The sequence below is a fragment of the Pseudomonas vranovensis DSM 16006 genome (genome assembly GCF_000425805.1).
Taxonomy (GTDB): domain Bacteria; phylum Pseudomonadota; class Gammaproteobacteria; order Pseudomonadales; family Pseudomonadaceae; genus Aquipseudomonas; species Aquipseudomonas vranovensis.
In genome coordinates, this window is record NZ_AUED01000004.1 from 1 (window position 1) to 114,400 (window position 114,400).

The 114,400-nt window shown below is 61.8% G+C and carries 101 protein-coding genes, 1 other RNA gene and 2 pseudogenes (1 of these 104 cut by a window edge); 62 read left to right on the plus strand and 42 right to left on the minus strand.

The genetic code is table 11. The features are described 5' to 3' along the window. Positions 1-368: pseudogene (locus tag H621_RS27740) on the plus strand (hypothetical protein); the annotation flags it as partial. Positions 369-747: 379 nt separating this feature from the next. Here H621_RS27740 and H621_RS0109705 read toward each other — a convergent pair. From H621_RS0109705 to H621_RS0109720, 4 genes are all read right to left on the minus strand, one after another. After that, positions 748-1,155: an HPF/RaiA family ribosome-associated protein gene (locus H621_RS0109705; protein WP_028943202.1), complete on the minus strand. Its 408-nt coding sequence runs from the start codon at positions 1,153-1,155 to the stop codon at positions 748-750. 176 nt (positions 1,156-1,331) lie between these two features. Then, entirely contained in the window at positions 1,332-3,671 is a 2,340-nt protein-coding gene (gene fecA / locus H621_RS0109710) for a TonB-dependent Fe(3+) dicitrate receptor FecA (RefSeq protein WP_028943203.1), read from the minus strand. Positions 3,672-3,758: 87 nt separating this feature from the next. Next, complete coding sequence (locus tag H621_RS0109715; RefSeq protein ID WP_028943204.1) at positions 3,759-4,688, minus strand: DUF4880 domain-containing protein; 930 nt, start codon at positions 4,686-4,688, stop codon at positions 3,759-3,761. After that, positions 4,685-5,182, minus strand: coding sequence for a sigma-70 family RNA polymerase sigma factor (locus H621_RS0109720; protein WP_028943205.1), 498 nt, complete (start codon positions 5,180-5,182; stop codon positions 4,685-4,687). Before H621_RS0109720 ends, H621_RS0109715 begins: the two co-directional genes overlap by 4 nt. Before the next feature lie 216 nt (positions 5,183-5,398). On the opposite strand from H621_RS0109720, the gene H621_RS0109725 reads away from it, so the two are divergent. The 4 genes from H621_RS0109725 (at position 5,399) to H621_RS0109740 (ending at position 9,656) form a co-directional block, all read left to right on the plus strand. Further along, a complete protein-coding gene (locus tag H621_RS0109725) occupies positions 5,399-7,366 on the plus strand; it encodes a ligand-gated channel protein (RefSeq protein ID WP_028943206.1) in 1,968 nt (655 codons plus the stop codon). Between the two features lie 75 nt (positions 7,367-7,441). Next, positions 7,442-7,744 (plus strand): DUF3649 domain-containing protein, encoded by a 303-nt coding sequence (locus H621_RS0109730; RefSeq protein WP_028943207.1) that lies wholly within the window; start codon positions 7,442-7,444, stop codon positions 7,742-7,744. Further along, positions 7,744-9,327 (plus strand): PepSY-associated TM helix domain-containing protein, encoded by a 1,584-nt coding sequence (locus tag H621_RS0109735; RefSeq protein ID WP_028943208.1) that lies wholly within the window; start codon positions 7,744-7,746, stop codon positions 9,325-9,327. Before H621_RS0109730 ends, H621_RS0109735 begins: the two co-directional genes overlap by 1 nt. Further along, the gene (locus H621_RS0109740) at positions 9,327-9,656 is read left to right on the plus strand and encodes a DUF3325 domain-containing protein (RefSeq protein WP_028943209.1); all 330 of its coding nucleotides are present in this window, start codon (positions 9,327-9,329) and stop codon (positions 9,654-9,656) included. The genes H621_RS0109735 and H621_RS0109740 overlap by 1 nt, the downstream gene beginning before the upstream one ends. Here the strand turns inward: H621_RS0109740 and H621_RS0109745 are convergent. Beyond that, entirely contained in the window at positions 9,646-10,521 is an 876-nt protein-coding gene (locus H621_RS0109745; RefSeq protein ID WP_028943210.1) for a helix-turn-helix domain-containing protein, read from the minus strand. The two genes, H621_RS0109740 and H621_RS0109745, sit on opposite strands and share 11 nt — an antisense overlap. A 136-nt stretch (positions 10,522-10,657) precedes the next feature. Between H621_RS0109745 and H621_RS0109750 the strand changes: the two genes are divergently transcribed. Beyond that, positions 10,658-11,581, plus strand: coding sequence for a DMT family transporter (locus H621_RS0109750; protein ID WP_028943211.1), 924 nt, complete (start codon positions 10,658-10,660; stop codon positions 11,579-11,581). Positions 11,582-11,773: 192 nt separating this feature from the next. Here the strand turns inward: H621_RS0109750 and H621_RS0109755 are convergent, their stop codons facing one another. Next, positions 11,774-12,745, minus strand: a complete 972-nt coding sequence (locus H621_RS0109755) for a 2-hydroxyacid dehydrogenase (RefSeq protein ID WP_028943212.1) — start codon at positions 12,743-12,745, stop codon at positions 11,774-11,776. Between the two features lie 73 nt (positions 12,746-12,818). Then, positions 12,819-13,766 (minus strand): LysR family transcriptional regulator, encoded by a 948-nt coding sequence (locus tag H621_RS0109760; protein WP_028943213.1) that lies wholly within the window; start codon positions 13,764-13,766, stop codon positions 12,819-12,821. A gap of 186 nt (positions 13,767-13,952) precedes the next feature. Here H621_RS0109760 and H621_RS0109765 point away from each other — a divergent pair, with 186 nt between their 5' ends. From H621_RS0109765 to H621_RS0109780, 4 genes are read left to right on the plus strand one after another with little or no spacing between them, the layout of a single operon-like run. Further along, entirely contained in the window at positions 13,953-15,479 is a 1,527-nt protein-coding gene (locus tag H621_RS0109765; RefSeq protein ID WP_028943214.1) for an efflux transporter outer membrane subunit, read from the plus strand. Continuing rightward, a complete protein-coding gene (locus H621_RS0109770; RefSeq protein WP_028943215.1) occupies positions 15,476-17,662 on the plus strand; it encodes an FUSC family protein in 2,187 nt (728 codons plus the stop codon). The genes H621_RS0109765 and H621_RS0109770 overlap by 4 nt, the downstream gene beginning before the upstream one ends. Continuing rightward, complete coding sequence (locus tag H621_RS0109775; RefSeq protein ID WP_028943216.1) at positions 17,652-17,852, plus strand: DUF1656 domain-containing protein; 201 nt, start codon at positions 17,652-17,654, stop codon at positions 17,850-17,852. The genes H621_RS0109770 and H621_RS0109775 overlap by 11 nt, the downstream gene beginning before the upstream one ends. A gap of 10 nt (positions 17,853-17,862) precedes the next feature. After that, on the plus strand, positions 17,863-18,723 hold the full coding sequence (locus H621_RS0109780) for an efflux RND transporter periplasmic adaptor subunit (protein WP_028943217.1): 861 nt from the start codon (positions 17,863-17,865) through the stop codon (positions 18,721-18,723). Positions 18,724-18,797: 74 nt separating this feature from the next. On the opposite strand, the gene H621_RS0109785 is transcribed toward H621_RS0109780, so the two are convergent. After that, a complete protein-coding gene (locus tag H621_RS0109785) occupies positions 18,798-19,238 on the minus strand; it encodes a universal stress protein (RefSeq protein WP_028943218.1) in 441 nt (146 codons plus the stop codon). A 165-nt stretch (positions 19,239-19,403) separates the two neighbouring features. Here H621_RS0109785 and H621_RS0109790 point away from each other — a divergent pair, with 165 nt between their 5' ends. The 4 genes from H621_RS0109790 to H621_RS0109805 all read left to right on the plus strand — a co-directional run bounded on the left by H621_RS0109790 (position 19,404) and on the right by H621_RS0109805 (position 24,505). Continuing rightward, on the plus strand, positions 19,404-20,309 hold the full coding sequence (locus tag H621_RS0109790) for a LysR family transcriptional regulator (protein WP_028943219.1): 906 nt from the start codon (positions 19,404-19,406) through the stop codon (positions 20,307-20,309). 109 nt (positions 20,310-20,418) lie between these two features. After that, positions 20,419-21,960, plus strand: a complete 1,542-nt coding sequence (locus tag H621_RS0109795) for an MFS transporter (protein ID WP_028943220.1) — start codon at positions 20,419-20,421, stop codon at positions 21,958-21,960. 32 nt (positions 21,961-21,992) lie between these two features. Then, on the plus strand, positions 21,993-23,048 hold the full coding sequence (locus tag H621_RS0109800; protein WP_028943221.1) for an HlyD family secretion protein: 1,056 nt from the start codon (positions 21,993-21,995) through the stop codon (positions 23,046-23,048). Next, positions 23,045-24,505 carry an efflux transporter outer membrane subunit gene (locus H621_RS0109805; protein ID WP_028943222.1) on the plus strand — a complete coding sequence of 487 codons (1,461 nt, stop codon included), beginning with the start codon at positions 23,045-23,047 and terminating at the stop codon, positions 24,503-24,505. The genes H621_RS0109800 and H621_RS0109805 overlap by 4 nt, the downstream gene beginning before the upstream one ends. On the opposite strand, the gene H621_RS0109810 is transcribed toward H621_RS0109805, so the two are convergent. From H621_RS0109810 to H621_RS0109890, 17 genes are all read right to left on the minus strand, one after another. After that, on the minus strand, positions 24,489-25,313 hold the full coding sequence (locus H621_RS0109810; RefSeq protein ID WP_028943223.1) for an SDR family oxidoreductase: 825 nt from the start codon (positions 25,311-25,313) through the stop codon (positions 24,489-24,491). The two genes, H621_RS0109805 and H621_RS0109810, sit on opposite strands and share 17 nt — an antisense overlap. Positions 25,314-25,374: 61 nt before the next feature. Further along, the gene (locus H621_RS0109815; RefSeq protein ID WP_028943224.1) at positions 25,375-25,839 is read right to left on the minus strand and encodes a hypothetical protein; all 465 of its coding nucleotides are present in this window, start codon (positions 25,837-25,839) and stop codon (positions 25,375-25,377) included. A gap of 87 nt (positions 25,840-25,926) precedes the next feature. Beyond that, on the minus strand, positions 25,927-27,378 hold the full coding sequence (locus tag H621_RS0109820) for a mannose-1-phosphate guanylyltransferase/mannose-6-phosphate isomerase (protein ID WP_028943225.1): 1,452 nt from the start codon (positions 27,376-27,378) through the stop codon (positions 25,927-25,929). A gap of 33 nt (positions 27,379-27,411) precedes the next feature. Next, entirely contained in the window at positions 27,412-28,068 is a 657-nt protein-coding gene (locus H621_RS0109825; protein WP_028943226.1) for an alginate O-acetyltransferase AlgF, read from the minus strand. A 13-nt stretch (positions 28,069-28,081) separates the two neighbouring features. Then, a complete protein-coding gene (locus H621_RS0109830; protein ID WP_028943227.1) occupies positions 28,082-29,239 on the minus strand; it encodes an alginate O-acetyltransferase in 1,158 nt (385 codons plus the stop codon). 11 nt (positions 29,240-29,250) lie between these two features. Then, positions 29,251-30,708, minus strand: coding sequence for an MBOAT family O-acyltransferase (locus H621_RS0109835; RefSeq protein WP_028943228.1), 1,458 nt, complete (start codon positions 30,706-30,708; stop codon positions 29,251-29,253). 133 nt (positions 30,709-30,841) lie between these two features. Then, positions 30,842-32,029: a mannuronate-specific alginate lyase gene (locus H621_RS0109840; protein ID WP_245219044.1), complete on the minus strand. Its 1,188-nt coding sequence runs from the start codon at positions 32,027-32,029 to the stop codon at positions 30,842-30,844. A 7-nt stretch (positions 32,030-32,036) separates the two neighbouring features. Then, positions 32,037-33,473 carry an alginate O-acetyltransferase gene (locus H621_RS0109845; RefSeq protein WP_028943230.1) on the minus strand — a complete coding sequence of 479 codons (1,437 nt, stop codon included), beginning with the start codon at positions 33,471-33,473 and terminating at the stop codon, positions 32,037-32,039. A gap of 11 nt (positions 33,474-33,484) precedes the next feature. Beyond that, positions 33,485-35,050: a mannuronan 5-epimerase AlgG gene (algG, locus tag H621_RS0109850; protein WP_028943231.1), complete on the minus strand. Its 1,566-nt coding sequence runs from the start codon at positions 35,048-35,050 to the stop codon at positions 33,485-33,487. An 18-nt stretch (positions 35,051-35,068) separates the two neighbouring features. After that, a complete protein-coding gene (locus H621_RS0109855; protein WP_028943232.1) occupies positions 35,069-36,550 on the minus strand; it encodes an alginate export family protein in 1,482 nt (493 codons plus the stop codon). Then, positions 36,547-37,929, minus strand: coding sequence for an alginate biosynthesis TPR repeat lipoprotein AlgK (gene algK / locus H621_RS0109860; RefSeq protein WP_028943233.1), 1,383 nt, complete (start codon positions 37,927-37,929; stop codon positions 36,547-36,549). Before algK ends, H621_RS0109855 begins: the two co-directional genes overlap by 4 nt. A 163-nt stretch (positions 37,930-38,092) precedes the next feature. Continuing rightward, positions 38,093-39,259 carry an alginate biosynthesis protein Alg44 gene (locus H621_RS0109865; protein WP_028943234.1) on the minus strand — a complete coding sequence of 389 codons (1,167 nt, stop codon included), beginning with the start codon at positions 39,257-39,259 and terminating at the stop codon, positions 38,093-38,095. A 37-nt stretch (positions 39,260-39,296) separates the two neighbouring features. Further along, complete coding sequence (gene alg8, locus H621_RS0109870; RefSeq protein WP_036989709.1) at positions 39,297-40,778, minus strand: mannuronan synthase; 1,482 nt, start codon at positions 40,776-40,778, stop codon at positions 39,297-39,299. Between the two features lie 67 nt (positions 40,779-40,845). Continuing rightward, a complete protein-coding gene (locus H621_RS0109875; protein ID WP_028943236.1) occupies positions 40,846-42,162 on the minus strand; it encodes a nucleotide sugar dehydrogenase in 1,317 nt (438 codons plus the stop codon). Between the two features lie 754 nt (positions 42,163-42,916). Beyond that, a complete protein-coding gene (locus H621_RS0109880; RefSeq protein WP_036989674.1) occupies positions 42,917-43,807 on the minus strand; it encodes an alpha/beta hydrolase in 891 nt (296 codons plus the stop codon). A gap of 81 nt (positions 43,808-43,888) precedes the next feature. Further along, a complete protein-coding gene (locus tag H621_RS0109885) occupies positions 43,889-45,235 on the minus strand; it encodes a HAMP domain-containing sensor histidine kinase (RefSeq protein ID WP_028943238.1) in 1,347 nt (448 codons plus the stop codon). Continuing rightward, positions 45,235-45,927 carry a response regulator transcription factor gene (locus H621_RS0109890; protein ID WP_028943239.1) on the minus strand — a complete coding sequence of 231 codons (693 nt, stop codon included), beginning with the start codon at positions 45,925-45,927 and terminating at the stop codon, positions 45,235-45,237. Before H621_RS0109890 ends, H621_RS0109885 begins: the two co-directional genes overlap by 1 nt. 374 nt (positions 45,928-46,301) lie before the next feature. Here H621_RS0109890 and H621_RS0109895 point away from each other — a divergent pair, with 374 nt between their 5' ends. Beyond that, a complete protein-coding gene (locus tag H621_RS0109895; RefSeq protein ID WP_028943240.1) occupies positions 46,302-48,476 on the plus strand; it encodes a TonB-dependent siderophore receptor in 2,175 nt (724 codons plus the stop codon). Between the two features lie 2 nt (positions 48,477-48,478). Here the strand turns inward: H621_RS0109895 and yaaA are convergent, their stop codons facing one another. Next, a complete protein-coding gene (yaaA, locus tag H621_RS0109900; RefSeq protein ID WP_028943241.1) occupies positions 48,479-49,258 on the minus strand; it encodes a peroxide stress protein YaaA in 780 nt (259 codons plus the stop codon). A 133-nt stretch (positions 49,259-49,391) separates the two neighbouring features. Here yaaA and H621_RS0109905 point away from each other — a divergent pair, with 133 nt between their 5' ends. The 6 genes from H621_RS0109905 (at position 49,392) to H621_RS0109930 (ending at position 54,476) form a co-directional block, all read left to right on the plus strand. Then, positions 49,392-50,510 (plus strand): polysaccharide deacetylase family protein, encoded by a 1,119-nt coding sequence (locus H621_RS0109905; protein WP_028943242.1) that lies wholly within the window; start codon positions 49,392-49,394, stop codon positions 50,508-50,510. Positions 50,511-50,852: 342 nt separating this feature from the next. Beyond that, positions 50,853-52,247 carry a PhoH family protein gene (locus H621_RS0109910; RefSeq protein ID WP_028943243.1) on the plus strand — a complete coding sequence of 465 codons (1,395 nt, stop codon included), beginning with the start codon at positions 50,853-50,855 and terminating at the stop codon, positions 52,245-52,247. Between the two features lie 97 nt (positions 52,248-52,344). Further along, entirely contained in the window at positions 52,345-52,821 is a 477-nt protein-coding gene (gene moaC / locus H621_RS0109915) for a cyclic pyranopterin monophosphate synthase MoaC (RefSeq protein WP_028943244.1), read from the plus strand. Beyond that, a complete protein-coding gene (moaD, locus tag H621_RS0109920; protein WP_028943245.1) occupies positions 52,818-53,063 on the plus strand; it encodes a molybdopterin converting factor subunit 1 in 246 nt (81 codons plus the stop codon). Before moaC ends, moaD begins: the two co-directional genes overlap by 4 nt. 1 nt (position 53,064) lies before the next feature. Beyond that, positions 53,065-53,511, plus strand: coding sequence for a molybdopterin synthase catalytic subunit MoaE (gene moaE / locus H621_RS0109925; RefSeq protein WP_028943246.1), 447 nt, complete (start codon positions 53,065-53,067; stop codon positions 53,509-53,511). Positions 53,512-53,699: 188 nt separating this feature from the next. Next, complete coding sequence (locus H621_RS0109930; RefSeq protein ID WP_028943247.1) at positions 53,700-54,476, plus strand: ABC transporter substrate-binding protein; 777 nt, start codon at positions 53,700-53,702, stop codon at positions 54,474-54,476. A gap of 26 nt (positions 54,477-54,502) precedes the next feature. Here H621_RS0109930 and H621_RS0109935 read toward each other — a convergent pair whose 3' ends face one another. From H621_RS0109935 to H621_RS0109955, 5 genes are all read right to left on the minus strand, one after another. After that, positions 54,503-55,129 carry a helix-turn-helix transcriptional regulator gene (locus tag H621_RS0109935; RefSeq protein WP_028943248.1) on the minus strand — a complete coding sequence of 209 codons (627 nt, stop codon included), beginning with the start codon at positions 55,127-55,129 and terminating at the stop codon, positions 54,503-54,505. A 74-nt stretch (positions 55,130-55,203) separates the two neighbouring features. Then, positions 55,204-56,334, minus strand: a complete 1,131-nt coding sequence (locus H621_RS0109940) for an NAD(P)/FAD-dependent oxidoreductase (protein WP_028943249.1) — start codon at positions 56,332-56,334, stop codon at positions 55,204-55,206. A 10-nt stretch (positions 56,335-56,344) separates the two neighbouring features. Then, positions 56,345-57,295: an ornithine cyclodeaminase family protein gene (locus H621_RS0109945; protein WP_028943250.1), complete on the minus strand. Its 951-nt coding sequence runs from the start codon at positions 57,293-57,295 to the stop codon at positions 56,345-56,347. Between the two features lie 152 nt (positions 57,296-57,447). Next, entirely contained in the window at positions 57,448-58,875 is a 1,428-nt protein-coding gene (gene rhlB, locus H621_RS0109950; protein ID WP_028943251.1) for an ATP-dependent RNA helicase RhlB, read from the minus strand. Between the two features lie 101 nt (positions 58,876-58,976). After that, on the minus strand, positions 58,977-59,633 hold the full coding sequence (locus H621_RS0109955) for an alpha/beta hydrolase (RefSeq protein WP_028943252.1): 657 nt from the start codon (positions 59,631-59,633) through the stop codon (positions 58,977-58,979). Positions 59,634-59,968: 335 nt separating this feature from the next. Between H621_RS0109955 and H621_RS0109960 the strand changes: the two genes are divergently transcribed. The 4 genes from H621_RS0109960 to H621_RS0109975 all read left to right on the plus strand — a co-directional run bounded on the left by H621_RS0109960 (position 59,969) and on the right by H621_RS0109975 (position 64,125). After that, the gene (locus tag H621_RS0109960; protein ID WP_028943253.1) at positions 59,969-60,997 is read left to right on the plus strand and encodes an amino acid ABC transporter substrate-binding protein; all 1,029 of its coding nucleotides are present in this window, start codon (positions 59,969-59,971) and stop codon (positions 60,995-60,997) included. Between the two features lie 66 nt (positions 60,998-61,063). Beyond that, the gene (locus H621_RS0109965; RefSeq protein WP_028943254.1) at positions 61,064-62,242 is read left to right on the plus strand and encodes an amino acid ABC transporter permease; all 1,179 of its coding nucleotides are present in this window, start codon (positions 61,064-61,066) and stop codon (positions 62,240-62,242) included. A gap of 10 nt (positions 62,243-62,252) precedes the next feature. Continuing rightward, positions 62,253-63,350 (plus strand): amino acid ABC transporter permease, encoded by a 1,098-nt coding sequence (locus tag H621_RS0109970; RefSeq protein WP_028943255.1) that lies wholly within the window; start codon positions 62,253-62,255, stop codon positions 63,348-63,350. A 10-nt stretch (positions 63,351-63,360) separates the two neighbouring features. After that, the gene (locus H621_RS0109975) at positions 63,361-64,125 is read left to right on the plus strand and encodes an amino acid ABC transporter ATP-binding protein (protein WP_028943256.1); all 765 of its coding nucleotides are present in this window, start codon (positions 63,361-63,363) and stop codon (positions 64,123-64,125) included. Between the two features lie 105 nt (positions 64,126-64,230). Here H621_RS0109975 and algW read toward each other — a convergent pair whose 3' ends face one another. Then, on the minus strand, positions 64,231-65,388 hold the full coding sequence (gene algW, locus H621_RS0109980; protein WP_028943257.1) for a Do family serine endopeptidase AlgW: 1,158 nt from the start codon (positions 65,386-65,388) through the stop codon (positions 64,231-64,233). 237 nt (positions 65,389-65,625) lie between these two features. Here algW and H621_RS0109985 point away from each other — a divergent pair, with 237 nt between their 5' ends. The 5 genes and pseudogenes from H621_RS0109985 (at position 65,626) to H621_RS27020 (ending at position 70,501) form a co-directional block, all read left to right on the plus strand. Next, positions 65,626-66,384, plus strand: coding sequence for a Nif3-like dinuclear metal center hexameric protein (locus H621_RS0109985; protein ID WP_028943258.1), 759 nt, complete (start codon positions 65,626-65,628; stop codon positions 66,382-66,384). Positions 66,385-66,520: 136 nt separating this feature from the next. Continuing rightward, positions 66,521-67,438, plus strand: a complete 918-nt coding sequence (gene cysD / locus H621_RS0109990) for a sulfate adenylyltransferase subunit CysD (protein WP_028943259.1) — start codon at positions 66,521-66,523, stop codon at positions 67,436-67,438. Between the two features lie 100 nt (positions 67,439-67,538). After that, positions 67,539-67,854, plus strand: a pseudogene (locus H621_RS27015) (four helix bundle protein). A gap of 53 nt (positions 67,855-67,907) precedes the next feature. Beyond that, on the plus strand, positions 67,908-69,809 hold the full coding sequence (gene cysN, locus H621_RS0110000; RefSeq protein ID WP_028943260.1) for a sulfate adenylyltransferase subunit CysN: 1,902 nt from the start codon (positions 67,908-67,910) through the stop codon (positions 69,807-69,809). Between the two features lie 275 nt (positions 69,810-70,084). After that, positions 70,085-70,501, plus strand: coding sequence for a hypothetical protein (locus H621_RS27020; RefSeq protein WP_245219046.1), 417 nt, complete (start codon positions 70,085-70,087; stop codon positions 70,499-70,501). 373 nt (positions 70,502-70,874) lie between these two features. On the opposite strand, the gene H621_RS0110010 is transcribed toward H621_RS27020, so the two are convergent. Further along, positions 70,875-71,354 carry an Lrp/AsnC family transcriptional regulator gene (locus H621_RS0110010; RefSeq protein ID WP_028943261.1) on the minus strand — a complete coding sequence of 160 codons (480 nt, stop codon included), beginning with the start codon at positions 71,352-71,354 and terminating at the stop codon, positions 70,875-70,877. A gap of 127 nt (positions 71,355-71,481) precedes the next feature. On the opposite strand from H621_RS0110010, the gene H621_RS0110015 reads away from it, so the two are divergent. Together H621_RS0110015 and mdeB are read left to right on the plus strand one after the other, a co-directional pair. Further along, the gene (locus H621_RS0110015) at positions 71,482-72,678 is read left to right on the plus strand and encodes a methionine gamma-lyase (RefSeq protein WP_028943262.1); all 1,197 of its coding nucleotides are present in this window, start codon (positions 71,482-71,484) and stop codon (positions 72,676-72,678) included. Between the two features lie 25 nt (positions 72,679-72,703). Continuing rightward, the gene (gene mdeB / locus H621_RS0110020; protein ID WP_084167950.1) at positions 72,704-75,415 is read left to right on the plus strand and encodes an alpha-ketoglutarate dehydrogenase; all 2,712 of its coding nucleotides are present in this window, start codon (positions 72,704-72,706) and stop codon (positions 75,413-75,415) included. A gap of 73 nt (positions 75,416-75,488) precedes the next feature. Here mdeB and H621_RS0110025 read toward each other — a convergent pair whose 3' ends face one another. Further along, on the minus strand, positions 75,489-75,926 hold the full coding sequence (locus H621_RS0110025; protein ID WP_028943264.1) for a Z-ring associated ZapG family protein: 438 nt from the start codon (positions 75,924-75,926) through the stop codon (positions 75,489-75,491). 138 nt (positions 75,927-76,064) lie between these two features. Here H621_RS0110025 and H621_RS0110030 point away from each other — a divergent pair, with 138 nt between their 5' ends. The 3 genes from H621_RS0110030 to zapE all read left to right on the plus strand — a co-directional run bounded on the left by H621_RS0110030 (position 76,065) and on the right by zapE (position 79,251). Next, a complete protein-coding gene (locus H621_RS0110030; RefSeq protein WP_028943265.1) occupies positions 76,065-76,700 on the plus strand; it encodes an alpha/beta hydrolase in 636 nt (211 codons plus the stop codon). A gap of 24 nt (positions 76,701-76,724) precedes the next feature. Beyond that, positions 76,725-78,074, plus strand: coding sequence for a tryptophan--tRNA ligase (locus H621_RS0110035; RefSeq protein WP_028943266.1), 1,350 nt, complete (start codon positions 76,725-76,727; stop codon positions 78,072-78,074). 82 nt (positions 78,075-78,156) lie between these two features. Continuing rightward, positions 78,157-79,251 carry a cell division protein ZapE gene (gene zapE, locus H621_RS0110040; protein WP_028943267.1) on the plus strand — a complete coding sequence of 365 codons (1,095 nt, stop codon included), beginning with the start codon at positions 78,157-78,159 and terminating at the stop codon, positions 79,249-79,251. 110 nt (positions 79,252-79,361) lie between these two features. Here the strand turns inward: zapE and H621_RS0110045 are convergent, their stop codons facing one another. Beyond that, positions 79,362-80,282 carry a GlxA family transcriptional regulator gene (locus H621_RS0110045; protein ID WP_209420937.1) on the minus strand — a complete coding sequence of 307 codons (921 nt, stop codon included), beginning with the start codon at positions 80,280-80,282 and terminating at the stop codon, positions 79,362-79,364. Positions 80,283-80,472: 190 nt separating this feature from the next. Then, a complete protein-coding gene (locus H621_RS0110050; protein WP_028943269.1) occupies positions 80,473-81,513 on the minus strand; it encodes an NADP(H)-dependent aldo-keto reductase in 1,041 nt (346 codons plus the stop codon). 251 nt (positions 81,514-81,764) lie between these two features. Here H621_RS0110050 and rplM point away from each other — a divergent pair, with 251 nt between their 5' ends. The 7 genes from rplM (at position 81,765) to H621_RS0110085 (ending at position 86,629) form a co-directional block, all read left to right on the plus strand. Further along, the gene (gene rplM, locus H621_RS0110055; protein WP_028943270.1) at positions 81,765-82,193 is read left to right on the plus strand and encodes a 50S ribosomal protein L13; all 429 of its coding nucleotides are present in this window, start codon (positions 81,765-81,767) and stop codon (positions 82,191-82,193) included. 14 nt (positions 82,194-82,207) lie between these two features. Next, complete coding sequence (gene rpsI, locus H621_RS0110060) at positions 82,208-82,600, plus strand: 30S ribosomal protein S9 (protein WP_028943271.1); 393 nt, start codon at positions 82,208-82,210, stop codon at positions 82,598-82,600. 264 nt (positions 82,601-82,864) lie between these two features. Next, positions 82,865-83,458 (plus strand): ubiquinol-cytochrome c reductase iron-sulfur subunit, encoded by a 594-nt coding sequence (gene petA / locus H621_RS0110065; protein WP_028943272.1) that lies wholly within the window; start codon positions 82,865-82,867, stop codon positions 83,456-83,458. Continuing rightward, positions 83,458-84,669: a cytochrome b gene (locus H621_RS0110070; RefSeq protein WP_028943273.1), complete on the plus strand. Its 1,212-nt coding sequence runs from the start codon at positions 83,458-83,460 to the stop codon at positions 84,667-84,669. The genes petA and H621_RS0110070 overlap by 1 nt, the downstream gene beginning before the upstream one ends. Further along, a complete protein-coding gene (locus H621_RS0110075; protein ID WP_028943274.1) occupies positions 84,669-85,448 on the plus strand; it encodes a cytochrome c1 in 780 nt (259 codons plus the stop codon). Before H621_RS0110070 ends, H621_RS0110075 begins: the two co-directional genes overlap by 1 nt. Positions 85,449-85,565: 117 nt before the next feature. Continuing rightward, the gene (locus H621_RS0110080) at positions 85,566-86,183 is read left to right on the plus strand and encodes a glutathione S-transferase N-terminal domain-containing protein (protein ID WP_028943275.1); all 618 of its coding nucleotides are present in this window, start codon (positions 85,566-85,568) and stop codon (positions 86,181-86,183) included. A gap of 17 nt (positions 86,184-86,200) precedes the next feature. Continuing rightward, positions 86,201-86,629 carry a ClpXP protease specificity-enhancing factor gene (locus tag H621_RS0110085; protein WP_028943276.1) on the plus strand — a complete coding sequence of 143 codons (429 nt, stop codon included), beginning with the start codon at positions 86,201-86,203 and terminating at the stop codon, positions 86,627-86,629. Between the two features lie 49 nt (positions 86,630-86,678). On the opposite strand, the gene H621_RS0110090 is transcribed toward H621_RS0110085, so the two are convergent. The 5 genes from H621_RS0110090 to H621_RS0110110 all read right to left on the minus strand — a co-directional run bounded on the left by H621_RS0110090 (position 86,679) and on the right by H621_RS0110110 (position 90,461). Beyond that, positions 86,679-86,897 (minus strand): YgdI/YgdR family lipoprotein, encoded by a 219-nt coding sequence (locus H621_RS0110090; protein WP_028943277.1) that lies wholly within the window; start codon positions 86,895-86,897, stop codon positions 86,679-86,681. Between the two features lie 74 nt (positions 86,898-86,971). Further along, on the minus strand, positions 86,972-87,550 hold the full coding sequence (locus tag H621_RS0110095; protein WP_028943278.1) for a BON domain-containing protein: 579 nt from the start codon (positions 87,548-87,550) through the stop codon (positions 86,972-86,974). Continuing rightward, positions 87,547-88,140: a phosphoheptose isomerase gene (locus H621_RS0110100; protein ID WP_028943279.1), complete on the minus strand. Its 594-nt coding sequence runs from the start codon at positions 88,138-88,140 to the stop codon at positions 87,547-87,549. Before H621_RS0110100 ends, H621_RS0110095 begins: the two co-directional genes overlap by 4 nt. A gap of 129 nt (positions 88,141-88,269) precedes the next feature. Next, positions 88,270-88,641 (minus strand): YraN family protein, encoded by a 372-nt coding sequence (locus H621_RS0110105; RefSeq protein ID WP_028943280.1) that lies wholly within the window; start codon positions 88,639-88,641, stop codon positions 88,270-88,272. Then, positions 88,641-90,461 (minus strand): penicillin-binding protein activator, encoded by a 1,821-nt coding sequence (locus tag H621_RS0110110; RefSeq protein ID WP_028943281.1) that lies wholly within the window; start codon positions 90,459-90,461, stop codon positions 88,641-88,643. The genes H621_RS0110105 and H621_RS0110110 overlap by 1 nt, the downstream gene beginning before the upstream one ends. Positions 90,462-90,647: 186 nt before the next feature. Between H621_RS0110110 and rsmI the strand changes: the two genes are divergently transcribed. The 18 genes from rsmI to lpxC all read left to right on the plus strand — a co-directional run bounded on the left by rsmI (position 90,648) and on the right by lpxC (position 110,040). Beyond that, positions 90,648-91,523, plus strand: coding sequence for a 16S rRNA (cytidine(1402)-2'-O)-methyltransferase (rsmI, locus tag H621_RS0110115; protein ID WP_028943282.1), 876 nt, complete (start codon positions 90,648-90,650; stop codon positions 91,521-91,523). Positions 91,524-91,590: 67 nt separating this feature from the next. Then, positions 91,591-91,950, plus strand: an RNA gene (gene rnpB / locus H621_RS27755) — RNase P RNA component class A. 309 nt (positions 91,951-92,259) lie between these two features. Next, positions 92,260-92,715 (plus strand): division/cell wall cluster transcriptional repressor MraZ, encoded by a 456-nt coding sequence (gene mraZ / locus H621_RS0110120; protein ID WP_010220775.1) that lies wholly within the window; start codon positions 92,260-92,262, stop codon positions 92,713-92,715. Next, positions 92,712-93,659, plus strand: coding sequence for a 16S rRNA (cytosine(1402)-N(4))-methyltransferase RsmH (gene rsmH / locus H621_RS0110125; RefSeq protein ID WP_028943283.1), 948 nt, complete (start codon positions 92,712-92,714; stop codon positions 93,657-93,659). The genes mraZ and rsmH overlap by 4 nt, the downstream gene beginning before the upstream one ends. Beyond that, complete coding sequence (gene ftsL, locus H621_RS0110130) at positions 93,656-93,949, plus strand: cell division protein FtsL (RefSeq protein ID WP_028943284.1); 294 nt, start codon at positions 93,656-93,658, stop codon at positions 93,947-93,949. The genes rsmH and ftsL overlap by 4 nt, the downstream gene beginning before the upstream one ends. Further along, the gene (locus H621_RS0110135; protein WP_167332103.1) at positions 93,949-95,682 is read left to right on the plus strand and encodes a peptidoglycan D,D-transpeptidase FtsI family protein; all 1,734 of its coding nucleotides are present in this window, start codon (positions 93,949-93,951) and stop codon (positions 95,680-95,682) included. Before ftsL ends, H621_RS0110135 begins: the two co-directional genes overlap by 1 nt. Then, positions 95,682-97,145 carry a UDP-N-acetylmuramoyl-L-alanyl-D-glutamate--2,6-diaminopimelate ligase gene (locus tag H621_RS0110140; protein WP_028943286.1) on the plus strand — a complete coding sequence of 488 codons (1,464 nt, stop codon included), beginning with the start codon at positions 95,682-95,684 and terminating at the stop codon, positions 97,143-97,145. Before H621_RS0110135 ends, H621_RS0110140 begins: the two co-directional genes overlap by 1 nt. Further along, positions 97,138-98,508 carry a UDP-N-acetylmuramoyl-tripeptide--D-alanyl-D-alanine ligase gene (locus H621_RS0110145; RefSeq protein WP_028943287.1) on the plus strand — a complete coding sequence of 457 codons (1,371 nt, stop codon included), beginning with the start codon at positions 97,138-97,140 and terminating at the stop codon, positions 98,506-98,508. Before H621_RS0110140 ends, H621_RS0110145 begins: the two co-directional genes overlap by 8 nt. Then, positions 98,508-99,590, plus strand: coding sequence for a phospho-N-acetylmuramoyl-pentapeptide-transferase (gene mraY / locus H621_RS0110150; RefSeq protein ID WP_028943288.1), 1,083 nt, complete (start codon positions 98,508-98,510; stop codon positions 99,588-99,590). Before H621_RS0110145 ends, mraY begins: the two co-directional genes overlap by 1 nt. Before the next feature lie 6 nt (positions 99,591-99,596). Beyond that, complete coding sequence (gene murD / locus H621_RS0110155) at positions 99,597-100,943, plus strand: UDP-N-acetylmuramoyl-L-alanine--D-glutamate ligase (RefSeq protein WP_028943289.1); 1,347 nt, start codon at positions 99,597-99,599, stop codon at positions 100,941-100,943. After that, on the plus strand, positions 100,940-102,154 hold the full coding sequence (ftsW, locus tag H621_RS0110160; RefSeq protein ID WP_028943290.1) for a putative lipid II flippase FtsW: 1,215 nt from the start codon (positions 100,940-100,942) through the stop codon (positions 102,152-102,154). The genes murD and ftsW overlap by 4 nt, the downstream gene beginning before the upstream one ends. Beyond that, positions 102,144-103,223: an undecaprenyldiphospho-muramoylpentapeptide beta-N-acetylglucosaminyltransferase gene (murG, locus tag H621_RS0110165; RefSeq protein ID WP_028943291.1), complete on the plus strand. Its 1,080-nt coding sequence runs from the start codon at positions 102,144-102,146 to the stop codon at positions 103,221-103,223. The genes ftsW and murG overlap by 11 nt, the downstream gene beginning before the upstream one ends. Then, complete coding sequence (murC, locus tag H621_RS0110170; RefSeq protein ID WP_028943292.1) at positions 103,216-104,670, plus strand: UDP-N-acetylmuramate--L-alanine ligase; 1,455 nt, start codon at positions 103,216-103,218, stop codon at positions 104,668-104,670. Before murG ends, murC begins: the two co-directional genes overlap by 8 nt. Continuing rightward, on the plus strand, positions 104,667-105,626 hold the full coding sequence (locus tag H621_RS0110175; protein ID WP_028943293.1) for a D-alanine--D-alanine ligase: 960 nt from the start codon (positions 104,667-104,669) through the stop codon (positions 105,624-105,626). The genes murC and H621_RS0110175 overlap by 4 nt, the downstream gene beginning before the upstream one ends. 4 nt (positions 105,627-105,630) lie before the next feature. After that, complete coding sequence (locus tag H621_RS0110180) at positions 105,631-106,500, plus strand: cell division protein FtsQ/DivIB (RefSeq protein ID WP_028943294.1); 870 nt, start codon at positions 105,631-105,633, stop codon at positions 106,498-106,500. Positions 106,501-106,514: 14 nt separating this feature from the next. Then, positions 106,515-107,768 (plus strand): cell division protein FtsA, encoded by a 1,254-nt coding sequence (gene ftsA / locus H621_RS0110185; RefSeq protein WP_028943295.1) that lies wholly within the window; start codon positions 106,515-106,517, stop codon positions 107,766-107,768. Positions 107,769-107,825: 57 nt separating this feature from the next. Then, positions 107,826-109,016 carry a cell division protein FtsZ gene (ftsZ, locus tag H621_RS0110190; protein WP_028943296.1) on the plus strand — a complete coding sequence of 397 codons (1,191 nt, stop codon included), beginning with the start codon at positions 107,826-107,828 and terminating at the stop codon, positions 109,014-109,016. 112 nt (positions 109,017-109,128) lie between these two features. After that, positions 109,129-110,040 (plus strand): UDP-3-O-acyl-N-acetylglucosamine deacetylase, encoded by a 912-nt coding sequence (lpxC, locus tag H621_RS0110195; protein ID WP_028943297.1) that lies wholly within the window; start codon positions 109,129-109,131, stop codon positions 110,038-110,040. A 66-nt stretch (positions 110,041-110,106) separates the two neighbouring features. On the opposite strand, the gene H621_RS0110200 is transcribed toward lpxC, so the two are convergent. Continuing rightward, positions 110,107-110,574 carry a DUF721 domain-containing protein gene (locus tag H621_RS0110200; RefSeq protein WP_028943298.1) on the minus strand — a complete coding sequence of 156 codons (468 nt, stop codon included), beginning with the start codon at positions 110,572-110,574 and terminating at the stop codon, positions 110,107-110,109. Positions 110,575-110,857: 283 nt separating this feature from the next. Between H621_RS0110200 and secA the strand changes: the two genes are divergently transcribed. Together secA and argJ are read left to right on the plus strand one after the other, a co-directional pair. Then, a complete protein-coding gene (secA, locus tag H621_RS0110205) occupies positions 110,858-113,593 on the plus strand; it encodes a preprotein translocase subunit SecA (RefSeq protein ID WP_028943299.1) in 2,736 nt (911 codons plus the stop codon). A 126-nt stretch (positions 113,594-113,719) separates the two neighbouring features. After that, positions 113,720-114,400: the 5' portion of a bifunctional glutamate N-acetyltransferase/amino-acid acetyltransferase ArgJ gene (argJ, locus tag H621_RS0110210; protein WP_028943300.1), read on the plus strand. 537 nt of this gene lie beyond the right edge of the window; the window shows 681 of its 1,218 coding nt (coding positions 1-681); the start codon lies at positions 113,720-113,722; the stop codon falls past the right edge of the window.

Consider the following 114,400-nt stretch of genomic DNA (forward strand, 5'->3'; position numbering starts at 1 on the left):
TGGGGAGCGCGAGCCTGTCGATGGGGGTCAGCACGGTGATGCTGGGTCAAGGACTGAGGCAGGTGGAAGGTACCTTGCGTGCGCTGGAGGAATTGCATCAACGTTCGTTCAGTCTCCACGGTCATTTGAACAGCCGGGATTTCTTTGCGGCGCGTCGTGAGTTGTACAAGACCCTTGATGCCCAGTTGAAGAGTGCCTTTCTCAACAAGCAACTGAATCTGGGGAGCTATGAAATGTTGCGCCGTGACCTGGGCATTTCCACCAAAAGCGTGGGGCATCACTGGAGCCGTGCCGGTGGAGCGGGGCAGATTCCGGGGTATGCCACGCATTTGGAGCAGGTAGCGAAAACGGCGAAGTATCTTAAATAGGGTGGTTATGTAGGTATTGCGTTGGGTGGCGGGGCGTCGGCACTCAAGGTGCAGGAGGTTTGTCGGGCTGGGGAAACTGAGGCGTGCAAAAGAGTTCGATTTACGGAGGTGGGGAGCTTTTCGGGCTCATTGATAGGAGCCGCCGCCGGTGCATCGAGTGGGAAATTTGTTGCCGGTTTTGTCTGCGGTGCAGCGGTAGCATTTACCGGCCCGATTGGTGTTCCAGTGTGCGCCATTGCGACAGGCCGTATTCGAGGCAACACCAGATTTTTTGGATGTATTGGCCTCTCGCGGGGCAACCTCGCTCTTACCGGTTTGCGATGGGCATAAAAAAGGCGAGCCCACCGGGCTCGCCTTTTTACCGTCTGCGGTATGTCATTCAGCCAACGCTGCGGGCTTGTTCATTCTCCAGGAACTCTTCCTGCAGCAGCCCGTCTGCGCTGCCGTCGCTGGCGCTTTGCTGGGTGACGGCGCGTTTGCTGCGCAGTTTGCCGTAGAAGTGTTCCAGGGCGTTGTTCAGCTTGGTGGCGGCGCCGTCTACGGCATCGTCCAGCGAAGCGGCCTTGTGGGTTACGGAAATCGGTTGATGGCCTTTTGGGCGTGCCTCCATCTGGCAACGTTTGTCATGCAGGCCTGGCTTGTCGCCGTTCTCGTCGCGCAGGTGGACCTCGATGCGGGTGAGGTCTTCTTCATAACGTTCGAGCGTGCTTTGCAGTGTGCTACGGACCCATTCGTTCAGACGAATGTTGCCTTGAATATGGTTGTCGCTATTGACTTGGATTTGCATAGTTCAATCCCTTATTCAGCTAGCTCGCAAGAGAATCGATGGGCCGTTGCGGCCGATGGAACTCATCGCCTCTTGACTACAAGGTCAGGCACTTGGCGCAACTTTTCAACCCCTTTGCAAAGATAAATATCTTGTAGCAAAAGCCCGGCATCGGCCGGGCTTTTGCATGCGCTGGATCAGAACGCGAGGGAGGTTTGCAGGTATATCGTACGGGGTTCACCCACGTACTTGCCCTTGTTGTTGTCGTCGTAGGAGCGCGTGTAGTACGGGTGATTGAAGATGTTTTTCACCCCCACGGCGACGTTCAGGTTCGACAGTTGCGGGCCAAAATCATAGCCCGCGCGGCTGCTGAACAGCATGTAGCCCGGGATGCGCCCGGTGCTGCCATCGGCGCTTTCACTGGAGGTGTTGGCGTTGTCGGCAAACTGGTCGCTCTGGTAGGTGCTGTCTAGGTTCAGCTGCCACGGGCCTTCGCTGTAGCCCACGCCCAGGGTGCCTTTGTGACGTGACGAGAACGGCACGCGATTGCCCTTGTTCGGCCCGTCTTCGCGGATTTTAGCGTCAACGAATGCGTAGGTGGCGTACACATCAAAACCTGCCAGCGCCGGGTTCAAACCTTCGAGTGCGTACTTGATGCTGGTCTCGATACCCTGGTGGCGGGTTTCGCCGCGGGCGATCACCGAATCGTTGGTCTGGTTGCTTTCGTACTGGTTGTCGAAGTTGATCAGGAAGGCGCCGATTTCAGCCTGCAACAGGCCGTCGTCATAGCGGGTACCCAGCTCCCAGGTGCGGGCCTTTTCCGGTTTGACCTCGCCACTGGTGACCCGGTTGGGCATCTGGCTGTACTGCACGCTGCCGAACGAGCCCTCGGTGTTGGCGTACAGGTTCCAGCTGTCGGTCAGGTGATACATCACGTTCAAGGCTGGCAGGGCGGTGTTGTAGTCGCCCTGGTAGCGCTGGCCGGTGAGTTTGTTGCTCTGCTCGGAGTCGATCATCTCGTAGCGAATGCCCGGGGTGATGGTCCACTGGCCGATGTCGATACGGTCGTCGAGGAATATCGCATGGGCTTCAGTGCTGCCACGGGTATCGCGGTCGTTGCGGCTGGCGGTGGTGGGCAGCTCGTTGGCGCTGATCGGCTCGCGGTAGCGCAGCTCGTGCCCGGCTTCGTTGATGTAGCGATAACCCACGCCCACTTCGTGCCAGCTTTCGCCCAAGGCAAACCCCTGGGAGAAGCGGGTTTCGATACCGCGTACCCAGTATTCGCGCGGCGACAGCGAGACGAAGCTGCCCTGGTCCAGGTAACCGCTGCGCAGGGTCTTGGTGAAGAAGCTGTTGACGCTGAACTGGCGGGCATCCTCTTTGTAGTCGTAGCCGAAATTGAACATCGTGCGCCGGCCCCAGAACTTGTCCTGCAGGCGGGTGGACTGGTACGGGTCGGCGTCGTAGTCGGCCACGCTCAGGCCGCCGGGCATCTGCGCCTCGCCCTCGTAGTATTGGGCCATGGCGTGCAGGCTGTTGGCCTCGTCGAGCTGCAGCTTGCCCTTGAGGATCAGGTCGTCGATCCGGGTGTCGCTGTGCTCGCGCCAGTCGCCGCCACGGGTGCCGGAGTAGAGCAGGGCGCCGCCCAGGCCGCTGTCGTTGGTGCCACCGGCGAGCAGGTTGGCGCTGGTCTTGAAGCCGTCGTGGCTGGACGATGGGCTGGTCTGGGTCTGCAGGCCGGCCTTGAGCGTCGGCTCATCGGGAATCGCCCGGGTCACGAAATTGACGATGCCGCCGACGTTCTGTGGGCCATAACGCACCGCACCACCACCGCGCACCACGTCCACGGCATCCATGTTGCCCATGGTCACCGGGGCGAACGACAGCTGCGGTTGGCCGTAAGGGGCGAAGGGCACCGGAATGCCGTCCATCAGCACCGTGGAACGCGATGCCAGGCGCGGGTTGAGGCCGCGGATACCGAAGTTCAGCGCCATGTCGTGGCTGCCTGTGCCGTTGTTTTCCGGTGCGTTGACGCCGGGAATGCGGTTGAGCACTTCGCGGGCGGTGGTGGCGCCCTGGCGTTCGAATTCTTCGCGACGAATGACGTCTCGCGCGCCAGGATGTTCGAAGACATTGTCCTGCTGCGCAACACCCAGCCAGTCACCGACTACCGTCGAGGTGCCCAGCTGGAGCGGTGCGTTTACTGCCGGCGCCGGTTGCAGGCTGAAGGCGTTTTCACCTTCGGCGCGGGCCTGCAGGCCGCTGCCCCGGAGCAGGATGTCCAGCGCCAGCTGCGGGCTGTGGTGGCCTTCCAGCCCTGGGCTTTGCATGCCGTGGGTGACCTGTGAGCCGAACGAGATCAGCACGCCACTTTCCCGGCCGAATTGGTTAAGGGCGTTTTCCAGCGACATCGGTGCGATGTGGTAGGTGCGCGCTGCGGCTTCGTTGGCGTGGGCCGGAACGGCGGCGACGCTCAGGCCGGCACCGAACAGCAATGCGCGAAGGGCCTGGGCGAGGGGACTCGGTCGAAGGGGCATGCAGGAGGTCCTTGAGAAGGTCAAAGCAAAGGGTTCTGCCTTCTCTGTCACGCGAGATGCAAAAACGGCTCAGGGCGATGGAAAAATTCAGGCGCGGGCTTCCACCGAGACCCAGTAGCGGCTAAAGCGCTTGACCCGCACCGGCAAGGTCACCTCCAGCAGGTCGAGAATCCGCTCGCTGTCAGCCAGGGGATAGCTGCCGGAAATCAACAGGTCGGCCACTTCCGGGGCGCAGTTGAGCTGGCCGCGTCGGTAGCGGCTCAGCTCGCCGAGAAAGTCGCCAAGGCGCAGGTGCGCCGCCACCAACATGCCGTCCACCCAGGCGCCGGCATTGGGGTCCAGCCCCTGGTTGCCGTGCCATTGCGGGCCGTTGAAGCGGGCTTGCAGGCCGGCGGCCAGTGAGTTGCCGGCAAGGCTGGCGCTTCCCTGATGAACCGCGAGCAGGCTGTAGCGCTCGAATTGGCGCAGGTTGTAGCGCCCGCTCTCGAGCTGCAGCAGGCCGAAGTCAGTGCGCAGGTGCAAGGGCCTGGCGTCATTGGCTACCGTGAGTTGCAGCTCACCTTCCAGCAGGCGTACCAGGCGCTGCTGGCGGTCGAAGCGCACGTCGGCGCTGCTGCGGGTGTTCAGGTGCAACTGGCTGCCATCGTCGAGCTGCAGGCGGCGGCGTTCGCCGACCGGGCTGTGAAAGTCGGCAAGCAGGCCGGGCATTGGATTGTGCTGGCTCAGCCCCGCAGCCCCCCCGACGCCGAGAACCAGCAAGGTCTTGAGTGCCCGGCGGCGGCTTGCCGAACGGGGCGCCGAAAGCGTGGCATGGGCCAAGGGTGAGGATAATCCGCTCAGCCGTTGGTTGACCCGCTGGATATGCTCCCACGCCCGCCGATGTTCCTCGTGGGCCTGCAACCACTGCTGCATGGCCAGCTGTTGGCGTGGGTCGAGCCCGCCGCCCTGCAGTTCGATCAACCAATGCACGGCCTGCTCGGCCACCTGTGGTGAAAATTCCTGGTGAGCGGTGTTCATAGGGCGAAGTAACAGCGCAAGGCCGCCTTGTTCAGGTAGCGCTTGACCGTTGCCAGGGAGATGTTCAGCTGCGCCGCGATTTCGCCGTAGCTCAGGCCATCGACCTGGGCCAGCAGGAAGGCGCGCTTGACCAGCGGTGCCAGGCCGTCGAGCAAGCGATCAAGCTCCAGCAGGGTTTCCAGGATGATTGCCCGGTGCTCCTCCGACGGCGCCAGTTCTTCCGGCAACTGCGCCAGTGCCTGAAGGTAGGCACGCTCCAGGTCCTGGCGCCGGTAGTGATTGAACAGCACGCGCTTGGCCACGGTGGTGAGGAACGCCCGTGGCTCGTTGAGCGCCGGCGTATCGCGGGCCTGCAACAGGCGCATGAAGGTGTCCTGGGCAAGGTCGGCCGCGTTGTCCGGGCAGCCCAGGCGTCGGCGCAGCCAGCCGGTCAGCCAGTTGTGATGGGCGTGGTAGAGGCCTTCGAGCGAAGAAGGGGAGGACGCACTGGGCACCGTGAACACTCCGGCGCCAAGCTGCGCAGCAGAATAAGAATTGTTCGCATTGTAGAGGGGTGCAGTGTGCTCGGCAATCAGGCGCTGACTGATGGCGAGCGCGGACGCGGCAAAATGTAAATATCGTAAATACGCTTTACTCTCAATTGAGAATCTCTAGCATTCGCGCCTTGAACGCATTTACTCAATCTTTACAGTTCTCAGGGAGAGGTCCTCGTGTCCCCGTTTTTCACCAAGTCGTGCCTTGCGCTCACCATTTGCTCGCTGTACACCGCCCAGGCCAGCGCCGAAGCCAAATCGCTGGAACTGGACAACGTGGTGGTGACCGCCTCGGGTTTCTCCCAGCAGATCAAGGATGCGCCGGCGTCGATTTCGGTGATTACCCGCGAGCAGATCGAGAACAAGTCCTACCGTGATGTCACAGACGCCCTGCGCGATGTGCCCGGCGTGGTCGTCACCGGCGGCGCCAGCTCCAGTGACATCAGCATTCGCGGCATGGCGTCCAAGTACACGCTGATGCTGGTCGACGGCAAGCGCCAGGACTCGCGGGCCACCCGTCCCAACAGCGACGGTGCCGGTATCGAGCAAGGCTGGATGCCGCCGCTTGAAGCCATCGAGCGGATCGAAGTGGTGCGTGGCCCGATGTCGTCGCTGTATGGCTCCGACGCCATGGGGGGGGTGATCAACATCATCACCCGCAAAGTGACACCGACCTGGTATGGCGGCCTGCGCAGCGAAGCGACCTTCCAGGACCGCTCCGACTCGGGTGACTACAACACCACCAGTGCGTTTCTTTCCGGGCCCCTGGTTGAAGGGCTGGTGGGCTTGCAGCTGTACGGTCTGACCTCCCATCGCGATGAAGACCACATCGTCAACGGCTTCAACGAGCAGAGTACCGACAGCGCCACCGCCAAGCTCTCGTTCACCCCGGACGAACACAACGACATCACCCTGGAAGCGGGCAAGTCCGAGCAGGAGCGCAACGCTACCGTGGGTCGCTCGGCGCGCTCTTCCGACAGCGAAAACGATTACGACCGCACCAACTTCTCGATCACCCACTCCGGCCGCTGGGACAGCCTGACCAGTGAAAGCTACCTGCAGCGCGAGAAAATCGAGAACCCGGGCCGGCGCATGGAGCTGGAGAACACGGTCCTCAACTCCCAGGTCTCTTACTTCAGCGAATCGCACATCACCACCTTCGGTGGCCAGTACAAGTACGAAGACCTGACGGATGAAGGCAACCAGCTGGCGTCGGCCTCCAGTGTGAACCAGTTGACGCGTTGGTCGTGGGCCCTGTTCGCCGAAGACGAGTGGCGCCTGACCGATGACTTCGCCCTGACCGGCGGCCTGCGCATGGACCGCGACGAGAACTACGGCACGCACTGGTCGCCGCGTCTGTACGGGGTTTATCACCCTACCGAGCACTGGACCGTCAAGGGCGGTGTGTCCAGCGGTTATCGCTCGCCGGATATCCGCGCAGCGGTCGATGACTGGGGCCAGATCACTGGCGGCGGTGGCGACCCGGCAATCATCGTTGGCAACTCCAACCTCAAGCCCGAAGAGAGCCTGAGCCAGGAAATCGGCGTGATCTGGGACAACCTGGAAGGTTTCTCCACCGGCCTTACCGTGTTCAACACCGACTTCAAGGACAAGATCACTGAACAGCGCCGCTGCACCGACAGCACCGGCAATGCGTCGGGCCAGTGCCAGATCGGCGGCACCTCGTACAAGTTCATCAGCGACCGCGTGAACGTCGATGAAGCGCAAATGCGCGGTATCGAAGCGACCCTGGACTGGGACATCACCCAGAGCCTGTCGCTGGCCACCAACTACACCTTCACCGACTCCGAGCAGAAGAGTGGCCCGCAGAAGGGCAAGGCCCTGAACCAGATGCCACGCCACATGTTCAACGCCACCCTGGACTGGCAGACCACCGATCAGCTGGGCACCTGGGCGCGGATGAACTACCGCAGCCGCACCTCAGACTACCTGGGCCGCACCACCATGTCTGATGGCACGCCGTCCTACACCTTCGTCGACCTGGGCGGCACCTACCGGGTGACCAAGAACCTCAAGTTGCTGGCCGGTGTGTACAACGTGTTCAACAAGGAAGTGGACTACGAGAACTTCCAGACCGTGCTCGATGGCCGTCGCTACACCGTGGGTGTCGACCTGTCGTTCTAAGGCTGGGCGCCCTCGGCTTTGCCTATGAGAATATAAATCATTACTATTGGCGACTCTTCACAAGGAATGGATGCCATGAAAAGCAAAGCCGCCGGGCTGCCCCTCAGTTATCGCCTGGCTGTGACGTCGCGTTGCCTGGCCGCCGTATTTGGCGGTTACCTGCTGGCGTCGATGTCCAGCGTGTGCATCAGCCTGCTGGCGCCGATGCCCAAGGCTGAAGCAGTGATCAGCGGCATGATGCTGTCGTTCCTGTTCTACCTGGTGGCCTTCCTCTGGTGTTTTGCCAGCCGCAGTGCGTGGCAGGCCTGGCTTGGGGTGTTGTTGCCAAGCCTTGTGCTGGGCGCGATCAATGGCCTGGCCTATTGGGTGAAAAGCTGATGAAAGAGGGATTTCGCCAGGCCATGGCCTGGCTGCACACCTGGACCGGTCTGATATTCGGCTGGTTGCTGTTCGCGATTTTTCTCACCGGGACCCTGTCGTACTTCAAGGAAGAGATCACACACTGGGCCCAGCCCGAGGTGCCGACCCGGGCGCTGGACCCGACAGCCAGCCTGGCGTTGGCCCAGACCTATCTGCAGGCGCATGCACCCAACGCCGGCAGCTGGTTCATCCGCCTGCCCGAGGCGCGCGAGCCTGCCCTGAGCGTTGGCTGGCGTGCCGAAGGCGCCGGGCGACGCGGCTTTATCGACAAGACCCTGGACCCCGCCACTGGCGAGGAAGTGCGGGCGCGTGAAACCCGTGGCGGCGACTTCTTCTACCGCTTCCATTTCCAGCTGGAGATGCCGCATCCGTGGGGGCGCTGGCTGTCGACGTTCGCCGCCTTCATCATGTTGCTGGGGCTGGTGACCGGCATCATTACCCACAAGAAGATCTTCAAGGAGTTCTTCACCTTCCGTCCCGGCAAGGGCCAGCGCTCCTGGCTCGACGGCCACAACGCGATTGGTGTGCTGGTGCTGCCGTTCCACCTGATGATCAGCTACAGCAGCCTGGTGATCTTCATGTCGATGGTGATGCCGGCGAGCATCATCGCCAGTTATGGCGACAACACCCGTGGCTTTTTCAATGACCTCTTCGGCGCGCCGCGCGAGGCCAAGGCAACCGGTGTTGCTGCGGCGTTGCTGCCGTTGCCGACGCTGTACGAGAAGGTTCAGGAGCAAGCGCCGGGCACTCGCCTGGGCTGGATCGAGGTGCAGAACCCTGGCGATCAGAATGCCCGGGTGCGTTTCACCCGGCACGCCGGTGACCGCATTGCCCATATGCGCGGTGGCGGCTGGACCTATGACGGGGTCAACGGTGAGCTGCAGGGCGCAAGCAAGATCGAAGCCACGCCGATGCTGATTTCCGGCGGCATGTATGGCTTGCACCTGGGCGTGTTTGCCGGACCCTGGCTGCGCTGGCTGTACTTCTTCTTCGGCCTTGCGGGCACTGCCGTGATCGGCACGGGCCTGGTGCTGTGGCTGGGCAAGCGTCAGCTCAAGCATGCCAAGAGCGGCAGCCAGCCCGTCGAGTTGCGCCTGGTAGAGGTACTGAACATCGCCAGTATGAGCGGCCTGCTGCTCGGCGTGGCAGCGTTTTTCTGGGCCAACCGCTTGTTGCCGGTCGGGCTTGAGGGCCGGGCAGGGTGGGAGGTCAACAGCTTCTTCCTGCTCTGGGGATTGTCGGTACTGCACGCCATGTTGCGGCCGGGGCGTCGCGCCTGGGCGGAGCAACTGGGGCTGGCGGCGCTGCTGTACGGCGGCTTGCCGCTGCTCAATCAGCTGACCACCGGCCAGGGCCTGGTGCATTCGATTTCGGCGGGCGACTGGGCCACGGCCGGCGTTGACCTCACTGCACTGGGCAGTGGCCTGTTCCTGGCCTGGGCGGCCATGAAGATGTGGCGCCCGCCTGCGGTAGCGGCCAAGCGCGCACCGAAGGCTGCGAAAGCAGCCAGCGCCAACCTGATCGAAAGCGAGGTGAACTGATGCTGGCCGTTGCTCTGTTCGGCTTTGCCGGTTTCGCCATCCTCTGCCTGTCGATGGAGAAGCACCACAAGGACCTGCTCAACGCTGCGCCATCGGCGGCGCGCTTGCGCAGCCTGCGCATCGGTGGCTGGCTGTTGCTGCTGGTGGCGCTGTGGCTGGCAGTGAATCACAGCGGCTGGGCCATGGGCCTGGTCGAGCTGTTTGCGGTGTTGATGGCGGGTGTCACCCTGTGGGTGTTCCTGCTGCCGTACAAGCCACGCCTGTTGCTCGGTGCGCTGGCGATCAGCCTGGTGCTCGGGCCGGTACTGGTAGTGTTGCCTAGCGCCTGAACGCCGCCCGGTAGTCCCCGGGCGTTGCTCCCAGCGCCTGGCGGAAGCGGTTGCTGAAGTGGCTGGCGCTGGCAAAGCCGCACTGCAGGGCAACCTGGCCCAGTGGCAGGTCGCCCAGGCGCAGCAACCGGCAGGCCAGTTGCAGGCGACGGGCCAACACGTACTGGTGCGGCGGCAGGCCGAAGCTCTCACGGAACATGCGGGCGAAATGGTATTCGGAGAGGTTGCAGCGCCCGGCCAGCTCACCGAGGGTGATGGCCTGGTCCAGGTGCGATTCGATGTAGTCGATCAGTTGCCGACGCTGGTGCGGTGCCAGCCCCCCCTTGAGGCGCAGGCCCTGGCGCAGGCCGGCCTGGCAGAGTACGGCATGGTCGACGATACCATGGGCCAGGCTGCTGGCCAGCAAGCGCTCGCCAGGCTCGTCCCAGTCCAGGCTGATCAATTGGCGAAAGCGCAGCGCCTGTTGAGGGTCATCCAGAAAGGTTGCCTCCTGCAGCTGCATTTCCCGCGGTTCGCGGTCGAGCAGGCGGATGCAGCCCAGGGCGAACTGTTCTTCGCTGATGTACAGGTGCGCCAGGCGGATCGGGCCGTTGACCACCCAGTTGGATTCGTGGCCGGCGGGCATGATGCACAGCTTGTTCGGCGCGCCCTTGTCGGCAGGGCGCTGGCGGCGGAAGGTGCCGGTGCCGTCGGCGATGTAGCAGGAGAGGGTATGGTGACTGGGCGCCTGGTAGTCGCGGGCATCGTCACGGTTGTGCCACAGGGCTGCAGCCAGGCCATCACCGAGGTGCGCGCTGTGCTCCAGGCGCGCGTGGGGTGATGAATGCATGGCATTGAAAACGTGCAGTTGGTTCAGGGGCGTCATGGGTTCTACCTCGTGGGCCCATCCTACTCCGGGGCTTTTATCCTGGCAGCAGGTGGCGACGCAAAAGCGCAAGTTTGTGCAAGCGGGCAGGGAGTGGTGAGGCCGACACTGAGCTTCAAGCCGGAGGAGCCTTGCCATGAACCTGTCGTTGTACCTGCTCACTGTATTGATCTGGGGCACCACCTGGATCGCCCTGAAGCTGCAATTGGGCGTGGTCGCCATCCCCGTTTCGATCGTCTACCGCTTTGCCCTGGCCGGGTTGATCCTGTTCGCCATTCTCTTGCTCAGCCGCCGCCTGCAGCCAATGAACCGGCGTGGTCACGGCATCTGCCTGGCCCAGGGCTTGTGCCTGTTCTGCGTCAACTTCATGTGTTTTCTCACCGCCAGCCAATGGATACCCAGTGGCTTGATCGCCGTGGTTTTTTCTACGGCTACGCTGTGGAACGCACTCAATGCCCGCGTGTTCTTCGGCCAGAAGATCGCCGCCAATGTGCTCGCCGGTGGGGCCTTGGGTCTGGCAGGGCTGGGCCTGCTGTTCTGGCCGGAACTGGCTGGGCATGCGGCCAGCCGCGAGACCATGATCGGGTTGGGGTTGGCGCTGCTGGGCACCTTGTGTTTCTCGGCGGGCAACCTGTTGTCGAGCCTGCAGCAGAAGGCCGGACTCAAGCCGATGACTACCAATGCCTGGGGCATGCTCTATGGCGCGATGATGCTCGGGGTGTACTGCCTGGTCAGCGGAATTCCTTTCAACATGGAGTGGAATACGCGCTACATCGGCTCGCTGTTGTACCTGGTGATTCCGGGATCGGTGATCGGCTTTACGGCCTACCTGACACTGGTCGGGCGCATGGGGCCGGAGCGAGCGGCATATTGCACGGTGCTGTTCCCGCTGGTGGCGTTGAACGTGTCGGCGTTCTATGAGGGCTATCAATGGACTGCGCCAGCGCTGGCGGGGTTGGTGCTGGTGATGCTGGGGAATGTGCTGGTGTTTCGCAAGGCACCGCAGCCTGCTCCAACCGGTAGCAGCGGCGGCGCGACGTCTCGACTTGCCCCGCGATAGTGAACAGGGCGCTGAGTCACCGCCCGCTGCGTGGCGGTGTCTGCGCGATTTCTGAGAGAGCGGAGTCATCCGCGATCGGCCGCGCAGCGGCCGTAATTCAGGCGATACCGAATGTGCTGCTGCACTGGCCATCGCGGGGCAAGCCCGCTCCCACAGATTGTGTGTGTACCTGCCCCGCGAGCAGTTTCGCGCTTACTTCCACACCTGCGGATTCACCAGGTCCCGCGGACGCTCACCCCGCAATGCACTGCGCAGGTTGTCGATCGCGCGGTTGGCCATGGCTTCGCGAGTTTCGGCAGTGGCCGAACCGACATGCGGCAGGGTCAGGGCATTGGGCAGCTGGAACAGCGGCGATTCGGCCAGCGGCTCTTTCTCGTACACATCAAGCCCCGCCCCACGGATAGTGCCTGCCTGCAGGGCCTGTACCAGCGCCGCTTCATCCACCACCGGCCCGCGCGAGACGTTGATCAGGAAGGCGCTGGGCTTCATCAGTTGCAGTTCGCGGGTGCTGATCAGGTGTTTGGTCTGCGCGCCGAGCGGCACCACCAGGCAGACGAAGTCGGCTTCGGCCAACAGCGCGTCGAGGCTGCGGAACTGGGCGCCCAGTTCTTGCTCCAGGACAGGCTTGCGCGAGTTACCGCTGTAGATGATCGGCATGTTGAAACCAAAGCGGCCACGCCGGGCAATCGCCGCACCGATGTTGCCAAGGCCCACAATGCCCAGGGTCTTGCCATGCACATCGCTACCAAACTGCGCCGGCCCCACGGTCGCCTGCCATTGCCCAGCCTTGGTCCAGGCATCGAGTTCGGCCACTCGGCGAGCGCTGCCCATGAGCAGGGCAAAGCCCAGGTCGGCGGTGCTTTCAGTCAGCACATCCGGGGTGTTGGTCAGGGCGATGCCACGCGCGTTGAAGTAGTTCAGATCGTAGTTGTCGTAGCCCACCGAAACACTGGACACCACTTCAAGCCTGGTGGCATTGGCCAGTTGTGCCTCACCGAGCTTGCGGCCCACGCCGATCAGGCCGTGCGCCTCGGGCAGTGCCTCGTTGAACTGGGCGCTGATGTCACCCTGCTTGGGGTTGGGCACGATCACGTTGAAGTCTTGCTGCAAGCGCTCGACCATCGCCGGGGTGATGCGGCTGAAGGCAAGGACGGTCTTTTTCATCGGCAAAATCTCTGCGGGCGGTGGAGAATGGGTAGCACGCTATCATTCTCCACCGCCCCTGTGCAGCAAGATTTCAGTTGGCGACCAGCAGCTCGTGGGTCTTGAGGTCGGCTTCGTGGGCCGCGAGGATTTCCGGCAATGAGTTGCGCAAGTATTCGACCCAGGTCTTGATCTTGGCATCCAGGTACTGGCGCGAGGGGTAGATCGCGTACAGGTTCAGCTCCTGCAGGCGGTACTCGGGCATCACCCGTACTAGCGAACCATCACGCAGGCCTTCTATGGCCGAATAGATCGGCAGTACGCCAACGCCCATGCCACTGCGGATCGCGGTTTTCATTGCATCGGCGGAGTTCACCTGGAACGGCGCCTGGGTAATGTTGACCACTTCCTGGCCTTCGGGACCGTCGAACAGCCATTTCTCCAGCGGGATCACCGGGCTGACCATGCGCAGGCAGGCATGCTGGAGCAGGTCGCTGGGCTTTTGCGCGATACCGTGACGGCTCACGTAATCGGGCGATGCGCAGACGATGCTGTAGGTGATGCCCAGGCGCTGGGACACAAAGCCCGAATCCGGCAGTTCGCTGGCCAGTACGATGGACACGTCATAGCCTTCGTCGAGCAGGTCCGGCACGCGGTTGGCCATGGTCAGGTCGAAGGTCACGTCCGGGTGGGTTTCGCGGTAGCGGGCAATGGCATCGATGACGAAATGCTGGCCGACACCGGTCATCGAATGCACTTTCAGCTGCCCGGCCGGGCGGGCATGGGCGTCGCTGGCCTCGGCTTCGGCTTCTTCGACATAGGTCAGGATTTGTTCGCAGCGCATCAGGTAGCGCTTGCCAGCTTCGGTCAGGGCGATACGGCGGGTGGTGCGGTTGAGCAGGCGGGTTTGCAGATGGGCTTCAAGATTGGAGACCGCCCGCGAGACGTTGGCGGTGGTCGTATCCAATTGCACGGCTGCGGCAGTGAAGCTGCCGACTTGCGCCACACAACTAAAAGCACGCATGTTTTGCAGGGTGTCCATGGGTCGCTCTCAAAGTAGACGACAAATTGTGACATGAAGTAACAGTGTCGGTCTTCAGACTAAAGCCGGATTATCGCTGTTTTCGTAACAAAGATTCGCAGTAATACACGCTTATCGCCAGTGCAGCCGCCCCCTAGAATTGCGTTCTCCTAGCGTCATCCACTTCTATGTCGGGAATTTGCAGCTGTGCCGCGTCGCATCATCAGAGCGCTCAATGCGCTCAGTGCCTGTGCCCTTAGCTTGACCTTGAGCGGCTGTATCGGAACTTGGGGCATCGCCCCGCAAAGCAAGACGCTGCAAGCCAATACCCTGACCACCGATGAGGCGATCCGCGAGGCCGCCCGTGATGCTCACTGGCCCGACCAGCAGTGGTGGCGCGCCTATGGCGATCCACAACTCGACCGCTGGATCGCCCTGGCCGTGCAGGGCAGCCCGAACATTGCCATGGCCGCTGCCCGGGTGCGCGAGGCCAAGGCCATGGCCGGGGTGGTCGAGTCGGCGGAAAAGCTCCAGGTCAACGGCGACGCCACCCTCAAGCGCCACAATTGGCCCGAAGACCAGTTCTACGGTCCCGGCGCGCTGTCGGGTGCCAACACCTGGGACAACAACGCGGCGCTTGGTTTCAGCTATGCGCTGGACCTCTGGGGCCGCGAGCGCAACGCCAGCGAACAGGCCGTGGACATGGCCCACATGAGCGCCGCGCAGTTGCGCCAGGCCCAGCTGGAACTGCAGAACAATATCGTCAAGGTGTACATCCAGCTCTCCCTGCACTTTGCCCAGCGCGACATCGTCAAGGCCGAGCTTGAGCAGCAGGAGCAGATCCTCGCCCTGGCCGAACGGCGCCTGGCCGGTGGCATCGGTACTCATTTTGAAGTCAGCCAGGCCCAGACGCCGCTGCCGGAAACCCATCGCCAACTCGATGCCCTCAACGAAGAAATAGCCCTGGCGCGCAACCAACTGGCTGCACTGGCCGGCAAGGGCCCGGGGGAGGGCGCGCAACTGCAGCGGCCAAGCCTGACCCTGGGAGCGCCGCTGAAACTGCCGTCGGCCTTGCCCGCCGAGTTGGTCGGCCAACGCCCTGACGTGGTCGCCAGCCGCTGGCAGGTGGCGGCGCAGGCACGCGGTATCGATGTGGCCCATGCCGGTTTCTTCCCCAATGTCGACCTGGTCGGCGGGCTTGGCTTCATGGCCACCGGCGGTGGGCCACTGGAGTTTTTGACCGGGCGCAAGTTCAACTACAACGTTGGGCCGGCGATCAGCCTGCCGGTGTTCGACGGTGGTCGCTTGCGCTCGCAGTTGGGCGTGGCGTCGGCGGGCTATGACATCGCTGTGGCACGCTACAACCAGACGGTGGTCGAGGCGCTCAAAGGCATTTCCGATCAGTTGATCCGCCGCGAATCGATGAACGAGCAGCAACACTTTGCTGCCGAGTCGGTTGCCTCGGCGCAGAAGACCTACGACATCGCCATGATTGCCTTCCAGCGCGGCCTGACTGACTACCTCAATGTACTGAATGCCCAGACCCTGTTGTTCCGCCAGCAGCAGATCCAGCAGCAAGTCCAGGCCGCGCGCCTGACCGCCCATGCCGAGCTGGTCACTGCACTGGGCGGTGGGCTGGGTGCTGGCAGCGATGCGCCGGATGAAGACCAGCAGGCCGCGCCCGCAACACCCGCCACCCTGGCGATCTTCGACAAACCAGGCCACGCCGAATGAGCGCCATGACCCTGCCGTTTCGTTGGCTGGCCAGCCTTGAGTGGCGCCGCGGATTCTTCGAATGGGCGCGCACCGACGGGGTCACCTGGGTGTACATCTTCAAGGTGCTGAGCGCGGCGTTCCTCACCTTGTGGCTGGCCATGCGCCTGGAGCTGCCGCAGCCGCGCACGGCGATGATCACCGTGTTCATCGTGATGCAGCCGCAGAGTGGGCATGTGTTCGCCAAGAGCTTCTGGCGGCTGCTGGGCACCCTGGCCGGCTCGTCGATGATGGTGGCGCTGATCGCCCTGTTTCCGCAGAACACCGAGCTGTTCTTGCCCAGCCTGGCGCTGTGGGTAGGCCTGTGCTCGGCCGGCGCCATGCGCTACCGCACCTTTCGTGCCTATGGTTTCGTGCTGGCCGGGTACACCGCGGCCATGGTCGGCTTGCCTGCACTGGAACACCCGGACGGGGCGTTCATGGCCGCCGTGTGGCGGGTGCTGGAAATCTCCCTGGGTATCCTTGTCTCGACCCTGGTCAGTGCTGCGATCCTGCCGCAGTCGGCCAGCGCGGCCATGCGCAATGCCCTGTACCAGCGCTTTGGTGTGTTCGCAGGATTTGTTGCCGAAGGCTTGCGCGGCGACAGCCAGCGCGATCGCTTCGAGAGCAGCAACGTTCGCTTCGTGGCCGAGGCGGTGGGCCTGGAAAGCCTGCGTAACGTCACCGCCTTCGAAGACCCGCACATGCGCCGGCGCAATGGCCGGCTGGGACGCATGAACAGCGAGTTCATGGCCATCACCACACGCTTCAACGCCTTGCACCAGTTGCTTGAGCGCCTGCGTTCACGAGGGCCGTTGCAGATCGTCACCGCCATCGAGCCTGGCCTTTCGGCCCTGGCCGAACTGCTCGACGCCTATGCCGGCCGCGCCCTGACCGACGCCGATGCGATGCGCCTGGCCGAGGAACTGGCGGCCTACAAGGAGGGCCTGCCGGAGCGAGTGCGCAGCTTGCGTGCGGCCTATGTCGAAACCGGGCCGAGCGATGCCGAGCTGCTGGATTTTCACACCGCCTACGAGCTGCTCTATCGCTTTGTCGACGACATGCACAACTACGCCCAGACTCACGCTTCGCTGACCGAGCACAACCATGCCCGCGAACAGTGGGACGAGCCCTATGTGGCGCAGACCAACTGGATGGTATCGCTGGCCGCCGGTGTGCGTGCTGCTTTCATCCTGTTGGTGCTGGGCAGCTTCTGGATCGCCACGGCGTGGCCGAGCGGGGCGATGATGACCCTGATCGCCGCCGCCACCGTGGGCTTGTCGGCCGCTACGCCCAACCCCAAACGCATGTCGTTCCAGATGGCCTGTGGCACCTTGTTCGGCGCTTTCGTGGGCTTCTTCGAAACCTTCTTCGTGTTCCCCTGGATCGACGGCTTCCCCTTGCTTTGCCTGGTGCTGGCGCCGGTGTTCGTGTTCGGCGCCTTCCTGGCCTCGCGCCCGGCTTATGCCGGCTACGGCCTGGGGTTGCTGATTTTCTTTGCCACCGGATCGGTGCCCGACAACCTGACCATCTACAACCCCTACAACTTCATCAACGATTACATCGCCATGGTCATCGGCATGCTGGTGTGCGCCGCGGCCGGGGCAATCATCCTGCCACCCAACAGCCGCTGGTTGTGGAGCCGCCTGGAGCGCGACTTGCGCGGCCAGGTCCTGTTCGCCATCAGCGGTCGCTTGCGCGGCCTGGGCTCGGGTTTTGAAAGCCGCACCCGCGACCTGCTGCACCAGGCCTATGGCCTGGCGGCCGGCAAGCCACAGGTGCAGAGCAACCTGCTGCGCTGGATGTTCCTGGTGCTGGAGGTGGGCCACGCGATCATCGAGCTGCGCAAGGAGCAGGCGATCCTGCCGGTACACCCGTGCTATGCCGAGTCGCAACCCTGGCGCCAGGCCATCCGGGTGATGGGCCGTGCGCTGGCGCGGTTGTTCATGCAACCGAGCGCGAGCAACCACGAGCGTGCGCTGGTGGCGGTGGACCATGCCATCAGCCGCGTGCAGGCCACCGACGAACCCTTTGCCCGCCACTTCGACACCTCGGCCCTGCGCCGGGTGCAGAGCTATCTGCACTTCATCCGCACCTCGCTGCTCGACCCCCAGTCGCCGCTGGCCGCCCTGGCCCCGGCCCAAGGACTGCACCATGCCCCGTGAAATCGCCTTCCATGGCGTGTACATGCCCACCATGACCTTGATGTTCCTGTTCGCCGCCGGGCTTGCCTGGGGGCTGGACCGCTTCATCGCCAGCCACGATGGCTACCGCTTTTTCTGGCACCCGGCGCTGCTGCGCCTGTGCCTGTTTATCTGCCTGTTCGGTTCCATGGCCCTGACTCTCTACCGTTGAGACCCCGTTGATGAAAAAGTTTTTCAGCCTGATCGCCACCCTGCTCGTGCTGGCCGCTGCCGTGGTGATTGGCCGCCAGCTGTGGCTGCACTACATGAACACACCCTGGACGCGGGACGGGCGAGTGCGCGCCGACATCATCAACGTCGCCGCCGACGTGCCAGGCTATGTGGTGGATGTGCCGGTGCGCGACAACCAACTGGTGAAGAAGGGCGACGTGCTGATGCTGATCGACCCCGAGCACTACCAAGTGGCCGTCAGGCAGGCCCAGGCGCTGGTGGCCTCGCGCAAGGCCACCTGGGAAATGCGCAAGGTCAATGCCCACCGCCGTGCCGACATGGACAACCTGGTGATTTCCCGCGAGAACCGCGACGACGCCAGCAACATCGCCAACTCGGCCCTGGCTGATTATCAACAGGCTCAGGCACAGCTGGCGGCTGCCGAGCTGGACCTCAAGCGCACGAAGATTCTGGCCACGGTCGATGGCTACGTGACCAACCTCAACGTACACCGTGGCGACTACGCGCGTACTGGCGAGCCGAAGATGGCGGTGATCGATAAGGAGTCGTTCTGGGTGTATGGCTTCTTTGAAGAAACCAAGCTGCCGCGGGTCAAGGTGGGCGATGAGGCCGAACTGCAGATGATGAGCGGCGAGGTGCTCAAGGGGCATGTGGAGAGTATTTCGCGTGGCATCTACGACCGCGACAACCCGCAGAGCCGCGAGCTGATCGCGGACGTGAACCCCACGTTCAACTGGGTGCGCCTGGCCCAGCGAGTGCCGGTGCGGATTCACATCGACGAGGTGCCGGAAGGGTTCCTGCTGGCGGCGGGTACCACCTGCACGGTGGTGGTCAAGCCGAGTCAGGGTTGACCTTGTTGCGACCGCTGCACGGTCGATCGCAGCCTGTCGGCAGGGGCTACGGCGGTGTCGCCAATGCGGTGTTGTCAGGTGTTGCGCGAGTCCACCAGCACCGGGCATTGGACTTGGTCGATCACCTTGTTGCTGATCGACGGGTCCAGCAATCGACCCAGTCGATTCAGGTGGCGGTGCCCCATGATGATCAGCGCGCAATCAATTGCCCTGGCCTGGGAAGCGATCGCCACTACCGGCTCATCCGGCACCAGCACCCCCTCACACTCGAACCCCCACGTTCGCAGTTGCTCCAGTGCCTGCTGCATTGCCTGGTTGGCATGGCGCTGTTCATCGGTGGCTGCGGGATATTCCTGTACCTCGTACGCAGTCACCCGTTCCAGGGCAAAGGCACTGTCGACCGCCAGCACCACCTGCACCAGATGCCTGTCTGGCAGGCAATACTGCCGGGCAAGCGCCAGCAACCCGCGCGAGGCGCTGGAACCATCGATGGCGATCAACACGGGACTGAGCATGCAGGGTCTCCACAGGGCTGGGGCTAGCCGATCATTGTTGGCCAATCCCAGGCCCGGATAAATGGCTTGGAACGCACTGTGTAGTTGTGTCTGGCGCAACGCGTCGGGCGCCGCCGAGCTGTTAACATTGCGTGTTAATCACCCTCGCTGATGGATGCCTGGCACATGCAGATCCCGGATATGAACCTGTTGGTCGCCCTTGATGCGCTGCTCGACGAAGGCAGTGTGGTGGGCGCTGCGCGGCGGATGAACCTGAGCCCTGCGGCCATGAGCCGGACCCTGGGGCGCATTCGTGAAGCCATCGGCGATCCGATCCTGGTCCGCGCCGGTCGCGGCCTGGTGCCTACGCCACGGGCGCTGGCGCTGCACGAGCAGGTGCGGGCGCTGGTGGAGCAGGCCGGGCTGGTGTTCCGCAGCCGCGAGGAAGTCGACCTGGCCTCCCTGGACCGGGCCTTCAACATACGCACCAACGACCTGTTCATCGCCCTGTATGGCGCCCAACTGCTCAGCGCCATGCATGAGCAGGCACCCCGCACTGTGCTGCGCTTCGTGCCGGAAAGCGGCGGTGACGACGATGCGGTGCTGCGTGACGGGCGCACCGACCTCATCGTCAGCTCCACCATCGACCTGGGCCCGGAGATCAAGGTGCAGAGCCTGTTCCAGACCGTCTACGTGGGGCTGGCACGGCAGGATCACCCGATCTTCGAGGCCGAGATCACCCCCGAGCGCTTTGCCGCCTACCCGCAGATCAGCGTGTCCCGTCGAGGCCGGGCCAATGGGCCGATCGATGCCGAGTTGTCCAACTACAAGGTGCAGCGTCGCGTGGCGTTGATTACCCCGAGTTTTCATTCGGCGATGTTTTCCCTGCCCGACTCCGACCTGCTGTTGCCCATGCCGGCCAATATCCTCAACAGCGTGACCAAGCTCGGCCTGCCACTGCGTTCGTTCCGCATTCCCTTGCCGCTTGAGCGGGTGACGGTGATGCAGGCCTGGCACCCGCGTTTTGACAACGACCCCGCGCACCGCTGGCTGCGGCAAACCCTCAAGGCCTGTTGCAGCGAGAACCCTTGAAGCGCGGATTGCGTTTACTGCACTAGTAAACTGCCAATATGTCAGTTTTCGTCAACATTCCCACTTCATAGACTTCTGCCGGTAGTTGTTCCCCCCGGAGATGTCTTACATGAGTTCGCTGACTGCGCTGCCCGCAGCTGTCGCACCTGCACCGGTAGCCACCCCCGCAGCACCCGCGGCCTTTGGCCTGCGTATTGTGGTCGGGCTGCTCGGTGTGTTGCTGGCGGTGCTCTGCGCCGGCCTCAACGAAATGGTTACCAAGGCCTCGCTGGCCGACATTCGTGGCGCCATGTTCATCGGTGCCGACGAAGGTGCCTGGCTGATTGCCGTGTATTCGGCGGCCTCTGTATCGGCCATGGCCTTTTCGCCGTGGATGGCCGCGACTTTTTCCCTGCGCCGCTTCACCCTCTGCGCAATCGGCGCCTTTGCGCTGCTCGGACTGCTGCAGCCCTATGCACCAGACCTCTCCAGCCTGATGCTGCTGCGAACCCTGCAAGGCCTGGCTTCTGGGGCGTTGCCACCGATGCTGATGAGTGTCGCGCTGCGCTTTCTGCCACCGGGGATCAAGGTCTACGGCCTGGCCGGCTATGCCCTGACCGCCACCTTCGGGCCTAACCTGGGCACCCCGTTGGCGGGGTTGTGGACCGAGTACGTGGGATGGCAATGGGCGTTCTGGCAGATCATTGCACCGTCCCTGGTGGCCATGGCCTGTGTGGCCTGGGGACTGCCCCAGGACCCGCTGCGCCTGGAGCGTTTCAAGCAGTTCGACTGGCGCGGCCTGTTGCTCGGCTTGCCGGCCATCTGTTCGCTGGTGATCGGCCTGACCCTGGGTGATCGCATGGGCTGGTTCGACTCGCCCTTGATCTGCTGGTTGCTTGGCGGTGGCCTGGTGCTGCTGGTGCTGTTCATGGTCAATGAATGGTCCGAACCGTTGCCGTTCTTCAAGTTGCAGATGCTCAAGACCCGCAACCTGACCCACGCCCTGGTGACCCTCTGTGGCGTGCTGATCGTGCTCACCGCGGTGATCATCATTCCGTCGAGCTTCCTCGCCCAGGTCCAGGGCTATCGGCCAGCCCAGACCGGTCCGCTGATGCTGCTGGTGGCCGGTCCGCAACTGCTGGCACTGCCGCTGGTGGCGGCGCTCTGCAATATTCGCGCAGTGGATTGCCGCTGGGTTCTGGCGCTGGGCCTTGGCCTGCTGGCGCTGTCGTGCTGGGCCGGTACCCAGCTCACCAGTGTGTGGATTCGCGACAACTTCTACTGGTTGCAAGCCCTGCACATTCTCGCCCAGCCCATGGCTGTGCTGCCGCTGCTGATGCTCGCCACCGGCGGCATGACGCCCCAGGACGGCCCCTTTGCTTCGGCCTGGTTCAACACTGTCAAGGGCCTGGCGGCGGTGGTCGCGGGCGGCTTGATCGAAGCCTTGACCACAGTGCGCCGCCACTTTCATTCCAACAACCTGGTGGACAGCCTCGGCAATTCACCTCTGACCGACGAGGGGGCGGCAGGGCTTGCCCGGCGCATCCACGACCAGGCGCTGGTGCTGACCAGTGCCGACCTCTACCTGTGCATGGCGCTGCTGGCGCTGGCGCTGATCCTGCTGATTCCGTTTGTGCCTACCCGGATCTACCCGCCGCGTGCCGTGGCCTGACGAACTTGTGAAGTGAGAAAAACAACATGACGTTGAACAACACGCGAAAAACCGCCCTGATCGCCGCCGTGCTGGTGGTCGCTGTGGGCGCAGGCGTATTGCTGCTGTCGGGCAATGCCCGTGAGCAATCGACCAACGATGCCTACGTGTCGGCCGACTACACCGTGGTGGCGCCCAAGGTCGCGGGGTTTATCAAGGAGGTGCTGGTGGCGGACAACCAGCAGGTCAAGGCCGGGCAGTTGCTGGCGCTGATCGATGATCGTGACTTCCAGGCCGCATTGGCCGCTGCCGAGGCCAATGCGTTGATGTCGCGGGCGCAGAAGCAGAACGCCAAGGCGACGCTGGAGCGCCAGGCCTCGCTGATCGCCCAGGCCCAGGCGGTGGTGGCTGCCGATGCCGCGGAGCTGGCCTTCGCCAACCATGAACTGACTCGCCACAGCCGTCTGGCCGAGCAGGGCGCAGGTACGGTGCAGAATGCCCAGCAGGCCCGCAGCCGGGTGGGCCAGGCCCGGGCCCGGTTGGCCAACTCAAGCGCCGCGCTGGCGGCGGCGCGCAAGCAGATCGACATTCTCAACGCTCAGCTCGACGGTGCCGAAGGCAGCCTCCAACAAGCCCAGGCCAGCCTTGACCGGGCGCGCCTGGACCTGTCGTATACACGCATTGTCGCGCCCATCGACGGCATGGTCGGCGAGCGTGCGCTGCGCGTCGGTGCCTATGTCAAACCGGGGGCCCGGCTGCTGTCGGTGGTACCGCTGGCGCAGGCCTATGTGGTGGCCAACTTCCAGGAAACCCAACTGACCCACGTGCAACCCGGCCAGCCGGTGAACATCAGCGTCGATACCTTCTCCGGTGAGCGCCTGCACGGTCACGTTCAAAGCCTTGCACCGGCCACCGGGGTGACCTTTGCCGCCATCAAGCCGGACAACGCCACCGGCAACTTCACCAAGGTGGTACAGCGCATTCCGGTGAAGATCGTCTTCGATGCCAACCAGCCGCTGCTTGCACGCCTGCGGGTAGGCATGTCGGTGGTGGCGACCATCGACACCGAAGCCAAGGTGATCGCCGCCAACGAGGTCAGCGCCCGATGAAACAGGCCTTCACGTTATTGCCGTTGCTACTCGGCATGCTTCTGGGTGGCTGCACCCTGGGGCCTGATTTCAGCGTACCCGACACCAAGGCTCCGGCCTCCTGGGCACCATTGCAACAGACGGCGGCGCCAAGCCAGCCCGAAGAGGGGGCAATGCAGCAACGCTGGTGGGAAAGTTTCGATGACCCGGTATTGAGCGAGCTGATCGAGCAAGCCAGCCAGCGCAACCTCGACCTGCAGATGGCCAGTGCCCGCCTGCTGCAAAGCCGTGCGGCGCGCCAGAGCATCGCTGCCGAGCAAACCCCGGCGGTGGACCTGGGCGCCGGCTACAGCCGTGCGCGCAACAGCGCCGAAGGGCTCAACGATCCGTCCGGCATGGGTGGCAAGTCGGCGTTCAGCCTCTGGCAAGGCGATCTCACTGCCAGTTGGGAGCTGGACCTGTGGGGGCGGGTGCGCCGCCAGGTGGAGGCGGCCGATGCGGTGGTCCAGGTAGCCGAAAATGATCGGCGCGGCGTGTTGTTGTCGCTGCTCGCCGACACCGCGGGCAATTACATTCAGTTGCGCGCGGTGCAGCACACGCTGGCAGTGACCCGCGACAACCTTGAGGTGGCCCGGCACAGCTTGCGACTTTCGCAGATGCGCCTGAACGATGGTGTGGCCACGGCGCTGGATGTGGCCCAGGCCTCGGCCCAGGTGGCATCGATCGAAGCACGCCTGCCACTGCTCGAAGATCGCCAGGCCCAGTTGATCAATGCCTTGAGTTTGTTGCTGGCCGAGCCGCCGCGCAGTTTGCAGGCGCGTTTGCTACCCTCGGCGCCGATGCCCGCGCCGCAACAGCGCTTCGCCATTGGCGTGCCGTCTGAGCTGGCCCAGCGCCGTCCCGATATCCGCCAGGCCGAGGCACAGTTGCACGCGGCCACCGCCAGCATCGGCGTGGCCAAGGCGGACTTCTACCCGAGCATTCGTCTGTCGGGCAACGTGGGTTTGCAGTCGCTGCAACTGGCTGATTTTGGCAGTTGGGATGCGCGCCGCTTTGCCATTGGCCCACAGTTGAGCTTGCCGATTTTCGAAGGAGGGCGATTGACCGGGGTGCTCAAATTGCGCGAGGCCCAGCAGCAGGAAGCGGCAGTGCATTACCAGCAAGTGGTGTTGCGTGCCTGGCATGAAGTTGACGATGTGTTGCGCTTGTACAACGCCAGCCAGCTGCGACGCGACCTGCTCGCCGAGGCAGTGCGCCAGAACCGAATTGCCCTGGAGACCGCGCAGCGCCAATACGTTGAAGGGGCGGTGGACTTTCTCAATGTGCTCAGCGTGCAGGGCGCATTGTTGGCCAGTGAAGAGCAGTGGGTCGAGAGCTCGGCGGCGGTGTCCCAGGCCTTGGTCGGTTTGTACAAATCCCTCGGCGGTGGCTGGCAGGCGTTCGACCTGCCAGTGGCGGCGGTTACAGCGGGCGGCTGAGGCCGAAGCGCTTTTTCAGTACCGTGTCCAGCACAGTGCGCGGCAGCCAGCGGGCCATCAGCGGCAGCGCACGGCTGCCGTTGCCCAGCCGCACCAGGGGCGGCGTGGGTTGTTTGTTCACAGCCGCCAGCAGGTCCTGGGCGAATGCCGTGGCTGGGGTGGGGTGGTCCTGGGAGGCACGGGCGCGGGCATGGATTTGTTCGCGCAGCGGCCACCACGGCGAGTCGGCGGCCAGTACTTGCTCGGCCTGGGTTTGCGCGTTGTCGGCAAACTGCGTGGCAATGGCCCCCGGTTGCACTTCCATGACCCGGATACCGAAGGGCGCCAGCTCCAGGCGCAGGGCATCGCTCAAGGCATGCACCGCCGCCTTCGAGGCGCAGTAGGCACCGGCGAACGGGGTGACCAGCACGCCTGAAACACTGCCGATGTTCACCACCAGACCCTTGTTGCGGCGCAGCGCAGGGAACAGTGCGCGGGTCACGCCGACCAGGGCGAACACGTTGGTTTCAAACTGGCGCTGCATCGCCTCCACGCCGCCATCGAGCAGCGGCCCCATGGCGCCATAGCCTGCATTGTTGATCAGAATGTCGAGCCCGTGGTGCTCGGCCTCGATTTCTTCGCTCAGGCGTTGCAGGGCCTGGGGATCATTGACGTCCAGTTGGCGCCCCTTGAAGCCGGCCGCTTCCAGCCGTGCGACGTCTTCGGCTTTGCGGGCCGTGGCCCAGACCTGGTGGCCGGCGCTCTTGAAGCTGTCGGCCAGGGCGCGGCCGATGCCGCTGGAACAACCGGTGATGAGGACGAGGGGCATGAGGCGAACCTGATGATCGGCGAAGGTGCGTCGATCATACGGTAACCCGAGGAAAAAAATCCTAGTTGGCGAAGCTGCCCTGCAGTTGCTCGGCGCGAAACTCCAGCGATTGCGGCCGGTAGCCCGAGCGCAGTGGCGGCAGCGGCAGACAGTCGCTCCAGTCGGCGCCGGGTTGCAGTTCACCCGGGCCCCGGTAGCGGGGGGTGCTGTAGGTGTTCTCGTTGAGGTTGACGCTGTCGCCCGGGGTGTAGGCGGCGATGCGCCAGCGCACGGTCAGCATCGGCACGTCGTTGCCGTTTTTCATGCTCACGCGCAAGGGGCGGTCGGCGGGGCAGCTGTCGGGGGCGTAGGCCACGCGCAGGTCCAGGCGTGCCAGTTGGTAGGCTTCGCGGTTGTCCTGCCAGATGACCCAGAGTGCAACCAGGCCCAGGCCGAAAACGGCCGAGAGCGAGATGGGCAGGGCTTTGGCCGGGTAGCGCAACAGCAGTACCAGCCAGGTGAGAACGAGCAGGGCGCCGATGATCATGGGCGAGGCCTTGGGTCAGGAAGAACCTCTATCCTAACTGCAAACGGTCGCGGGGCAAGTCGAGACGTTGCCCCGCGATGGCCTGGGTTACTGCGCGATGGTCTTGATCGAGATCCCGCGTTCCAGCGGCGTCGAGCGGCCGTAGATGTCTTCGAAGCGCTCGATGTCGTCTTCACCCAGGTAGCTGCCCGACTGCACCTCGATGATCTCCAGCGGGATCTTGCCCGGGTTGCGCAGGCGGTGTACCGAGGCGATCGGGATGTAGGTGGACTGGTTCTCGGTGAGCAGGAACACGTTCTCGTCGCAGGTCACTTCGGCGGTGCCCGACACCACGATCCAGTGTTCGGCGCGGTGGTGGTGCATCTGCAGCGACAGGCATGCACCGGGCTTGACGGTGATGTGCTTGACCTGGAAGCGCCCGCCCATGTCTACCGAGTCGTAGGACCCCCACGGCCGGTAAACCTCGCAGTGGTTCTGGGTTTCGCTGCGGCCCTGTTCGTTGAGGGTGTTGACCAGTTGCTTGACGCCCTGGACCTTGTCTTTGTGGGCAATCATCATCGCGTCCTTGGTCTCGACCACCACGATGTTCTCAAGGCCGATCACCGACACCAGCTTGCCGTTGCCGTGGATCATGCAATTGTGGCTGTCTTGCACCACCACATCGCCCTTGGTGACGTTGCCGTTGGTGTCTTTCTCGTGAACTTCCCACAGTGACGACCAGCAACCCACGTCGCTCCAGCCGGCGCTCAGCGGCACCACGCAAGCGCGCTGGGTCTTTTCCATCACTGCGTAGTCGATGGAGTTGTCCGGGCAGCAGGCGAACGTGGCGTCGTCGATGCTCAGGTTGTCGCCGTCTTCCTGGCTGCGCTCCAGGGTCAGCAGGCAGGTGTCGTAGATGTCCGGGTCGTGCTTTTTCAGCTCTTCGAGGAAGCGGCTGGCGCGGAACAGGAACATGCCGCTGTTCCAGAAGTAGCCACCGGCCTGGACGAACTCGTTGGCACGTTTTTCATCCGGCTTCTCGACGAACTGCGCCACCCGGCTGACGCCTTCGGGCAGCAGCGCGTCCTGGCTCGACTTGATGTAGCCGTAGCCGGTCTCGGGCTTGGTCGCCGGGACACCGAACAACACCATCTCGCCACGCTCGGCCGCTACGGTGGCCAGGGCCAGGGCACGCTGCAGGGCTTTCTGGTCGTCGATCACGTGGTCGGCGGGCAGTACCAGCATCAACTCGTCACGGCCTTCGTTGATCAGCTTCATCGCCGCCAGGGCCACGGCCGGGGCTGTGTTGCGGCCGAAGGGTTCGAGCAGGATCGCCTGGGTTTCGAGTTTCAGGCTGTCCAGTTGCTCGTTGACGATGAATTTGTGGTCCTTGTTGCAGACCACGATCGGGGTGTCCATGCCCTCGAACACCAGGCGCGAGAGGGTCTGTTGGAACAGGGTGTGTTCGCCGGTCAGGGCCAGGAACTGTTTAGGGAATTGCTTGCGCGACAGGGGCCACAGACGCGAACCGCTACCGCCGGACAGGATGACTGGAATCATGGGTGTTCTCCGAAGTATGAAAGGGGCAGTTGATTAACGGGTCGATACCGGGCGCTTGACCCAGACCGGCGACAGGCTGCTGCCGGTTCCGGTGACGTAGAGCACCGCTGCTTCGCCGCGCTCCAGAGCCACAGGCTTCAGATCGCTGACTTTTTTGTCGCCTTCATACAGGGCCAGGCTGACCTTGACCGGGTTGATCTCGCGCTCGCCACGGGCCTTGGCGGCCACCGGCTTGACCACTTCGGTCTTGCCGTCGGCGGTTTTCAGGGTCAGGGCTTGGTCGCTGAGGTTCTGGACTCGCACCAGGGATTTCTGCTTGTTCTTGAACGGTGGTTCTTCAACCAGTTGCGGCTTGCCCGAGGCGTTGTTGACCAAGGTGTAGTAGTGCTCGGAGGCAAGTTTGACCGGCAGGCTCTGGCTGCCGACCTTGGCGCTGTAGTCGCCCTGGGGCATGAAGCTGAAGTCGCTGCTGGCCTGGGCCGCCACGGCGTTGATCTGGGTGTTGCCAACGCTGGCGTCCACGGTCTGATTGCTGGCGTTGTAGATCCGTACGAAGGTCGAGCCTTTCGGCGCGCTGGGGCCATAGAGGGCGGCGTCGGCGCCGGCATAGGCCTGCAGGGAGAGCAGACTCAGACCTGCGGCCAGGGCGCAGGCTTTGGCGATGCGTTGCTTGGTAGTGTGCAAGGTCATGGGTGTTTCCTCTTCAGTTTTGCGTCCGGGTGGACGACAGAGCCAGGTCTTGGTTGGCAGTTCGGGTTGTTTTCAGCTGGGCGATCCACTGCGGGTCGAAATCACTCAGGTCGCTTTTCATTGGCAGATAACGTTCCGGGAACTCCCAGATCAGCACTTGCGGGGCGCTGGTCTTGAAGGCGTCGCTTTGCAGGTACTTGAGCATCGGCAGCAACGGGCCATGGCCGTCTTCGGCGTAATTGACCACGTCGCTGCGCAGCGCCTGCTGCAGCGCCCCGAGGAAGTTCCAGTGAGGGTTGGCGCTGTAGCTGGTGCCCACCAGCGCTACCGGGATTTCACTGTCGGCGAACAGCGCGTCGCCACTGTCGGCGGCGTTGTCGGCCGGGCGGGTGCTGCGCTGTTGTAGGGTGTCCGGGGCCGGCAGCAGGTTGCTGAACAGCGGGTCCAGCGGCAGGAAGTTGGTCAGGTCGCCCTTGTACTGTTCGGCCGGGCGCTGCTCGGTAACGAACAATTGCGGCTCGCCATTGAGCAGGCTCTGGCGGCTGACCGCTTCGGCCAGGTGCTGGGCCACCACTTCGGCGCCCATGGGCGTCCAGTGGGTGTCGGTGCGCAGGAACACCTGGCCACGGGCCTTGGCGCTTTGCAGCGGCGCCAGCAGGTCGGGGGCGAACACGCCGGCCTGGCGGGCTTGGGCGTGGAACTCGTTGTACAGGTCGTTGTGCAGCGAGGCCGGGGTCTGTTCCCCCAGGTATTCGCTGTACAGGCGTGCCTTGGCCGGCACGATCGCCAGTACCAGTTGCACGCCGCGTTGGTGCAGGGTGTCGCGCACCCCACGGATCAGCGCCAGGTTCTCCTGTTCGAACTGGTCGCTGCCGGCTACCGGCTTGAACTCTTCGTCACTGAACAGCCATTGCTCGCGGCCCAGCACTACACCGGGGCGGCCTTCGTTGAACAGCTTGAAGTCCAGCGCCGCCCAGAGGTTGGTGCCAATGCGCTTGAGCGGGAACTGCTCGTCGTAGTGGGTCTCGGCGGCCTTGGCCAGCTTGCCGTCGAGCACGCTCATGTGCGCGGTGCGCTGGAAGCTGCCCAGGCCGCCCAGCGACCAGATGCCCAGGCCCAGCAGCAGGGCGAGGAACAGCAGCGAATAGAGTTTGCGTAATGATCGAGTCATGGTCGGCTCCCTCAGAACTGGAAGTAGAGGAACGGCGAGTAGCTTTGCGCCGAGAGCTTGAGGATCGAGGCAACGAACAGCAGCAACACCAGGGCACGGGTCAGGTACAAGCCCCAGTCCAGGCTGATGCTGCCGTCGGCATGCACGGCCACCGGGTGAGCCTTGGCCGAGGGCTTGGCGTTGCGGTAGAAGTCGCGCAGGCCGAAGAAGGCCAGGGTGGCGTAGGCCACAACCAGGGTTGCCACTTGCAGGCTGGTGAGGTTGGCGCGGTTGAGTTCCGACAGTTGCCAGTCACCGAAGCTGAACATGGCACCGTACATGCGAGCGGCCACGTGCAGGTTCTCGGCGCGGAAGATCACCCAGCCGATCACCACCAGCAGGAAGGTGAAAGCCCACTTGACCGGGTTGAAGCGCTGCGGATTGGTGTCCAGGCCCAGGGCCCGCTCGATGGCCAGCCACATGCCGTGCCAGGCACCCCAGATGATGTAGGTGAAGTTGGCGCCATGCCACAGGCCACCCAGCAGCATGGTCAGGAACAGGTTGCGGTAGGTGGCGAAGGTGCCGCCGCGGTTGCCGCCCAGGGTGATGTACAGGTAGTCGCGCAGCCAGGTCGACAGGCTGATGTGCCAGCGCCGCCAGAACTCGGTGATCGACTGGCTGATGTAGGGTTGCTTGAAGTTCTCCATGAAGCGGAAACCCATCATCAGGCCCAGGCCGATGGCCATGTCGCTGTAGCCGGAGAAGTCGAAGTACAACTGCGCGGTGTAGGCCAGGGCGCCGAGCCAGGCGTCGCCCGTGGTCGGGTTCTGCAGGGCGAAGCAGTGGTCGGCGACCACCGCCAGGGTGTCGGCGATGAACACCTTCTTGATGAAGCCTTGCATGAACCGCGTGCAGCCCTCGGAGAACTTGTCGAGGGTGTGGGTGCGGTGGTTGAACTGGTCGGCCAGGTCGCGAAAGCGCAGCACCGGGCCGGCGATCAGGTGCGGGAAGATCGCCACGAACGCGGCAAAGTCGATCAGGTTACGGGTGGCCGGGGTGTCGCCGCGGTACACGTCGATGATGTAGCTGATGGACTCGAAGATGTAGAACGAGATACCGATCGGCAGCAGCACGTGGGTGAGGATGAACGGCTCGAGCCCGTAGCTGGTCATGATCGCGTTGATGCTGTCGACCCCGAAGTTGGCGTACTTGAAGTAGCCCAGGATGCACAGGTCGACGACGACCCCGAGCAGCAGCCAGCGCTGGGCCGGCTTGGTGCGCACACCGGCGGCACCGACTTTCAGGCCGATCCAGTAGTTCCACAGGGTGACCGCGGCGAACAGGGCGAGAAAATCCACCCGCCACCAGGCATAGAAGATGTAGCTGGCCAGCAGCAACAGCGCGTTGCGGTAGCGTTGCCCGCTCAGGTAGTACAAGCCGAGAAAGATCGGCAGGAACAGGAACAGGAACACATTGGACGAAAACACCATCCCGATCTCTCCTTGTCGTTATCCACAATCGGGGCAGCAGCCCCCCAAACCCCCCGCGAAAAATCGCCGGAGAACCAAACTGACCAACCCTGTGGGAGCGGCGGTGCGACATCGCACCGCCGCTCCTACAGGCCTACTTTTTCTGCTCGGCCTGCGGGTCGTAGACCCGAGTCAGGTCGCCGCCCAGGCGGAAGCTCTTGAACGGTTGCATGTCGTGCTTTTTTTCCAGCTCATCGGCGCTGCAGCGATAAAGGCTGCACCAGGGTTCGAGCCAGGCGTATTTGCTGTCGATCTTCAGGTCGTGCATGTCCTGCTTCTCGCCGTTCTTGTTCTTGAACGGGCTCGGGTCCTCGACCCCGGACAGCACCCGGTCACCCAGGCGCTTGAGTGCGCCGTTGTTTTCCGGGCGTACATCCACGCCGTTGGCCTGGGCAAAGCTGGCGATCATCGCCAGCGGCGGCAGGGCGTAGTTGTGGTAGGCCAGGGCGCGCTGCTTGCGCTTGAGCTCGTTGGGCAGGAAACCCTGGGCATCGACCTGGTTGGCCGCCACGCGGTACTCCTTGATCGACCAGTCGAACAGGTCACGGCGGTCGGTGGCCACGGCGGAGGCCATGACCGACCAGGCGGCCCAGTAGGAGTGGTTGTTGATCTTCTCCAGCGGCAGGTCGCTCCAGTCCTTGACCACCTGGTCGGCCAGGCGCGCGAACCATTTCTCGATCAGTTCGGCTTCTTGCTGGTGTGCGGCCAGGGGCTTGGAGTTGGAGAACTTCAGGTGCAGCCAGGATGAACTCAGACTGCCCAGTGCCCATTTGCGCATGGACTTGCCGGTGTGGTTGTAGTCGGTGGACATCAGCGCATCGGCGCGAGCCCAGGTGCCGAGCCACTCCAGGGTGCAATCGAGCTGCCGCGGGCGGCCGTCGCGCATGTACTGCATCACTTGCTTGCTGACGCCGCGCTCCAGGGTGGTGATGCTTGCAGTGGAGTCGCGGAAGGCTTTTTCCGAGGCCTTGTTCAGGGTGGCGCGGGCTTTGTCCGAGCCTTCGTACTTGCTGCGAAATTGCAGCTTGTCGGTGTAGGGCTTGGGCACGGCTTCGCACGTGTAGTCGCTGGGGCCGGTCTTGAGTTTCTCGATCCCGGCGTAGTAACCCTGAGGCGGGACCAGGCCAGCGGCCTGCACGGCCGGGCCGAACAGGGCCAGGGCCAGGGCGAGCACCTTGACCTTACTGTGGGAGCGGGCGTGCCCCGCGATAAGGCCGGTAGAGTCATCGCGGGGCACGTCGAGACGTCGCACCGCCGCACCTACAGGGAAGGAGTTGTTCATAAGCACCTCACATGCCGGCGGTGCGCTGGGCACCAGTGGCGAAGTTGTTGCGTTTGCAGAGCGTGGCCTCGACCTTCTGGGTGCCGCTTTCCGGGCCCTGGACTTCCACGGCGAGCAGGGTCTGGCTAGCCCAGTCTTCGTCCTCGCGCAGCTGGAAGGCGAAGCGGCCGTCGGTGTCGGAGGTCTCGGGCTTTTCGATCTTCACGTCCTCATGACGGCCGTTGAGGTACCAGAGGGTGGCCTGCAAGACCTTGACCGAGGTGTCCTCGAACTTGATGTCCAGCTGGTGGCGGCCATTGACCAGGTCCTTGATCACGCCACCTTTGCCGTTGACCATCAGTTCGTTCTTGCCCGGCTTGAGCGTGGCGCTGGCGTGCATCTGGGCCGGCCGGCCCTCGCAGCCGTTGTCGAGCAGGGCGAGCATCTGCCGCCAGATGGTTTCCTGGTCCAGGCGGTAGAGCGGGGAGAATTCCCAGATGAGGATCTTGGGCGGGTTGTTCTTGAAGTCGTCGCTGCCCAGGTACTGGATCATCGAGCCCTCCAGGCCACCGCCAGGGAAGGCGACGTTGAGCACGTCGGCACCGATGTACTGCTCAAGGAAGCCCGAGAAGTTGTAGTTCTTGCCGCTGTGGCTGGTACCCACCAGGGTGATCTGCGGGTTGCCGCTGTCGCCGAACAGGTCGTCGCTGCCGCTTTCGCCTTTTGGCTCGGTGCTGAACTGATCCATGTACTGCACCGCATAGCTGGTGCCGCACAGCTGCCCGGCGACGTTGTGCAGAGTGCCGGTCTTGCCCATGCGGCCGGACTTGTGGCTTTCGAATTCGCGCCGGGGAATGCCCTCGAAAGCCGGCATTTTGTGCACGGTGTCGGCGACGATCTTCGCCGCGCGCTCGGCACCGTATGGCGTCCAGTGCTGGTCGCCACGGAAGTAGAAATCCTTGCCCTGGTCGGCGGCCGCCAGTTGCTCGTTGGTCAGTGGCGACAGGTCGGGCACGTTGTAGCCCATCTTGCTGAAGCGGGCGAGCATGGCCTGGTAGTTGCCCAGGGCCTTCTCGTAGTTGAACGCGGCTTTTTCGGCCGGCTTCAACATGTTGCGGTTCACCAGGCCACGGGTCGGCTGGTAGACCACCACCAGTTCGACGCCGCGCGCCTTGAAGGCATCGTGCAGCTGTTGCAAACGCTTGTAGCCAGCCGGGGTGGTGTTGAATTCGGTGCGCAGGTCTTCGCGGGTGCGGAACAGCCAGTCGCCCTGGGCCTGTACGAGGGTGGTGAAGTTCTGCTGGTAGCGAGTGGTGTAGCGGCTGGCGTCGTGGGCTTCGGGGCACAACTGGCAGCACGGCTCGGCGGTGAAGCTCGGGGCTTGCACGGTATCGGCATTGGCACCGTTGCTGATGGCCAGCAGGGCGGCGCTTACGCCCAGGAGTTTGATCAGGTGTGGGGTCATGTCGGGCATCCTCATTCGGCCATTTCGGTCTGGCGTTCGACCGGGTCGATCAATACGGCTTTCTGCTGGCGCACCATCAGGTCGAGAATCTCGTCCTGACGCTCACCCAGCACACCGGAAAAACTGATGCCGCTGGCCTTGCTCGGGGCCAGCATCGACACCCGGTACAGCTCCACGCTCAGCGGCGAGTCGATCGACAGCGGGCCGCTGCCGTTGGCCGCCAGCTCGCCGCCGACCACGATCAGCGAGACCTTGGTGTCGAACGGGTCGAGGGCGATGTCGCGGTCGGTGTCGGAGAGGTCCTTGATGTGCCCGTACACACCCACCAGGCCGTTGGCCATGGCGACGTTTTCGTACAGGCGGATGTTCACGCTGTTGCGCACACGGATGCCGTGGCGGCGGTTGCTGATCAGCTTGTTGCCCCAGATCAGGTTGTCGCCGCTCTCGTACAAGGTGATGCCGTCGGTGTGGTTGCGGTAGATCTCGTTGTAGGCAATCAGGTTGTTGACGCTGTTACGGTCGATTACCACGCCCGAGAGCTTGTTGTCGTAGCTCTTGTTATTGATGATCCAGCTGTCGTTGACCTCACGGGAGACGATGATCCCGTGCTTTTTCTTGGTCCCGTAGACGGTGTTGCCGGCGATGATCAGCCGGTGCGAACGGTCGTGAGGGTCGATGCCGTAGACGATGTTGTCGCGGTAGGTACTGTCCTTGACCACGAAGTCGCTGGTCTCGTAGCAGTAGAAGCCGTACCACATGTCGCTGAACTCGGAGCCGATGATCCAGCCGGTGGGTTCGGGGCGGTTCATCTGCTTGGCCATGTTCGGCGTGTACTGGGAAATACTCACGCCATACGACTTACTCTTGGCGTAGCCGAAGCTGGCCATCTTGGTATTGACGATATAGGTCTCGGTGCCGCCCCACGACAACAGGAACGGGCGGAACTCCTTGGGCGAGCGGAAGGTGGCCGGGCCGTTGTCCTTCTCGCGCCAGCCGGTGACCTGGGTGTCGGTAACGAACAGCTTGCCATCGTTGACGATGAACGAGCCGCCCTCCTGGGACAGGCGCAGTTCCTTGACCTTGCCGTCGATCTCCAGCACACCTTTTTCGCCGACCACGATCGGCAGGCGTGCCAGGTAGACACCGGGCGATGTTTCACTCAGGTACTGCTTGGGCACACGCTTGGCGAGCTCGGTGAAGTTCACATGGCCGTCATCGATGAAGATCGCCTGGGGTATACCGCGCTGGCGGGCCACCCACTCGGCCATCTTGTTGTCGCCGCCGATGAATTCCTTGAGCGCGGTTTCCTGCAGCATGCGCCGCACTGAAACCTTGCCCTTGTGCGCACGCTGGATCTTTTTCTGCACGGCCTCGGCGGTGTAACCGGTCAGGTCCGGCAGGGTCGGCGCCGGAATCTGCAGCGGCTCGATCGGTGCGCTGCTGACGGTGTAGGTCTTGGCCTGCTGCAGTTCCTTGGCCACCGGCACCGGCGCCTGGCTGTTGGCCAGGGCGATGCTGCTGGCCAGCAACAGGGAACTGGCCAGCAAGCGGTGCAGGGTGTTGGATTGAAGGCTCATATCAGTGCACTCCAGGCATCAGAAGCGCCAGATCACGTCGACAAAGGCGCGGTGCATGTAGGAGTCCGCTTCCTTGCCATAGGCGTCACCCGGCTTGAACACGCCGCCACGAAAACGCACCAGCGCCGACGGCTCGTCGATCGACTGGCTGAGGGCGGCGGGGAGCAGGCCCTGCTTGAAGTACTTGGTGACCACCAGGTCGACTTCCTGGCCCAGGTCTTTTTCGCCCTGGATCAACGGACGGTTGATGCCGTTGTCCTCGACCACGGCGTTGATGCCGCTGCTGCCGATGTTCTGGTCGCCGTCCACACGCCAGAACTTGTGGTAGATCAGGCTGGCGTCGTAGTCGTCGCGCAGCTGCCAGGAAGTGAACAGGGTGGCCGCCTGCAGGTTGCCCAGTTCGCCACGGAAGGCCTCGCCGAAGCGGTGTACGCGCGAGCGGGTACCGGTGTAGTTGGAGCGATTGCTCTCCAGGCCGGTTTGCTCGTAGTTGCTCGAACCGTCGCTGCCACCACCGCCACTGCCGCGGGCGTAGGCGGCGCCGACCTGCCAGTTGGGGTCGAGGCGCAGGCGAATACCGAGGTCAGTGGCCCAGGCGTTGACGTCGCCGCTCTGCTTGCCGCTGGCAACCTGCTCGCCGTTGACGGTGGTGGTGTTGAGGCTGTCGCGGTCACCGGTCAGCCAGGTCATGCTGCCCCAGTAATTGACGCGGTTCTGGTTGCGCCAGTTGTAGGCATCGCTGTTGGCCTCAAGGCCCAGCCAGGTGAGGTCGCCGGTGCGGGTCTTGTCCAGTTCGTCGACGGTCTCGCCGGGGTTCTTCAGGTTGCCGTCGTCATGGGTGTGGTGGGCGCGCAGGCCGACCCAGTGACCGGGCGTCCACTGGGTGGCGATGTCGCCGTAGACGTGCAGGCGGTCCTTGTCTTCGGGGGCCAGTTCGGTGAGGTCGGTGCGGTACTCGCTGAAGCGCTCGGCCACGCCCAGGTTGGCGCGCAGCAGGGTGGTGTCGAAGGTCCAGTTCAGTGCTTCGATGTTGGTGTCGCGCCACATGCCGTCTTCGTTGCGCAGGCGCTGGCGACCAAAGCGCAGTTGTTCGCCGGGGTAGGCGGTCAGGCCGCTGTAGCCGACCCAGAATTCGCGCATGGCCAGGTAACTCTTGTCGGCTTCGCGGCCATCGGCGCGGTTGGATTCGGTTTCGGCTTCATCGCCGGACTGGCGCAGGGTGTCGGTCTCGATGATGTCGGTGGCCGCTACCGCCTGGCCCATGGCGAAGGCGCTCCAGTTACCGCGCTCGCCGTATACCCAGGGGCGCAGGTCCAGGCCCACACCGTTGACGTCACCGCCGGAGCGGGTGCCCAGGTCGCGGTCGTCTTCGGACTGGCCGGTGATTTTCACGTCCAGGCCAAAGTTCTTTTCAGCGGTCATGGCCGCCAGGGTCGGGCACGACCAGAGCAGGGCGAAGCCCAGGCCTACGCCAGCTTTCATCCACGGGTTGAGTGTCATAGGGAGTCCTCGCCTTGTTCGGTTTCACGCACGGCCTGCAGGGCCAGGGCGCCAACGCCCTGGCCGATGGCGCCACGGGCCTGGCGCTCTTGCTGCAACAGGCGCTCGGCCTGTGCCTTCTGCGGTGGGGTGAGTTGCTGGTCGAGCTGGGCGGCCAGCGCCTGTGATTGTTCGCTCGGGTTGGCTTGCGCCAGCTGGCTGAAGACCCAGGCATTGACCAGGTCCTGACGGATGCCGTGGCCTTCGCTGAACAGTTGGGCCAGGGCATAGTCGGCGCTGAGCTGGCCGCCACGGGCGGCCGTGAGCAAGTGGTCGACGGCTTTTTGCGGGGCGACCTGACCCAGGTAGCCACGGCGGTACAGTTGGCCCAGGTAGTAATGGGCGCTGACTTCACCGGCGTCGGCGGCGCTTTGCAGGTGGGTCTCGGCCTTTTGTGCATCGGCCGGTACGGTCTTGCCTTCGTAGTAGAGGCGGCCCAGCAGCAGTTCGGCACGCGGTTGCTCGGCGGCGCGGCCCTTGTCGATGTATTCCATCAGCTTGTCGGTGTCGCCCAGCTCCGGGAAGTCGTAGATCAACTGCGCCAGGCTGACCCAGGAGGCCGGGTTTACGGGGGCCACTTGTTCAAGCAAGGCCTGGGCGGTTTTCTCGTCGGTCTGGCCCAGGGTGCGATCGGCCAGTACCCGGGCAACGCTGTCGACCCGGGTGGCTGGGATAACGCCGCGCTGGTAGGCGCCTTTTACTTGTTCGATCAGCGCTGCCTGCTGATCGGCCTGGCCGCGCTTCTGGTAGACGGTGGCCAGTTCCACGTAGCAGATGTCGGTGGTGGTCAGGGCTACCTTGCAGATCCGCTCCACGTCCGCCAGGTGCTGGTCGTAGGTGTTCTGGGTGCGGTACAGCAGCACCTGGGCCAGGCCCGCTTCCGGGTAGCCGGCGGCGCGCCATTGGTCGATCTGCTGCTGGGCATTGGTACTCGGGAAGCTCTGCGGGTATTGCAGGTAGAGCATCGCCAGCGGGATCAAGGTATTGCCCTCGCCATTGGCAAAGGCTTTCTTGAGCAGGGTCTCGGCCTCCTGGCGCTCGGCTTCAGTGGCGTCTGGCTTGGCGGCGAGCAGCCGGCCCAGGCGTGCCTGGGCACGGGGCGAAATGTCGGCGGCGGCGCGGTAGGTGGCTTCGGCTTCCTTGAGCTTGGCGGGATCTCGGGTTTCTACCTGGATATCGGCCAGGCCCACCTGGGCTTCGCTGTAGCCGAGGTCGGCCAGCTGACGATAGTTCTGCTCGGCCAGGGCGGTGTCGCCACGCTTGAGTGCTTCGTTGGCCAGGCGTTGGTCGGGCAGGCCAGCGCAACCGGCCAGGGTTACGGCCAGGGCCAGGCCACACATTTTAAGCGTATCGCTGGCAAGCCAGGGTTTGGTGGGGGGGCAGAGTGCTTTGTGGGACCGGGCATGTCCCGCGATAACACTATCGGCCTCTTCGCGGGGCAAGTCGAGACGTCGCACCGCCGCACCTACAGGGGTAGGGCTGAGATTCATGGCCATGCCTCCCTTAGAGCCCACGGGCAACGGCTTTGTCGATCAGCCAGTCCAGCGACGGGCCACGGTTGCTGTCGACCGCGACCGGGCGGCCAGCCAGTTCGCTGGGCAGGGCTTCGTCGGGCTTGATCTGCACGCGGATGTCCGACGACAGATCTTCGCTGTTCAGGCTGGTGCTGCTGACGATCTGACCGCTGCGGCGCTCGTCGTCGCCGGCCACGGTGAAGTGCACGCGGGCACCGGGCTTGACGTCGTCGAACTGGCGGTAGGTGAAGCGTGCGTCGACCATCGCGGTGGTGGTGCGCGGGATCAGTTGGAAGATCACCTGGCCTTTGCTGGCGTACTGGCCATCGTCCACCAGTTGGCGGGCGACCACGCAATCACAGGGGCTGGTCAGGGTACCGCTCAGTTGCTTGCCGAACAGTTCTTCGACCTTGGCCGGCTCAAGCTGCTGGTCGTCCAGGTGACCCTTGAGCATGTCCAGCATGCTGGTGCTGAACGAGGCCAGTGGCGCGCCCTTGACCGCCATGCCGCCGCTTTCGACCAGGCTTTGCACGGTGCCGTCGCGGGGCATGGTGACGTTGGTGGTCGGCACGCTGACCACACCGGCCTGGGCGTGGCTGACGAAGTACAGGCCGTATACCGATTTTGCGATGAAGCCGAAGGCGGCCACACCGACCACGAATACGCCGAGGCTGAAGGTCACGGCACGCAGGCGGCCGAAGGCGCTCATGCCGCCGTTGGCGTCTTTCTGCTTGCGCGCCTTGGTGAAGTTGTCGCGCTGCAGGGTGCTGAGCACGTCACCCATGGTGATCAGCTCACCCGACAGGTGCGAGGTGATCAGGTGGCGCAGGGTGGCGATGTCGCGTGGCTCAAGGTTCTGGAACTGCACGCCGGTGCGACCGCTGGTGGGGTCGAAGGAGCGCACCTGGAACTCGATATCCATGGCCAGGCCCAGTTTGTCGACCGTGAACTGCAGGCGGCCACGCATTACGTCACCGACTTTGAGCGGGTGCTTGGCGTGGAAACTCAGGCCCCCGGCAGACAGGTCGTCGACCTTCACTTCCAGGGTTTCCCGGCTGGCCCCCAGGTAACGCAACTTGGCCGGGATGCGCACCCGGGCGTGCTGGCGCTGGGCTTCGGACTCATGCACGACATTGACGTTCACGGCGGTATTCATGGCGATTTGTTCCTGTTTAATCCAATCGGGTTCCGGCTCACACGACCATGAACAGCACAGCAATGAAGATGCTGGCCGCCGAGAAGGTCATGGTCCGGGAAGACCAGGTGTTGAACCATTGTTGAAAGCTGGCGAGGTCGCGTTTGAGGGCAGTGGGCTGGCGGGTCCAGGACTGCTTGTCGAGGCGGAAGAACACGTAGATCTTCATGATCGCGCCGACGATCTGGTTGTAATAAAGAATCAGCGGGTAAGCCGGGCCGATGGTGTGGCCCGAGCACAGCAGCATGATCGTCAGGATCAGACGGGTGATGCCGATCCACAGCAGGTACACCAGCAGGAACGCGGGGCCGAACTTGAGGCTGGCGATCACCGCGACCGTCAGGCCCAGCAGGCTGGTCCACATCGACACGCGCTGGTCGAACAGCACCACGCTGGTGAACAGGCCCAGGCGACGGATCCCCAGGCCCAGGGCCCGTGAGTTCTGGCGCAGGTTGTTGCCGTACCAGCGGTACATCAGCTTGCGGCTGGCCTTGATGAAACTCTTCTCGGGCGGGTGCTCGACGGTGTTGATCGCCGCATCCGGCACGTAGAAGGTGTCGTAGCCCAGGCGCATGAGACTGAACCAGCTCGACTTGTCGTCACCGGTCAGGAACTTGAAGCGGCCCAGGCGCCAGTGCTGCAGCGAGTCGTTCTCGACGTCGGCGATGAACTCGGGGTTGGTGACCACGGCAGCGCGGAACACCGACATCCGACCGGTCATGGTCAGCACGCGCTTGGACAGGGCCATGGAGCACATGTTGATGTGGCGCTGGGCGAAGCGCAGCTTGTGCCACTCGCTCATGATGTAGCCGCCACGCACTTCGCAGAATTCGTTGGTGGTCAGGCCGCCGACATTGCCGAACAGCTTGAACCAGGGCACGGTCTTGCGTACCACGCCTTCACCGAGCACGGTGTCGCCGTCGATGACTGCCACCACGGCGTTTTCGTCTGGCAGGTGACGCGAGATGGCGCGAAAGCCATAGGCCAGGCCGTCACGCTTGCCGGTCCCGGCGATGCGCACGAAATCCAGGGTGACGCGGTCTGGCGGATTGAATTTTTCCCAGAGGCTTTTCACCAGCAGCTCATCGGACATTTCCACCAGCGAGCAGACCATGGTGGTCGGGTAGCCGCAGTCGATGGCTTCGCGGATGACCGAGCTGTAGACCTGGGCGGTGGTCAGCGCGTCGATGCGAAAGCTGGTGACCATCAGGTAGACATGCGATGGATCGGCGGCGCTGCCCAGCTTGCGCACCTTGCGGCGCAGCATCGGGTAGACCACGTAGAGGAACAGCATGCCGCGCACAAAGTGCGTGGCACCCATGGAATAGCGCCAGATACCAACGGCACCGATAAGGAAGATGAAGTCCTTCGATTCGGGGTCGAAAATGGAGTTGGGCAAGGCCAGGGCGATCAACATGAGCAGGCTCACGTAGAACAACCAACCGGCGACCTGTAGCAGGCCGTGCTTGAGCCTTAGCATGTTCTGCATCCGTATCCAGTGGGGAAATAGGGGGTGCGCAGGGCCCGAAGGCCCCGCGCCTGCCGGGTTACCAGCAGATACCTTCGGTGCGGCTGAGCGGGGAGGTGGCCTTGCTCATGAAGCCGACCAGGTCGATGACCTGCTTGCCTTCCGGTGCCTGTTGGGCGAGGGCGCGGAACTTCTCGTCGCGGTTGCCCAGCACGATCACGTCGGCGTGCTTGATCACCTGGTCGAAGTCGGCGTTGAGCAGGGACGAGACGTGGGGGATCTTCGACTCGATGTAGTCTTTGTTCGCGCCGTGGACACGGGCGTACTCGACGTTGTTGTCGTAGATGTTCAGCTCGTAGCCCTTGCCGATCAGGCGCTCGGCCAGTTCTACCAGCGGGCTTTCGCGCAGGTCGTCGGTGCCGGCCTTGAAGCTCAGGCCGAGCAGGGCGACCCGGCGCTTGTCATGGCTTTCGATGATGTCGAAGGCGTTCTGCACCTGCGATTCGTTGCTGGCCATCAGCGAGTTGAGCAGCGGTGCCTTCACATCCAGGCTGCCGGCGCGGTAGGTGAGGGCACGCACGTCCTTGGGCAGGCAGGAGCCGCCGAAGGCGAAACCTGGGCGCATGTAGTACTGCGACAGGTTCAGGGCCTTGTCCTGGCAGACCACGTCCATCACTTCGCGGCCATCGACGCCCACCGCCTTGGCGATGTTGCCGATCTCGTTGGCGAAGGTGACCTTGGTGGCGTGCCAGACGTTGCAGGTGTACTTGATCATCTCGGCCACTTCGATGTCCTTGCGGATGATCGGGGCATCGAGTTCTTCGTAGAGCGATTGCAGGACATCGCCGCTGGCGCGGTCCAGTTCACCGATCACGGTCATCGGCGGCTGGTCGTAGTCTTTGATTGCGGTACTTTCACGCAGGAACTCGGGGTTTACCGCCACGCCGAAATCGACGCCGGCCTTTTTCCCCGAGCACGCTTCGAGGATCGGAATCACCACGTTCTTCACGGTACCCGGCAGCACGGTGCTGCGTACCACGATGGTGTGGCGGCTGGCTTTTTCGCGCAGCACGTAACCGATCTCGCGGCACACCGACTCGATGTATTCCAGGCCCAGGTCACCGTTCTTCTTGCTCGGCGTACCGACGCAGATCATCGACAGGTCGCTGTCGCGGATCGCTGCCGCAAAGTCGGTGGTGCCACGCAGGCGGCCGTTGCCGATGCCCTGTTGCAACAGTGTTTCAAGCCCGGGTTCGACAATTGGCGATTTGCCCTGGTTGATCAGGTCTATCTTGGTCTTGGACACATCCACGCCAATCACTTCATGACCCCGTGCGGACAGGCAGCCAGCACAGACTGCACCTACATAACCCAAACCAAAGATGCTGATACGCATCGCTATCACCTCATGTGTTTATCATGCCGGCTCAACTAGCAGAGCCAGACCGGGTTGATTAACCAGCAGTTTTCAGGCGAACGGAGTTGTGGCAATAAGCAGTCACTTCACCGTGCGCAGGCATATAAATGTGGAGTGCAAAGTTATATGCACTCAAAGTTGGCAGCCAATGGCCAATAATTATGGGCGTGCCCTTAAATGCAGCCGTCTTTATTGCAGGTCGGTTGTCCGACACTGCAGTGCTTGCTCTTTCAATTGGAATAAACCTTTTGAAATCAACCACTGGGACGCTTTTCTGGGGCGCGTGTCTCCTGGCTTCAACTGAAGGTCAGTTGTCGGGATTCAACTCAATGTTATGGGGTTGCACAAGCATAGTGCCACTCCAATCGTGCTGTAGGTCATCTCTCACATGACGCTCGAGAATCGTTACGGGTGGTATGAGCGATGGCTGAGGGGATAAGTTCCGAGCGCGGTTCAATGGCGGTGAAAGATTTTTAAATAATTTTTAAAGTGCCACTACTTTCAATGTGATGGCACGCAGGAGTTTCGTCCCTGTATATAAAGGGCGAACGTGGGGAGGGATGTTTTTGTGCCAGCATCGAAAATTATTTTTTGAAATTCGTCAAAAAATTACGAACGGTCTTATGGCGTTTTGCGATAAAAGCAGGGAAATAGAAAATTGACGCCAAATTCACGGCGCTATTTAGGCCGGGGCAAGCCCGCTCCCACAGGAGGGGGCGAGCCAATACACCGTTCAGTGGGACATGCCTTCAATCACTCTTTTCAGCGAGGCCGGCAACATCGGCCCATGCCCCAATCCCTCGAACCGCTCAAAGCCAACCTGCAACCCCTGCACCTTGGCCAGATCCGCCACCAGCTCCCGCGCCGGCCGCTCTACATCGCCGTTGACCGGCGCGCGGGGGCTGGACGGTTCTTCACTCCCGCGCATCAGCAACAGTCGCGGGCGGCTGTCGCCCAAGCGTTGCTGCAACCCCTGCGCCTCGCGAATGATCGCGCCGTCATGCCACCACAACGATGGGCTGGCCGCCGCATAGTCGCTGAACTCGCCAGGCCGGGTGAACAGCGCATGCAGCACCGCCAGGCCCCCATAGGAGTGCCCCCACAGGGTCTGGCGCTGGAGATCGATCGGGGCCACGCCGGCCACCATGGGCCGCATGCGTTGAGCGAGCAGGTCGAAAAACGCATCGACGCCCCCGCTGGGCTGCCCGCTCAGGGGATCACGCTGGTGCGCCTGGCCGGGCACTTGCGGGGTGTAGTCAAAGGTACGTCCTGCTCGCTCGATGCGCAGCTCGGTCTGGTAGCCTACCGCTACCAGCAGCGGCGCCTGACCTGCCGCCAGTGACTTCAATTGCTCGCTGTTCAAGGCGCCCAGGGCGGCATTGCCGTCGAGCATCCACAGCACCGGGTAGCCTGCAGCAGGCGCCTGGCGATCGGGCTTGCCGATCCACAGCCGGTAATGACGCTGGCCGTCTGCAGAATCCAGATCGATGTGGCTGAAGCGGTAGGCCAGATCCTGGCGCTGCAGCAGCGAGGTGTCCATCTGCTGTTCGGGGGCTGGCTGGGCCAGGGCAACAGGCGCCGCAAGGGCAAGTGTCAACGCCAGGGACAGGGTCATCTTGCTCATCAGGTGTCTCATCAGGGCTTGCACGGCGCGCAATGCGGGAGGGCCAAGATGATAGTGGGTGCCGGCTGCGCGTAAAGCGCCTTAACTTTCTAAACACGCCTTGCCGCTAGGCAGCACGATATGCAGGCACAGGCCGGGATGCCCGTTGCTGGCCCACAGGCGACCGCCTTGCAGTTCGATCGCGCGGCGGGCGATGGCCAGCCCCAGGCCGAAGCCTGCGCCACTGTCGGCCAGGCGCTGGTAGGGCTTGAAGATGCGTTCGAGGTCAGCTTGAGGTACGCCTGGGCCCTGATCGCTCAGGCGCAGGTGCCAGCAATCGCCCTCACGCCAGCCATCAAGGCGGACCGAGCCTTCGGCGGGCGAATGACGGATGGCATTGCGCATGAGGTTTTCCAGCGCCTGGGCCAGGCTGTCCAGATGGACCTGCACCAGGCAGTCGATACCAAGCGAGCAGGGCAAGCGGGTGCGGTCCCAGCCGCTTTCGAAGCAGATGTCCTGGGACAAGGCTTCCCACACTGAAACCATCAAGACCGGTTCGGTGGGTAGTTGTGGCTGCTCGGTGTCCATCCAGGCAAGGTCCAGCGTGTCCTCGAGCAGCTTCTGCATGTCGTTCACTTCGCGCTCCAGGCGCTCACGCATCTGGGCAGGCGGCAAGTCGCTGTCATGGGCGATCCGTAGCCGTGCCAGGGGCGTGCGCAGCTCGTGAGACAGCGTGCGCAGCAGCAGGCGTTGTTGTTCAAGGCTTTGACGAAGGCGCCCGGCCATGTGTTCAAAGGCCTGCGCCAGTTCACCCAGCTCGTCGCGCCGCTCTTGCAGGGGAAGGCCGGGGTTGCCCAGGTCGTCTGCGCACAAGGCGTCGGCGCGGTCGCGCAGGCGGTTGAGGGGTACGACCAGATGCCGGTAGATGGCCAGGCCCAGCAGCAGTGCAAGCAACGTGGGTGCGATGCCGTGGGTGATGACGTGGGTCCAGGGCGTCAGGCCCGTCGGCAACAGGCGCTCGGGGAGTTGCAACACCAGGCGGCCGTCCTCGGGATGTTGCGGGAACTCGATGCTGACGTAGGGCAGTTGATCCTGCAGGCGTCGGCTCATCGGCCAGGCGATTTTGCGCATGAAGGCCAGGCGGCTGGCCTCCTCGGCATTCAGCGGCGTAGTGCCAAGGCTCTGTAGATGCGGGCCGACCAAGGCTACCCAGGTGTTCTCGGCGTCTTGCAGTTTTCTGCGAAAGGCCTCTGCGCCTTGCGCGCCCCCTTGCTGCCAGGCGTGTTCAGCTTGCTGCGCATAGCGAGCGAGATAGTCCTGGTCGGCCTGGGACAGGAAGTAGGTGCTGCGCTCCACCGACAAGCCCCAGGTCCAGATCAGCCAGGTCAGCAGCAGGCAGAAGCTGACCTGCAGTGCCGCCAGTTTCCACAGCAAGGGATGGCGGCGCATCAAGGTTGTTCCTGGTCGACCAGGATGTATCCCTGACCGCGCACGGCCTGGATTTGCATGTGCTGGGCACCGATATCGGCCAGCTTGCGGCGCAGGTTGCACACATGGACATCAAGGCCGCGGTCCAGGCGGGTATAGGCTCGATGCAGCACGGTCTGGTAGAGGAATGCCTTGCTCAACGCTTCGCCGGGATGGGCGTTGAGTGTGGCCAGCAAGCGAAATTCAGAGGCGGTAAGGCCGGCCGCCTTGCCGTTGTGATGGATGTCCTGAAGGCTCTGGTCAAGGATCACCTCGCCGGCTTCGGTTTGCTGGGAGGTAGCGCGGTCGAAGGCCACACGCCGCAACAGTGCATCGACCCGTGCGTCCAGTTCGGCCAGGCTGAAGGGCTTGGGCAGGTAATCGTCCGCGCCGCGGGTGAAACCACTGATGCGATCCTGCTCGGCCCCCAGCGCCGACATCAGCATCACCGGTACGGCCTGCTGGCGGCGTATTTCATCGAGCAGGCTGAGGCCGTCGATGCCGGGAAGCATGATGTCCAGCAACACCAGGTCGAAGCGGTGGTGCTGCACCGCATGCAGGGCCTGGGTGCCGGTGGCACAGGCGTGAACCAGGAAGCTGCGGTTGAGGAAGTGCTGCTGCAGGTCCTCGAGCAGGCGTGGGTCATCTTCGGCGAGGAGGAGCGAGGTGGGCATGGTTGGTCTTGAATGAGAATTTATATCAGTTGTGATCATCCCATTGCGAGCCGGGTGAGGGCAATCGTCCTGTGCTGAGTCTTGCCTGCTCATGGCCGGTTAGCGGCCGCAGGTGTGTTAAGAAGGTTAATCCTGCTGCACCCCTCGTTGCCCTCCGGTATCGTTCGCAAAAAGCAATTGGTTTCGTTTGCGATTGACTGTCATTTAAGTGGCGGCCGTCAGCCCTGTCCAGTCCTTATCCCTCGCCAATCGTCAGGCATCGGCCGTGACGCGGGGGGTGGCTGCCCGCAAGAAGGTGGCTTGAGCCACTCGTCACGGTGGCGGGCGAACCACGTGTTTCTGTGTCCACTGCAAATCCAACTGAAGGGTGTGTCATGAGCGGTTTTAAAGGTGTGGGGAGCCCGCTTCGGGCTCGGGGATGGCTGGTGCTGGGGATGTTGGCGCCGTTTTCGTTTTCGGCACTGGCTGAAACAGTGGCGACCCAGGCTGCTGCACAAAGCTCGGTCGAGTTGCCGACATTGACCATCGAAGGCAACCGCCTGTACGACATGCTGCCTTCGCAAGACACCGGGGGCTACAGCGTCGAGGCGGCCACCGTGGGCACCAAGACCCCCGCGCCGCTCAAGGACATCCCGCAATCGATCACTGTCTACACCCAGGACTACGTCAAAGACCGCCAGTTCGTGCACCTGGATGACCTGGCCAAATACACCGCTGGCCTGCGTACCCTGACCAACGACAGTGGTCGTTCGTCGATCTATTCCCGCGGCTACGAGTACAGCGAATTCAATATCGACGGCCTGCCGGCGCCGATGGCCAGCATCTTTGGCACCGTGCCCTCGCTGGCTGCCTTCGATCGTGTCGAGATCATGCGTGGCCCGGCCGGGTTGTTCAGCAGCACCAGCGAACTGGGCGGTATCGTCAATATGGTGCGCAAGCGCCCGACCGCTCAATTCCAGGGTCACGTTGAAGCCGGCTATGGCACATGGGACACCAATCACGAAGAAATCGACCTGGGCGGGCCGCTGGATGATGCTGGCCGAGTGCGCGGGCGTTTTGTCGCTTCGCGTGACGACACCAAGGGTGAAGTCGACTACAACGCCAACACCAGTAATACCTATTACGGCGCGCTGGATATCGACCTGGACGACGCGACCCTGTTGTCGTTCGGCCTGATCCACGAAGTGAAGGACATTACCCCGCACAACGGCTACCCGGCATCACTGTCCGGCGAGGTGCCCGACTTCAGCCATTCCAGGTTCCTTGGTGCCGACTGGAACTACTTCGACGGCAAGACCACCGACCTGGTTGCCGAATTGACCCACCGTTTCGATAACGGTGGTTATGGCCGTGTCGCCGCCCGTGGCTCGCACCGCGACACCGAATACCTGTATGCCTTCACCGCGACCAATGCCGTCAACGGGTCCAACTCCGAACGCGCCAGCGCCCGGGACTTCACCCAGGACACCTACTCGCTGGACGCCAGTTACAGCCAGCCGTTCGAAGCCTTGGGCCAGGTCAGCGAGTTCGTGGTGGGCACCGACTACAAGAACTACGACACCGAATACTTGAATGGCACTACCAACCTGGGTGCAATCAACGTCAACACCTACTCGCCGAAGCAGTTCGCCAAACCGTCGCCGAACTACAGCACCGAGACCGGCATGCAAGAGGAAGAATACGGCTTGTACTCCAAGGTCACCTTCCGCCCGGTCGAACGCTTGGCGCTGATCGCCGGTGGCCGCTTCAGTTGGTATCGCGGTGACTTCTACACCACGACCTTGAGCACAGGGGCGACTAACAACGACGACAAGCGTGTGGATGGGCGCTTTACGCCGTATGGTGGCCTGGTCTACGACCTGACCGAGAGCCATGCGTTGTACGCCAGCTACTCACAGGTCTATAAGCCGCAGTCGGACGTCGACAGCAGTGGCCGGGTGCTCAAGCCGCGTGAAGGCGATCAGTATGAGTTCGGCCTCAAGAGCAGTTACCTGGGGGGCGACCTCAACACGCGCTTCTCGGTATTCCGCCTGACCGACAAGAACCGCGCCTCCACCGAGTTCGATGTCGACGGCGTCGACACCGGCTTCTCCGTCGCTTCCGGCAAGACGCGCGTCAAGGGCGCCGAAGTGGAAGTCAGCGGCAAGTTGACGCAAAACTGGGAGTTGCTGGCGGGCTACACCTGGATGGAAACCGAAACCCTGGACGGTGATGACGAAACCAATTTCTTCGTGATGCCGCGCAACCAGGCCTCGCTGTGGAGCAAGTACACCCTCAGCCAAGGCCCGCTGTCCGGGCTGGCCGTCGGTGGCGGCATCTCGGCGATGAGCCACTTCTACTCCGAGAACGGCGGGGTGCGTATCGATGCCCCGGGCTACGCCACCGTGGATGCGATGGTGTCGTACCCGGTCACCTCGAAGCTGACGGCCACTCTCAACGTCAACAACCTGTTCGACCGGGACTACTTGTCGCGGGTAGGTTCGATCTCGACGTTCAACTTCTATGGGCCTTCGCGCAGCATGATGGTGGGCGCGCGGTACGACTTCTAGCGTTACGCGTCCGGATGATCGCGCAGGAACACCAGGTTGTCCGGCTTCGATTGATCGGCGCTGTAGTAGTAGCCCTGAACGTCGAACTGCTTGAGCTGCTCGGGATCGTTGATGCGCTCCTGGATCACGAAGCGGCTCATCATGCCGCGGGCCTTCTTGGCGTAGAAGCTGATGATCTTGTACTGGCCGTTCTTGAAGTCGCGGAATTCGGTGTTGATGATCCGTGCCTTGAGGGCACTGCGCTTGACCGCGCTGAAGTACTCGTTGCTGGCCAGGTTGAGCAACAGGTCGTCACCCTGGTCGGCCAGGGCCTGGTTCAACCATTCGCTGATGCGCGTGCCCCAGAAGGCGTACAGGTCCTTGCCGCGGGCGTTGGCCAGCTTGGTGCCCATTTCCAGGCGATAGGGTTGCATCAGGTCCAGCGGACGCAGCAGGCCGTAAAGACCCGAGAGCATGCGCAGGTGGTCCTGGGCGTAGCTGAAGTCGTCCTCGCTCAGGCTCTGGGCGTCGAGCCCGGTGTACACATCGCCCTTGAACGCCAGCAGCGCCTGCTTGGCGTTATCCGGGGTGAAGGCCGGGGTCCAGCTGCCGAAGCGGGCGGCGTTGAGGCCGGCGAGCTTGTCGGAAAGGTGCATCAGCTCGCTGATCTGCACCGGCGACAGTTCGCGCAGTTGCACGATCAGTTCCTGGGAATCGTCCAGGTACTGCGGCTGGGTGTAGCGCTGGGTTACCGGCGGGGTGTCGTAGTCGAGGGTCTTGGCGGGGGATATCACCGTCAGCATCGGTCGGGCTCCTTGAATCGTGAGGCGATTCTACGGGGCGGGGGCTGTGATCTCCAGCTATGACGTCAATAGCCACAGACCATCCCGACGCTTGACGTTATAGTGCGCGGCGAGGAAACCGGAGACCTAGATCGTGCGCATTGCCCTGCTGTTACTGACCGGACTGCTGAGTTTCGGCGCCCAGGCCGCGCCCTTGCCATTGGCAACCTTCGACCGTAGCCACTGGCCGGAGCAGCTCGACAGCCCGACCTTGTTCGATGTGGCCTCGCGGGCCGAGATTCTTGCATTTGCGCAGGCCTTGCACGCCAGCGAAGCACTGGATGAACCGGCCCTGGCAGCACGACTTGGGCTCAAGCAGGTCAACCTGGCGTCCATCGACAAGGTACGCCAGCGCTTGTGGCAGCAGTTGTGGCGCAACTATGACCTGGCCCAGCAAAGCTGCGAGCAGGATGCCTCGTTCTGTTATGTGATCGACGGCGTGGCCGAACTGCGCCGGCAAGCGGCGACGTTCGAAGTGGCCGCTGATTCGTTCTATGCCGGCTGGACCGCTCCGAGTCGGTCGTTCCATGAGCGATACCTGAACGAGCTGCTGCGCAAGGCCGCGCTTTTTCCACAGACCGCCAGCGAAGTGGAGCGTTTCTCGGACCTTGAGCGCGATGGCAATGAGCTCAATGATCGGCTGTTCATGCTGACCTTCGATGCTGGCCCGGGTGCGGGCACGGCTGCACTGGCGGATTACCTGCGCCGGCAGAAGCTGGGTGCGACCTTCTTTGTACTCGGCAACAGCTTGCAGACGCGTCGCGACAAGACCTCGCTCGCGGACCTGCGTGCGCTCTACAAGGGCCAGTGTGTAGGCATCCAGGGCTGGCAGTACCGTTCACACGGGCAGTGGCAAGACTGGCAAGGTTCGGTGAGGCGCAGCCAGGCGCGGGTTCAGGCGGACCTGCCCGATCAGTATGTGCCACTGTTCAGGCCGCCCTACGGCCAGCGACGCGCCGACAGCCAGGGGTTTTTCCAGGGCCAGGGGTTGCAGGTGGTGCTGTGGAATATCGATGCCCAGGACCAGGGCGCGCTCAGTGCCGAGCTGTCGGCGCAACGGGTATTGACCCTGATGCTGCTCTGGCGTCGCGGCATGATTCAGTTCCATGACGCCCAGTCCAAGGCGCAGGAGGCGGTGGCCTGGCTGCTCGGGCAGACATCGCAGAGCGGGATCGGTTGGGAAGACTGTCGGCAGTTTGCCGGGAAAAGCTGACAACAGGCGGGAAGGGCAACGCTCAGCAATGAAATGCCACCTGCATTTCACTGGGCTGGATTTATGACTTTAGCGGTGCTTTGACCGTGCGCCAAGGGCTAAGTGTCATCACGAAAAATAAACTTCAAAAATACGTAAAAATGCTTTTTCCGGTCATGGGTTTTGCGGTATCAAGGAGTCAGACCGCCGAACCCTGCATCACAGGTGGCGTCATTGGGCACCAGTAGTGTGAGGGCAGCTTCCCCGCCGTAACGACGCGGCAGTGGGAGGTAACGGCGGCCACTTCACGGCGCAGCACCGCATGGGTATTGCGTCGTCTGGCCCCCACAAAGGTGACCGAGTATGGATGATCAAGGACGCACCACTTCCTCCAACCAGCCAATCCTTTATGTGCTCGATACCAATGTACTGATCCACGATCCAAACGCATTACTCAACTTCGAGGAGCACCACGTCGCCATACCGATGACGGTGCTGGAGGAGCTCGACAAACTCAAGACCGGAAAACACACCATCGCCGCCGAATGTCGCCAGGCCATCCGCCTGATCGACCAGACCCTGGGCGATGCCTCGCCTGCCGATGTCGAGCAGGGTGTGCCGATCCAGCGTGGCAAGAGCGGTCCCAAGGGGTTCCTGTCGATTCTGATGAGCCCGCGCAACGAGCCCAACCGCCTGCTGCCGGAAAACCTCAACGACAACATCATCATCAACCAGTTGCTGGAACTGCGCAGTCGGCGCACGGATCGCGACGTGGTACTGGTGACCAAAGACATCAACATGCGCCTGAAGGCCCGCGCCTGTGGGATCGCGGCCGAGGACTACAGTACCGACCAGCTGGTTGACGACGTTTCGTTGCTGTCCAAGGGGTATCACAGTGTGACCGGCTCTTTCTGGGACCGGGTCAGCAAGGTCGAGACCCGCCAGGACCGCGGCCGCACCTGGCATCGGGTGCAGATGATCGACAACCTGCCGGCTGTGCATATCAACGAGTTCATCATTGACGAGCAAGGCTTCGTGGGCTGGATCAAGGGCATCAAGGATGGCGAGCTGGTGCTGCTCGACTTGCATCAGGAACCCTTGCTGCACCAGGAAGCCTGGGGCCTGAAACCGCGGGATATCCACCAGAGCCTGGCGCTGTTCGCGCTGCTCGACCCGGACATCCACCTGGTCAACCTGACCGGCGCCGCCGGTTCCGGCAAGACCATCCTGGCCCTGGCCGCTGCAATCGAGCAGACCATGGTCAGCAAGCGCTATCGTCGTATCATCGCGACCCGCAGCGTGCAGGGGCTGGACCAGGAGATCGGTTTTCTGCCGGGCACCGAGGCGGAAAAAATGGAGCCTTGGCTGGGGGCAATCACCGACAACCTCGAAGCCTTGCATATGGACGACGAGAACACCCACGGCAGTGTCGACTACATCCTCGAGCGGGTGCCGCTGCAGTTCAAATCCCTGAACTACATCCGTGGTCGCAGTTTCCAGCAGAGCCTGATCCTGATCGATGAATGCCAGAACCTGACCCCGCACCAGATGAAAACCATCATCACCCGTGCAGGCGCCGGTTCCAAGGTGATCTGCCTGGGTAACCTGGCGCAGATCGACACTCCCTACCTGTCGGCCACCAGCTCCGGCCTGACTTACCTGACCGAACGCTTCAAGGACTTCCCCAACGGCGTGCATATCACCCTGCAGGGTGTGCCACGCTCGATCCTGGCCGAATACGCCGAATCGCACTTGTAACCTCCAGCCACCGGGCGGTCGTACCGCCCGGTGTTTTTTCGCTGCGAATACCTGACTCCTGGGTTTACACTCTTTGCTCCTGAACAGGAGGAAGGTTGTGCTGACTCATCTAGATTCCCAAGGTCGGGCCAACATGGTCGACGTCACTGAAAAAGCCGTGACTGCGCGCGAGGCTGTGGCTGAAGCGCGGGTTCGCATGCTCCCGCAGACCCTGCAGATGATCGTTGACGGCGAACACCCCAAGGGGGATGTCTTTGCCGTGGCGCGCATTGCCGGTATCCAAGCGGCGAAAAAGACCAGCGACCTGATCCCGCTGTGCCACCCGCTGATGCTCACCAGCGTCAAGGTCGAGCTCAGCGCTGAAGGCACTGACACCGTACACATCGTTGCCCGCTGCAAACTGGCCGGGCAGACAGGGGTGGAAATGGAAGCACTGGCCGCCGCCAGTGTCGCGGCCCTGACTATCTATGACATGTGCAAGGCGGTGGATCGCGGCATGGTCATCGAAGGCATTCGCGTGCTGGAAAAGCTCGGCGGCAAGAGCGGTCACTACCAGGCGGATGACGTGCAATGAACATCAATGTGGTGTATTTCGCTCGCTTTCGTGAAGCACTGGGGCGTGATGGTGAAGCCTTGCAGGGTGAGTTCAAAACCCTGGACGACGTACGCCGGGCCCTGCTGGCCAAGGGTGACACGCATGCTTTTCTCGCCGAACAGAACCTGATGTGTGCCCGCAACCAGGACTTGTGCAAATTGGATGAGCCGCTGCAAGACGGCGATGAAGTGGCGTTCTTTCCGCCTGTGACCGGGGGTTGAGATGAGCGTAAGGGTTCAGCTCGCAGCATTCGACCCAGGTGTTGAAGTCAATGCCATGCACGCGGCCAATGTCGGAGTCGGCGCGGTGGCAAGCTTCATTGGCTACGTGCGCGACTTCAACGATGGCCTGGAGGTGGCTGGCATGTTCCTGGAGCATTATCCGGGAATGACCGAGAAAGCACTGGGCAAGATTGTCGTTGAGGCCGAGCAACGCTGGCCGTTGCTCAAGGTCGAGGTGCTGCACCGTATCGGCGCACTGGAACCGGGTGAGCCGATTGTGTTTGTCGGGGTGGCCAGCGCTCACCGCCAGGCGGCATTCGACGCCTGCAACTTCATCATGGATTACCTCAAGACCCGTGCCCCGTTCTGGAAGAAAGAGCAGACCAGCCAAGGCGAGCGGTGGGTGGATGGCAAACAGACTGACAAGGATGCTGCGGGGCGGTGGTGATCGACATCGCTGTCGCGGGGCAGGCCCGTTCCTACAAGTAGACGCGGGGTTGCCCCGCGATACTTGAGTTTTCATACAGAAAAGTCCAGTATGGAATTATAAGTACAAAATAATTCCAGGCTCACCCGTGCCTGCTTCCTTCCCTCTGTCTTGCAACACACCTCCAATAACGAGCGAGAGAGACCCTCATGAACAAGTTCACCCTGATCAGTGGTCTGGCCTTGAGCCTGTTGGCCAGCAGCAGTCTGTTCGCCGCCGAGAAAACCTTGCGCATTGGCATCGAAGCCGCCTACCCGCCGTTCGCCTCGAAGAACGACAAGGGGGAGATCATCGGCTTCGACTACGACATCGGCAATGCCCTGTGCGCGCAGATGCAGGTCAAGTGTGTGTGGAACGAGGTCGAGTTCGACGGTCTGATTCCGTCGCTCAAAGTGAAGAAGATCGATGCCGCGCTGTCGTCGATGACCATTACCGATGAGCGCAAGAAGTCGGTGGATTTCACCCATAAGTACTACTTCACCTCCTCGCGCCTGGTCATGAAGAAGGGCGCCGTGGTCGATGATCAGTATGCAAGCCTCAAGGGCAAGACCGTGGGCGTGCAGCGCGCCACCACCACCGATCGCTATGCTACCGAAGTGCTCGAGCCCAAGGGCATCACCATCAAGCGCTACAGCAACAACGAAGAGATCTACATGGACCTGGCGTCCGGGCGTGTGGATGCAATTTTCGCCGACACCATTCCGCTGGATGACTTCCTGTCGATGCCGCGTGGGGCCGACTATGCCTTCACAGGGCCCGAGCTCAAGGATCCGAAGTACGTCGGCGAGGGTGCCGGGATTGCCGTGCGCAAGGGCAATAGCGAACTGGTCGGCCAACTCAACAAGGCCATCGATGGTATTCGCGCCAGCGGCGAGTACCAGAAGATCCAGGCCAAGTACTTCAAGACCGATATCTACGGCGATTGATCGCCCTGCTCAGGGCCTGAAGCCATTCAGGCCTTGAGTTCCTTCAGGTGTTTGTACACCGTCGCCCGTCCCATCCCCAGCACATTGGCCACATAGTTGGCCGCACTCTTGCCCTTGAACGCGCCTTCGGCGTGCAGGGCCAGCACCAGCTCGCGCTTGTGGTCGCGGGTCAGCAGGTTCAGGCTCAACTGACGCTGGCGCAGCCAGCTGTTGAGGAAGGTGTTGATACGTTCCTGCCAGTCATCGCGAAACAGGGCATCAGGTTGCGGGATCAACCGGCTGGGCGATAGGAACAGGTCCAGCGCCGCCTTCGCGGTTTCGAACAAGGTGATGTTCAGGTTGATGCACAGCACCGCCAGCGGCTTGCCGCTGCTGTCGCGCAGCACTGTGCTCAGGGAGCGGATCTTCTGGCCGTCCCAGTTGAGTTTTTCGTAGGGACCGATGTTGGTTTCATCGGTGCCAGCCTCGAACATGTCCTCCAGCGCCGCATCGTCACCCACCTCACGCTTGGACAGGTTGTTGGCGATGTAGTCGATCTTCTGGCTGCGCAGATCGTGCAGCACCACCTCGGCGTGGGGAAAGAACAAGGTGGCGATGGCATCGGCGATGGCCCGGTAGTTGTCCAGGACAGGGTCGGGGTGGGGTGTCGACATTCAGGCAGGCTCCAGGCGGTGTCAGCGCCCCGGTCACCAGGGCGCTGGGAGTGTGCCGCAATCGCGGCGGCGCGTCACCCTTGCAGGCGGCGGGGCGACAGCATCTCGGGGTTCAGGCCAAAGCCCTTGAGGTGATCGTCCAGCGCCTGGCCGCGGACCAGGGCGGCACTGGCCTGGCCCATGGCTGGTGACGTCTGGATACCATAGCCACCCTGTGCCGCGACCCAGAACAGGCCAGGCACCTGCGGGTCGAAACCGGCGATCAGGTCACCGTCGGCAACAAAGCTGCGCAAGCCGGCCCAGGTGCGGGTTGGCCGGCGAATGCTCAAGGTGGTGGCTTCTTCGATCTGGTAGATGCCCATGGCGATGTCCAGCTCTTCGGCTTGCACATCATGGGGTTCGACCGGGTCGGCGTTGGCCGGGGAGCCAAGCAACATGCCGGCATCGGGTTTCATGTAGAACGATTCGTCGAGACTGACCAGCATGGGCCAGGCATGGCTGTCGATGCCTTCGGGCCCGGCAAAGATAAAGGCGGCGCGGCGTTTTGGTTGCAAGCCCAGCGGCCGCGCACCGGCCAGCACGCCGATCTGGTCGGCCCAGGCTCCGGCGGCGTTGATCAGCACGGGGGCGCTGAACGTACCGCGGCTGGTCTGCACCTGCCAGACACCGTCGGCATCGCGGCTCAGTTGCTGCACGTCGCAGTTGCTGTGGACTTCACCTTGCTGGCGGCGGATACCACGCAGGTAACCCTGGTGCAGGGCGTCGGTATCGATGTCGCTGGCGCTTGGATCAAGCAGGGCGCCGTGGACCTTTTCACGGCGCAGCACGGGCAGCAGTGCGCAGGCCTGGTCAGCATCCAGTAACTCGACTTCCGGTACGCAGGCTTTGGCGCTCTGGTACTGGCGCTGCAGTTCCTCGGGATCACCGGTGAAGTCGACGGTCATCTCGCCACGCGGGGTCAGCAGGGGATGCTCGGCAAAGCCCGCTGGCGGGTGGTCGAAGAACGCTCGGCTCGCCAAAGTCAGGGCGCGTACCTGGGGCGTGCCGTAGGCTGCGGTGTAGAGCGCTGCGGAACGGCCGGTGGAGTGGTAGCCGGGCAGTGACTCGCGTTCGAGCAGCAGCACACGGCCGTGGGCCGCCAGCCAGTATCCGGTGGAGGCGCCGGCAACACCGGCGCCGATGATGATGTAGTCAGCCTGTTGCATGAATCTCTCCTCAGCGGCCGTGGTGCAGCTGGTACAGCGCATTGGCCAGGGCGATGTCTTCAAGACCCAGGCCAATGGAGCGGAAGAACGCATGGCGCTGATAGGTGGGGCGCGGGGCTTGCTCGCTGAGCACCTGGGCCAGGTCGCCGACAATTGTCTCCGGGTGCCAGCCGTGCTGTTCGGCGGCGATGCGCATCTCGCCTGCGCTGCCTGGCGTGGTTACCCGGTAGTCGCAGTACACATCCATCTCACCCAGGCAAGCTGGCGGTACTTCGTGGGCGCGCACGGCGTTGGTGCTGATCGATGTAACCAGTGCGGGTTTGCTCAGGGTACGCGGGTCGATCACCGGCGAGGCCGATGAGGTGCAGAGCAGAATCACGTCGGCATCCGCCAGGGCCTGTTCGAGGTTGTCGCACAGTTGCAGGCGCGGGTCGAGCTCAGTCAGCGCCTGACGTTGCTCGGCGCTTTGCTGCGGCAGGCTGGGAGAAAACAGGCGAATGTCCTGCCACTGGCGCAGGCCGCGGACATAGTGCAAATGCGCGCGGGCAATCGGGCCGCTGCCGATCAGGGTCAGGCGGCGGGCATCGGTGGAGGCCAGCGCGTCGACGGCCACGGCAGTGGTAGCGGCAGTACGCGCGGTGGTCAATTCGCCGGCATCGCACAGCAGCAGCGGCTGGCCGCTGTCCATGGACATCAGCAAGGTCCAGGCGGTGACCAGGGCGCCTTGCTGGCGGACGATATAGGGCGATGTCTTGACCCCGTAGACTCGCTCATTGGCAAGTACGCCACCGTAGTTGATGAAGTCGCCTTGGCCACCGGGAAATTCCACCAGTTGCTGGGGCGGCTGCACCGCTTGCCCGGCCGCGAGGTCACGGAACAGGTTGCGCAGGATCTGCGGGACATCCACCTGGGCAAGCAGTTGGCGAGCGTGCTGTTTGTCGATGACGAGTGGCGCGGACATGCGATGCTCCAAATAAACTATTTTGTCCATTATGGACTTTTTGTTTATTTGGGCAATATCGTTGGTCTGAAAATGCGAAAAGCATCGCGGGGCAAGCCTGCTCCTACCCGCTGGAGAGGGCTTGCCCCGCGATGCCTTTAACGATCAGAAAATCAGTGATGCTTGCGCTGTACCGGCTTGAGCAACTCGGTCGGTGGCATCTCGCAGCTGATCTTGCGGCCCAGCAGCTCTTCGATGGCAGGCAACTGGTAGGAGTCGTCTTCACCGGCAAAGCTGATCGACACACCGCTGGTGCCGGCGCGGCCGGTACGGCCGATACGGTGGACGTAGTCGTCCGGGTCTTCCGGCAGGGTGAAGTTGATCACATGGCTGATGCCGTCGATGTGAATACCACGACCGGCAACGTCGGTTGCCACCAGCACGGTGATTCGGCCTTCGCGGAAGCTCTCGAGGGTCTTGATGCGCTTGTGCTGTGGTACATCGCCCGACAACTGGGCGGCATTGACGCCGTCGCGTACCAGGCGTTCCTCGATGCGCCGCACTTCGTCCTTGCGGTTGGCGAAGACCATGACCCGTTCCCACTTGTTTTCGGTCACCAGGTTGTACAGCAACTTGTACTTGTCGCTACCGGCCACGGCATAGACGTGTTGCTCGACCGTTTCGCTGGCCACGTTCTCCGGCTCGATCTCGACGATGGCGGGGTCGGTGGTCCACTGCTTGGCCAGGTTCATCACGTCTTCGGTGAAGGTGGCCGAGAACAGCAGGGTCTGGCGTTCGCTCTTGGGGGGCGTCTGGCGGATGATCTGCCGGACCTGAGGGATGAAACCCATGTCGAGCATGCGGTCGGCTTCGTCCAGCACCAGCACCTCGACCATGTCCAGATGCGCTTCGCCGCGCTGGTTGAAGTCCAGCAAACGGCCCGGGGTGGCGACCAGGATGTCGCAGTGACGGGCTTCGAGGGCCTTGAGCTGCTTGTCGAAGTCCATGCCGCCGACAAAGGTCATCACGTTCAGGCCGGTGTACTTGGTCAGCGCGGCGGCGTCCTTGGCGATCTGTACCACCAGTTCGCGGGTCGGGGCGATGATCAGTGCCCGCGGCTCGCCCATGTAGCGCTCTTTGGGCGGCGGGGTCTGCTGCAACTGGGTGATGATCGAAATCAGGAAGGCTGCCGTCTTGCCGGTGCCGGTCTGGGCACGGCCAATCGCATCTTTGCCACGCAGGGTATAGCCCAGCACTTGCGCCTGGATCGGCGTGCAGTAGGGGAAACCGAGGTCATGGATAGCGTGCATCAGCTCGGGGGAGAGTTTGAAATCATGAAAGCGGGTCTTGCCTTCCTGCGGCTCGACCATGAAGTCTTCGAGCTTCCAGGTAGAGGCGGCAGGCTTTGGCTTGCGCTCGTGGCGCGGTTTTGGCTCGGCCGGTTTCTCGGCGCGTGCCGATACTGTGGCCTCGACGTTGAGCGGGGCAGCCGGGGCAGGGGCCTGGGGGGCTGCGGGCGGCTGCACCACGGGGGCAGCGGTTTCGGTGGCGAGTTGCTCAACCTCGCTCTTGCCGAACATCTTCTTGAGTGCTTTGAGCACGGTCATCTCATCAATTGGTTAAGGAATGTACGCCGGCCAGTGTAATGCAAGATTCGGGCGCGGCGTAGGGGATTGCGAAGACAACTACAGGAAGTCTTCTTTTAACGCAGGCGTTCGGCCAGCCAGACAGCGATATCGCGGATTTCTTCCTGCAGCACTTCGTGCTCCATCGGGTACTCGGCCCATTTGGCGCTCACCCCCCACTGCTTCAGGTGCTCATAGGCGGAGCGACCCATGGCCGGCAGTACCACGGGGTCATGCACACCGTGCAGGCACAGGGCCGGCGTGCGCTGCTGGCAGGCGCTCAGTTCACGCTCCTGGACGAAGGTCGGTGCGTAGGTCGACAGGGCAATCACTCCCCCCAGGGCTTCTTGCCACTTTATATAAGCAGTGTGCAGGACCACCGCGCCGCCCTGGGAGAAGCCGGCCAGGACGATACGTGCCAGGTCGATGCCTTTTGCCTGTTCGGCCTTGACCAGGGCGATGACCTGGTCGGCTGAAGCCTCCAGTTGATCCTGGTCGATGGCGCGCGCCGGGGTCATGGCCTTGATGTCATACCAGCTGGGCATCTCGTAGCCGCCATTGATGGTCACCGGCCGGGTGGGGGCCTGGGGCATGACGAAGCGGGTACTGAGCAAAACGTCCTGCAAGGCTTCGGCAACCGGCAGGAAGTCGTAACGATCGGCCCCCAGGCCGTGCAACCAGATCACACAGGCATCTGCGGTTTTTTGGGGTTCGAGAATCAGCGGGTTGGTCATGACTGCTCCGAAAGTGTGCGCGCGCTCTTGTTTGCGTGCATGAAATGAAGGCGCGTCGAGTGAATCCGGAAAAAACCTGTCGCAACGCTGCAAGTTTTCCTATTGACGTGAACTGAAACGCTTTAGCCGCTCAGTGTGGTACGCGCTTTGCTATGAAGTTCCTGATGCGAGGTTACACGTTTTGGACGGTAACACCCGTTAGCGATTACCAAGGCTGTCACAGAACAGCGCATTGCGCCAATTGACCCAAAAACAAGCCAACACGGGTCGGATGCGCCTCATAAGGGTGCGGTGCAATCCCGGCTCAACACAACAAGAGCAATTTGGAGGTTTTGATGAAGATGCTTAAATCCACACTGGCAGTGGTTACCGCTGCTACCGCACTGGGTATCAGCGGTCTTGCACAGGCGGGTGCAACCCTGGATGCAGTACAGAAGAAGGGATTTGTGCAATGTGGCGTCAGTGATGGTTTGCCGGGCTTCTCGGTTCCGGATGCCAAGGGCAATATCGTCGGTATCGACGCAGACGTGTGCCGTGCGGTGGCTGCAGCGGTCTTCGGCGATGCCAAGAAGGTCAAGTTCAGCCAACTCAATGCCAAGGAGCGTTTCACCGCGCTGCAGTCCGGCGAGGTCGATGTGCTGTCGCGCAACACCACCTGGACCAGCTCCCGTGACGCGGGCATGGGCCTGGTCTTCGCCGGTGTTACCTATTACGACGGCATCGGTTTCCTGGTCAACAAGAAGCTGGGTGTTTCCAGTGCCAAGGAACTGGACGGTGCAACCATCTGCATCCAGGCGGGTACTACCACCGAGCTCAACGTTTCCGACTACTTCCGCGCCAACGGCCTGAAGTACACCCCGATCACCTTCGACACTTCCGATGAAAGCGCCAAGTCGCTGGAGTCCGGCCGTTGCGACGTACTGACTTCCGACAAGTCGCAGCTCTACGCACAGCGCTCCAAGCTGGCTGCCCCGGCCGATTACGTGGTGCTGCCGGAAACCATTTCCAAGGAGCCGCTGGGCCCGGTGGTTCGCAAAGGCGACGAAGAATGGTTCAGCATCGTCAAGTGGACCCTGTTCGCCATGCTCAATGCCGAAGAAATGGGTGTCACCTCCAAGAACGTCGAGGCCGAAGCCAAGTCCACCAAGAACCCTGACGTCGCGCGCATGCTCGGTGCCGACGGCGAATACGGCAAAGACCTGAAACTGCCGAAGGACTGGGTAGTACAGATCGTCAAGCAAGTCGGCAACTACGGTGAAGTCTTCGAGAAGAACCTGGGCAAGGAAACACCGCTGCAGATCGACCGCGGCCTGAACGCCCTGTGGAACAACGGCGGCATCCAGTACGCGCCACCGGTGCGCTGATGCTGCACCCTGCGGCGGCACTGGGCCGCCGCAGGTTGTTCATCTCCCTTTTCTCCGGGGCATTACATGCAAAATCAAATCGGCGCACCCAGGGGGCTGTCCCTGAGCGATCCACGTGTGCGTGCGTGGCTGTTTCAGATACTCACCATCGTCTTCGTCGTCGGCGTTGGCTGGTACCTGTTCCATAACACCCAGACCAACCTGCAACACCGAGGCATCACCTCGGGCTTCGACTTCCTTGAGCGCAGCGCCGGCTTCGGCATCGCGCAACACCTGATCCCCTACACCGAGCAGGACAGTTATGCCCGGGTATTCGTCATCGGTTTGCTCAATACGCTGCTGGTGACCTTTATAGGCATCATCCTGGCGACCCTGCTGGGGTTCATTATCGGTGTGGCCCGGTTGTCACCGAACTGGATGATCAACAAGCTGGCCACGGTGTATGTCGAGACTTTCCGTAACATCCCACCGCTGCTGCAGATCCTGTTCTGGTACTTCGCGGTGTTCCTGACCCTGCCGGGACCGCGGGGCAGTATCAATATCAACGACGCCTTCTTTATCAGCAACCGGGGCGTGAACATGCCCGGTGCTTCCATGGCCGAAGGATTCTGGCCATTCGTCGTCAGCCTGGTGCTGGCTGTGCTCGCCATTGTCGTGATGGTGCGCCTGGCCAACCGGCGCTTCGAGGCCACCGGCGAGCCGTTCCACAAGTTCTGGGTCGGGCTGTTCCTGTTCCTGGGCATTCCGGCGCTTTGTGTGCTGCTGTTCGGCAGCCCCCTGCACTGGGAAATGCCGCAGCTCAAGGGTTTCAACTTTGTAGGCGGCTGGGTGCTGATCCCGGAGCTGCTGGCCCTTACCCTGGCGCTGACCATCTACACCGCCGCGTTCATCGCCGAAATCGTGCGTTCGGGCATTCGCTCGGTCAGCTATGGCCAGACGGAAGCGGCCCGTTCCCTGGGGCTGCGCGAGGGCCCGACGCTGCGCAAGGTGATCATTCCCCAGGCGCTGCGGGTGATCATTCCTCCGCTGACCAGCCAGTACCTGAACCTGGCGAAGAACTCTTCGCTGGCGGCCGGTATCGGCTACCCGGAAATGGTGTCGCTGTTCGCCGGGACCGTGCTCAACCAGACCGGCCAGGCCATCGAGGTAATCGCCATCACCATGAGCGTCTACCTGGCCATCAGTATCAGCATTTCCCTGCTGATGAACTGGTACAACAAGCGCATTGCGCTGATCGAGCGGTGAGGACAAGCGCATGAGTACCCATGTTTTCAAACCCGATATGCCGCCACCGGTGAAAACCGTGGGCGTGCTGGCCTGGATGCGCGCCAACCTGTTCTCCAGCTGGCTCAATACCTTGCTTACGCTGTTTGCCCTGTACCTGGTCTGGCTGATTGTGCCGCCGCTGCTGCAGTGGTCGATCTTCGATGCCAACTGGGTGGGCACCACCCGTGCCGACTGCACCAAGGAAGGTGCCTGTTGGGTGTTCATCCAGCAGCGCTTCGGTCAGTTCATGTACGGCTACTACCCCAGTGAACTGCGCTGGCGGGTCGACCTGACCGTGTGGCTGGCGGTGATCGGCGCAGCGCCGCTGTTCATCTCGCGCTTCCCGCGCAAGGCGATCTATGGCCTGAGCTTCCTGGTGTTGTACCCGATCATTGCCTACACCCTCCTGCACGGAGGCTACCTGGGCCTTGAAACGGTACCGACCAGTCGCTGGGGTGGCCTGATGCTGACACTGGTGATTGCCACCGTAGGTATCGTCGGCGCCTTGCCGCTGGGCATTCTGCTGGCCCTGGGGCGACGCTCGAACATGCCGGCGGTGAAGGTGGTGTGCGTGACCTTCATCGAGTTCTGGCGTGGCGTGCCGTTGATCACGGTGTTGTTCATGTCGTCGGTGATGCTGCCGCTGTTCCTGCCTGAGGGCATGAGCTTCGACAAGCTGCTGCGGGCCATGATCGGGGTGATCCTGTTCCAGTCGGCGTATATCGCCGAGGTGGTGCGCGGTGGCCTGCAGGCCATTCCCAAGGGGCAATACGAAGCGGCTGCAGCCATGGGGCTGGGCTACTGGCGCTCCATGGGCCTGGTGATCCTGCCGCAAGCCCTGAAGCTGGTGATTCCCGGCATCGTCAACACCTTCATTGCCTTGTTCAAGGACACCAGCCTGGTGATCATCATCGGCCTGTTCGACCTGCTCAACAGTGTCAAGCAAGCCGCTGCCGACCCGACCTGGCTGGGCATGGCGACCGAGGGCTACGTGTTCGCCGCCCTGGTTTTCTGGATTTTCTGTTTCGGTATGTCCCGCTACTCCATGCATCTGGAGCGCAAGCTGGACACAGGCCACAAGCGTTAGGAGTGTTCCCATGAGTGAAGCGATCAAACAGCCTGTGAGCCCTGAAGGCATTATTCAGATGCAGGGCGTGAACAAGTGGTACGGCCAGTTCCACGTGCTCAAGGACATCAACCTCAATGTGCGTCAGGGTGAGCGCATCGTGCTGTGCGGGCCGTCGGGGTCGGGCAAGTCGACGACCATCCGTTGCCTCAACCGCCTGGAAGAGCACCAGCAGGGCCGTATCGTGGTCGATGGTGTGGAACTGACCAACGACCTCAAGCAGATCGAAGCGATCCGTCGTGAAGTCGGCATGGTGTTCCAGCACTTCAACCTGTTCCCGCACCTGACCATTCTGCAGAACTGCACCCTGGCGCCGATGTGGGTGCGCAAGCTGCCCAAGCGCAAGGCCGAGGAAATCGCCATGCACTACCTGGAGCGTGTGCGGATTCCGGAGCAGGCGAACAAGTACCCGGGGCAGTTGTCGGGTGGTCAACAGCAGCGTGTGGCGATTGCCCGGGCGCTGTGCATGAAACCCAAGATCATGCTGTTCGACGAGCCGACCTCGGCACTCGACCCTGAGATGGTCAAGGAGGTGCTCGACACCATGGTCAGCCTCGCCGAAGACGGCATGACCATGCTGTGCGTAACCCACGAAATGGGCTTTGCCCGGACCGTGGCGAACCGGGTGATCTTCATGGATAAAGGGGAGATCGTAGAGCAGGCGGCGCCGGATGACTTCTTCGACCGGCCGCAGAATGAGCGCACCCAGCTGTTCCTGAGCCAGATCCTGCATTGATGTTGGAGCGGGCTTGCCCCGCGATGACGCCAGGCTGGGCGATATGTCTCTATCGTCTGGCCTGGCGTCATCGCGGGGCAAGCCCGCTCTTACTGTTTCAGGCCATCAGTTTTCTTCTTTGACCGCCGGCGCAGGCGGTGGGCGCAAGCCGATTTCGGCAGTCAGTTTGAGCTCCTTGCCATTGCGCATGACCAGGATCGCCACTTTATCGTTCGGCTTGATCCGAGCCACCTGGTTCATGGAACGGCGCGCATCGCCTGCCAGTTCGCCATTGATGCTCAGGATCACGTCGCCCAGTTGCAGCCCGGCCTTCTGCGCCGGCCCGTCGCGGAAAATTCCCGACACCACGATACCGGGTCGATCCTTCATGCCGAACGATTCGGCCAGTTCCTGACCCAGCGCCTGCACTTCGATACCCAACCAGCCACGAATGACCTGGCCATGCTCGATGATCGACTTCATCACCTCCAGCGCCAGCTTGGTCGGGATGGCGAAGCCAATGCCCTGGGAACCACCGGACTTGGAAAAGATCGCCGTGTTGATACCGGTCAGGTTGCCGCTGGCATCGACCAGCGCACCACCGGAGTTGCCCGGGTTGATGGCCGCGTCGGTCTGGATGAAATCTTCGTAGTTGTTCAGGCCCAGTTGGTTGCGGCCGGTTGCGCTGATGATGCCCATGGTCACGGTCTGGCCAACGCCAAACGGGTTGCCGATGGCCAGGGCCACGTCACCGATATGAATATTGTCGGAGCGGCCGATGGTGATCGACGGCAGGTTTTTCAGGTCGATCTTGAGTACGGCAAGGTCGGTTTCCGGATCGCTGCCGATCACCCGTGCCAGGGTTTCTCGGCCATCCTTGAGGGCTACCACGATCTGGTCTGCGCCGGAGGTCACGTGGTTGTTGGTCAGCAGGTAGCCTTCCGGGCTCATGATCACCGCCGAGCCCAGGCTCGACTCCCAGCGCCGTTGCTTGGGCAGGTTGTCGCCGAAGAACCGGCGGAACTGCGGGTCTTCGAACAGCGGGTGGGCAGTCTTGTTCACAACTTTGGTGGTGTACAGATTGGCGACTGCCGGTGCGGCAATGCTCACCGCGTCGGCATACGACACGGGACCCTGCATGATGCGCGTGGTCTGCGGCGCTTGTTGCAGGTTGACGTCCTGGCTGGGCAGGCCGACCCATTGCGGAAAGCGCTGGATGATCAGCAGGGCGATCAACACGCCGACCAGCAGCGGCCAGCCAAAGTAACGCAAAGCCTTGAACATTGAACGAATCCTGGGAGTGGGCAGAGGGCCGCTAGAACTGCGTGGGAGCGAGCGCGCGCGATCATACTGCGGCCGAAGCCGTGCAGGAACTGTTTAATCGCAACGTGAGCCATCAGTACCGCGTGCAGGCCCCCTGGCAGCCGCCGTCGGTTTCCCCAAACCCGGCGACGGCCCATAATGGCGGTCATTATACGGGGCCTTGCGCCGCACTGAACTGCTGAATTGAGGAGTCTTTTCATGGCTGTTGCCCTGAGCACCCTGGTCGAGGAAGCCGAACGCTACCTTGGCAGCGCAAAAATCCAGGATTACTGCCCCAATGGCCTGCAGGTCGAAGGGCGGCCGCAAGTCACTCGCATCGTCAGTGGCGTTACCGCGAGCCAGGCACTGCTGGATGCGGCGGTCGAAGCCAATGCCGACCTGGTGCTGGTACACCACGGTTACTTCTGGAAAGGCGAGAACCCCTGCATTACCGGCATGAAACAGCGCCGATTGACAACCCTGCTCAAGAACGACCTGAGCCTGCTGGCCTATCACCTGCCGCTGGACCTGCACCCGGAGGTCGGCAACAACGTGCAACTGGCCCGGCAACTGGATATCACCGTCGAAGGTCCGCTGGACCCGGACAACCTTCGGGTCGTCGGCCTGGTCGGCTCATTGGCCGAGCCCATGTCGGCACGGGACTTTGCCCGCAAGGTGCAGGAAGTCATGGGTCGCGAACCCCTGGTGATCGAGGGTGAGCGGACCATTCGCCGAGTCGGCTGGTGTACCGGCGGCGGCCAGGGCTATATCGACCAGGCGATTGCCGCCGGGGTCGATCTGTACCTCAGTGGTGAAGCCTCCGAGCAGACCTTTCATAGCGCGCGGGAAAACGGCATCAGTTTCATCGCCGCCGGCCACCATGCCACCGAGCGTTATGGCGTGCAGGCCCTGGGCGATTACCTGGCCCGGCGCTTCGCCCTGGAGCACCTGTTCATCGACTGTCCGAACCCGATCTGAAGCTAAAACGGCAGGGCATATTCTTATACTGTTTCGTTCTAGTTGGGCGTCTAAATAGAATCGAGTGCTGTGATAAAGTGGCCCGCTCGAACACGGCCCGCTGGCCGTCCATAAGATCGTATTTCCGTGAGTAGCCATGGTCGACAAACTGACGCATTTGAAACAGTTGGAGGCGGAGAGCATCCACATCATTCGTGAGGTGGCCGCCGAGTTCGATAACCCGGTGATGCTGTACTCGATCGGCAAGGATTCGGCCGTGATGCTGCATCTGGCGCGCAAGGCCTTCTTCCCGGGCAAGTTGCCGTTCCCGGTGATGCACGTCGACACCCAGTGGAAATTCCAGGAGATGTACAGCTTCCGCGACAAGATGGTCGAGGAAATGGGCCTGGAGCTGATCACTCACGTGAACCCGGACGGCGTCGCCCAGGGCATCAACCCGTTCACTCACGGCAGTGCCAAGCACACCGACATCATGAAGACCGAGGGCCTGAAACAGGCGCTCGACAAGTATGGTTTCGATGCCGCCTTCGGTGGTGCCCGCCGCGACGAAGAAAAGTCCCGGGCCAAGGAACGCGTCTACTCGTTCCGCGACAGCAAGCACCGCTGGGACCCGAAAAACCAGCGCCCGGAGTTGTGGAACGTCTACAACGGCAAGGTCAACAAGGGCGAATCGATTCGCGTCTTCCCCCTGTCGAACTGGACCGAGCTGGACATCTGGCAGTACATCTACCTCGAAGGCATCCCGATCGTGCCGCTGTACTTCGCTGCCGAGCGCGAAGTGATCGAGAAGAACGGCACCCTGATCATGATCGACGACGAGCGCATCCTTGAGCACCTCTCGGATGAAGAAAAAGCCCGCATCGTCAAAAAGAAGGTGCGCTTCCGTACCCTTGGCTGCTACCCATTGACGGGGGCGGTGGAGTCCGAGGCCGAAAGCCTCACCGACATCATCCAGGAAATGCTCCTGACCCGTACGTCCGAGCGGCAGGGCCGTGTCATCGACCACGATGGCGCAGGCTCGATGGAAGACAAAAAACGGCAAGGGTACTTTTAAGCTTCGAGTTACAAGCGGCAAGCTGCAAGTTAGAGGCGTGATGCGTAGCTTCTAGGTTTTGGCGGCTGCCGCCCATTGTGGGCGCGAAGGAGTGCCCATCATGGACTTTGAGAAGCGGGTTGTTTGGCAGAGAAGCAAAAACCTGGCAGGGACGGGATCTCGGAGACAACGACCAGATCACGCGAGCAGCGTTCTCGATTCCCTCGAATATCGCCGAAGGCATGGAGCGCGGCACGACCAGAGAGAAAGTGCCCCACCTGTGCATTGCCAAGGCCTCCTGCGGTGAATTGCGTACGCAGATCATCATTGGAGGAGAAATAGGTTATCTGCCTCAACCGTTATCGAATGAGTGGATTACAGAGACTCGTGAGCTTTCCAGAATGCTGAGCGGGTTGATCAACAAAATTTCTGACTAGTTGTACGCCGACAAGCTTGCCGCTTGAAGCTTACAGCTTGGAGCTTGAATGTAATGAGCCACCAATCTGAATTGATCAGCGAGGACATCCTCGCCTACCTGGCCCAGCACGAGCGTAAAGAACTGCTGCGCTTTTTGACCTGCGGTAACGTCGACGACGGCAAGAGCACCCTGATCGGGCGTTTGCTGCACGACTCCAAGATGATCTACGAAGACCATCTTGAAGCCATCACCCGCGATTCGAAGAAAGTCGGCACCACCGGTGACGATATCGACTTGGCGTTGCTGGTCGACGGCCTGCAGGCCGAGCGTGAGCAGGGCATCACCATCGATGTGGCCTACCGCTATTTCTCCACCGCCAAGCGCAAGTTCATCATTGCCGACACCCCGGGCCATGAGCAGTACACCCGCAACATGGCCACCGGTGCGTCCACCTGCGACCTGGCGATCATCCTGGTCGATGCCCGCTATGGCGTGCAGACCCAGACCCGCCGTCACAGCTACATTGCCTCGTTGCTGGGCATCAAGCACATTGTCGTCGCCGTGAACAAGATGGACCTCAAGGGCTTCGACGAGGGCGTGTTCGAGAGCATCAAGGCCGACTACCTGAAGTTTGCCGAAGCGATCAACATGACCCCGAGCAGCTTGCACTTCGTGCCGATGTCGGCGCTCAAGGGCGACAACGTGGTCAACCGCAGCGAGCGTTCGCCGTGGTATACCGGCCCGGCGTTGATGGAAATCCTCGAAACCGTCGAAGTGGCAGCCGATCGCAACTTCACCGACCTGCGTTTCCCGGTGCAGTACGTCAACCGTCCGAACCTGAACTTCCGCGGTTTCGCCGGTACCCTGGCCAGCGGCGTGGTGCACAAGGGCGACGAGATCGTCGTATTGCCGTCGGGCAAGAGCAGCCGGGTCAAGTCCATCGTCACCTACGAAGGCGAGCTGGAGAACGCGGGCCCGGGCCAGGCCGTGACCCTGACCATGGAAGACGAGATCGACATCTCTCGTGGCGACCTCCTGGTGCATGCCGATAACGTTCCACAGGTGACGGACCAATTCGAAGCCATGCTGGTATGGATGGCTGAAGAGCCGATGCTGCCGGGCAAAAAATACGACATCAAGCGCGCCACCAGCTATGTGCCAGGCTCGATTGCCAGCATCACCCACAAGGTCGATGTGAACACCCTGGAAGAGGGCGCTGCCAGTGCCTTGCAGCTGAACGAGATCGGTAAGGTCAAGGTCAGCCTGGACGCACCGATTGCCCTGGACGGCTATGACAGCAACCGCACCACCGGTGCCTTTATCGTCATTGACCGCCTGACCAACGGCACCGTCGGCGCTGGCATGATCATCGCGCCACCGGTCGTGCCACACGGCACTATCGGCCAGCACGGCAAACTGGCCCATGTGGCCACCGAAGAACGTGCCTTGCGCTTCGGCCAGCAGCCAGCCACCGTGCTGTTCAGCGGCCTCTCGGGCGCAGGCAAGAGCACCCTGGCGTATGCCGTGGAGCGCAAGCTGTTCGACATGGGCCGTGCGGTCTATGTGCTCGATGGTCAGAACCTGCGCCACGACCTGAACAAGGGCCTGCCACAGGACCGCGCCGGGCGTACCGAGAACTGGCGTCGTGCCGCGCACGTGGCGCGTCAGTTCAACGAAGCCGGCCTGCTGACCCTGGCGGCCTTCGTTGCCCCGGATGCCGAAGGCCGCGAACAGGCCAAGGCACTGATCGGCAAGGAGCGATTGCTCACTGTGTACGTGCAGGCATCGCCAATGGCCTGCCGCGAGCGTGACCCGCAGGGCCTGTACGCCGCCGGCGGTGACAACATCCCGGGCGAAAGCTTCCCGTATGACGTGCCGTTGGATGCAGACCTGGTGGTCGACACCCAGAACGTCAGCCTGGAAGAGGGCGTCAAGCAGGTGCTGGAGTTGCTGCGAAAGCGTGGCGCCATCTAAGCGTTTGGCGTGAACAAGAAACCCCACCTCGGTGGGGTTTTTTGTTGCCTGCACAAAAGTAGCGCGGGGCAAGCCCGCTCCTACACTGTAGGAGCGGGCTTGCCCCGCGATGTAACTAATTTAACTGTGTAGAAAGCTGCTGGGTGTTGCCCGCAATTTGCAATAGGATTGACGGGGTATGTTTTTATAAAATCTACGTTGTGGTGCATATTTATGGTTTTGTGATTTTGACTGGCAGTACATTGATATCTCCGATTTGGAATTGGAGGTGTGAAATGTCGGTTGAATATGTTGTCTTTCAAAATTCTGGTTCTATGCTTTTGCCCGCAAACCATATGCTTTTGCCAGGTCAGTTCCTGATGTCTGAAAATGGTCGATATTATTTGAGGCTAAAACCAGAAGGGGACCTGGTCATTGAGCAGGACGGTGCGCAGGTTTGGGTGGCTGATACTAATCAGCCATTTAGCTCGACGATTCGCAGGAAGAAAATGCGCCAGTCGTTAAATTTTGTGGTGAGTAACTCCGGGTTTTTGTATGACCCATCCAGAGGAAGGCTATGGATAGCGGAGAGTACACATACGACTGATAAGTCTTTTTGGTATAACAATTATTTAGTATTGACCGACGATGGAAATCTGGTGATTTATGATCAGCGTTCAGGTGAGGCCCCGATGGGCTCGAGAGGGCTTTGAGCCTGGGCGCTACCCAAAGCCTAAACCCTATAAATTGATTTTTAATTTCCCGGTTTTTGATTGGCAGTGGGGTTAACGAGTAATGCGCCTTTCACATTGTTGCATTAGCGGGTCCATGTCGCATTTGAACTGTTTTTCATAAGCGACCTCTTTAAAGATAAACCTACCGTTGGAACAGGCCGCTAGCGATAATATCAGAAGTCCCGCTATCATTTTCATGATTTACCTAGGCTCGTGTCGAGGGGGTTGAAATGATCCCTCGGTGCGGGTGCTAGGTATACATCAACGCTTCCTGATCCTATGTAGGCTTATGGTGCTCCGGACGTAGGTCTTTTGGGCGCACATTGCTAAATATTGTAACTGAAACAGCATGTCAAATATGCTTCTCCGACACAGGAATAACCCGCTTCTCCTTCACTGCCTTGAACGAAAAACTCGAATAAATCTCCTTCACTCCCGGCAAACTTTGCAATACCTCTCGGGCGAACTCGCCAAACGATTCCAGGTCTCGCGCCAATATTTCCAGCAAGAAGTCATAGCGCCCGGAAATATTGTGGCAAGCCACGATCTCGGGAATTTCCATTAGCCGCTGTTCAAACGCGCGGGCCATTTCCTTGGTGTGCGAGTCCATCATGATGCTGACGAACGCCGTGACGCCAAAGCCCAGGGCCTTGGGCGAGAGGATGGCCTGGTAGCCGGTGATGTAGCCGTTTTCTTCCAGCAACTTCACCCGCCGCCAGCATGGCGAGGTGGTCAAGGCGACGCTGTCGGCCAGTTCGGAGACGGTCAGGCGGGCGTTGTCCTGCAGGGCGGCGAGCAGGGCACGGTCGGTACGGTCGATGGCGTTAGGCATAACTTGCCCTCGGTAGGCTGGATTTATTGTTTTTTTATCAACAACCCTATTCGAGGGTAGTCATATTTGGAAAAAAATCAGCACATCAGTGGCATAAGCTTATAACAAATCACAAGAGGCTGTTGTCATGAGCGGCTCCACCAAGGATTCAGGTTTTGCTACCCGTGCCATCCACCACGGCTACGACCCGCTGGCCAACCAGGGGGCGCTGGTGCCTCCGGTCTACCAGACTGCCACCTTCGCCTTTCCTACCGTTGAATACGGTGCTGCCTGTTTTGCAGGGGAGGAGGGCGGACACTTCTACAGTCGTATCTCCAACCCTACCCTGGCCTTGCTGGAAACACGCATGGCTTCGCTCGAAGGCGGCGAGGCCGGCCTGGCACTCGCTTCCGGCATGGGCGCGATCACCGCGACCTTGTGGACCCTGCTGCGACCCGGCGACGAGGTGCTAGTAGGGCGCACTTTGTATGGCTGTACCTTCGCCTTCCTGCACCACGGTATCGGCGAGTTCGGGGTCAAGGTCCGGCATGTGGACATGACTGACGTTGCTGCCGTCGCTGCTGCGATCGGCGCTGATACCAAGGTGATCTACTTCGAGACCCCGGCCAACCCCAACATGCAGATGGCTGATATCGCTGCAGTGGCCAAGCTTGCGCACAAGCACGACATCAAGGTGGTGGTCGACAACACCTACTGCACCCCATACCTGCAACGCCCGCTGGAATTGGGCGCTGACCTGGTAGTGCATTCGGCAACCAAGTACCTCAGCGGTCATGGCGACATCACGGCCGGCCTGGTGGTGGGCAGCAAAGTGCTGGTGGATCGGATTCGTCTTGAGGGTCTGAAGGACATGACCGGCGCGGTGATGTCACCCCACGATGCCTCCTTGCTCATGCGTGGCATGAAGACCCTGACCTTGCGCATGGAGCGACACTGCAGCAACGCCCAGGTAATCGCCGAGTTCCTCCAGCAACACCCTGCTGTGGAAATGATCAACTACCCCGGCTTGCCGACCTTCCCCCAGTACCAACTGGCCCGCCGGCAGATGTGCTTGCCAGGTGGCATGATCGCGTTCGAGCTCAAGGGCGGGATCACTGCCGGGCGACGCTTCATGAATGCCCTGCAGCTGTTCAGCCGGGCGGTCAGCCTGGGGGATGCCGAGTCCCTGGCGCAACACCCGGCGAGCATGACCCATTCCAGCTACACGCCGCAGGAGCGTGCCCAGTACGGAATTTCCGAAGGGCTGGTGCGCCTGTCGGTCGGTCTTGAGGATATCGACGACCTACTGGCAGACATCGAACAGGCCCTGACGGCCTGTGCCTGAACCCACCACGGAAGGGGTCCATGCAATGGTGGCAATGATGAACCTGGTGCCGGATGAAGGTGTGCCGCTTCGACCTGGCGATGAAGCCGAGGTCGATAGCGATCCGGGCGAGACTGCCGAGTGGCTGGAGGCGTTGGAATCGACCCTGCATCACTGCGGCCCGCAGCGGGCCCGATTCTTGTTGGAGCAGCTCGAAGCCCATGCCCGGGAGCTGGGTGTGGCCCGTGGTGTTCAGGCGTATTCGGCCTACCGCAACAGCGTCCCCGTGGAGCTGCAGGGTGCTTATCCAGGGGATCTGGAGCTTGAGGAACGCATCACCAGCCTGCTGCGCTGGAATGCGTTGGCCATGGTGATGCGGGCCAATCACGCTTATGGCGACCTGGGCGGACACATCGCCAGCTACGCCTCGGCGGCGGAAATTTTCGAGGTTGGCTTCCAGCATTTTTTCCGGGGTGATGATGGCGGTGAGCGCCGCAGTGCCGACCTGGTGTTCTTCCAGCCGCATTCGGCGCCGGGTATTTATGCTCGCGCCTTCCTTGAAGGGCGTCTGAGCGAAGAGCAACTGGCCCGCTATCGCCAGGAAGTGGCGGGCAACGGCCTGTGCTCCTATCCCCACCCCTGGCTGATGCCGGACTTCTGGCAGTTCCCGACCGGTTCCATGGGCATCGGACCAATCAATGCCATCTACCAGGCGCGTTTCATGCGCTACCTGCAACACCGCAACCTGGTCGACACCTCGCAGCGCCATGTATGGGGCGTGTTCGGCGATGGTGAAATGGACGAGCCCGAATCCATCGCCGGCCTGACCCTGGCGGCGCGTGAGCAACTGGACAACCTCACTTTCGTGGTCAACTGCAACCTGCAGCGCCTGGATGGCCCGGTGCGTGGCAATGGCCAGATCATCCAGGAGCTTGAGTCCCTGTTCAGCGGCGCCGGCTGGAATGTGATCAAGGTGCTGTGGGGCTCGGAATGGGATGCCTTGTTTGCCCGCGATACTGAACATGTGCTGCTGCGCCAGCTGGCGGCAACGCCCGATGGCCAGTTCCAGAACCTGGGGGCCAAGGACGGCGCCTACAACCTCGAGCACTTCTTCAATCAGCACCCGGCCCTGCAAAAGCTGGTGGAGCATATGAGCTCGGCCGAGATCAATGGGCTCAAACGCGGTGGTCATGACCTGCGCAAGTTGTACGCAGCCTACGCGGCGGCCAAGGCCTGCAAGGGCCGGCCGACGGTGATTCTGGCCAAGACCAAGAAAGGCTACGGCATGAGCGCGGCGGGCGAGTCGAAGATGACCGCACATCAGGCCAAGAAGCTGGACGTCCAGGCCCTGCTGGCTTTTCGCGACCGCTTTCACCTGCCGCTGAGTGACAGCCAGGTCGAGCAACTGCAGTTCTATCGTCCCGCCGAAGACAGTCCGGAGTTACGCTACTTGCGTGAACGCCGTGCGGCCCTTGGCGGCCCTCTGCCAAGGCGGCGCAGTGAAGTCAAACCCGTTCCGGTGCCCGACCTCCACACCATGGGCGCCTTCGCCCTGCAGGCCGAAGGCAAGGAAATGTCCACCACCATGGCAGCAGTGCGCATGCTGGGCGCCTGGCTCAAGGCGCCGACGCTGGGGGCGCGTGTAGTGCCGATTGTTGCCGACGAGGCGCGTACCTTTGGCATGGCCAGCCTGTTCCGGCAGATCGGGATCTATTCCCCGCTGGGGCAACGCTATGAGCCCGAGGATGCCGGCTCGCTGTTGTCGTACAAGGAAGCACGAGACGGTCAGTTGCTGGAGGAGGGCATCACCGAGGCTGGCGCGTTGTCGTCCTGGGTGGCGGCGGCCACCTCTTATGCCGTGCATGGCGAGCCGATGCTGCCGGTGTACATCTATTACTCGATGTTCGGCTTCCAGCGCGTCGGCGACCTGATCTGGGCCGCTGCGGACCAGCGTGCCCGCGGCCTGTTGCTCGGCGCCACCGCTGGGCGGACCACGCTGGGTGGCGAAGGGCTTCAACATCAGGACGGCTCAAGCCTGGTCATGGCCTCGATGGTACCTAACTGCCGCGCCTGGGAGCCGTGCTTCGCCGGTGAGCTGGCGGTGATTCTCGAACATGCAGCCAGGCGCATGCTCACCGAGCAGCGCGACGAGTTCCATTACGTGGCGGTGATGAACGAAAACTATCCACAGCCGTCCCTGCCCGAGCGGTTGCATGAAGAGGTGTTGCGCGGCATGTACCGATATGTCGAACAGCGGGTCGCCGATGCACGGGGGCGGGTGCGCCTGTTGGGGTCAGGAGCGATCCTGCGCGAGGTCATCGCCGCCAGTGAGTTGCTGGCCAGCGACTGGCAGATTGAAAGCGATGTGTTCAGTGTCACCAGTTTCAGCGAACTGGCCCGAGAGGCGCGGGAGGTCGATCGCTCCAGCCGCCTGGGCCAAGGGACAGGCGAGTTCAGCCATGTACATCGTTGCCTGGCCGGAAGTGTGCCGGTCATTGCCGCGACCGACTACGTGCGCGCCTGGCCGCAACTGATTGCCGAGTACGTGCAGGCGCCGTACGTGACGCTAGGCACCGACGGCTTTGGCCGCAGCGATACCCGCCAGCAGTTGCGGCGGTTCTTTGAGGTCGATCGCTTCAGTATCGTGCTGGCCAGCCTGCACAGTCTGGTGCGCCAGGGAGGGATCACCCAGCACCTGCTGGATGAAGCACTGGAACGGTACGGCTGTTGGCAAGGAGAGGCGCCCTGGTGCTGCTGATGCTGCTGCTCCCATGAAAAATGCCCCGCCTCTTTCGAAGCGGGGCATTTTACGTTCGCACATACCGGCTGTATCAGTTGCGCTTGAGCCCGTACTGTTCATCCAGCATGCCCGGTGCATTGGGCGCTTTGGGTGCGTAGTCGCGGGGTACTTCGGTATCCTTCGGTGGTGTCAGGCGATCACGCGGGGCCTGGGCGGCTTCCGAGTGCAGGGCGGCCAGCAGGCGCTGGCGGGTCAGTTCGTCCAGGGCCAGGCGGTTGGCGCCATCGGCCAGGTGATCCTGGACTTCCTGGTAACTCTGGGTCAGTTTCTTGACCAGTGCAGCCGTACTGTTGAAGTGGGTAACCACCTCATTCTGGTAGCTGTCGAAACGTTCCTGGATATCATCCAGCTGACGCTGGGTGCTGCTCGGCGCTGCATTGGGCAGCAGGCGGGCGACCAGGAAACCAACGACGACGCCCACGACGAGGGCCAGGGTCGGCAACAACCAAACTAAGAGCGAGAGTTCCACGAGTCCTTCCTCTATAAACGGCTTTGCTTTACGTTAACGGCTCGGACCTGCGCTGTATACCGCGAACGATCGCAAATATCTCAGACAGAATCATTCAGCTAGACGAGTCGACCCTTTCCGAGGTCACGGAGTTTATCCTTGCTTATCCGCGAAACCCCCGTATTCATCGATGGCCCGGTCGGCCAATTGGAAGCCTTGTACCTTGACGTCACCGATGCCCGCGGCATCGTGCTGCTGTGCCACCCCAACCCGGTGCAGGGTGGGACCATGACCAACAAGGTGGTGTCGATGCTGCAGCGCACCGCTCGCGATGCCGGCTACATTACCCTGCGTTTCAACTATCGTGGCGTGGGCGCCAGTGCCGGCAGCCACGACATGGGCAGCGGCGAGGTGGACGATGCCGAGGCCGCAGCGGCCTGGTTGCTGGAAAAGCATCCACAACTGCCATTGACCTTGATGGGCTTTTCCTTCGGCGGCTTCGTCGCGGCAAGCCTGGGTGGTCGCCTTGAAGCCGAAGGCGTTTCGCTCAAGCAACTGTTCATGGTCGCCCCGGCGGTGATGCGCTTGAAGGATCAGGATGCGATTCCACACAACTGCGCCCTGAGTGTGATTCAGCCCGATACCGACGAAGTGATCGATCCGCAGATCGTCTACGACTGGTCGGACACACTCCCACGCCCCCATGAGCTGCTGAAAGTGGCAGAATGCGGACACTTTTTCCACGGCAAGCTCACCGACCTCAAGGATCTGGTGCTGCCGCGCCTTTCAAATTGATACAAGCCTGATAAGCGATTACCCATGACTACGCGCATCCTTACCGGTATCACCACCACGGGCACGCCTCACCTGGGCAACTACGCCGGTGCCATCCGCCCGGCGATCCTCGCCAGCCGTGAGCCAGGTGTCGACTCGTTCTACTTTCTGGCCGACTACCACGCCCTGATCAAATGCGATGACCCGCAGCGTATCCAGCGTTCGCGTCTGGAAATCGCCGCGACCTGGCTGGCTGGTGGCCTGGATCCGGAGCGCGTGACTTTTTATCGTCAGTCCGATATCCCCGAAATCCCGGAGCTGACCTGGTTGCTGACCTGCGTGGCTGCCAAGGGTCTGCTCAATCGTGCGCACGCCTACAAGGCTTCGGTGGACAAGAACCTGGAGAACGGTGAAGACCCGGATGCCGGTATCAGCATGGGGTTGTACAGCTACCCGGTACTGATGGCCGCCGACATCCTGATGTTCAACGCCAACAAGGTTCCGGTCGGCCGCGACCAGATCCAGCACGTGGAAATGGCCCGTGATATCGGCCAGCGCTTCAATCACCTGTTTGGCCAGGGCAAGGAGTTCTTCGCCATGCCTGAAGCGCTGATCGAAGAGAGCGTGGCCACGCTGCCGGGCCTGGACGGTCGCAAGATGTCCAAGAGCTACGACAACACCATCCCTTTGTTCACCAGTGCCAAGGACATGAAAGACGCTATCTCGCGTATCGTCACCGATTCGCGCGCGCCGGGCGAAGCCAAGGACCCGGACAACTCGCACCTGTTCACCTTGTTCCAGGCCTTCGCCACCCCCGCACAAGCCGACGAGTTCCGCAGCGAATTGCTGCAGGGCCTGGGCTGGGGCGAGGCCAAGCAACGCCTGTTCCAATTGCTCGACGGCCAGTTGAGCGAGCCGCGCGAGCGCTATCACCAGCTGATCAGTCGCCCGGGTGACCTGGAAGACATCCTGCTGGCTGGTGCGCAGAAAGCCCGCAAGGTCGCCACACCGTTCCTGGCCGAGCTGCGCGAAGCGGTAGGCCTGCGCTCGTTCCGCAACATCGAGCAGGGCACTGCCCAGGTCAAGAAGAAGGCGGCCAAGGCTGCGCGCTTTGTCAGCTTCCGTGAAGACGATGGCAGCTTCCGCTTCCGCCTGCTGGCCGCTGACGGCGAGCAACTGCTGCTGTCGCGCAACTTCGCCGATGGCAAGACCGCCGGTGCCGTGACCAAGCAACTGCAGCAGGGTGGCGAACTGGATGTGCGCAATGAAGGCCTGGGCTTCAGCCTGTGGCTGGAAGGGCAATGCGTTGCCGACGGCCCGCAGCTTGCCGACGAAGCGACGCGCGACGCCGCCATCGAGAGCCTGCGCACTGCGTTGCAGCCGCAGCAGGACTGAACGATCTGACGCAAGTCTGATTGCCATTATCCGGGGCCGTCGCTACAGTGACGGCCCGCTTTTGTTGCCTTGCTAACGAATTATGACGCCCCTAGAACGATATCAAGCAGATCTGAAACGTCCCGAATTCTTCCATGATGCGGCGCAGGAAACAGCGGTGCGTCATTTGCAGCGCCTGTACGATGATCTGATCGCGGCGCAGAACAACAAGCCGGGTGTGTTCGGCAAGTTGTTTGGCAGGAAGGAGCAGGCACCGGTCAAGGGCTTGTATTTCTGGGGTGGGGTAGGGCGTGGCAAGACCTACCTGGTCGACACCTTCTTCGAGGCGCTGCCGTTCAAGCAGAAAGTGCGTACGCACTTCCACCGCTTCATGAAGCGTGTACATGAGGAAATGAAAACCCTCAAGGGCGAGAAGAACCCGCTGACCATCATTGCCAAGCGTTTCTCCGAAGAGGCGCGGGTGATCTGCTTCGATGAGTTCTTCGTTTCCGACATCACCGACGCGATGATCCTCGGCACCCTGATGGAAGAGCTTTTCAAGAACGGCGTCACCCTGGTGGCCACTTCCAACATCGTGCCGGACGGCTTGTACAAGGACGGCCTGCAACGTGCGCGTTTCCTGCCTGCCATCGCCCTGATCAAGCAGAACACCGATATCGTCAACGTCGACAGCGGCGTCGACTATCGCCTGCGTCACCTGGAACAAGCCGAACTGTTCCACTTCCCGTTGGACGAAGCGGCTCACGAAAGCCTGCGCAAAAGCTTCAAGGCACTGACGCCGGAGTGTACCCAGGCCGTCGAGAACGACGTGCTGGTGATCGAGAACCGTGAGATTCGTGCCCTGCGTACCTGTGACGACGTGGCCTGGTTCGAATTTCGCGAGCTGTGCGATGGCCCGCGCAGCCAGAACGACTACATCGAGCTGGGCAAGATCTTCCATGCCGTGCTGCTCAGTGACGTCGAGCAGATGAGCGTTGCCACCGATGACATCGCTCGTCGCTTCATCAACATGGTCGACGAATTCTATGACCGCAACGTCAAGCTGATCATTTCGGCCGAAGTTGAGCTCAAGGATCTGTATACCGGCGGTCGCCTGACCTTCGAGTTCCAGCGGACCCTCAGCCGGTTGCTGGAAATGCAGTCCCACGAATTCCTTTCGCGGGCGCACAAGCCTTAAGGGCAGCGGCAAGCCACAAGCTAAAAGCGGCAAGCAGGAGCAAGAGCGGATCGCACCGCCCTTGCTCCTGCTTGCCGCTTTTAGCTTAAAGCTTACAGCTATGGAGGCCCTCAGGCCTCCTGCATGAACTGTTGGCGATACTGGTTTGGCGACAACTCGGTGTGCTGCCTGAACAGTCGTGCAAAGAAGCTCGCGTCGTCGTAGCCGACCTCGTAGCTGATGGTCTTGATGCTCTTGCGTGTGCCCGACAACAAGCCCTTGGCCGTTTCGATCCGCAGCCGCTGCAGGTAGTGCAGGGGCTTGTCACCGGTGGCGCTCTGGAAGCGGCGCATGAAGTTGCGGATGCTCATGCCGTGGTTGCGGGCCACGTCCTCGAAGCGGAACTTGTCGGCAAAGTGTTCTTCAAGCCACTGTTGGATCTGCAGGATGATCAGGTCCTGGTGCAGTTTCTGCCCACCAAAGCCCATGCGTCCCGGGGTGTAGTTGCGCTGCACTTCGTAGAGGGTGTCGCGGGCGACGGCCTGGGCTACATTGGCCCCGCAGAAACGCTCGATCAGGTAGATGTACAGGTCGCAGGCCGAAGTGGTGCCGCCTGCGCAGTAGAGGTTGTCGGCATCGGTCAGGTGCTTGTCCTGGTTCAGGCTGACCTTGGGAAAGCGCTCGGCGAACTGGTTGAAGAAACGCCAGTAGGTGGTCGCTTCCTTGCCATCGAGCAGGCCCGCCTCGGCCAGCCAGAACACGCCGCTGGCTTCGCCGCAGAGCACTGCGCCACGGGCGTGCTGTTGCTGCAGCCAGGGCAGTACCTGGGGATAACGCTGGCAGAGGGCGTCAAAGTCGTCCCAGAAGGCCGGCAGAATGATCACGTCGGCCTCTTCAAGGCCACCATCCACGGGTAGTTGGACATCACTGAAACTGCGCACCGACTCGCCGTCAGGGCTGACCAGGCGGGTCTCGAATATCGGCCGCAGCCCCAGGCCCAGCTGCTTGCTGTAGCGCAGGCTGGCGAGGTGGAAAAAGTCCTTGGCCTGCATCAGGGTAGAAGCAAAGACGTTGTCGATGGCCAGGATACTGACGCGCCGCAAGGACGCGGAGGGTTGGGTAAACATCATTTTCTTTATTCTTATAGGGTAGAGTGGTCAATCACCGGCTGGATCGTCTTATTTTTTGGCCGTTGTGTCTACCCTCGGTTCCCGCGCAATGCGCGAGAACCGCCAATGCATCTCAAGGGGCGGGGTTGGGCTGGTCCTGGTGGATGGCTTCAATGCCTGCCAGCAGTTCGTCGGAGAGTTTCAGGTCGAAGCTCGCCAGGTTGCTGTCGAGTTGCGCAAGGCTGGTGGCGCCGATGATGTTGCTGGTAACGAAAGGCTGTCGGGTGACGAACGCCAGGGCCATCTGTGCCGGGTCCAGGCCGTGGTCGCGGGCCAGCTTCACGTAGCGACTGCAGGCGGCCACGGTCTGCGGGTTGGAGTAGCGCGAGAAGCGGCTGAACAGTGTCAGCCGACCCTTCGCGGGGCGTGCACCGTTTTCGTACTTGCCCGAGAGCATGCCAAAGGCCAGGGGCGAGTAGGCGAGCAAGCCGCATTGTTCGCGGATGGCGATTTCCGCCAGGCCCACTTCAAAGCTGCGATTGAGCAGGTTGTAGGGATTCTGGATCGACACCGCCCGGCTCCAGCCGCGGCTCTCGGCCAGTTGCAGGAACTTCATGGTGCCCCACGGGGTTTCATTGGACAGGCCGATATAGCGGATTTTGCCAGCCTTGACCTGCTCGTCGAGCACTTCCAGGGTTTCTTCCAGCGGGGTGAAGTGATCCTGGGGCAAGTGCTGGTAGCCCAGCTTGCCGAAGAAGTTGGTGCTGCGCTCGGGCCAGTGCAGTTGGTACAGGTCGATCCAGTCGGTCTGCAGGCGCTTGAGGCTGTCGTCCAGGGCGGCGACGATGTGCTGGCGGTTGTGCTTGAGCTGGCCGTCGCGAATGTGGCTGATGCCGTTGCCGGGGCCGGCCACCTTGCTGGCCAGGATCCAGTCGGCGCGGTCGCCGCGGGCCTTGAACCCGTTGCCGATGATGCGTTCGGTGGCGGCGTAGGTTTCAGGGCGTGGCGGAACCGGGTACATCTCGGCGGTATCGATGAAATTGATTCCGGCGGCCTTGGCGCGCTCGATCTGCGCGAAGGCCTCGGCCTGGTCATTTTGCTCGCCCCAGGTCATGGTGCCCAGGCACAGGGCGCTGACATTGAGGTCGGTACGGCCCAGTTGGCGGTAGTCCATCGGCATCTCCCTGGCAAAAGAAGCATAAAAGCAGGTTGAATTTTTTTTCGCAATCTGGATAATTCAGCCCCTCTCCGTGCTGTGGGAGTGATGCCCCGCTTCATAGAAGAACCCTGCCGAATATTGGACGCGCTGACCCGAGCCCCCGATAGCGTCCGTGTGCGGCTGTGTCCTTGACTTGTCAAGGTGCGCACTATCCAGTAAGATCCGCCGTCTTAATTTTCGCTGGGCGGCCCCTGAGGCTATAAAGAATGAAAACTTTTACTGCTAAACCGGAAACAGTAAAGCGCGACTGGTTCGTAGTTGATGCCGCTGGTCAGACCCTGGGTCGTCTGGCTACCGAAATCGCTAGCCGTCTGCGTGGCAAGCACAAGCCAGAATACACTCCTCACGTTGACACCGGCGACTACATCGTCGTCATCAACGCCGAGCAGATCCGTGTCACTGGTGCCAAGACTACGGACAAAATGTACTACTCCCACTCCGGCTTCCCGGGCGGTATCAAGGAAATCAACTTCGAAAAGTTGATCGCCAAGGCCCCAGAGCGCGTGATCGAGACCGCGGTTAAAGGCATGCTGCCTAAAAACCCACTGGGTCGCGACATGTACCGTAAGCTGAAGGTTTATGCGGGCGCTACTCACCCTCATACTGCTCAGCAGCCCCAAGAACTGAAGATTTAACGGAATAGTTCATTATGTCGGCGACTCAAAATTACGGCACTGGCCGTCGCAAGACCGCAACCGCTCGCGTTTTCCTGCGTCCAGGTACCGGTAACATCTCCATCAACAACCGTTCTCTGGACGTGTTCTTCGGTCGTGAAACCGCGCGCATGGTAGTACGCCAGCCGCTGGAACTGACCGAAACCACCGAAAAGTTCGACATCTACGTCACCGTTATCGGTGGTGGTGTCAGCGGCCAGGCCGGTGCAATCCGTCACGGTATCACCCGTGCACTGATGGACTACGACGAAACCCTGCGTGGCGCTCTGCGCAAAGCTGGCTTCGTTACCCGTGACGCTCGTGAAGTCGAGCGTAAGAAAGTGGGTCTGCGTAAAGCACGTAAGCGTCCTCAGTACTCCAAGCGTTAATTTCGCTTCGGCGTTCAAAAAAAAGCCCGGTTCCTTGTGGAACCGGGCTTTTTTTATGTCTTGAATAACTATGCTGTTCTTTACTGTGACAACTTGCCGCATAGACGCAAGTCAAGAGCTACAAGGGATTGCGCCTTGGGCACAGGCTAATCACCTTGTCAGAGAAGGGTCTTTTCATTACCATGCGGCAAATTTTAAGCAGTTCAGAAATTACTTAGTAGATGCCTGTTGTAACAGGCCATAAAGCTGATGGGAGAGGACTGAATGAGCAATGACGGCGTCAATGCAGGCCGGCGTCGCTTCCTCGTAGCAGCCACATCCGTGGTGGGTGCTGCAGGAGCGGTGGGGGCTGCGGTCCCGTTCGTGGGGTCATGGTTCCCCAGTGCCAAGGCGAAAGCCGCAGGTGCACCGGTGAAGGTCAATATCGCCAAGGTAGAGCCAGGTCAGCAGATGATTGCTGAATGGCGTGGCCAGCCGGTCTTCATCGTCCGTCGCACCGAAGAGATCCTTGGCAACCTCAAGAAGATCACCGGTGACCTCTCCGACCCTGAGTCCAAGGCCTCGGTTCAGCCCACCTACGTCAACCCGGAAAACCGTGCGATCAAGCCGGAGATCCTGGTGCTGGTCGGTTTGTGTACTCACCTGGGCTGTTCGCCAACCTTCCGTCCTGAAGTCGCTCCTGTGGACTTGGGCCCCAAGTGGGTCGGCGGTTATTTCTGCCCATGTCACGGTTCCCACTACGACCTGGCAGGCCGCGTCTACAAATCCCAGCCGGCGCCGCTCAATCTGCCAGTGCCGCCGCACTCTTATGAGTCGGACGACATCATTGTCGTCGGCGTCGATCAGGAGAACGCGTGATGAGTAAGTTCATGGATTGGGTTGACGCCCGCTTCCCCGCGACCAAGATGTGGGAAGACCATCTCAGCAAGTATTACGCACCGAAGAACTTCAACTTCTTCTACTTTTTCGGCTCCCTGGCACTGCTGGTGCTGGTCAACCAGATCGTTACCGGTGTCTGGCTGACCATGAGCTTCACCCCGTCGGCCGAAGAGGCATTCGCCTCGGTCGAGTACATCATGCGTGACGTCGAATACGGCTGGATCCTGCGCTACCTGCACTCCACCGGTGCTTCGGCGTTCTTCATCGTCGTCTACCTGCACATGTTCCGCGGCCTGCTGTACGGCTCGTACCAGAAGCCGCGCGAGCTGGTCTGGGTGTTCGGCATGCTGATCTACCTGGCGCTGATGGCCGAGGCCTTCATGGGCTACCTGCTGCCGTGGGGCCAGATGTCCTACTGGGGTGCCCAGGTGATCATCTCGCTGTTCGGTGCCATCCCAGTGATCGGCGATGACCTGACCCAGTGGATCCGTGGTGACTACCTGATCTCCGGCATTACCCTGAACCGCTTCTTCGCCCTGCATGTCGTGGCCTTGCCGATCGTTATCCTCGGTCTGGTGGTGCTGCACATCCTGGCACTGCACGAAGTGGGCTCGAACAACCCCGATGGCGTCGACATCAAGAAGCACAAGGACGAGAACGGCGTGCCGCTCGATGGCATCGCTTTCCACCCTTACTACACCGTGAAGGATATCGTCGGTGTCGTGGTGTTCCTCTTCGTGTTCTGCGCCGTGGTGTTCTTCTTCCCGGAAATGGGCGGTTACTTCCTGGAGAAGCCGAACTTTGAGCAGGCCAACGCCTTCAAGACCCCTGAGCACATTGCCCCGGTCTGGTACTTCACCCCGTTCTACGCGATTCTGCGGGCGGTCCCGGACAAGCTCCTGGGTGTCATTGCCATGGGTGCAGCGATTGCCGTGCTGTTCGTGCTGCCCTGGCTCGACCGTAGCCCGGTCAAATCCATGCGCTACAAGGGCTGGATGAGCAAGGCCTGGCTGCTGGTGTTCTGCATCTCGTTCGTGATCCTCGGTGTGCTGGGTGTACTGGCGCCAACCCCGGGCCGTACGTTGCTGTCGCAGGTTTGCACCTTCCTGTATTTCGCCTACTTCATTCTGATGCCGTTCTACACCAGGCTTGAGAAGACCAAACCGGTTCCGGAAAGGGTGACTGGCTGATGAAAAAGCTACTTGCAGTATTGATTCTGGCAGTGATGCCCTCGTTGACCTTCGCGGCCGAACACGGCCTGGTTCTGGACAAGGTTGATATCGATCTGACCGACAAGGCCGCCATGCAGGACGGTGCGCGCACCTTTGCAAACTATTGCATGGGTTGCCATAGCGCCAAGTTCCAGCGTTACGAGCGTGTTGCCGACGACCTGGGCATTCCTCACGAGCTGATGCTCGAAAAGCTGGTGTTCACGGGTGCCAAGATTGGCGACCACATGAAGATCGGCATGCAGCCTGACGATGCCAAGACCTGGTTCGGCGCCGCGCCGCCGGACCTGACCCTCGTTGCCCGGGTTCGTGGCACCGACTGGCTGTACACTTACCTGCGCAGCTTCTACGAAGACAAGTCGCGCCCGTACGGCGTGAACAACAAGGTCTTCCCGAACGTGGGCATGCCGAACGTACTGGTTGGCCTGCAGGGTAACCAGGTGATTGGCTGCAAGCAGGTGCAGACCGTAGTCGACGGCAAGAAGCAATATGACCCGCTGACCGGCTCGCCGTTGACCCATGAAGCGTGCGACCAGCTAACCGTGGAGCCGAAATCTGGTACCCTGACCGAAGAGCAGTTCGACGAGAAGGTCAAGAACCTGGTGACCTTCCTGGCCTACTCGGCCAACCCGGTCAAACTGGAAAGCCAGCGCATCGGTACCTACGTGTTGTTGTACCTGGCCTTCTTCTTCGTATTCGCTTATCTGCTCAAGCGCGAATACTGGAAGGACGTGCACTGATCACGCAGTAGTTTCTGGTAGTTGAACGCGCCCTGGGGCGCCTCTGGACAACAGAGGTGCCTGCAGGGCGCGTTTGCATTTGTAGCTTCTATAATTTCATCTGCGAGGAGGACCACTATGGGCGTGACCAATCGGTTAGCCTGCTACTCCGACCCCGCTGACCACTATTCTCATCGGGTGCGCATCGTTCTCGCCGAGAAGGGTGTCAGCGTCGAGATCATCAATGTTGATCCCGGTCGACTGCCCCCCAAGCTGGTCGAAGTAAACCCCTATGGCGGCGTACCGACCCTGGTCGATCGCGACCTGGCGCTGTACGAGTCGACGGTCGTGATGGAATACCTTGACGAGCGTTACCCGCATCCGCCGTTGCTGCCGGTCTATCCGGTGGCGCGCGCCAACAGTCGGCTGTTGATCCACCGCATCCAGCGCGACTGGTGCGCACTGGTTGACTTGATTCTCGATCCGCGCAGCAAGGAAGCCGCCCGTGTGCAGGCCCGCAAGGAACTGCGCGAGAGCCTGACCGGCGTGTCGCCATTGTTTGCCGACAAGCCTTGTTTCCTCAGTGAGGAGCAAAGTCTGGTCGATTGTTGTCTACTGCCCATACTCTGGCGTTTGCCGGTGTTGGGTATTGAACTGCCGCGGCCGGCCAAGCCGTTGCTCGATTACATGGAGCGACAGTTTGCCCGTGAGGCTTTCCAGACGAGCCTGTCCGCTGCTGAACGTGAAATGCGCTAGGTTTTAAGGAGCTGTCGATGAACTCCAGTCGCCCCTATTTGGTACGTGCACTCTATGAGTGGATCGTGGACAACGACTGCACCCCACATATGCTGGTCAATGCCGAGTACCCGGCGGTACAGGTACCCCAGAACTTCGCCAGCGACGGCCAGATCGTCCTGAACATCTCACCCAATGCCGTACGTCATCTGCACATGGATAACGACGCTGTGAGCTTCGAGGGGCGCTTTGGCGGGGTAGCCCATACCCTGTTCGTGCCTGCCGGTGCGATTCTTGGCATCTACGCCCGGGAAAACGGCCAGGGCATGGTCTTCGAGCTGGAGCCGCCGGTGCTTGAGGATGATGAGTACGAAGACGACGAAACCATCGAGCCGGACGACGACGGCCCGCCGGGTGGCCAGCCGCCTCGGCCGTCCGGGCGCCCAAGCCTGAAGGTTGTGAAGTAATAAAAAAGGCGATCCATATGGATCGCCTTTTTTGTGTGCGTCGGTTGGATTACAGGTCGCTGATGGTGCGTACCTGGTCCTTGTTCACACGGGTCACTTTGCCGTCCAGTTGCTCGAACTCGTAGAAGCCGGAGCTGCGCTCGAAGCGAGGGGCATCGACTGCCTGGAATTCGCGGCCATCGTTGAGGGTGATCAGGCTGGGGGTGGAGCAGCCGGCCAGGGTGGCGAGGGCGCCGATCAGTAAGGTCGACAGCAGGCCGTTTTTCATGGGTACTTCCTAGTTGGATCGCGGGACAGGCCGGCCCCCGGGGGAGTCGGCTTGCCCCTCGATGAGTTGACAGATCAGTCGATGTACTCGAACAGCTTGACGATTTTCTGCACGCCCGACACGCCCTGCACCAGGTTGGTGGCACGAGTGGCTTCCTGCTGGGTCAGCAGGCCGAGCATGTAGACGATGCCGTTTTCGGTGATGACCTTGATCCGTGAGCCGGGGATGCTGTTGTCGGTCAGCATCTGGGTCTTGATCTTGGTGGTCAGCCAGGCGTCGTTATTGCGCGCCAGGATCGAGGAGGGGGGCAGTACCTGCAACTCGTTGTGAACCTTCTTCACCCGCTGGACCTGGCCTGCAGCCTGTTCTGCCAGGCTCTTGAGGTCGGCGCGCGGGGTTTGCCCGGCAAGCAGGACAATGCCGTTGTAGCTGCTGACCACGATATGCGAATTCTTGTCCAGGTCAGGGCTGGCCTTGGCGACGTTGACGGCAACCTTGGTTTCGATCAGCGAGTCATCGATCTTGCTGCCGAAGGTGCGGGTGCCGCGATCGTCCTCGATCGGGGTGTCGCGGGTGGCGGTGAGGACCGAACTGCAGCCGGTCAGGCTCAGGCACAGGGTCAGGGCCATCAGGCCGAGGCGGTTAGGGGTCATTCTTCACTCCCGAACAATTGGCTGTCGATCAGGTCGCAGAGGCAGTGGATCGCCAGCAGGTGGACTTCCTGGATACGTGCGGTGACGTTGGCCGGTACGCGGATCTCGACGTCTTCGGGCAGCAGGAGGGAGGCCATGCCGCCACCGTCGCGCCCGGTCAGAGCTACGACAATCATTTCGCGATCATGTGCGGCCTGGATCGCCTGAATAATGTTTGCCGAGTTACCGCTGGTCGAAATAGCCAGCAACACATCCCCTGGTTGGCCCAGGGCGCGGATCTGCTTGGAGAAGATTTCGTTGTAGCTGTAGTCGTTGGCGATCGAGGTGATGGTCGAGCTGTCGGTGGTCAGGGCGATGGCGGGCAGGCTTGGGCGCTCGCGCTCGAAGCGGTTGAGCAGCTCGGAGGAGAAGTGTTGGGCGTCGCCGGCCGATCCGCCATTGCCGCAAGCGAGCATTTTGCCTTCGTTGAGCAGGGCATTGACCATGACCTGACTGGCCTGCTCGATGTGCGGTGCAAGGACTTCCATCGCCTGTTGCTTGGTGTGGATGCTGGCCTGGAAAAGCTGGCGAATTCGAGATTGCATGTCCATCAGTGAGACCTTAAGTAGGGCGGCTGGTCGGGCGTGTCGGGAGTCTACAGAAAGGGTCCCGGCACATGACTGTGCAGCCCGCGAAGCAAAGAGCAAAAATGTTATAGGGGTAAAGGTGCAGGGGCGGGCTCAGCTTTCGATGGCATTTTTCAGCCATTGAAGTGCCTGGCCCGAGTGGCCTCTGCCTTGCACGGCGATTACATCGAAACGGCAGGGATGGTTGGCCCAGCGTGTTTCTGTTTGCAGAAAAGTCTCGGCGGCTAGCACCAGCTTGTCCTGCTTGCGCCCGTCGATACTGCCGAGCGCTCCGCCAAAGTCCGCATGCAATCGATAGCGGACCTCGACGAATACTACTGTATCGCTGTCGAGCATGACCAGATCAAGCTCGCCGCGTTTGCATCGCCAGTTCTGCGCCAGCAGGCGCAGGCCTTGCCCTTGAAGGTATTCAAGGGCATGCCGTTCGGCGGCCTGGCCTGCGTGTCGGGGTGAACTGTCGGGCATCAGCGTGGGGTATCGGGCAGGCGCTTGATCTGGCCGCCAGAGAATTCGGCCCATGGCAACTGACGCTCGATACGCTGGTTCGGGTTCATGCTCAGGCTGCCGGAGAAGCCTTCGATGCGGTTGTCCGGCAGCGCCTTGAGCTGGCCCAGGCGTGGCGCCAGGCTGTAGGCGTCGATACCCATGGCATACAGGCGGCCAAGGCTGCCGGCGGCCTGTGGCCACTGGCTGACGACCTGCTGGCGCAGGGTGTTGTTGGTGTCGAGCAGCCATGGGGTTTCGCAGAAGCGAATGCCGTTCATGTCGTTGTACTGGTTGACGTCGCCAGTGGCGCTGTACAAGTGCGAGGTGGCATACACCGGGACGTCGCCCGCGTACTGGAAGTTCAGGGTCGGTTTGATTTGCTGGCCTTGCTGCGGGGTGGCGGCCAGGAAGATGAAATCGATGTCCTGACGGCGCGACGGCTGGGCCGAGACTGCGCCGCCGACAGTATTCTGCAGGCTCTTGGCGCGGCCTTCGCTCTGGCGCAGTTGGAACAGGTCGGCGATCTGCTGGGCCAGGGCCACAGGCTGATCGATGTGCTCGGCTGCGAGCAGGGTGCCACCCTTGGCTTCCCAGTCCTGGCGGAACGCTTTGAGGACGCGGTCGCCCCATTCGCCACGCGGTACCAGGGCTACTGCGCGGACCATGCCGTCGGCGTGCGCGCGACGCGATACTTCGCGGGCTTCGTCTTCAGCGGCCAGGCCGAACTGGAACAGCTGGGGCGGGCTGCTCTGGCCGGCGTCGCTATAGTTCAGGGCCAGGGTGGTGATTGGCAGTTGCGGGTAGGCAGCGAGCTTCTTCACCAACGGCTTTTCCAGGGGGCCGACCACCAGTTGCACGCCAGCGGCCTGGGCCTGGCGGTAGAAATCATCCAGGGAGGTCAGGCGCGAGCTGTCGAATACTTCAATGGTTGGCGGCTTCTGTCCGGCCTGCTGGGCCTGGAAGTGTGCAGCCATGAAGCCGTCACGCAGGGCGCGGGCAACACCGGCCAGTTGGCCTTCCTGGGGCAGCAGCAGGGCAATTTTGTTCAGCGGCTGGCTGGCCAGCTCCTTGAGCTTGACCAGTGGCAGCGGCAGTTGCAGTGCCGCCGGATGATCGGGGTGCTGGCTGCGCCAGGTGTCGATCGCAGCCTGCTGTTGCTCCAGGGTGCCGGCGCTTTTCACGGCCAGGGCCAGACTGGCCCAGCCCGCCAGGGTGTCGGTGCCGGTGCTGACGCTTTGCAGTTGTTCGCTGGGCAGTGCGGCGACCAGGTTCCAGATCGCATCCTGGTTGCTGCTGGCCGCGTTGCCGCTGAGCAGGGGAGCGAGCTCCACGCGCACCTTGGCGGCTTCGAGGGGTTGGCCGTTGGCTTCCAGGACGCTGGCTTGGACGCTGCGGGTGCGTACTTGCTGGTCTTCTGGCAGTTCGCCCAGGCGTGCCATGCTCGGGTGGCTCAGGGCCGTGAGCGCTGCCTTGGGCTGGTTGCGGCTCATGGCCAGTTCGGCGCTCAGGGTGCTGGCAAAAATCTGCTGGGCGGGTTTGAGTTGATCGACGGGAACCTGCTCAAGAATACGTGCAGCTTGAACGTTGTCTTTTTGTCGGTAAGCCAGGTCGGCGGCGCTCAGGCGCAGCAAGGCGGCTTGTTCCGGTGTCTTGCTGGTGGCGGCCTGTTCAAGCAGTTGCTCGATGCTGGCGTCCGGGGTGCGTGGCAGTTCGCCAAGGCTCGACGAAGGCGAACTGGCGCAGGCTGCCAGCAGGGCGGCGAGGCAAAGGGCTGTGAACAGCCGCAGGCAAGCGATCATGTAAGGGTCCTGTTACTCGATCAAATTAACTGGCAATTGTACCCAAGCACTGGCCGGGGCGCGATCTTGCTGGCGTGAATCCTTCAATATAGGTCGTGCAGCGCACTGCAGCGACATTGTCGGTGACGCATTGTTACCGGCAGTCGGGCTACAATGGCGGTTTGATCTAGATGACAGGTGTGTGTTGTGACTGAAGTTCCAGGGGCTACCCATTCCACTGCTGGCACGCTTTACGTGGTGGCCACGCCTATTGGCAACCTGGATGACATGAGCGCTCGAGCGCTGAAGGTGCTCGGTGACGTCGCGCTGATTGCCGCCGAGGACACGCGTCACTCCATTCGCCTGTTGCAGCATTTTGGTATCAATACACCACTGGCAGCCTGCCATGAGCACAACGAGCGCGATGAAGGCAGTCGCTTTCTGACCCGCTTGCTGGCGGGTGACAACGTTGCGTTGATCTCCGATGCGGGTACGCCGCTGATCTCTGACCCGGGCTACCACCTGGTGCGTCAGGCGCGAGCGGCGGGAATCCAGGTTGTGCCGGTGCCGGGGGCGTGTGCATTGATTGCGGCGTTGTCGGCGGCGGGCCTGCCATCCGATCGCTTCATTTTTGAGGGGTTTCTGCCGGCCAAGGCAGTAGGGCGCAAGGCGCGCTTGAGTCAGGTGAAGGAAGAGCCGCGCACACTGATCTTCTATGAGGCACCGCACCGAATTCTGGAATGCTTGCAGGACATGGAAGAAGTCTTCGGTGCCGAGCGCCCGGCCTTGCTGGCGCGCGAGCTGACCAAGACCTTCGAGACACTCAAAGGATTACCGCTGGGTGAGTTGCGTGCGTTCGTCGAGGCCGACAGTAACCAGCAGCGTGGCGAGTGCGTGGTGTTGGTGTCTGGTTGGAGTGCGCCGGAAGATGAGCAGGCAGTCAGCAGCGAGGCGATGCGAGTGCTTGATTTGCTCTTGGCAGAGATGCCACTCAAGCGCGCGGCGGCACTGGCTGCGGAAATTACCGGTGTGCGCAAGAATGTCTTGTACCAGGTTGCGCTGGAAAAACAGAAAAGCCGCTAGTGGCACTGTGATATTAATTGTTTTATCGCTTGTTCTTGGCGGCCTCTACCGTTAACCTTTGCGGCGGAGAGTCGATTGGACAGTCGCTGCCTTCTTTTGTTTCGCAAAAGAGGGGGGAGGAAAGTCCGGGCTCCATAGGGCAGAGTGCCAGGTAATGCCTGGGGGGCGCGAGCCTACGGAAAGTGCCACAGAAAACAACCGCCTAAGCACTTCGGTGCCGGTAAGGGTGAAAAGGTGCGGTAAGAGCGCACCGCGCGACTGGTAACAGTTCGTGGCTAGGTAAACCCCACTCGGAGCAAGACCAAATAGGGTTCCATATGGCGCGGCCCGCGTTGGAACCGGGTAGGTTGCTAAAGGCGTCCAGTGATGGCCGTCGTAGAGGAATGACTGTCCTCGACAGAACCCGGCTTACAGATCGACTCTCCACCTTTTTCCCCTCCTGCTTGAATCGATAGCAGATGCGTCTTCGTAATACCGAAAAAATCTTACTCTTAATAAATTACTTTAACTTCGGACTCTATCCGTCTGAGTGAGTTTGATTTTTTGCGTCTCAGATTTCTCTGATTTCATCTTTCATCTTCCCCTACCGCGCTAAATCTCCGATCTGTAAGGGATTTCCTTATAAGCGTGCCTTGACGGTGTGGTAGGCGGATTCCTATAGTGTGCGCAAGTGGCAGGAAGTGGCATAAAGTGGGTTTTCTGGCACAAAAATGCTAACAAATGGGGAATCGAAGCCGTGTTCCGCGGAGCCAACGCTATCAACCTCGACGCAAAGGGCCGTCTCGCAATGCCGAGCCGGTACCGTGACGAGCTCGATTCGCGTAGTTCCGGGCAGTTGATCGTGACGATTGATGCGGTAGATCCCTGCTTGTGTGTGTACCCGCTCGATGAGTGGGAACTGATTGAAGCCAAGTTGCGCGCCTTGCCGTCATTGCGTGAAGAGAACCGTCGCCTGCAGCGTTTGCTGATCGGCAATGCGGTGGATCTGGAGCTTGATGGCAGTGGGCGTTTCCTGGTGCCTCCGCGTTTGCGCGAATACGCCAAGCTCGACAAGAAGGCGATGCTGGTGGGGCAACTGAACAAATTTCAGCTGTGGGACGAGGATGCCTGGAACGCGGTTTCGGCAGCCGACCTTGCAGCTATCCAACAACCGGGCGCCATGCCTGACGAATTGCGTGATTTGATCCTGTGACTATAGATAGCGGCTTTAACCACATCACCGTACTGCTTGACGAAGCCGTCGAGGCTCTCGCCGTACGCGCCGATGGCTGCTATCTGGATGGCACCTTCGGTCGCGGCGGCCACAGCCGCTTGATCCTCAGCAAGCTCGGTCCGCAAGGACGGCTCCTGGGTTTTGACAAAGATCCTCAAGCGATTGCCACCGGGCAAGCGCTGGCGGCCGAAGACGGCCGCTTTGTCATTGTGCAGCGCAGTTTTGCCGAGCTGGGTGCCGAAGTGGCCGAGCGCGGTATTGCCGGCAAGGTCAGCGGCATCCTGCTTGACCTGGGCGTTTCCTCGCCACAGCTTGATGACCCTGAGCGCGGCTTCAGCTTCCTCAATGACGGCCCGCTGGACATGCGCATGGATCCTTCGCGCGGTGTCAGCGCTGCCGAATTCATCGCCAATGCGCCGGAAGAAGAAATCGCCCGGGTATTCAAGGAGTACGGTGAGGAGCGTTTTGCCAAGCGCATGGCCCGTGCCGTGGTGCTGCGCCGTGAGACCGAGCCTTTCACCCGCACCGCAGACCTTGCCGAAGTGCTCAAGGTGGCCAACCCAGCCTGGGAGAAGGGCAAGAACCCGGCCACCCGTGCGTTCCAGGGCCTGCGCATTCACGTCAACAATGAACTGGGTGATCTGGAAGCCGGTCTTGAAGCAGCGCTCGAGGCACTTGAAGTCGGCGGCCGCCTGGTCGTGATCAGCTTCCACTCGCTGGAAGACCGCATCGTCAAACTGTTCATGCGCAAGCTGGTCAAGGGTGAGGCCGATAACCTGCCGCGTAACTTGCCCGTGCAGCACAAGCATTTCGAGCCGAAGATCAAGGTTCACGGCAAGGCGCAGTTCGCCTCCGAGGCCGAGCTCAAGGCCAATCCACGTTCGCGCAGTGCCGTCATGCGCGTTGCCGAGAAATTGCGGTGAGTCGCTTGTTCGCCAAGCCTTTGCCAGGCGGAAGCTTCCTGATGCTTCTGCTGTTCATCGCCGTGCTCGTTTCTTCGGTGGCGGTGTCCTACAGCGCGCATTGGAACCGTCAGTTGCTCAACACCCTCTACGGCGAACTCAGCGAGCGCGACAAGGCGCAAGCCGAGTGGGGCCGGCTGATTCTTGAGCAGAGCACCTGGACAGCCCACAGCCGTATCGAAAACCTGGCCAGCGAACAGCTGAAAATGCGCATTCCGGCGGCCGATGAAGTACGGATGGTGGCGCCATGATGAAACTTGAAGGCGCACTCTACCCCTGGCGGTTTCGCGTGGTCATCGGCCTGCTGGCCTTGATGGTCGGTGCGATCGCCTGGCGCATCATCGACCTGCAGGTGGTCGATCGTGACTTCCTCAAGGGCCAGGGCGACGCTCGCAGCCTGCGTCATATCCCGATTCCTGCGCACCGGGGCCTGATCACCGACCGTAACGGCGAACCGCTGGCGGTGAGTACGCCGGTCACCACCCTGTGGGCCAACCCCAAGGAAATGCAGGCCTACAAGGATCGCTGGCCGGCACTGGCCGCAGCGCTCAAGCAGAACCCGCAACAGCTCTCCCAGCGCCTGGAACAGCAGGCCGGCAAGGAATTCATCTATCTGGTCCGGGGCCTGACCCCAGAGCAGGGTCAGGTGATCCTCGATTTGAAAATTCCCGGCGTCTACGGCATCGAGGAGTTTCGTCGTTTCTACCCGGCCGGCGATGTGGCTGCGCACATGGTCGGCTTTACCGACCTTGACGATCATGGTCGGGAAGGGGTCGAACTGGCCTACGATGAGTGGCTTGCCGGCGTGCCGGGCAAGCGACAGGTCATCAAGGACCGGCGTGGCCGGCTGATCAAAGACATCCAGGTAACCAAAAACGCCAAGGCCGGAAAGACCTTGGCGTTGTCCATCGACCTTCGCCTGCAATACCTGGCGACCCGCGAGCTGCGCAATGCAATCGCCGAGCAGGAAGCCAAGGCGGGCAGCCTGGTGATCCTGGACGTGAAGACCGGCGAAGTCCTGGCCATGGTCAACCAGCCGACCTACAACCCGAACAACCGTCGCAGCATGTTCCCGGCCGCCATGCGCAACCGGGCAATCATTGACGTGTTCGAGCCAGGCTCCACGGTCAAGCCGCTGTCGATGAGTGCCGCCCTGCAAAGCGGACGCTGGAAGCCGACCGACAAGGTAGAGGTCTATCCGGGCACCTTGCAGTTGGGGCGCTATACCATTCGCGACGTTTCCAGAAGCGAAGGTCCGGTCCTCGACCTGACCGGCATCCTGATCAACTCCAGTAACGTCGGCATGAGCAAAATTGCCTTCGATATCGGTGGCGAGTCCATCTACCGCGTAATGTCCCAGCTGGGGCTGGGACAGTACACCGGCCTGGGTTTCCCGGGTGAGCGGGTGGGTAACCTGCCCAACCACCGCGAGTGGCGCAAGGCTGAAACCGCGACCCTGTCCTACGGCTACGGCCTGTCGGTGACCGCGCTGCAACTGGTGCATGCCTACGCCGCGCTGGCCAACGACGGCAAGATGGTGCCGCTGAGTATTCTCAAGGTCGACAAGACGCCGGAGTCCACGCAAGTGGTGCCGGTGGAAGTGGCCAAGACCATCCAAGGCATGGTCCAGCAAGTCATCGAAGCGCCGCGCGGGGTGTTCCGTGCGCAGGTGCCGTTCTATCACGTAGGTGGCAAGAGTGGTACAGCGCGCAAGGCCACTATCGGCTCCAAGGGCTACACCGAGAACTCTTATCGTTCGCTGTTCGCAGGCTTCGGCCCGATGAGCGACCCGCGCTATGCGGTGGTGGTGGTCATTGACGAGCCGAGCAAAGGCGGCTATTTCGGCGGCCTGGTCTCTGCCCCGGTCTTCAGTAAAGTCATGTCTGGCACGTTGCGCCTGATGAACATTCCGCCGGACAACCTGCCGCCGGCGACACCACCGCAGCAGGTCAATGCTGCGCCCGCCAAGGGAGGGCGCGGTTAATGACAATGCCTCTGAGCAAGCTTTTCGCCCAGGCCAGCCGGGATCCGTTGATCCGCGAGCTGACGCTGGACAGCCGCAACATCCGTCCGGGCGACCTGTTCCTGGCGGTACCGGGTGCGCGCGTCGATGGCCGCGAACATATTGCCGACGCGCTCAAGCGTGGAGCGGCTGCTGTCGCCTATGAAGCCGAAGGCGCCACCGTGTTGCCGATCACTGAAGCGCCGCTGATCCCGGTCAAGGGCCTGATTGCCCAGCTGTCGGATATCGCCGGGCGGTTTTACGGCGAGCCTAGCCGTCAGCTGAATCTGATTGGCGTCACCGGTACCAATGGCAAGACCAGCGTCACCCAACTGGTGGCCCAGGCCCTGGACAAGCTCGGTCAGCACTGCGGCCTGATTGGCACGCTCGGCACCGGCTTCTATGGCGAGCTGCAAAGTGGCCGCCTGACCACGCCGGACCCGATTGCCGTCCAGGCCACACTCAACGACCTCAAGAAAGGTGGCGCCAAGGCAGTTGCCATGGAAGTCTCCTCTCATGCCCTGGATCAAGGCCGGGTTGCAGCGCTGGAGTTTGATATCGCAGTGATGACCAACCTGTCACGCGATCACCTGGATTACCACGGCAGCATGCAGGCTTACGAAGACGCCAAGGCGCGGCTGTTCGCCTGGCCAAACCTGCGTTGCCGTGTGGTCAACCTGGATGACGACTTCGGTCGTCGCCTTGCCGATGCGGATGCCGAATCGCGCTTGATCAGCTACAGCCTAATTGACAGTGCTGCTTCGCTCTACTGCCGCGAAGCGCATTTTGACGATGACGGTGTTCGCGCCGTGATCGTGACTGCCCAGGGTGAACGCACCTTGCGCAGCCGGCTGCTGGGTCGCTTCAACCTGAGCAACATGCTGGCGGCAGTCGGCACCTTGCTGGCGCTCGACTACGCGCTGGACGAAATACTCAAGGTCACGCCAACCCTGGAAGGACCTATCGGGCGTATGCAGCGCCTGGGTGGCGGCGGCAAGCCGCTGGTGGTAGTCGACTATGCCCATACCCCGGATGCGCTGGAGCAGGTCCTCCAGGCGCTGCGTCCGCACGCCAAGGGGCAATTGCTGTGCCTGTTCGGCTGTGGCGGCGACCGCGATCGCGGCAAGCGCCCATTAATGGCCGAAGTGGCCGAGCGCCTGGCTGACCGCGTGCTGGTCACTGACGACAACCCTCGTACCGAGGACCCCCAGCGGATCTTTGCCGACATTCGTCCTGGTTTTGCCAAGGCCGATGCTGTCGAGTTCGTTGCCGGTCGCGGCGCAGCCATTGCCCAGCTGATTGCCAGCGCCGCTGTCGACGATGTGATCGTCCTGGCGGGCAAGGGGCATGAGGATTACCAGGAAATCAACGGTGAGCGTCACGACTTCTCCGATCTGGTTGAGGCCGAGAAAGCACTCGCGCTGTGGGAGACGCCCCATGCTTAAGCCATTGACCCTCAGCCAGTTGACCGCGCCCTTGCAGGGCCGCCTGGTGGGTGGCGATGCAACCTTTACCGGGGTAAGCATCGACAGCCGCGCAGTCGTTGCCGGGCAACTCTTTGTAGCCCTGGCCGGGCCTCGTTTCGACGGTCATGACTACCTGAACGACGTACAGGCCAAAGGTGCTGTCGCAGCCTTGGTCGAGCGTGAAGTGCCGGGCAGCGACCTGCCTCAGTTGCTGGTCGCCGATACCCGCTTGGCCTTGGGCCGGTTGGGTGCCTTGAACCGTGCCGCTTTCGACAAGCCAGTGGCTGCTATCACCGGCTCCAGCGGCAAGACCACCGTCAAGGAAATGCTGGCCAGCATTCTGCGCACCCGTGGTTCGGTCCTGGCCACTCGTGGCAACTTGAACAATGACCTCGGTGCGCCGCTGACCCTGCTTGAACTCGCCCCGGAGCATACTGCCGCGGTCATCGAACTGGGTGCTTCGCGTATTGGCGAAATTGCCTATACCGTCGGGCTGACCAAGCCTCAGGTAGCGTTGATCAACAATGCAGGCACGGCTCATGTCGGCGAGTTCGGCGGGCCAGAGAAAATTGTCGAAGCCAAGGGCGAGATCCTCGAAAGTCTGGGCCAGGACGGTGTCGCGGTGTTGAACCTTGATGACAAGGCTTTCGATACCTGGAAAAAACGCGCCGGCAACCACCGTGTGGTGACGTTCGCATTGACCAATGGCGCCGCAGATTTCCACGCCGGCACTGTCACCCGTGATGAGCGAGGCTGCCCGGCGTTCGATCTGCGTAGCCCCGTGGGCACAGCGCGGGTCCAGCTCAATTTGCTCGGTACTCATAACGTCAGCAATGCCTTGGCCGCCGCCGCTGCCGCACACGCGTTCGGTGTATCGCTGGAGGAAACCGCCGAGGGGCTGAATGCCGTGCAACCGGTCAAGGGCCGCACCGTGGTGCAGATGGCTGCCAACGGTGTGCGGGTTATCGATGACACCTACAACGCAAACCCCACCTCTATGTGCGCTGCCGTTGATATACTCGCCGGCTTTTCCGGCCGCACCGTTCTGGTGCTCGGGGATATTGGCGAATTGGGCCAGTGGGCCGAGGAAGGGCATCGGCAGGTAGGCAACTACGCCAAAGACAAGGTTTCGGCCTTGTATGCCGTGGGGCCGAACATGGCTCACGCGGTCGCAGCGTTCGGTGCCAATGCCCGACATTTCGCTAATCAAGCTGACCTGATCGACGCCGTTTGCGCCGCCGAGCAGGCCACTAACACCACTATTTTGATCAAGGGTTCGCGCAGCGCTGCGATGGAGAACGTCGTGGCGGCTTTGTGCGGTTCCAGCGGGGAGAAACATTAATGCTGCTGCTGCTGGCTGAGTATCTGCAACAGTTCTACAAAGGCTTCGCGGTCTTTCAGTACCTGTCCCTGCGCGGGATCCTGGGCGTACTGACCGCGTTGTCGCTGGCCCTTTGGTTGGGCCCCTGGATGATTCGTACCCTGCAGATTCGCCAGATCGGTCAAGCGGTTCGCAATGACGGCCCGCAATCGCACCTGTCCAAATCCGGCACCCCGACCATGGGTGGCGCCCTGATTCTCTCGGCCATCGGTATCAGCACCTTGCTGTGGGCCGACCTGACCAACCGCTATGTGTGGGTGGTACTGGTCGTCACCTTGCTGTTCGGTGCGATCGGCTGGGTCGATGACTACCGCAAGGTGATCGAGAAGAACTCGCGTGGCCTGCCGAGCCGCTGGAAGTATTTCTGGCAGTCGGTGTTCGGCCTCGGCGCTGCGGTTTTCCTGTACATGACTGCGCCAAGCAGCGTGGAAACCACCCTGATCGTACCGATGCTCAAGGATCTCACCATCCCGCTGGGTGCCGGTTTCGTGGTGCTGACCTATTTCGTGATTGTCGGTTCGAGCAATGCGGTCAACCTGACTGACGGCCTCGACGGCCTGGCGATCATGCCGACGGTGATGGTGGGCGGCGCTCTGGGCATTTTCTGCTACCTGTCGGGCAACGTGAAATTTGCCGAATACTTGCTGATTCCCTACGTACCGGGCGCAGGCGAGCTGATTGTGTTCTGCGGCGCGCTGATCGGTGCCGGCCTGGGCTTCCTGTGGTTCAACACCTACCCGGCCCAGGTGTTCATGGGCGACGTCGGTGCCCTGGCACTGGGTGCTGCACTGGGCACCATTGCCGTCATCGTTCGCCAGGAAATCGTCCTGTTCATCATGGGCGGTGTGTTCGTGATGGAGACCCTGTCGGTGGTGATCCAGGTGGCCTCTTTCAAGTTGACCGGCCGTCGAGTGTTCCGCATGGCCCCGATCCACCACCACTTTGAACTCAAGGGTTGGCCCGAGCCTCGGGTGATCGTCCGCTTCTGGATTATCACCGTGATTCTGGTGCTGATCGGCCTTGCCACCCTGAAACTGAGGTAGAAACGCGTGTCATTGATCGCTTCTGACCACTTCCGCATCGTTGTCGGCCTCGGCAAGAGCGGCATGTCCCTGGTTCGCTTCCTGGCGAACCGGGGCATTGCCTTTGCGGTCGCCGACACCCGTGAGGCCCCTCCGGAACTGGAAACCCTGCGCCGTGATTACCCGCAGGTGGAAGTGCGCTGTGGCGAGCTGGATGTCGAATTTCTCTGCCGTGCCGACGAACTGTATGTGAGCCCCGGCCTGGCCCTGGCCACCCCGGCGCTGCAACAGGCGGCTGCCCGTGGCGTGAAGCTGTCTGGTGATATCGAACTGTTCGCGCGCAACGCCAAGGCACCGATCATTGCCATCAGTGGCTCGAATGCGAAAAGCACCGTTACCACCCTGGTAGGCGAGATGGCCGCTGCGGCAGGCAAACGTGTGGCTGTCGGCGGCAACCTCGGCACCCCGGCACTGGACCTGCTCAGTGACGACGTCGAGTTGTACGTGATGGAGCTGTCCAGCTTCCAGCTGGAAACCACCGACCAGCTCAATGCTGAAGTGGCTACCGTGCTCAATGTCAGCGAAGACCATATGGACCGCTACAGCGGTCTGCCGGCCTATCACCTGGCCAAGCACCGAATCTTCCGGGGGGCTCGCCAAGTGGTGGTCAACCGTCAGGACGCCCTCAGCCGTCCGCTGCTGGCCGAAGGCCAACCGGTCTGGACCTTCGGTCTGAATGCGCCCGACTTCAAGGCCTTCGGCCTGCGTGAAGAACAGGGTGAAAAGTACCTGGCGTTCGAGTTCCAGAACCTGATGCCGGTACGCGAATTGAAAATCCGCGGTGCACACAACCAGTCCAACGCCCTGGCGGCACTGGCACTTGGGCACGCGGTCGGCCTGCCGATGGATGCCATGCTCTCCAGCCTGCGCACCTTCGCCGGCCTTGCCCATCGTTGCCAATGGGTTCGCGAGCGCAACGGCGTGAACTGGTACGACGATTCCAAGGCCACCAACGTCGGTGCAGCCCTGGCCGCGATCGAAGGCCTGGGTGCCGATATCGACGGCAAACTGGTGCTGATCGCCGGTGGCGATGGCAAAGGCGCCGATTTCAGCGCCCTGCGTGCCCCGGTGGCGGCACATTGCCGTGCCGTGGTGTTACTGGGGCGCGACGCCGAGCGTCTGGCCGAGGCACTGGGCGACAGCGTGCCGCTGATCCGTGTCGCGACCCTGGACGAAGCCGTTCAGCAGTGCGCCGAACAGGCCCAGCCGGGCGACGCGGTGCTGTTGTCGCCAGCCTGTGCCAGCCTCGACATGTTCAAGAACTTTGAAGAGCGTGGGCGCCTGTTCGCCCAGGCCGTAGGAGGGCTGGCATGATCTTCGGCATCATCAAGCCCTATCCGTCGCCGCTGATCAGCGGCCGTGGCATCGACCTCGATTTCGCCATGCTCGCCGGTTGCCTGGCACTGCTGGGCCTTGGCCTGGTGATGATTACTTCGGCCTCCTCGGAAGTGGCTGCGGCGCAGTCGGGTAACCCGCTGTATCACATGTTCCGTCACCTGGTGTACGTGGCCATCGGTGTCTTCGCCTGCATCGTCACCATGATGGTGCCGATCGCGACCTGGCAGAAAATGGGCTTCACCATGCTGGTCGGCGCGTTTGGCCTGCTGGTACTGGTGCTGGTGCCGGGCATCGGTCGCGAAGTGAACGGTTCGATGCGCTGGATCGGCTTCAGCTTCTTCAACGTGCAGCCCTCGGAGATCGCCAAGGTGTTCGTGGTGATCTACCTCGCTGGCTACCTGGTGCGTCGCCAGCAGGAAGTGCGCGAGAGCTGGATGGGCTTTTTCAAGCCGTTCATCGTCTTGCTGCCAATGGCTGGCCTGCTGCTGATGGAGCCGGACTTCGGTGCCACGGTCGTGATGATGGGTGCGGCGGCGGCCATGCTGTTTCTGGGAGGGGTCGGGTTGTTCCGCTTCAGCCTGATGGTGGTGCTGGCAGTGGGGGCGGTGTTCGTCCTGGTCCAGGCCCAGCCCTATCGGATGGCGCGCCTGATTACCTTTACCGATCCCTGGTCGGATCAGTTCGGTTCCGGCTATCAATTGACCCAGGCGCTGATTGCCTTCGGTCGTGGCGAATGGCTTGGCGTCGGTCTGGGCAACAGTGTGCAGAAGCAGTTCTACCTGCCTGAAGCGCATACCGACTTCGTGTTCTCGGTACTGGCCGAGGAGCTGGGCGTGATCGGTTCGCTGGTCACCGTGGCGCTGTTCGTGTTCGTCACCGTGCGCGCCTTGTACATCGGCCTGTGGGCCGAGAAAGCCAAGCAGTACTTTGCTGCCTACATGGCCTTCGGCCTGGCCTTCCTGTGGATCGGCCAGTTCCTGATCAACATCGGCGTAAACGTCGGTCTGCTGCCGACCAAGGGTCTGACCCTGCCATTCCTGAGCTACGGGGGCAGTTCGCTGGTGATCTGCTGTGCCTGTGTAGGTTTGCTGCTGCGGATCGAGTGGGAGAGTCGAACCCACCTGGGCAGCGAAGAGCATGAGTTTGATGAAAGCGATTTTGCCGAGGAGACCAATCATGGCCGCTGACGGCAAGAACGTACTGATCATGGCGGGCGGTACCGGGGGGCACGTGTTCCCGGCCCTGGCCTGCGCCCGTGAATTCCAGGCGCGCGGCTACAGCGTGCACTGGCTGGGCACCCCCCGCGGCATCGAAAACGAGTTGGTGCCCCAGGCTGGTCTGCCCCTGCACCTGATCAACGTCACTGGCCTGCGGGGCAAGGGCAAGCTGTCGCTGCTCAAGGCGCCGTTCACCCTGGTCAAGGCCGTACTGCAGGCCCGTCGCATCATTCGCCAACTCAAGCCGGTCTGTGTGGTCGGTTTTGGTGGTTATGTGACAGGGCCTGGCGGCGTTGCCGCAAGGCTATGCGGTGTGCCTGTAGTGGTACACGAGCAGAACGCCCGCGCCGGTACCGCCAATCGGCTGCTGGTGCCTTTGGCCGGCCGAGTCTGCGAAGCTTTCCCCGGCACTTTCAGTGCATCGGACAAACTGCGTACCACCGGCAACCCGGTGCGCAGTGAACTGTTCATGGATACCCCGCGTGAACCACTGGGCACGCGCCAGCCACGCCTGCTGGTACTGGGCGGAAGCCTGGGCGCGGAACCTTTGAACAAATTGCTGCCCCAAGCCCTGGCCCAAGTGCCTGTGGACATTCGTCCCCAGGTGTTCCACCAGGCCGGCAAGCAGCACGACCAGATTACCGCCGAGCGCTACCGCGAGGCTGGAGTCGAGGCTCAGGTAGAGCCGTTTATCAAGGACATGGCCCAAGCCTATGGCTGGGCCGATCTGGTGGTCTGCCGCGCCGGCGCGCTGACCGTCAGTGAGCTGGCTGCGGCCGGCTTGCCATCGATGCTGGTGCCCTTGCCCCATGCCATCGACGATCACCAGACCCACAACGCCCATTATCTGGCCCGTGAAGGCGCTGCCTTCCTGATGCCACAAGCGACAACCGGCGCAGCGGAACTCGCTGAACGCCTGAACGAGGTGCTGATGCAACCGGAAAAACTCACCACCATGGCCGCCACTGCCCGGCGCCTGGCAAAACCTGCGGCCACCCGCACCGTGGTCGATATCTGTCTGGAGGTGGCCCATGGTTGAAAGTCAGAAAGCCATGCCACAACCGGAAATGCGCCGTATCCGCCGCATCCACTTCGTCGGTATCGGCGGTGTGGGCATGTGCGGGATCGCCGAAGTGCTGCTGAACCTGGGTTACCAGGTGTCGGGCTCCGACCTCAAGACCTCGGCGGTCACCGAGCGCCTGGAATCCTTCGGTGCGCAGATCTTCATCGGCCACCGTGCCGAGAACGCCGCCAGCGCCGATGTACTGGTGGTCTCCAGCGCTATCAATACCGCCAACCCGGAAGTTGCCACCGCACTGGAGCGTCGTATCCCCGTGGTGCCGCGCGCCGAAATGCTCGCCGAGCTGATGCGCTACCGCCACGGTATCGCCGTGGCCGGTACCCATGGCAAGACCACCACCACCAGCCTGTTGGCCTCGGTGTTCGCTGCCGGTGGCCTGGACCCGACTTTCGTGATCGGTGGCCGGCTGAATGCAGCAGGCACCAATGCCCAGCTTGGCACCAGCCGCTACCTGATCGCCGAAGCAGATGAAAGCGATGCCAGCTTCCTGCACCTGCAGCCGATGGTCGCAGTCGTCACCAATATCGACGCCGACCACATGGCCACCTATGAAGGCGACTTCAACAAGCTGAAGAAGACTTTTGTCGAGTTCCTGCACAACCTGCCGTTCTACGGCCTGGCCGTGATGTGCCTGGACGACCCGGTGGTGCGCGAGATCCTGCCCCTGGTCAAGCGTCCTGCCGTTACTTATGGCTTCAGCGAAGAAGCCGACGTGCGTGCGATCAATGTTCGTCAGTCGGGCATGCAGACCCACTTCACCGTGTTGCGTCGCGACCGCGAGCCGCTGGATGTGTCGGTCAACATGCCGGGCAATCACAACGTGCTCAACGCGTTGGCGACCATCGCCATCGCGACCGACGAGGGCATCAGCGATGAAGCCATCGTCCAGGGCCTCTCGGGGTTCCAGGGGGTAGGGCGGCGCTTCCAGGTCTACGGCGAACTGCCGGTGGACGGTGGCAGCGTGATGCTGGTCGACGATTACGGCCACCATCCGACCGAAGTGGCCGCGGTGATCAAGGCTGTGCGCGGTGGCTGGCCAGAGCGTCGCCTGGTGATGGTCTACCAGCCGCACCGCTACAGCCGTACACGCGATCTGTATGACGATTTCGTCCAGGTCCTGGCCGATGCCAACGTGTTGCTGCTGATGGAGGTCTACCCGGCCGGCGAAGAGCCGATCCCCGGTGCCGACAGCCGTCAGCTGTGCCACAGCATCCGTCAGCGCGGTCAGCTCGACCCGATCTACATCGAGCGCGGCATCGAGCTGGCGCCGCTGGTCAAGCCATTGCTGCGCGCAGGCGACATCCTGCTGTGCCAGGGCGCCGGTGATATCGGTGGCCTGGCCCCGCAACTTATCAAAAGTCCGTTGTTCGCTGGTGCAGTGACCAGTCAGGGGAAGTCGAAATGACTGTGAACCAATACGACAAGCTGCATTCGACCATTCCCGTGAAAGACTTCGGTCGCGTAGCCGTGCTCTACGGCGGCAAGAGCGCCGAGCGTGAGGTTTCGCTGAAGTCCGGCGCTGCGGTCATCGAAGCATTGACCAGTGCCGGTGTCGATGTTGTTGCCATCGATGTCGGTGACGACCTGCTGCAGCGCCTGCTCGACGAGAAGATCGACCGCGCCTTCATCATCCTCCACGGCCGTGGCGGTGAAGACGGCAGCATGCAGGGGCTGCTCGAGTGTCTGGGCATCCCTTACACCGGTAGCGGCATCCTCGCCTCGGCACTTGCCATGGACAAACTGCGCACCAAGCAGGTGTGGCAGAGCCTGGGCATTCCGACCCCGCGTCACGCCGTGCTGGGCAGCGAATCCGACTGTATTTCCGCGGGCACGGAACTGGGCTTCCCTTTGATCGTCAAACCGGCCCATGAAGGTTCCAGTATCGGTATGGCGAAAGTGACCAGCGTCGACGAATTGATCGCCGCCTGGAAAGACGCCGCCACCTACGATTCGCAAGTATTGGTCGAACAATGGATTCACGGTCCGGAGTTCACTATCGCGACCTTGCGTGGGCAGGTATTGCCTCCCATCGCGCTGGGCACCCCCCATACGTTCTACGACTATGACGCCAAGTACCTGGCATCCGATACCCAGTACCGGATTCCATGCGGCTTGAGCGCTGAAAAAGAGCAGGAACTGATCGACCTCACCGCCCGTGCCTGCGACGCCGTTGGTATTGCTGGCTGGGGCCGGTTGGACGTGATGCAGGACGAGCAGGGGCGTTTCTGGCTGCTCGAAGTCAACACCGCACCAGGCATGACTGATCACAGCCTGGTCCCCATGGCGGCACGCGCGGCCGGCCTCGACTTCCAGCAATTGGTGCTGGCAATCCTGGCGGCAAGCGTCGAGGCGCGAGGTTAAGCCCATGCAAGGCGCGATGTTACGTCATCAGCAACCCGCCACCGGCCGTAGCAAGCCGGTGCCGCGCGGTGCCAGCCGGATGGTGGCCAAGGAGCCACTGTCGGCGCGCCTGCCCAAGGCCAACTTCAGCGTCTTCAAGCGTCTGCTGTGGCCCGTGCTGCTGGTGGTCGCAGGTTTTGCAGCCTACGAAGGTGCGCAACGCCTGATGCCCTATGCCGACCGGCCGATCACCAAGATCGCCGTGCAGGGGGATCTGACCTATATCAGCCAACAAGCGGTGCAGCAGCGAATCGCCCCGTTTGTGGCGGCCAGCTTCTTCACCGTCGACCTGGCCAGCATGCGCGCAGAACTGGAGCAGATGCCCTGGATCGCCCATGCCGAAGTGCGACGGGTGTGGCCAGACGAAGTGGTGATCCGCCTGGAAGAACAGTTGCCGGTGGCGCGCTGGGGTGAGGAGGCCTTGTTGAACAACCAGGGCCAGGCGTTCACCCCGCGCGAGCTGGCCAACTATGAGCACCTGCCGCAGCTGTTCGGCCCGCAGCGGGCGCAGCAACAAGTGATGCAGCAGTATCAGGTACTGAGCCAGATGTTGCGGCCAATGGGCTTTTCGATTGCCCGGCTGGAGGTGCGTGAGCGCGGCAGCTGGTTCCTGACCACGGGTGCCGGCAGCACGGGGCCTGGTGTCGAACTGCTGTTGGGACGCGATCATCTGGTGGAAAAGATGCGCCGTTTCATTGCCATTTACGACAAGACACTCAAAGAACAGATCACGAACATCGCCCGCATCGATCTGCGCTACGCCAACGGCCTGGCCGTTGGCTGGCGGGAAACGATTGCACCGACGACGGCCCAACCCGCCGTTGCGAAGAATTAGAGAGAGGCAGGACCATGGCAAATGCGCATAGCGGCAAAATGATCGTCGGGCTGGATATCGGCACCTCCAAGGTAGTGGCGCTGGTAGGCGAAGTAGCCGCCGACGGCACCCTGGAAATCGTCGGTATCGGCACCCACCCGTCACGCGGGCTGAAGAAGGGCGTGGTGGTCAATATCGAGTCGACCGTGCAGTCGATCCAGCGCGCGGTGGAAGAAGCCCAGCTGATGGCAGGCTGCCGGATCCACTCCGCCTTCGTGGGTGTCGCCGGCAATCACATCCGTAGCTTGAACTCCCACGGCATCGTCGCCATTCGCGACCGTGAAGTCAGCGCTGCCGACCTCGAGCGTGTGCTGGACGCCGCCCAGGCCGTGGCCATTCCGGCCGACCAGCGGGTGCTGCACACCCTGCCGCAGGACTACGTGATTGACAACCAGGAAGGCGTGCGCGAGCCACTGGGGATGTCGGGCGTGCGTCTGGAAGCCAAGGTCCACGTGGTGACCTGTGCCGTCAATGCCGCGCAGAACATCGAGAAGTGCGTACGCCGCTGCGGCCTGGAAATCGACGACATCATCCTCGAGCAACTGGCCTCGGCCTACTCGGTGCTGACCGATGACGAGAAAGAGCTGGGCGTGTGCCTGGTGGATATTGGCGGCGGTACCACCGACATTGCCATCTTCACCGAAGGCGCCATTCGCCACACCGCCGTGATCCCGATTGCCGGTGATCAGGTGACCAACGACATTGCCATGGCCCTGCGCACCCCGACCCAGTACGCCGAAGAGATCAAGATTCGCTACGCCTGCGCCCTGGCCAAGCTGGCCGGTGCTGGCGAAACCATCAAGGTGCCGAGTGTCGGCGATCGTCCACCGCGCGAGCTGTCGCGCCAGGCCCTGGCCGAGGTGGTCGAGCCGCGTTACGACGAGTTGTTCACCCTGATCCAGGCCGAACTGCGCCGTAGTGGCTACGAGGACCTGGTGCCAGCCGGCATCGTCCTGACCGGCGGTACCTCGAAGATGGAAGGTGCAGTAGAACTGGCCGAAGAGATTTTCCACATGCCGGTACGCCTGGGCGTACCGCATAGCGTTCGGGGCCTGAGCGACGTCGTGCGCAACCCGATTTATTCCACCGGTGTGGGCCTTCTGACCTACGGCCTGCAAAAGCAGTCCGACGGCGTGAGCCTGACCGGCAACAGCAGCAACAACTATGGCGATGAACCCAAGGCACCAGCGTTCGAGCGTTTCACTCGCTGGGTCAAAGGCAACTTTTAAAAGTTTCAAAGCAGTAGTAGTAGGCGCAAAAACTAGAGAACTGTAAGGAGAGGGAAAATGTTCGAGCTCGTAGACAACGTCCCGCAAAGTCCGGTCATCAAAGTGATCGGCGTCGGTGGCGGCGGTGGCAACGCCGTCAATCACATGGTCAAGAGCAACATCGAAGGCGTCGAGTTCATCTGCGCCAACACCGATGCTCAGGCGCTGAAAAACATCGGCGCGCGCACCATCCTGCAGCTGGGCACCGGCGTGACCAAGGGCCTGGGTGCTGGCGCCAATCCGGAAGTCGGTCGTCAGGCCGCCCTGGAAGACCGCGAGCGCATCGCCGAAGTGCTGCAGGGCACCAACATGGTGTTCATCACCACCGGCATGGGTGGCGGTACCGGTACCGGTGCTGCACCGATCATCGCCGAAGTGGCGAAGGAACTGGGCATCCTCACCGTTGCGGTGGTGACCCGTCCGTTCCCGTTCGAGGGCCGCAAGCGCATGCAGATCGCCGATGAGGGCATCCGCGCGCTGGCAGAGAGCGTTGACTCGCTGATCACCATTCCGAACGAGAAGCTGCTGACCATCCTGGGCAAGGACGCAAGCCTGCTGTCCGCTTTCGCCAAGGCTGACGACGTACTGGCCGGTGCCGTTCGCGGTATCTCCGACATCATCAAGCGTCCGGGCATGATCAACGTCGACTTCGCCGACGTTCGTACCGTGATGAGCGAAATGGGCATGGCCATGATGGGCACTGGCTGCGCCAGCGGTCCGAACCGTGCGCGTGAAGCGACCGAGGCAGCCATCCGCAACCCGCTGCTCGAAGACGTCAACCTGCAGGGCGCTCGCGGCATCCTGGTCAACATCACCGCAGGTCCTGACCTGTCGCTGGGTGAGTACTCGGACGTCGGTAGCATCATCGAAGCCTTCGCTTCCGATCACGCCATGGTCAAGGTCGGTACTGTTATCGATCCGGACATGCGTGACGAGTTGCACGTGACCGTGGTTGCCACGGGCCTGGGCGCGAAGATCGAGAAGCCGGTCAAGGTCATCGACAACACCATGCAGACTGTCGCGATGCAGACCGCAGCCCCTGCGCCTGTACGCCAGGAGCAACCGTCGGTGAACTACCGTGACCTGGAGCGCCCGACTGTAATGCGCAACCAGGCCCACGCCGGTGCAGCCGCCGCTGCCAAGCTCAATCCGCAAGACGATCTGGATTACCTGGATATTCCAGCGTTCCTGCGTCGTCAGGCCGATTGATGAAATTTATCAGGAGTATAAGGGTGATTGGTGTTCAGCAAAGGCCGGGTCTGGTATTATCCCCAGCCTTTGTTGATACCAGTTCGCAATTTGCGCTGAAGCGGCCAATGCCATGATTAAACAACGCACCCTGAAAAATATTATCCGTGCCACAGGTGTCGGCCTGCACTCCGGGGAAAAGGTTTACCTGACCCTCAAACCCGCACCTGTGGATACCGGCATCGTATTTCGCCGTGCCGACCTCGACCCCGTGGTGGAAATTCCTGCCCGCGCGGCGAATGTCGGCGAGACGACCATGTCGACGACTCTGGTCAATGGCGATACCAAGGTAGACACGGTGGAGCACTTGCTCTCGGCCATGGCTGGCCTGGGCATCGATAACGCCTACGTCGAGCTCTCCGCGTCCGAAGTGCCGATCATGGACGGTAGCGCTGGGCCCTTTGTATTCCTGATTCAATCTGCCGGCCTGGAAGAACAGGACGCAGCCAAGAAATTCATCCGCATCCTGCGCGAAGTGACAGTGGAAGACGGCGACAAGCGCGCTACTTTCCTGCCGTTCGACGGATTCAAGGTGAGTTTCGAGATCGATTTCGATCACCCGGTGTTCCGTAACCGGACCCAAAGTGCCAGCGTGGACTTTTCCAGCACCTCGTTCGTGAAGGAAGTCAGCCGCGCCCGGACCTTTGGGTTCATGAGCGATATCGAGTACCTGCGCAAGCACAACCTCGCGCTCGGCGGCAGCGTGGAAAACGCCATTGTGGTCGACAAGGACGGCGTGCTCAATGAAGACGGCCTTCGTTACGAAGACGAATTCGTCAAGCACAAGATCCTCGACGCCATCGGCGATCTTTACCTGCTGGGCAACAGCCTGATCGGCGAGTTCAAGGGCTACAAGTCCGGGCACGCGCTGAACAACCAGCTGCTGCGCAAGCTGATCGAGGAAACTGACGCCTGGGAAGTGGTGACATTCGAAGATGCCAGTACGGCACCGATCTCTTACATGCGTCCGGTCGCGGCAGTGTAAGTTCGAGCACTCTCTCTAGTGATTAAGGCCACCTTCGGGTGGCCTTTTTTATGCCCGCGCCTACCGTCAGTCGTCGGCAGTGTTCTTGTCGCGCGCATGACTGGCCAGGCGCTCCAGCGCCGCCCGCAGTTTCGGATCACTGATGCCTTCAGCGGTGGCCTGGATGCTTTCGGCGGCACGGGTGGACAGGTCGGCGGTGTGCCCCACAGCGCGGCTCTGGGTGGTCGGCGGTTGGACCTTGAACAGGATGCGGGTCAGGCTTGCGAACGCATCAAGCGTCTGCAACTGGCGTTGCAGGCGTTTTTGCTGGTAGCGCAGGCGGGTGGCCCAGTGGCCGTCGGTGACAATCAGCAGCAGCGTGCCTTCGCGCCAGGAGGCGATATGGCAGTGTTCGCGGGCAGCCGGTTGCAATTGGCTGTCGAGCAGCTTTTGCAGTTGCGCCAGGCGCTGGGCCTGGCTGAACAGGGCTTTGAGCGGCCGTGCTTCGCGCAGCAGAACTGCTGGGGCGCGTGCAGGCAAGGGGCGAAAAGCCATGGGGGTACACCTGAAGTTACAGAACAGGCATCTTATCAGATCCCCCGGCAAGCGCCTTGCCTGGGTGCCCGGTGAAAACTTCATGTAGCCAATGGGTTGAAGTTGTGAAAAAAGCCCTTATTGTAAAAAAGCCCCGTCAAAGCGCTGCGCCAGCATCGTGGAAATCCGCCACTTTCCTCACCATCGTTTCCGGGTAGAATGCTCGTTCGCATGCGGCCATAAGGGCTGCACGGGCGACTCACGGGGCCGCCCTCCATCCCTACGTGTGGAAGATCCTGCCAATATGTTTGCGCCTTTGTTAAAAAAACTTTTTGGAAGCAAGAACGAGCGTGAAGTCAAACGCATGCTCAAGACGGTACAGATCGTCAATGCCTTCGAAGAGCAGATGGTGGCTCTCTCCGACGAGCAGCTGCGGGCCAAGACCGCTGCGTTCAAAGAGCGCCTGGCCAAAGGCGAAACCCTCGACCAGCTGTTGCCTGAAGCCTTTGCGGTTGCCCGTGAAGCGGGCAAGCGCGTCATGGGCATGCGTCACTTCGATGTGCAATTGATCGGCGGCATGACCTTGCACGAAGGCATGATCGCAGAAATGCGCACCGGTGAAGGCAAGACCTTGGTCGCAACCCTGGGCGTATACCTAAATGCCTTGTCGGGCAAGGGTGTGCACGTGGTTACGGTCAACGACTACCTGGCCCGCCGTGACGCCAACTGGATGCGTCCGCTGTATGAATTCCTCGGCCTGAGCGTCGGCGTCGTCACGCCGTTCCAGCCGCCAGAAGAAAAGCGCGCTGCCTATGCAGCCGACATCACCTACGGCACCAACAACGAATTCGGTTTCGACTACCTGCGCGACAACATGGCGTTCAGCATGGAAGAGAAGTTCCAGCGTGAGCTGAATTTCGCCGTGATCGACGAAGTCGACTCCATCCTGATCGACGAAGCGCGGACTCCGCTGATCATCTCCGGCCAGGCCGAAGACAGCTCCAAGCTGTACATCGAGATCAACAAGCTGATCCCGCGCCTCAAGCAGCACATCGAGGAAGTGGAAGGCGAGGTGACCCAAGAGGGCCACTACAAGATCGACGAGAAGAGCCGCCAGGTCGAGCTCAACGAAGCCGGTCACCAGTTCATCGAAGAAATGCTTGCCCAGGTCGGCCTGCTGGCCGAAGGCGAGAGCCTCTACTCGGCGCACAACCTGGGCCTGCTGACCCACGTTTACGCCGGCTTGCGCGCGCACAAGCTGTTCCACCGCAACGTCGAGTACATCGTCCAGGACGGCCAGGTCCTGCTGATCGACGAGCACACCGGTCGTACCATGCCCGGTCGCCGTTTGTCCGAAGGCCTGCACCAGGCCATCGAAGCGAAGGAAAACCTGAATATCCAGGCCGAGAGCCAGACCCTGGCCTCGACCACCTTCCAGAACTACTTCCGTCTGTACAACAAGCTGTCCGGCATGACCGGTACCGCTGACACCGAAGCCTTCGAGTTCGCCCAGATCTATAACCTCAACGTTATGGTCATCCCGCCGAACAAGCCGCTGGCACGAAAGGACTTCAACGACCTGGTCTACCTGACCGCCGACGAGAAGTACGCCGCGATCATCGCCGACATCAAGGAAAGCATGGCCCTGGGCCGTCCGGTGCTGGTGGGTACCGCCACCATCGAAACGTCCGAGCACATGTCCAACCTGCTGCAGAAGGAAGGCATCGATCACAAGGTACTGAACGCCAAGTACCACGAAAAAGAAGCCGAGATCATCGCCCAGGCCGGTCGTCCGGGCGCGCTGACCATTGCGACCAACATGGCGGGTCGTGGTACCGACATCCTCCTGGGCGGCAACTGGGAAGTCGAAGTCGCCGCCATGGAGAACCCGACCCCCGAGCAGATCGCCCAGGTCAAGGCCGACTGGCAGAAGCGTCACCAGCAGGTGATCGAGTCCGGTGGCTTGCACGTGATCGCCTCCGAGCGCCACGAGTCGCGTCGTATCGACAACCAGCTGCGCGGTCGTTCCGGCCGTCAGGGCGACCCGGGCTCCAGCCGTTTCTACCTGTCGCTGGAAGACAGCCTGATGCGCATCTTCGCCTCTGACCGGGTGAAGAACTTCATGAAGGCCCTGGGCATGCAGTCCGGCGAGGCCATCGAGCATCGCATGGTCACCAACGCCATCGAGAAGGCCCAGCGCAAGGTCGAAGGTCGCAACTTCGACATTCGTAAGCAACTGCTCGAATTCGACGACGTGGCCAACGAGCAACGTAAAGTCATCTACCACATGCGTAACAGCCTGCTGGCAGCCGATAACATTGGCGACACCATCGCCGACTTCCGCCAGGAAGTGCTCGACGTCACCGTTTCCCAACACATCCCACCGCAATCGCTGCCCGAGCAGTGGGACGTGGCTGGCCTGGAAGCGGCCCTGGCCAGTGATTTTGGCGTCAAGCTGCCGATTCAGCAGTGGCTCGACGAAGACGATCACCTGTACGAAGAAACCCTTCGCGCGAAGTTGATGGAAGAGTTGCTGGCGGCCTACAACGAGAAGGAAGAACAGGCCAGCGCCGAAGCCCTGCGTACCTTCGAGAAGCAGATCCTGCTGCGCGTACTGGACGACCTGTGGAAAGACCATCTGTCGACCATGGACCACCTCCGCCACGGCATTCACCTGCGTGGCTACGCCCAGAAGAACCCGAAGCAGGAGTACAAGCGCGAGTCGTTCAACCTGTTCCAGGAGCTGCTCGACTCGATCAAGCGCGACACCATCCGCGTGCTCTCGCACGTTCAGGTGCGCCGCGAAGATCCGGTCGAAGAAGAAGCCCGCCTGCGCCGCGAAGCCGAGGAGCTGGCATCGCGCATGCAGTTCCAGCACGCTGCAGCACCCGGTCTGGAGCAGGCCCAGGAACAGGAGGAGGGCGCTGAAGTCGCCGTCGCCGCTGCCCCTGTGCGCAACGAACAGAAGCTGGGCCGCAACGAGCTGTGCTGGTGTGGTTCGGGCAAGAAGTTCAAGCACTGCCACGGCCAGATCAACTAAGTCATCTGCCCGGCAGTACGCTGATTCATGAACACCGCGCCGCGACCGGTCTTGAACCGTCGCGGCGTTGTTCCATCTCAAGCACCGGCATCATCGGCCCGGTGTATTTTTTCTAGGAGCGCTTACATGGCTGTTGGTCTTGGTCCTTTGCCAACGTTGCACCCGGTTCCAGGTTTTGAACTCGGCATCGCCTCTGCGGGTATCAAGCGCCCGGGGCGCAAGGACGTGGTGGTCATGCGCTGTGCCGAAGGCTCCAGCGTTGCCGGGGTATTCACCCTCAACGCCTTCTGCGCCGCCCCGGTGATCCTGGCCAAGCAGCGTGTGCAGGGTACTGTGCGCTACCTGTTGACCAACACCGGCAATGCCAACGCCGGCACCGGGGCACCGGGGCTGGCCGCCGCCGAGCGCACCTGCGCCAAGCTGGCCGAGCTGACCGGCGTCGATGCCAGTGCGGTGTTGCCGTTCTCCACAGGCGTTATCGGTGAGCCATTGCCGGTCGAGAAGATCGAAGGCGCCCTGCAAGCCGCCCTCGACAACCTGTCGGAAAATCACTGGGCCGAAGCTGCCACCGGCATCATGACCACCGACACCCTGCCCAAGGGTGCCAGCCGTCAGTTCCAGCATGACGGCGTGACCATCACCGTTACCGGCATCAGCAAAGGCGCAGGGATGATCCGTCCGAACATGGCAACCATGCTCGGCTACATTGCCACCGACGCCAAGGTCGCTCCTCACGTGCTCAAGGACCTGATGCTCGACGGCGCCAACAAGTCGTTCAATCGCATCACTATCGATGGCGATACCTCG

Coding starts and splice junctions, on each gene's coding strand:
- H621_RS0110135 (WP_167332103.1), top strand. CDS start 93,949: ATGAAACTTGAAGGCGCACTCTACCCCTGGCGGTTTCGCGTGGTCATC.
- H621_RS0110095 (WP_028943278.1), bottom strand. CDS start 87,550: ATGACCCCTAACCGCCTCGGCCTGATGGCCCTGACCCTGTGCCTGAGC.
- H621_RS0109815 (WP_028943224.1), bottom strand. CDS start 25,839: ATGATCATCGGCGCCCTGCTCGTTCTCACCTGGCTGGTACTGCTGTTG.
- H621_RS0109775 (WP_028943216.1), top strand. CDS start 17,652: ATGCCCCGTGAAATCGCCTTCCATGGCGTGTACATGCCCACCATGACC.
- H621_RS0109960 (WP_028943253.1), top strand. CDS start 59,969: ATGAAGATGCTTAAATCCACACTGGCAGTGGTTACCGCTGCTACCGCA.
- H621_RS0109805 (WP_028943222.1), top strand. CDS start 23,045: ATGAAACAGGCCTTCACGTTATTGCCGTTGCTACTCGGCATGCTTCTG.
- H621_RS0109945 (WP_028943250.1), bottom strand. CDS start 57,295: ATGTCCGCGCCACTCGTCATCGACAAACAGCACGCTCGCCAACTGCTT.
- murG (WP_028943291.1), top strand. CDS start 102,144: ATGGCCGCTGACGGCAAGAACGTACTGATCATGGCGGGCGGTACCGGG.
- petA (WP_028943272.1), top strand. CDS start 82,865: ATGAGCAATGACGGCGTCAATGCAGGCCGGCGTCGCTTCCTCGTAGCA.
- H621_RS0110145 (WP_028943287.1), top strand. CDS start 97,138: ATGCTTAAGCCATTGACCCTCAGCCAGTTGACCGCGCCCTTGCAGGGC.
- H621_RS27020 (WP_245219046.1), top strand. CDS start 70,085: ATGTCGGTTGAATATGTTGTCTTTCAAAATTCTGGTTCTATGCTTTTG.
- H621_RS0109735 (WP_028943208.1), top strand. CDS start 7,744: ATGAAAGAGGGATTTCGCCAGGCCATGGCCTGGCTGCACACCTGGACC.
- H621_RS0109975 (WP_028943256.1), top strand. CDS start 63,361: ATGAGTGAAGCGATCAAACAGCCTGTGAGCCCTGAAGGCATTATTCAG.
- H621_RS0110035 (WP_028943266.1), top strand. CDS start 76,725: ATGACTACGCGCATCCTTACCGGTATCACCACCACGGGCACGCCTCAC.
- ftsW (WP_028943290.1), top strand. CDS start 100,940: ATGATCTTCGGCATCATCAAGCCCTATCCGTCGCCGCTGATCAGCGGC.
- H621_RS0109705 (WP_028943202.1), bottom strand. CDS start 1,155: ATGCAAATCCAAGTCAATAGCGACAACCATATTCAAGGCAACATTCGT.
- H621_RS0109835 (WP_028943228.1), bottom strand. CDS start 30,708: ATGGTGTTTTCGTCCAATGTGTTCCTGTTCCTGTTCCTGCCGATCTTT.
- H621_RS0109830 (WP_028943227.1), bottom strand. CDS start 29,239: ATGACTCGATCATTACGCAAACTCTATTCGCTGCTGTTCCTCGCCCTG.
- cysN (WP_028943260.1), top strand. CDS start 67,908: ATGAGCCACCAATCTGAATTGATCAGCGAGGACATCCTCGCCTACCTG.
- H621_RS0109845 (WP_028943230.1), bottom strand. CDS start 33,473: ATGACCCCACACCTGATCAAACTCCTGGGCGTAAGCGCCGCCCTGCTG.
- moaE (WP_028943246.1), top strand. CDS start 53,065: ATGAGCGTAAGGGTTCAGCTCGCAGCATTCGACCCAGGTGTTGAAGTC.
- ftsZ (WP_028943296.1), top strand. CDS start 107,826: ATGTTCGAGCTCGTAGACAACGTCCCGCAAAGTCCGGTCATCAAAGTG.
- H621_RS0109770 (WP_028943215.1), top strand. CDS start 15,476: ATGAGCGCCATGACCCTGCCGTTTCGTTGGCTGGCCAGCCTTGAGTGG.
- H621_RS0109780 (WP_028943217.1), top strand. CDS start 17,863: ATGAAAAAGTTTTTCAGCCTGATCGCCACCCTGCTCGTGCTGGCCGCT.
- H621_RS0109985 (WP_028943258.1), top strand. CDS start 65,626: ATGGCTGTTGCCCTGAGCACCCTGGTCGAGGAAGCCGAACGCTACCTT.
- H621_RS0110090 (WP_028943277.1), bottom strand. CDS start 86,897: ATGAAAAACGGCCTGCTGTCGACCTTACTGATCGGCGCCCTCGCCACC.
- H621_RS0109895 (WP_028943240.1), top strand. CDS start 46,302: ATGAGCGGTTTTAAAGGTGTGGGGAGCCCGCTTCGGGCTCGGGGATGG.
- H621_RS0109795 (WP_028943220.1), top strand. CDS start 20,419: ATGAGTTCGCTGACTGCGCTGCCCGCAGCTGTCGCACCTGCACCGGTA.
- H621_RS0110075 (WP_028943274.1), top strand. CDS start 84,669: ATGAAAAAGCTACTTGCAGTATTGATTCTGGCAGTGATGCCCTCGTTG.
- H621_RS0109935 (WP_028943248.1), bottom strand. CDS start 55,129: ATGTCGACACCCCACCCCGACCCTGTCCTGGACAACTACCGGGCCATC.
- H621_RS0110200 (WP_028943298.1), bottom strand. CDS start 110,574: ATGGCTTTTCGCCCCTTGCCTGCACGCGCCCCAGCAGTTCTGCTGCGC.
- H621_RS0109825 (WP_028943226.1), bottom strand. CDS start 28,068: ATGACCTTGCACACTACCAAGCAACGCATCGCCAAAGCCTGCGCCCTG.
- yaaA (WP_028943241.1), bottom strand. CDS start 49,258: ATGCTGACGGTGATATCCCCCGCCAAGACCCTCGACTACGACACCCCG.
- H621_RS0109855 (WP_028943232.1), bottom strand. CDS start 36,550: ATGACACTCAACCCGTGGATGAAAGCTGGCGTAGGCCTGGGCTTCGCC.
- H621_RS0109865 (WP_028943234.1), bottom strand. CDS start 39,259: ATGAATACCGCCGTGAACGTCAATGTCGTGCATGAGTCCGAAGCCCAG.
- H621_RS0110085 (WP_028943276.1), top strand. CDS start 86,201: ATGAACTCCAGTCGCCCCTATTTGGTACGTGCACTCTATGAGTGGATC.
- moaD (WP_028943245.1), top strand. CDS start 52,818: ATGAACATCAATGTGGTGTATTTCGCTCGCTTTCGTGAAGCACTGGGG.
- H621_RS0110180 (WP_028943294.1), top strand. CDS start 105,631: ATGCAAGGCGCGATGTTACGTCATCAGCAACCCGCCACCGGCCGTAGC.
- H621_RS0110100 (WP_028943279.1), bottom strand. CDS start 88,140: ATGGACATGCAATCTCGAATTCGCCAGCTTTTCCAGGCCAGCATCCAC.
- H621_RS0109910 (WP_028943243.1), top strand. CDS start 50,853: ATGGATGATCAAGGACGCACCACTTCCTCCAACCAGCCAATCCTTTAT.
- algG (WP_028943231.1), bottom strand. CDS start 35,050: ATGAGCCTTCAATCCAACACCCTGCACCGCTTGCTGGCCAGTTCCCTG.
- H621_RS0109880 (WP_036989674.1), bottom strand. CDS start 43,807: ATGAGCAAGATGACCCTGTCCCTGGCGTTGACACTTGCCCTTGCGGCG.
- H621_RS0110015 (WP_028943262.1), top strand. CDS start 71,482: ATGAGCGGCTCCACCAAGGATTCAGGTTTTGCTACCCGTGCCATCCAC.
- H621_RS0109955 (WP_028943252.1), bottom strand. CDS start 59,633: ATGACCAACCCGCTGATTCTCGAACCCCAAAAAACCGCAGATGCCTGT.
- rpsI (WP_028943271.1), top strand. CDS start 82,208: ATGTCGGCGACTCAAAATTACGGCACTGGCCGTCGCAAGACCGCAACC.
- H621_RS0109785 (WP_028943218.1), bottom strand. CDS start 19,238: ATGCTCAGTCCCGTGTTGATCGCCATCGATGGTTCCAGCGCCTCGCGC.
- H621_RS0110070 (WP_028943273.1), top strand. CDS start 83,458: ATGAGTAAGTTCATGGATTGGGTTGACGCCCGCTTCCCCGCGACCAAG.
- fecA (WP_028943203.1), bottom strand. CDS start 3,671: ATGCCCCTTCGACCGAGTCCCCTCGCCCAGGCCCTTCGCGCATTGCTG.
- cysD (WP_028943259.1), top strand. CDS start 66,521: ATGGTCGACAAACTGACGCATTTGAAACAGTTGGAGGCGGAGAGCATC.
- H621_RS0109740 (WP_028943209.1), top strand. CDS start 9,327: ATGCTGGCCGTTGCTCTGTTCGGCTTTGCCGGTTTCGCCATCCTCTGC.
- H621_RS0109875 (WP_028943236.1), bottom strand. CDS start 42,162: ATGCGTATCAGCATCTTTGGTTTGGGTTATGTAGGTGCAGTCTGTGCT.
- H621_RS0109820 (WP_028943225.1), bottom strand. CDS start 27,378: ATGATTCCAGTCATCCTGTCCGGCGGTAGCGGTTCGCGTCTGTGGCCC.
- H621_RS0109885 (WP_028943238.1), bottom strand. CDS start 45,235: ATGCGCCGCCATCCCTTGCTGTGGAAACTGGCGGCACTGCAGGTCAGC.
- algW (WP_028943257.1), bottom strand. CDS start 65,388: ATGTTCAAGGCTTTGCGTTACTTTGGCTGGCCGCTGCTGGTCGGCGTG.
- alg8 (WP_036989709.1), bottom strand. CDS start 40,778: ATGCTAAGGCTCAAGCACGGCCTGCTACAGGTCGCCGGTTGGTTGTTC.
- H621_RS0109840 (WP_245219044.1), bottom strand. CDS start 32,029: ATGAACAACTCCTTCCCTGTAGGTGCGGCGGTGCGACGTCTCGACGTG.
- mdeB (WP_084167950.1), top strand. CDS start 72,704: ATGGTGGCAATGATGAACCTGGTGCCGGATGAAGGTGTGCCGCTTCGA.
- zapE (WP_028943267.1), top strand. CDS start 78,157: ATGACGCCCCTAGAACGATATCAAGCAGATCTGAAACGTCCCGAATTC.
- H621_RS0109970 (WP_028943255.1), top strand. CDS start 62,253: ATGAGTACCCATGTTTTCAAACCCGATATGCCGCCACCGGTGAAAACC.
- secA (WP_028943299.1), top strand. CDS start 110,858: ATGTTTGCGCCTTTGTTAAAAAAACTTTTTGGAAGCAAGAACGAGCGT.
- lpxC (WP_028943297.1), top strand. CDS start 109,129: ATGATTAAACAACGCACCCTGAAAAATATTATCCGTGCCACAGGTGTC.
- H621_RS0109730 (WP_028943207.1), top strand. CDS start 7,442: ATGAAAAGCAAAGCCGCCGGGCTGCCCCTCAGTTATCGCCTGGCTGTG.
- H621_RS0110080 (WP_028943275.1), top strand. CDS start 85,566: ATGGGCGTGACCAATCGGTTAGCCTGCTACTCCGACCCCGCTGACCAC.
- H621_RS0109930 (WP_028943247.1), top strand. CDS start 53,700: ATGAACAAGTTCACCCTGATCAGTGGTCTGGCCTTGAGCCTGTTGGCC.
- murC (WP_028943292.1), top strand. CDS start 103,216: ATGGTTGAAAGTCAGAAAGCCATGCCACAACCGGAAATGCGCCGTATC.
- H621_RS0110105 (WP_028943280.1), bottom strand. CDS start 88,641: ATGCCCGACAGTTCACCCCGACACGCAGGCCAGGCCGCCGAACGGCAT.
- H621_RS0110045 (WP_209420937.1), bottom strand. CDS start 80,282: ATGCAGGCCAAGGACTTTTTCCACCTCGCCAGCCTGCGCTACAGCAAG.
- H621_RS0109760 (WP_028943213.1), bottom strand. CDS start 13,766: ATGGACACCCTGCAAAACATGCGTGCTTTTAGTTGTGTGGCGCAAGTC.
- H621_RS0110140 (WP_028943286.1), top strand. CDS start 95,682: ATGACAATGCCTCTGAGCAAGCTTTTCGCCCAGGCCAGCCGGGATCCG.
- H621_RS0109940 (WP_028943249.1), bottom strand. CDS start 56,334: ATGCAACAGGCTGACTACATCATCATCGGCGCCGGTGTTGCCGGCGCC.
- H621_RS0109790 (WP_028943219.1), top strand. CDS start 19,404: ATGCAGATCCCGGATATGAACCTGTTGGTCGCCCTTGATGCGCTGCTC.
- H621_RS0110010 (WP_028943261.1), bottom strand. CDS start 71,354: ATGCCTAACGCCATCGACCGTACCGACCGTGCCCTGCTCGCCGCCCTG.
- H621_RS0109755 (WP_028943212.1), bottom strand. CDS start 12,745: ATGAAAAAGACCGTCCTTGCCTTCAGCCGCATCACCCCGGCGATGGTC.
- rplM (WP_028943270.1), top strand. CDS start 81,765: ATGAAAACTTTTACTGCTAAACCGGAAACAGTAAAGCGCGACTGGTTC.
- H621_RS0109810 (WP_028943223.1), bottom strand. CDS start 25,313: ATGCCCCTCGTCCTCATCACCGGTTGTTCCAGCGGCATCGGCCGCGCC.
- H621_RS0109715 (WP_028943204.1), bottom strand. CDS start 4,688: ATGAACACCGCTCACCAGGAATTTTCACCACAGGTGGCCGAGCAGGCC.
- H621_RS0109965 (WP_028943254.1), top strand. CDS start 61,064: ATGCAAAATCAAATCGGCGCACCCAGGGGGCTGTCCCTGAGCGATCCA.
- H621_RS0110110 (WP_028943281.1), bottom strand. CDS start 90,461: ATGATCGCTTGCCTGCGGCTGTTCACAGCCCTTTGCCTCGCCGCCCTG.
- H621_RS0109745 (WP_028943210.1), bottom strand. CDS start 10,521: ATGACGCCCCTGAACCAACTGCACGTTTTCAATGCCATGCATTCATCA.
- mraY (WP_028943288.1), top strand. CDS start 98,508: ATGCTGCTGCTGCTGGCTGAGTATCTGCAACAGTTCTACAAAGGCTTC.
- H621_RS0109890 (WP_028943239.1), bottom strand. CDS start 45,927: ATGCCCACCTCGCTCCTCCTCGCCGAAGATGACCCACGCCTGCTCGAG.
- ftsA (WP_028943295.1), top strand. CDS start 106,515: ATGGCAAATGCGCATAGCGGCAAAATGATCGTCGGGCTGGATATCGGC.
- H621_RS0110175 (WP_028943293.1), top strand. CDS start 104,667: ATGACTGTGAACCAATACGACAAGCTGCATTCGACCATTCCCGTGAAA.
- H621_RS0109750 (WP_028943211.1), top strand. CDS start 10,658: ATGAACCTGTCGTTGTACCTGCTCACTGTATTGATCTGGGGCACCACC.
- H621_RS0110050 (WP_028943269.1), bottom strand. CDS start 81,513: ATGGACTACCGCCAACTGGGCCGTACCGACCTCAATGTCAGCGCCCTG.
- algK (WP_028943233.1), bottom strand. CDS start 37,929: ATGTGTGGCCTGGCCCTGGCCGTAACCCTGGCCGGTTGCGCTGGCCTG.